Genomic DNA, 115,343 nt, shown 5'->3' on the forward strand with positions numbered 1-115,343 from the left:
TTCAATTCCCCAGGAGGAACATCCATTGTTGGAGCAATTGGAGTAACTCCTGTTGCCCATATCGGGAATTCCAATTCTCTGCAGTCTGCTAAATCTCTTATCTTCCCGTCTGTTATTAGTCCTGCAACACCTCTAACTTTAGCCATTGTCGACATTACTCCACCCCAAAAGCTACTGGAAGCCTCATAACCACCAGTTACAATAATCACATCTCCTGGTTGAGCAATTTCAATTGCCTTTAAAGCTAGTATTTCATCACTTGGTGTACCACTAACTGTGATTACTGATCCAGCAACTCTATGTTTCACATCCCATACGGGTTTAATATTAGATGGTAATGTCTGTCTTCTTCTATAAGCATCAGAAATACATGCTGTAGGAAAGTTTTTAAATTCCTCAATTATTTTTTTCTCTGGTCTGTCAATATTCATTCTAATTCTATATTCTGCTACAATTCTATCTTGATTCATTTTCCCTCTCCTTCTTAAACATCATGATATTTATAACCAAAAAAATCATTTAAATTAACCGATTTTTATAACCCTCCAATCCAAATGTTATTAATTCAGTATGATATTTAAACAAAAGATCATTACATTTATATTATGTTTTTTTATTTATATTGTCAATAATGTTTTTTGTTTTCTAAATATTTACGGTTTTCATCTTATTTAACTTTCTATCTATAGACACAAAAAAAATGACTTTCCACAATGTAGTGAAAAGTCATTTTTTATTCCTTAATTAATTTTCTATTTCTTTATGGCGATTTTTCTTAAATAGTTTCGATAACCATTCGTATACGACTGGTACGATTAGTAATGTTAATAATGTAGAGCTTGCTAGCCCACCAATTACTGCAATTGCTAATCCTTTCGAGATAAATCCACCACCGCCGTCAGCACCAACAACTAATGGAATAAGTGCTCCCATTGTTGCGATTGCCGTCATTAAGATCGGGCGTAAACGTGTCATTCCCGCTTCTAGAATAGCTTCTCGCATTTCCATACCGCTACGTTCCATCCGAACCATTCGATCTACTAATACAATCGCATTGGTAACGATAATACCGATAAGCATGAGCAGCCCCATCATAACCGAAACAGAGATCGTTTCTCCAGCGATTAGTAAACCAACGAATGAACCAATCACCGCAAATGGTAAAGAGAATAAAATCGAGAATGGTGCAACCCCTTCACCAAATGTAACAACGAGTACAAAGTAAACAATTGCTACAGCTGCAATCATTGCTACTCCAAGTTGAGAGAATGTCTCTTCCATATCTTCAGCTACACCACTAGTGCCAACTTCGACACCTCTTGGTAATTCTAATGAATCAATTGCATCATCAGCTGCTGAAGTTGCTTTTGAAATATCATTTGTTGTTATTTTACCTGTTACTGTTGCATAGTACTCCCCTTGACTACGTGCTAAAGTATTTAGAGTTGTTCCTTCTTCCACTGTTACAAGATCTTTTAATTTCATCGTTGTCCCCATAGCAGTTGGAACATCCATATCTAGCATTTCATCAATCGATTTTGGTTGTTCTACCTCTTCTTGCTTAACAATAACATTTACGTTATTTCCATCTTTTTCAATCGTTGTTAATACTTCTTCTTGTTGAGCGTTACTCAACATCATCATTAACTGACCTGTTGTTAATCCATACTGTAATAACTCTTCTTGATCTACTTGGAATGTATGCTCTACATACGCATCCTCTGTACTTGATTTCACATCTTCCAAGTGTTCAATATCTTTTAATTCCTCTTCTACGATATCGACAGCCTCATTTAATCTATCTAAATTCTCACTGTAGAATACATAGCTAATTTCGTTAGACGCGAATCCCATTGAAGAGAAATCTTGACTCTTCCATTCTCCTGATTGTCCGATCTCAAAAACATATTCTTCAATTTCTGCACGAACATCAGGGAAATCTTTTGTATCTGGATCAAAGATAAGGTACATCAATGCTCCATTTGAGCCTCCACCCATCATTGCTGACATTGGATCACCAGCATCAGTAACAGAGACTTGTAAAATATCAATCTCATCGCGTTTCATCAACTCTTGTTCAACTACTTCAATATTTTGTAATGTTTCTTCCTGTAATTCACCTGTTTCTGGTGTATAGGTTAAGTACATTACTTTTTCTTCTTCACTACCTAGGAAGCTAAATCCGATCAATGGTGTTAACATTAAGCTTCCAACTAATAATAATACCGAAACAGCAGAGGTAATGATTTTATGGTTTAAGACCCAATTCAATACTTTCTTATAGCCACGTGCCAATTTACCAGCTTCCTTGTGCTGGCTTTCCTGTTTCTCTCCATACAATTTCTTCTTAAACAAAACATGGGAAAGTGCCGGAACAATTGTGATTGCGACGATTAAAGACGCACCAAGCGCAAATGACATGGTTAATGCGAATGGAATAAATAATTCTCCAACCATTCCGCCAACGAAAACTAGCGGAGCAAATACTGCTACCGTTACAATCGTTGAAGATAAGATTGGACGGAACATTTCAATAGTTGCTTCACGAACTAACGCACGTCCATTTAACTTCTCTTCTTTTAAATGGAGTCGGCGGTATATATTCTCAACAACAACAATGGAGTCGTCAATTACTCGTCCAATCGCAACTGTAATTGCTCCAAGAGTCATTAAGTTTAATGTGATATCCATCCAGTTTAGTAATAAAAGCGCCATGAAAATAGACACCGGAATAGATACAATGGAGATTATTGTTGATTTGATATCGCGAAGGAATAACAAGATAATAATAACCGCGATTAATCCACCAAATAATGCTTTTTCTACCATTGTCGAGACAGATTTTTCAATCGGCTCACCTTGATCTAAACTAACATCAATCACTAGACCTTCATAACGATCTTGTTCTTCTTCAATTAAATCCTTCACACTATTTACAACATCAACTGTGTTAGCTTCTTGAGCTTTCACAATCTGAATAGCAATTGCATCTTCACCATTTGTACGTGAAACTGACTCTACTTTCCCTACTAGTTCAACTTCAGCAACATCTGCTAGTTGAATAAAAGGTAAAGGCTGTGTTTCAGATGGCTCAACAGGAATTACCATCTCTTTTAGTTCATCAACAGTCATGAACTTCCCATCGATAGCAATTGCTTGCTCTTCATCTTCAAATTCTCTAAGTCCTAAAGACATGGAAATATCACTTGCTTGAATCATATCTTTAATGTCTTCTTCTGTAACACCAAACTCTGCTAACTTCTCTTCATCATATGTCAGTTCAACTTCTTCTATATGTTGACCTGTAATTGTTGCAGAAGCTACTCCGTCTAGCTTTTCTATCTTCGGAAGTAATCCTTCCTCTACAGTTGCAGTAAGTTCCACAATATCCTCTGTTGTACTACTAACACTTAAAGCTACAACAGGCATCATATTCATATTGATTGCTGTAATTTGTGGTTCCTCTGCATCCTCTGGTAAATCTACTAATTCTAAAGCAGATCTTAGCTCACGATTTGCTTCATCCATATCTATACCATATTCATATTCCACTTGGATACTCGCCATATTGGCATAGGAATTAGAGTAAACATATTTAACATCTTTTAAGTTTTCAATTGTTTTCTCTAATGGTATGGATACTTCTTCCATTACTTGCTCAGGTGTTGCTCCTGGATATACATCCATGACCATTAAGTAAGGGATCGAAATATCTGGAATGGTTTCTGTCTTCATTTTTGTTCCAGAGTAAATTCCGAATACAGTTACAATAATAGTCAATAACCATACTGCTAGCTTATTTTTCAACACAAAGTTGACTAAACCTTTCATGAAATCATTTCCCTCCATTGACTTTAAACACTTCCTAATCTATAATAATGACTATATGGTCAATTGTCAATAATGAGATAAGGAATGAATAAAAATGATTAAAAAACAAATAATTATGGATAACGCCTTAGAACTCTTTGCTAAACAAGGTTTTGAAGCCACTTCTGTTCAGCAAATAACAGAAAAATCTGGTATTTCTAAAGGTGCATTTTACTTATCTTTCAAATCAAAAAGTGAATTGATTATCTCACTAATCGATCATTTTATGATGCAAATCGTTTCCGATATTGACCACGTAGTCAAAAATGAATCTGAAGAAAAATTACTATATGAATTCTACTACGTTATCTATACTTTTTTTAACAAAAATGCTAATCTTGCTCACCTTTTTGTGACAGAACAAACCAAAACAGTTAATGAACCACTAATTATGAAAATGCGTAGCTATGAAAAGCTTATTGAAAAATCTATTGTGCAAATGATTAATCGCTTGTATAAGGATATGAAAGATTCTATTACCTATGATTTGATGTTCTGCATTAAAAACTTCATGGGACTATATTCGGAAGTAATTTTATTCTCCAACAATAATAAGGAAATAGATTTTGACTTACTGATAAGATCATTAGTAGAGAAAACGAATATTCTAGCAAAAGAAATTACAATTCCTTTCATTTCAGAAGAGGATGTTATTATTTTAGAAGAGAAAAATACGGAAGAAGTTACCACGCCAGAACTCATTCAATTAATTGATCAAAGTCTAAAAGAGATTGACGATGGTGTTGAAAAGGATTCCCTTCAGCTTTTAAAGCAAGAAATAGTAGAACCAAACCTTCATCCAGCAATTATAAAAGGACTTATTGAAAATATTCAAAAGCATAAACATTGGAAATGGATCGCCTATCTTCTAAGTCAGTATTTTGAAGAATAAAATCCGGCAAGAGATGATTGAATAAATCATTCTTTTGCCGGATTTTTTATTAAATGATTACTAAAAAACTTTGAATTCAATGCTCCGGTGGCCGTTTATTTTTCATTCAAGTCATTCGACTTCAATGAAAAATAAACGGTTATAAACTGTTTTTACTCCCACAAACATTTTACTCTAACATTTATTTCCTTTCTGCCCAGTTAGAAATGGGTGATACTATATTTGGATACTTTAATGTTTGCCAAAGTATTTACTACACTAGTTATCACAACCAAAATCTTAGTTTACTGTAAAGTCACTATGAAAGACCTCTATTAATTTGATTTCCAACTTCTGTTCACGGTTAATATAGCAATCGAAAAGAAATATTAAAGAAATACAATGATACGATTGAATTACTTTAAAAGTTAAGGAGGAAAAATGATGACAATATAAGTTGCCCCATATTTGATGTTGAATGGTAATGCAAAGGAAGCGATTCAGTTTTATGAACATGCATTAGATGCTCAAATTCTTACCATTAATACTTATGGAGAAGTCCCTGATCTTCCTTCTGGAAATCAAAAAGATTTAGTTGCTCATGCAGAGTTAAGAATTGGAGACTCTAAGATAATGCTCTGTGATCGTCTCCATGGTTCCAACAATTTACCTGTTGAGCGAGGCAATCTGGTAACCATTTGTATCTCTACGAATGATACTGAAAAGTCAAAAAGGTTCTTTGAAGCTTTAAAACATGAAGGGAAAGTCATGATGCCGTTCCAAGAGACTTCATTTAGCACAGCTTTTGGGAGTCTAACCGATAAATTTGGCGTAACATTTCTAATTGAAACGGAAAAACAAAGATAAACTAGTAAATACAGCTTTAACCAATAGAAGCTGGGACAAAAAATTTATTACTTAGCTAATTTCCAAACTTAAATTGTGCAAATCCCCGCTTCGAGGGATACAGGAAATATGTCAGTTCGGTATTGCGATAGGACGTCGGGAACTTAACCGAACTTCCTCTATACTTCGTTTTATTTGCATATTCAAACTTCTTTTGTCCTATCCTCCCTATTAGGCAGCTTCTGGGGCTAAAAATATATATTATCAAAGAAAGGAATACGGATATGATTACACAGGTTGTACAAGTACCTATTCTCGTTAAGGATCTTGAGGAAGCGAAACAATTTTATACGGAGGCATTAGGTTTTGTTGTTCGAGAAGAAATAGAATTTTCTCCAGGATGGAAATATCTTACGGTTTGCCCGACAGAAACCAATGAAACACATTTGGAATTAATGAAAGCTGAGACACCAGAGCAAGAACAAATGATTGGTAAACAGCTAATAGGACGGGCAGCATTGATGTTTTTAAGTGATAATATTGAAACGGATTATCATGAAATGAAAGCAAAAGGTGTAATCTTTCATGGCAAACCTAAGTCAGTTCCTGGCGGAAAAGGCGTAGGTTTCGAAGACTTGTATGGCAATTCTTTTGACTTGTATCAGCTAGATACAAAAGAAGGATAAGAAGGGTCATATCTTCTATTGAATGATTTTAATTAACATAAAACGTACAAAAGCACTCATTTGCCATCATTGAAATGAATGCTTTTAAAATATAAATGGCTCGTGACTTACTATAAAATCCCGCAGCCGGTAGAATTTAACCCCACCAAAATTTCCAAACTGGTGGGGTTAATATTAAGTATTAATAATTATTTGAAATATGCCTGTAAGCCTTGTACAATACCACTTGTTACATTCTCTTGGTATTCATTTGTCGTAACATATGCTCTTTCACCCGGATTACTTAAAAAACCTAATTCTAGTAATACCGCTGGGCGATTGTTTTCACGAACTACAAAAAAGTCTGCAGGCACTGTTCCACGATTTTTTAAATCAATATGACTTGCTAATGATTTATTCATTTGTTGTGCCAGCTTTTGTTGATGTGATTGATTATAGTAAACGGTAAATCCACTTACATTTTTGTCTAGTGATGCATCATAATGAATACTGACAAATGCATCTGCAACTTTATTAGATAAATCCACTCGGACATCTAGCCCTACATGTGTATCCTTTGTACGTGTTAACACAACATCCGCACCTGCTGCCTGTAACTTTCCTTCTAATAATTTAGCAGTTTGTAAGTTTAGTTGTTTCTCAAAAATTCCTGTTCCTAAACCTGTACCTGGGTCATGTCCACCATGCCCTGGATCAACTACAATTGTTTTTCCATTTAAGCTAGATCCTTGTTCTTTTGCTGGTTCAGCTTTTTGAGCTGGTTTGTCCGTCTTACTTGAAGAAACAACCCAACTAGCTACATAAGCTTCGTCACCACTTACAAGATTGATTTTATACCAATCTTTCTCTTTACCTACAATTGGATAGCGCTCTCCTTTAGAACCTTTAGCCATTACTTCTCCTGACATATTCGGCTTTGAACGCAGGTTTGTTCCTTCTGTTACAATATAAGCAAAATTACCAACTTCCTCATCTTGCTTGGCTGCTGGCGCTGGTGTACTGTCATTAGCGCTTTTTTCTGTTGTACTTAAGTATCGTCCATTTACCCATCCTTCTTGGTTTTGGTAGACAATTTTTTTCCAACCATACTCATCTCCAGCAATTGTTACTTGGTCACCTTTATGTAAAGTACCAACAACATCTCCAGACAAGGCTGCTTCACTACGGACAAATAAACTATCTGCCGTCACTGTACCCTGCTGTTGTTGTACAGATGTTTCTTGCTTCTGACCATTATCAGTAACAACAAGATATCCTGCAATCCATCCATTCTTCCCATTAGAAAGTTGAATTTTATACCAACCAAACTGTTCATCTTGAACTGAAAAATTATCATTTCGAGTAGCTTGAGCAATGATTGTTCCTGTGTTTGATGGTTCCTCGCGAATATTTGCATTATCTACAGCAACACGCACTGTTTTCCCGGAGGCCTTTGAAGTAGGCGCTTCCACAAACGTAAATAAAAGAAAAACTGCCGCAAAACCGATAAGCAATTTTTTCATTGTAACCACCTCCCCTTCTGAAAGCTTACTTTCTACTTTACCATTTTCTAACATTTCATTCCGCTATTTTTATCTCGTTTTTTGAAAATTAATAAAAAGTACCTAAATTTTCTAGCGTTTTTCTTCATTATAGAAAGGCTGTACTATAGGCCTGGAACATATGTTTGTTATAGTTTATTTTATATTTAACAGAAATATAAAATCAGACTAATAAGTCATGGTCGAATCCCAAGGCATCGTAGACAATAAAGAAAGAGGGGAATGACTGTGGAAAAAGAAATAGCTTTATCTATACAACTATCACTTGGACAAATTATCCGTAAACACAGAAAAGAATTAAATTGGTCCCAAGAGCGGCTTGCCGAAGAGGTCGATTTGAGCCCCAGGCAGATTAGTAGGATTGAGAATGGTGAACAGCTTCCTTCTGTTCTTTCTCTTTATCGTTTGAGGCAAGAATTACTTATCCCACAAGACCCGCTCATTGAACAGATTATTCAAGCATCTAATCTTCAGGATGTTTGACAAATACCCTTCTCCCCTTCCAGCTCCCTTATTGATATTTCTCACAATCTTATTTTCCAAATCAAATTCTTATCCTAACAAAGAGGTGAAAATATCATTGTCAGAAACAAATAAACCAGATAACGTACTTCCATTTACTTTTGAAGACATTGTTAAGCAAAATGAAAATCGTATTTATTATCAAATGATGAAGTTAGGAATTCATGATCCACATCGTGAGTTTTACTCCGAAGGGCTACTTGCCATGTGGCATGCTTATCAAAAATATGAACCCAATAAAGGTCCTCTTGCTACATACTTCAACTTTATGATTCGTAATCGCCTCATCGATAAAATCCGCAAAGAAACACGAACCTCAGAGGTTAATCAACAATTTATCCAAGCAAAAAAAATAATGTTGGAAGATGGCAATCGGCATGGACTAACAAAGATGCCACTTATTGCCCCGAAAGAGCTAGAAGTAACAGATATCTATTATTGGCAGGAAATCAGATCTCACTTAACAGATAAACAATGGCTCTGGGTACAAGCATATGTTATTGAAGGAATGACAATAAAAGAAATTGCTGAACGTGAAGGAATGTCAATGGAAGCTGTGAAAAGCTGGGGAAAAGAAGCTAGAAAGAAATTAAGGGAAAGATTAGTACAGATGTAAACTATTTACCCACAGTCTAAAACCTCTTATGCCTGCGTGATGTTTATGTACGCAGGTATTTTTTTATGTTATATTATGTTCAGTTTAGGTATAATGCCTGTTGATGGTTTTATGAAAAATTATCTTTATTCGCTTAAAGGAGTATGTATTTCAATGAAAAAAATTACAATTTTAAATATTCCTTTCGTTGACATAAATCAAAAGGAGTTTGTCTCTCATTTAGATCAGCATGTAGAAGCACAGGAAAAAGCATTTATTGTGACTGCAAATCCAGAGGTTGTTATGAAAGCAAAAAAAGATACTGACTTCATGCATATTTTACAGCAAGCGACATATATTACTGCTGACGGGATCGGTATAGTAAAAGCTTCGGAAATGTTAGGTACGCCGCTCCCAGGTCGAGTAACTGGATATGATACAGCTATCGCATTACTACAGATTGCTAACCAAAAGCATTATAAAATATATTTGCTTGGAGCTGCAGAAGAAACACTGAATAAAACTGTACATAATATTCAAGTGCAATATCCAAACATCGAAATAACAGGTTATCATCATGGTTTCTTTGATTGGGATCATAATGGTATTGCCGAAGATATTGCTGAACAACAGCCTGATATTATTTTTGTTGCGCTTGGTGTTCCTAGACAAGAAAGATGGATCGCAGAGAACTTTGCAGCAATGAGAAAAGGTGTGTTTATTGGTGTTGGTGGAACATTTGATGTGATTGCAGGAACGGTAAAGCGTGCACCAAATATTTGGATTAAATTAAATATCGAATGGCTATATCGTTTATTAAGCCAGCCAAGCCGTTTAATTCGAATGCTTGATTTGCCAAAATTTGTATGGCGCGTATTTCGCGAAAAAAGAAAACGACGTAAATCCTAGTGACGTGAAGGAGAGTTGCAACAATGAAGCAATCAACATTGGCAAAAGGTACAATTCTTCTAACCGTCACTACTTTATTTTCTAAATTCATCGGTAGTCTCTTCCGTATCCCTTTACAGAACATTGCTGGAGATGAAGTATTTGGTATTTTCAGTATGGTTTATCCGATTTATATGGTTGCACTTATCCTATCAGTTGCTGGAATTCCTCTTGCTATTTCTAAATTAATTGCCGAGGCAAACGATAGAAATGATTTAATCGCTATTCACAAAATACATACTACGGGAAAGCGCTTAGCTATCCTCTTTGGTTTCCTCAGTTTCATTATTATTCTGTTCTTTTCTGACGTCCTTGCAGCACTACTAGGTGGATCACAAACAAAGCTTGCCTTACTTGTTGTTTCAAGCACCTTACTTATTGCCCCTTATATGGCAGTTTATCGTGGATATTTTCAAGGCTTCGGTAATATGCAGCCTACATCTATCTCACAAGTGATCGAACAACTTATTCGTGTAAATCTAATGATTCTTCTAGCATTTTTCTTAGTTTCTAAAGGATATTCAGATGAAAAAATTGCTGGTTGGATGATGCTAGGCTCCTTCTTTGGTGCTGCTTGCTCACTCTTATACTTAATCAAAGTCTTCTATCGAAATAAACCCATCAAGCCTTCCAAATCTCATTATTCTCTTTCTGTTTGGTGGGTTTCGTCCATCAAGATATTAAAATTATCTATTCCTATTGCCTTTGGAGCTATTACGATGGCTCTTCTTCATTTTGTCGATGCATTAACCATTCCTAGTGGTTTGAGAACGATCGGATTCAGTCCATCGGAAATAAATTATTCCTTTGGTCTTTATAGTCGAGGAACCGCATTAATTCAGATTACTACAGTACTTGCCAGTGCCATGATATTACCATTAATTCCAGAGCTCACCAAAAAAAGGTTAACTCAAAGCAGACAAAATATCACACAAACAATTACACAACCTCAGCTGTTTATTCGACTTACGGCATGGCCTGCAGCCTTTATGATTACCGTTTTAGCATTACCCATTAACCTTTCCCTGTTTACTGATATCAATGGTAGCTTCATGCTAGCAACCATTGGCTTTAGTTCTGTGTTTACTTCTTTTGCCATTTTAGGAACAGGAATTTTACAAGGTATAAATTTAGCTAAAGAAGCTGCATGGATTATTATGATTAGTGTTTTCCTGAAAGCTGCATTGAATCTATATTTCATCCAAAATTTTGGTGTCGAGGGTGCTGCAGTTGCTACACTTCTAATCTATATGCTTATCGTTGCAATGAACACTTATATCCTTTTTCAAAATAAAATAGGCATCATCCATTTCAAACAACATCTTTTAATCATATTTTCTGCATTTATAGTAGCGATGATTATCTATTTACCAACATTAGCACTCCCTATCGACAAACTATCCAGATTCTCTGCATTTTTTTATGTCTGTTTGGCCATAATTATAGGAAGTATCCTTTATACTTTTTTACTTTTCCTATTTAAAATTATTAATTTTAAAACCATTTCATCCCTACTTTACAAGACAAGGAGAAAATCATGAAACTTCAGCATTGGTTATGGATTCTTATCCTTATCTGCCTATTGGTTTCTTCACCAAATATTATGTTGCGATTGCAGAATGAAGCAACTTATCATACTTATAACATGACAGTGCCTTATGAAGAAATACTACGTACAGCAGAGGAACAAAATATTTCTATTACTCATGCTCTAGAGAGCTTTCAGCATGCTGGGGTTAACGCAATTAGTTTCGCACCCTTATCATTAGAAAATCTCCAGAATCAAGGGAGAATAATGGTTTATGAGCAAAAGGAATTCGAAAAAATACTCCAGCTATCCAATCATTCTCTCTACCCAGCAGAACAAGCGGGAATTTATATTACAGAACCAGAAAGCTTAGAGGATCTAGCAAAAATTAAAGAGCAATTTAAAACAATTCCCTTGTCCTACAATGGGAAAGACTTTTATTTCATACCAAATCCGCAGAAAAATATCGTTAATATCCCTATTGGATATGATGACGAAGCAATTAACTTAATCAAACAGCTTGGTTTTTATACTGTTTTACAATTAAAAAATCAAGAATTACCAGAGCAAAATCAATTCCAATTACAACAGGCTATCTCGCACCAGCCAGATGCTATAAGCTTTACTGGAAATGAAGTAATTGGTTATCCAGAAAATATAGATGTGAAAAAATTTGCTAACCAAATTGCGGAAGCAGAAATCACCGGATATTTTCAAGAAATGAATCCAACAGCTGGAATACAAAGCTTTGCTCAATCAGTCAATTTTCAGCTTATTCGTATGCACCAAATTGATTTGAATGAAGTTCCACTAGAAACTGCGATAAACCGTGCTGTTCGCGGAATAAAAGAGCGTCATATTCAAAGCATTTTCTTACATATCCCAACAGATGATTTCAATCATCCAGCAGAAACAATAAACCAGCTTCAAATGGGACTAAAAGAGAAATTACCCGCTTATTTCATGCTTGGCTTCCCAGCACCTTTATCATCTACTGACGCTCCTGTATGGAGTAAAGCATTAGCTTGGATTTCAGGTATTATCTTTTTATTTCTAGCTGCCAGTACTTTTAGATATTCGCCATTGCAATGGTTACTAGGATTTGCAGGTGCTTTACTTACCTTATTGTTTTTTCTATTTCAAAAAATTATTTTCTTACAAGCTTTTATATTATTGATTGCCATGATCACACCCTTGTTCGCTATCTTATCTCAAACTTTTAGGACAACTAGTAATATCACTGTTACCTATTTGCGCACACTTCTTATCAGCTTGGTCGGGATACTTATTTTAATAAGCGTTAGTAATGAAGGAAGCTTAATAACTGGAGTAGAGGTTTTCCGCGGAGTAAAACTTATGCATATCATTCCACTGCTAGTTATGGCTATCTATATTATTCTTCCTTATTTAAATCGTACTACTTTGAAAAAATCAATTACATTAGGTCATGCCCTTTTCTGTCTTCTAGGCGTAATGTTTATTGGAATTCTAGGATATCTATACATTAGTCGTACTGGAAATTATGGAATAGCAAATGAATGGGAATTAACTATTAGGCAAGTACTGGAGGATTTATTATATGTAAGGCCAAGAACAAAGGAGTTTCTAATTGGTTTTCCACTCTTCCTTTTAGCTATTTATCTTATGAAAAGAAACATCAAACATTGGGGGAGATTATTGTTAATTCCAAGTACGATCGGTTTCTTATCGATTATAAATACATTTATGCATTTTCATACTCCCTTAGCTATCTCAGCCTTACGCACCCTTTACAGTATCGTATTAGGCTATCTTTTAGGAATGTTAATGATCTTTTGCTTTAAAATCATTCATCGTTTGTATAAACGGAGGTTTTGCTAATGCATGTAGTCATTTCTGGTTATTATGGTTTTGGTAATACTGGGGATGAAGCCATTCTACTCTCTATTATCCAAGCCCTAAAAAAAGTAATGCCTAGCATTCAAATAACAGCACTATCTCATACCCCTGAACAAACAGCTACCTCGTTTCAGGTTCAGTCTGTAAATCGCTGGAATTTTAGAGATATTAAACGAGTGATTAAAGCTTCAGATGGGCTTATTAGTGGGGGCGGTAGCTTGTTGCAGGATTCTACTAGCATAAAGACAGTTCCTTATTACATTGGTCTTATTCATATTGCTCGTTGGTATAAAAAACCTACTTTTGTTTATGCCCAGGGAATTGGGCCCTTCCGTTATAAGATAAGTAAATGGCTTGTTCAAAAGACCCTGCGACATGTAAATTACATTACTATTCGTGATCAAAATTCTCAGCAGCTATTACAGCAATTAAGTATACAACAACCTATGCAGCTTGTTCCTGACCCAGTCCTTGGTTTAGTTACAACCGCAACAAATCCTACTATAAAGAAACAACCATATATTATCGTCAGTGTTCGACCATGGAAGGATGCTAAAAGCTATTTATCCAAAATGGCTACCTATCTAGATCAAATGGTAGCAAAGGGGTTTAATATTGTTTTCTTACCCATGCATGATAAAACAGATGAAATGACTGCTAAACAAATAGCAGCATTCATGAAAGAAAAAAGCGAAATGATATCTAACCTATCCTTAGAGGAGAAAGTAGCTATTATAAAAGATGCTACACTTGTCATTGGCGTACGTTTACACGCTTTAGTTTTTGCTGCGATTACAAATGTACCTTTTATTGCTTTAAGCTATGATCCCAAGATTGAAGCATTTGCTAATCAATGTCAGATGCCTCTAATCGGACATATCAGCAATGACGATTGGCAAGCAAAGAACCTATTACAGCAAACAAATAAAATACTTGCTGAACTACATAAATACAAAGCCACATTAAAACAAAAAACAGATATCTATCAGATGCAAGCATTAGACACAGCAAAACTGGTACTACAGACTTTTAAAAGCTGAGTACCAGTTTTTAAATTCAAGCTTTCTTTATAGTTCTTGTTCAAAAAGTACGATAAAAAGGACCATCATCGGTTAAGTTCGCAACGTCACGAGAGCAACCCTAGAGGAATACAGATTAAGTACGTCACTACACGCGAGCAACATCTGCACTAGTACATCCTGTACGTCGTAGCACATCGTGTGCGTCGAAAGTTCAAGGAGAAGAGATTTTTGCGAACGGGCTTGCGCGTGTTGTGGTGACTTCTGTGTTGCCCACAGGACGTGGGCGCTCTTAACAGAAGTTCCTCTATGCCTTGAAATACGTGAGTATCGGAAAAATCTTTTCAACGACTTTCACAGGATGTGATGACTTCGACTTTCGAAGTGTCATTTTTGTTGGACTTTTTGAACATCCTCTTACACTTCTACATGTTCACTTTGTTCTTGAGCCTTAGGTATTTGCCTAAATCCAAATGCTACACGAATAATTTCACCATTATCATTACGGATGAAACGGATAATCATTTTATCTTCACGAAAGCTAAGCGCAAATTTATCATTGCCTACTGATTGAAGTTTTTCTGTGAAATCAGTTGTCTTAATTAATAATTGCCCTTCTTCCACTTCAAAATCAACTTTTGCTCCTTCACCAGATTGGAAGGTATTTTCGTATTCTTTTAATTCATCTACAGTTAATTCTATTTCTTCCATAGTCAAATGAGACTCCGTAATGGATTGATCAAGTTCATTAGCAAAAGCTCCAAACAACATTTTCGTAGATGGTACTCCGCCAAGATTAGATATGGAGACTCCCGTTAAGCCAACCTCAGGAAGAATATTCATTTGTGCTGCAACACCTTTTATCGCACCACCATGTTCAACTAATTTATGACCATAGAAGTCTGGAGTAATCATTAAACCATAGCCATAATATTGCTCCTCTCCACAAGAAATATGTGGGGTAGTCATGTGCTTAACACTTTCCTCTGTTAAGATTTGTGTATCTCCATAGCGCCCATTATTTCTGTAAATTTCTGCGTACTTTAACATATCGTTGACGGTAGATTTTAAAAAGCCAGCTGCGCGCATGGACGGAGAATCCCAAGGGTTATTGGATTCAAATACGATAGTTTTTTCATCTTCTTTTCTAGAGTCATAGAGAATGGAAACATTATCATGATCAACTAATTCATGTAGATGGAATACAGTATGCTTCATACCTAATGGTTCCAAAATATATTTCTTTATATACTCCTCATACTCTATTCCACTAACACGATTAATAATAATCCCTAGTAAAGCATAACCATCGTTGGAATAACTAAACTCTGTCCCAGGCTCTCCAATGAATTCATAATCTAACTCTCCTAGATATGTTAAGAATTCGTCATACGTATTAACCGCTTTAATTTCATTTGTTGGTTCTTCCTGTCCTTCTATCTTAGGATCATTAGCCATACTATCTTTCATCGCTGCATACAAAGTGGGCAATGGCGGAAGTCCTGGCGTATGTGTCATTAAATGATGTATCGTAACCTTCTTCGTATGTTCGTCCTCTGGTGTTTTAAACTCTGGAATATATTTTACAACTGGATCATGAACTGATAGCTTCCCTTGCTCCTGTAATTGCATGATTGCTACGCAAGTAAAAGACTTCGTTATAGAACCAATCCCATATACCGTATCTGCTGTTACTGGCAACTGTTTATCAGCATTACGGAATCCAAACCCTTTATCCCAATATGGTCCACCATTTTTAGCAAGCCCAATAGCAAATCCAGGAATCTGATATTTCGAAACTATTCTTTCACAAAAATCATTAATTTCTTTTGACATCTTTTCTTCTGACATAAACATATACCCTCTTTCTAATTTATATTTTATTCTCTCTAGTATAATCTGTATTCTGTATTTTTCCAAAATAATATTTTTTAAGAAAATTTTTTATGATAAAATTGCAAACCTTAAAAACGCGCATGTTCACTATGTTTTTTCATCACTACGTAACTAACATTAACATAAATGGTTATTCTAAATTGGTTGTTTCCTTTCGATGAATCACTAAAATAAAGATATACCTATAAGAAAGGGATGAAAATGATGAAAAAAATTACTCTATCTCGGAACCTTTCCTTTTTAAGAAAAGAAAATAATTACTCTCAAGAAGACTTAGCTGAGAAAATTGGTGTCACAAGACAATCCATTGCCAAGTGGGAAAGTGGAGAATCCTTACCAGATATTGTTAACTGTGACGCTCTTGCCACATTATTTGACGTCTCCTTGGATAACTTGATTCATTATGATCAAAAAGACAATGGCTTTCCTATTCCTCCGAAGGGCAAACATATGTTTAACACCGTTCCTCTAGAGAAGGACGGCTATGTGAAGCTACCTGAGGATGCTGTTAATTTGGTTATGATGCAGGAAGGTGATACATTTCTTGTTTTAGGTGACGAAAATCCAAAAAGTATTGGCATTGCATTAGTTCCATTAGAATTTTTTACAACGATGACACAAGGAATCCTAAATCATACAAAGGATTCAAAAAAATGACGGCATATATTCTAGAAACCAAAAACATTTCCAAAGTCTATAAAGATTTTCATGCACTGGAAAACATATCAATCTCTTTGGAAAAAGGGAAAATTTACGGTCTGATTGGTCAAAATGGAGCTGGTAAAACAACATTAATGCGAATCATTGCTGGCTTATCCTTTCCTACTTCAGGAGAAATATATTTATTTAATCAATCTGGAACAAAGGCCTTACAAGCAGGAAGAAAACAAATGGGAAGTATGATTGAAAATCCAAGTATTCTTGGTAATATGAGTGCCTTTCATAATCTTCGCGTCCATAAAACAATAAAAGGGATTAAGGAAAACAATGTAGAACAAAAAGTGCTCGATATCGTTGGGTTAAAATCTACTGGTAAGAAGAAAACAAAGAATTTTTCCTTAGGAATGCGGCAACGGTTAGGTATTGCTATTACACTATTAGGTAATCCAAGCATACTGATGCTTGATGAACCAATTAATGGTCTTGATCCCAGTGGAATCGCTGAAATTAGAAAATTATTAAAAGAATTGGCAAGAGAACATCAAATAACCATTCTTTTATCCAGCCATCATCTAGCCGAGCTTCATCAAACTGCTGATGAATTTATCATTGTAAATAAAGGAAAGATCTTAAAAAAACTTCAGCATAATCAATTAGAAGAACAAATCAATAAACATTTAATTCTCGACTGTAATGAACCAGAAAAGCTACAAAAAGTACTAAAAGAATCGCTTCATACAGAGAATTTTATTATACAGCCTGATAAAAGTATTAAACTATATGACTTTATCGATAGAAAAGAAGAATTAGCAAAAGCTTTAATAGAGCATAATATTATTATTACAACCCTAGCAACTCAGGAAGAAACATTAGAAAGCTACTACCTTCAACTGATAGGAGGTATGAACTAATGCAGCTATTAAAAGCAGATGTCTTTAAATTAAGCCGATCGATTTCACCATGGGTATTATTCACCTTAGCTATGCTCAGTGCCATTATTTTTGCCGCCTGCTCTCACTATGTGGCTACAGGTAGCCTTAATGTTGAGACTGCGTCCGGCACTTTAGCTTTATTTTCCGAAACCCAGATGATGGCATTATTAGGAAGTATCGCTGCAGGTATTTGTCTTACTACAGATTTCGAAAATAAAATTATTGAAAATGCTGTTTCTGGTGGACATAGTAGAAACGCTATTATTATTAATAAAATTCTAATCTTGTTTATTCTACTTGCTCTTTTATACTTTCCATATATAATAATCACAATTATTTTTTCCTTTACCGATACATTGTTCAGTGGTTTTATCCCGACGCCAACCTTAAATCTATTATCAGAATCTGTACAGCAAAATTTCACAGTTCGTTTGCTTGGTAAAATCTTCTTGGTGAGTGGGATGTCATTATTTATCTTTATCAGCCAGCTGATGGTTAGTATTTTTTATATGTTTTTATTTAAAAAAGCGGTTTTCGTTATTGCTGCTACATATATGACTAGCTTAATTCTTGGACCAATCTCAAGTTTAAATGACTTTGTTCATTCTGTAATGGCATACACCCCTTTTGGTATTGATTTATCACAACTAACACTTAGTATGAACAGTAAATTTATAACAGAGAGCTTGCTGATCAGCTTACTCTTTATCCTTGTTCTCTATCTAATTACTATTCTTATCTTTAGGAAAGCAGAAGTGAAATAATTTATTTATAATAAAAATAACGGCTTGAGTCTCTAATATTAGAGATTCAAGCCGTTTTCTTTACATCTTTGGTATTCGAATGTTACTAATCATGGAAACTGTTAAAATAGATATCATAATTGCAAAAAATAATACGGATAAGTGCTGATGGAAAATCACGAAAAATGTAAGAATAAATCCACAAACAGTAATAGGAATACCATAAAATGACCCATCAAATTCCTGTACATTATAACGAGCTAAGCGAATGGCACCACAAATAATATATAATACAACTAATGTTACCCCTACTCCCGTTAATTGACTTAAGCTAGTATGATAAACGAGTAATGCTGGTGCAACACCAAAAGAAACTAAATCACATAAAGAATCGAACTCTTTCCCAAACTCTGATTCTATATTGTATTTTCTTGCAACTAAACCATCAAAGCGATCTGAAACTACTGCTAGAATAATAAAGAAAATACTCATTTTATATGAACCTTCAAACATAAAAATGATCGCCATAATACCAAGTGCTAGATTTATTAAAGTAATAAAATTAGCCATTTGTGCTTTTAGTTTAGTATAATCAATACGTCTAATCAAAAACATCATCCCTACCCCCTTTTCGGGTAATAACAATCTTACCCAGTGTAAATCACATCTAGAGCCTTTACTTGATTAGTATGTAGCTTTTAGTTTACTAAAATAAATGAGTTCTGCTAGTTCCATGATAACATTTTATCAAGCGATGTTTTACCCACTATCGTTCTATCTATAAATATAAAGGTGTGAAGCTATGAATAAAAAGAAATTACTTAAATATTTTATTAATCTTACAGGTAACCGTTATAGTTCAACAGCATTGAGGAAATTTTCTCAATCTGGATTAAGTAAGCCTCTCATCCGTCCATTTGCTAGGACCTATCGGATTAATATTGATGAGATGAAGCTTCCTTTAAATGCATTCGGTTCTTTGCATGATTTCTTCACTCGAGAATTAAAGCCTGACTTGCGCCCTATTAATCAATCACCTAACATCCTCATCTCGCCAGTGGATGCAGTAGTTGAAAGTATGGGTATTGTCCGTCAGAATAACCGTTTTTCTGTAAAAGATCAACAATACACATTAGAACAAATCTTCGGTAGTACAGAGCGTGCAAAAACTTATGAATCAGGTTATTATTTTATTTTATACCTTTCTCCTCGTGACTACCACCGATTTCACTATCCAATTGACGGAAAAGTTGGAGTAAGATATGCACTTGGTGAAAAATCTTATCCTGTGAATCAAATGGGACTACAATATGGTGATACCCCATTTGCTACGAATTATCGAATTATTTCTGAATTAGAAACTGCTTACGGAAAGGTTGCCATGATAAAAGTTGGTGCATTAAATGTTAATTCTATTCAACTTAGCCATTCCGATGAGCATTTTTCAAAAGGTGAAGAACTTGGCTATTTTTCATTTGGATCGACTGTCATTTTATTTATTGAAAAAAATAACAATTTCTCTCCTTTAGTTCAAGAGAAAGAAAAGCTCCAATTAGGAAAGCCGCTCGCAGTATGGGAATAAATTCTCTGCTGCGTGTTTTTATTTTCTTACCTTACATCCGATGCTTTGATGTACGTCTATAAAAATAGTAAATGCCATAAATAATAGCTCCAAGAATGATAATAATAATCATATTTGCCATATAACGGTGGATAAAATGTGTAATCATAACAAAACTTGTACCAAGTCTATTACCTATCCACAATAATGCAATTACCCAGAACAGTGATCCAGCATATGCGTATAGCGCAAACTGTTTAAAAGGAAATCGAGTAATTCCTCCCATACAAGCCGCAACATTTCTACCGCCCGGAACAAAGTAACTGATAAAAATGGCTAAGGAACCATATTTTTGAAATAATCTTTCCATTCGTTCTATCGCACTTTTTCTAATCCAAAGCTTCGAACCATATTTACGAATAAATGGTTCTCCTAGCTTATTACCAATAAAATAACTAATCGTTACTCCACAAAGAGCTCCTAAAAGAGCAACAATAAATGTTAGAGTGAAATCCATATATCCCATTGCAGTTATATATCCTAAATATGCTAATATTAACTCATCTGGAATTGGAATTGGTAAACCAATTATTCCCAGAGAGAGTAGGGTAAAAATAGAAATATATCCAAATTGCCCTATCATTTCATACCAAATTTCCATTTCCTACCCTGCCTTTAAAATTACTATGTTAAATTCAATATTCTTTCCATTATATCATGAAACCCCAAAGGGAAGTAATATGTTTATTGATTCTTTTCTCTAGGCTCTAGCAGGGATTTTTTTCAAATCCTTTTTACCAAATTTAATTTTTAAGGTAGAATAAGGAATGAAAAGTGCCTAAAATTACTTTTTAATTTTGGTTCTTGCTAAAAACTCAATCTATTTTTTAGCGAGACTACTATATATTTTAAAAACCTTGGACATTTTGCAGCTCTTATGTCCTTAAAATCAAATGAAGGCGAGTGACATTCGTGTTAAGTGTACGTACATTAATAATTATTTTAATCGTATTAATTGCCATAGGTTTGCTAGGTTTCTTTCAAATTGGACCTTTTAATCCGGAAAACCATGAAGAGCAGACGTTAGCACTTCTTTCTTCCATTACTCAATAACAAGCTTTCTATACAAAGAAAGGAAATCAATATGTGGAAAAATTTTCTCTACACATTATTCATTAGTGCTAGCTTTTTCCTTATTGCAGGATGTAGCCTTGACGAAGTACTTGACGGAGTAGATCAGATCCTCAATGAAGAATCAGATTCTGCGCAGCAGATCGAAAGTATTTCTGAACTAAAAAATACCGATTATTTTAAACAAGGGGCCTTAGCTCATATTTTAGAAGGAGAGCTAAATAAAAAGAATCAAGCAGTTGGTTTCCATTATGATAGGCTACCTACGAAAAAAGGAGAAATTATTCCAGGAACTGCTACAGAGCCAAATGATTTCGGTGTTTTTGAAGCAGAAGTAAAAGTAAATGATGTTGCAAAAACATCCAATAAAGGGAGATCGTCTTTCTTTCCAAATGAATGGACAACTCAGCAGGTTGTCGATGCAATTAATGAAGCATACGAGCATCGTGCGTTTATTTCGGGGAATACCTATGAAGGCTTAACAGCTGAAGGAATGCCTATTCGTATGTATTTAGACAATAAAGATCTGATAATCTCTGCTTTTCCAGTTTATTAAAGGAGTGAAAAGCATGTTTGAATTTCGAAAAGTATCCATTCTAAATGGTACACATCAAAGAACAGTACTAGCAATGGATTTTCAAAATCCGGAAATGGCAATTGTTAGTGAATTTCTGATGTCAGATGCAAGTCTCCTGCATACACAGATTTTAGCAGATATTGCAGCTGTACAGGCTGGAGTTTCTTCAATGATGGAGATTAGTGGAAATCGGTGTGCATTACAAATTAAAAAGGATACCATCCTAATTACCGATCTTTTTGAAGATATGTTTGATGATGCTGATACCCTCGCACCATATGAAATAGGAACAGAGGAACTAAAACGACTAATTAAAATATACTTGGCCGAAAAGGCGAAAATAGAATCCTAAAATACTAAAGAAGCCAGTAAGTCAATGGATATCATATCCAAAAACTCGCTGGCTTCTTTATTATACAGTAACTTTTGAGATTAAATTCAATAGTGGGCGATAGTTTTTACTAATAAGCCCCGTTATTTCCACAATCAGCTCTACCAGGATAATCAAAGCAATTAAGATAGCTGTCGATCCCCACATGGTTGCTCGTGTAAATAAGATAGCTGCTAAACTAAACATCGCACTCATTAAATAAATGAGCATCACTGTTTGTCGATGTGTTAACCCTAAACGAATTAAGCAATGATGAATATGAAATTTATCTGGTGCTGAAATTGGCTTTTTCTGTACCATACGACGAATAATCGCAAATACAGTATCTAAAATTGGTACTCCCAAAATAATAATAGGTACAATTAATGAGAAGATTGTAGCATTTTTAAACAGACCCATAATGGAGATAACACTAATCATATAGCCTAGAAACAAGGCTCCTGTGTCTCCCATAAATATTTTAGCTGGATGGAAATTATATGCCAAGAAACCAACAGTGCTTCCGAATAATAAAAATCCAATTAAAGCAAGCAACGGATTCCCCATCATTACTGCTAGCATCGAAATTGTGAATAGAGCGATGGCAGAAACTCCTGCTGCAAGGCCATCTAATCCATCAAGCAAGTTGATAGCATTCGTAATTGCTACAATCCAAATGATTGTAATTGGAATTGCCCAATAACCAAATTCAACTCTTTCATCTATAAATGGCAATGTAATGAATTCTAACTGAACTCCACCTATTACAGTAACTCCTGCCGCAAGCAATTGAAGGGTTAATTTCCCTCTTGCAGTTAATTGATACAGATCATCCAACATTCCTGTTGCTGTAATAATAATTGCTCCAAGCAATATAGGCCAGAGTGTATAAGTTTGCGGTAAGAATACAAGAAACCCGATGACAAAGCTAATAAAAATAGCTAAACCACCCATTCTAGGCATAACATATTGATGCACTTTTCGTGCATTTGGATAATCAAGTGCGCCTATTCGTACAGCAAATTTCTTAACCATTGGTGTAAGTATAAGTGACAATATAAATGACAGTGCAATTACAATATATAGCATAAAAAAAGCCTCCTGAATAACAACGTAGCTTCATATTTCATTTTTCATAAATTGTTTTCATTTTTCTTCCTATGTATCTGCGATCTTTTCAATTCTACGTGATTATTTACTAGACTACTATTTTATTAGACGTAAAAAGTTTAAATTAGTTACACTTTTTTTACATTTAACTAAGCATCAACAATTAGTATACAAAATACATGCCTTAAAAGCAATGAGGTGTAAAAAAGTACATACACTATTTCCCTATTCAACATGGCTTTTCCTGCTCTAAAAATACCCTTTTAAAAACTTTATGAAACATTTACATTTTTAAAACACTTTGATTCAACAATTAGGTTTTATTTTACAAATCAATAAAAATTCAGTTGTGATAAAAGAAAATCGTTAAGTAGACAAAATCGTCAGAATAATAGTATAGTTGTTTAAGAAACACTTTTATTAAAGGAGGAAAAGCATGCTTGCAATAAAAAATGCTACTGTTTTTGATGGAAATGGAAACACTTTAGATGCTCAAACGATTCTAATAGAGGACGGAAAATTTAAACAGATTGATGGAGATTTAAATATTCCCGACAATTATGAGGTTATTGATGCTGGGGGGAAAATTATTACCCCCGGCTTAATTGATGTCCACTCTCATCTTGGTGTTGTAGAAGAAGGTATCGGTTCAAACGGTGTAGATTCTAATGAAACAAGCTCGGCTACAACCCCAGAGGTTCGTGCACTTGATGCTATTGACCCAACAGAAGTTGGATTTCAGGATTGCCGAAATGAAGGAATTACAACAGTACAAGTCATGCCAGGTAGTGCAAATGTTATCGGTGGGGAAATGGTTGTGATGAAGACCGTTGGTAATATCGTCGATGAAATGTTATTACGTTCTCCATCAGGGATGAAAGCTGCACTAGGAGAAAATCCTAAAAATGCGCACGGTTCAAAAGGCAAGCCTCCTAAAACACGTATGGGTATTGCCGCATTATTAAGAAGTAAGCTTATCGAAGCACAAAATTATTTAAACAGTGATAAAAAAGAACGAAATCTAGGATTAGAGAACTTAGTGAAAGTATTAAACAAAGAAATTCCACTCCGAATTCATGCACATCGTGCTAATGATATCGTAACTGCTTTGCGCATTAAGCGTGAGTTCGATATTGATATGTCCTTAGAGCATGGGACAGAAGGACATGAAATAGCTGAATTTATTGCTAAGCATGATGTTCCTGTTTCGGTTGGACCTACTATGTCATCTCGTAATAAAGTAGAGACAAAACGTAAAGGCTGGCATACAATTAAACGGTTAACAGACGCTGGTGTATCTTGTTCTTTAACAGTAGATCATCCAGTTATTGGTGTACGTTTCTTACGTACCAGTTTAGTGCACGCAATACGTGAAGGTTTATCTGAACAAGAAGCTTTAAAATCAATTACCATCAATGCCGCTAAACATCTAGGAGTAGAAGATCGTGTTGGATCTATTGAAGCTGGAAAAGATGCGGATTTTGTCATCTGGAATGGTAATCCCTTCCATTTACAGGATGAAGTGGAGGCTGTCTATATTGACGGGCAATTAGTTCGCGATAAAACTGTTCAATCTGATGTAGATACGATTGTGTTTTAATTAATGTGATTTACTGAATAATGAAAACAAGCATAGAGGCTGGAACATAGGAATTTATTACTTAGCTAATTCCAAACATAAATTGTGCGAATGACAGCGTAGGAAATATACTTCGCTTCATTTGAATATTGTTCGGATTTCAAGCTTAGTTTTTCCTTTTGTCCCAGTCCCATGCTTGTTTGTCTAATTTCCTGCTTTAATTATTTTTAATAATATCTTCAGCAAAGTCCTTTGCCGCTTCATCAATATCATCTGATTCTACAGCGTATTGAATACTATATCCTACGTCATCAAAATTAATATTCATGTGAACAATATCCAAACCCTCTTCTGTTTTTAAATACTCTATCTCATGTCCATCAATTTCAATTATTTCTGCGTCAATTATTGATCCTGCTCCTTCTGGAAATATTGTTAATACAATTACAGCTGGATCCATGTATAAATCACCATAAATAATTTCCGTTGCTGGATTCTCTTCTTGCCAAACCTCTACAAGCTCACTATCTACCTTTTCATCTAAAGAAGCTTTGTATTCCACATTCACACTTTGCGGATCTCCATCCTCGAATCCAACGATATATTCCAACGTCACTGTCCCGATCTCATGGTCTATCTTTGGAATATATGGAGATACATTTAAATGTTCATCTATTAATTCTGTAATCTCGGGAACTCCTTCGCTCTTTCCGCATCCGGCAATTACCAAAACCATTAAAACAAATAAGAAAACTAGTTTTTTCAACTTCTTCCCCCTTTTTTATAAGACCTTCTTCCTATACATATCATAACAAAAAAATCTATTTTATGACATAAATCCTACTAGGCGAAAAGCGAGAGCGCCCTTACAGACTAAAAACGCGTGTCTGTACTAGCACATCCTGTCCGTCGAAAAAAGTAGAAATTGGAGTGGCACAACTGAGATAAAGGAAACATGCCTCTTTAGGGGTATCCGACGTTAGACTTTAGCCTGATTTTAGTCGGGCTTCCTTATAAAACAAAACCGATGTTGACTTTCACCTGCGAGGCACGACGGACAGGATGTCCTAGTATCAGCGTTGGTGCTCGTGACGTGACCGTATTTAGCTGATGAAAGTGCGGCTATGACTCTGTCTGCGCCTGACGGCTTGCCAATCGTCAAGTCTTCTTTATTGTTTTCTTAGTTTTTGACGCTCGGAGCTAGACAGTTCTATCTCTGAATAAGAATAAATTTGTGCAAAAGTTTTACACTTTCTTATCTCACAAAAAAACACCTGCAGATTTTAGACTTCTATCTACAGGTGTTTGAATTTCAAACGAAATACAACTTTATTAATTAACGATCTTCCACATTTTTTTTCCGAACAAATAGTCGTTTGTACGCATCTATCACGGGTCTTCTTCCTCCAAGAACAATTCCTGCCATTTCTGCTAATAAATGTAGAACAACAAGAACAAGGGCAGTAATCAATAAAGCAAAGGTAATAGAGGCTTTAGCAAATAGAACTGCTAACACACCAAAAACTGCGCTAAACACATAAATAATTACTACGGCTCCACGATGCGTATAACCTGCCCGAAGTAGTTGATAATGCACATGGTAATTATCTGCTACCATAATACTTTCTTTATTTTTAATTCTCCTTACAATCGCAAAAAAAGTGTCGAAAATTGGTACAGCTAATAAGATTACTGGAATAATAAAGCTTAATAGCGCAATATTCTTAAATAAACCAAGAATCGATACTACTGCAATCATATATCCTAAAAAGTTTGAGCCTGAATCACCCATATATATCTTTGCTGGATAAAAATTATGGTATAGAAATCCTAAATTTGAACCAATCAATACAATACAGAAGTAAGCAGCCACTACACGCACATCAATCATCGCCATAATTAACATGCTTGTAAAAGCAATGGTTGTCACTCCTGTGGCTAAACCATCTAAACCGTCAATCAAATTAATTGCATTCGTAATTCCAATAATCCAAATGAAAGTAACAAGAACACTAATAAAACCTAGTTCTACTACTCCAAAAAAAGGTAGTGTGATTTTCTCAATTACTAAACCGGAAGAAATTACCAATGCGGCGGCTGCAATATGTCCTCCTAGTTTGACATATGGCCTTAATTCAAATCGATCATCTAGAGCGCCAATAATAACAATAATTAATGATCCAAAGAAGATTTCCCATAAATGTTCATGCTGTGGCTGCAGATAAAGAATCCCTAAATAAGATCCAATAAAAATAGCCACGCCTCCAAGTCTTGGAGTTGGATTTTCATGTATTTTTCTCCTGTTTGGATGGTCCAACACTTCAAATTTCATAGCGAGGGCTCGTACAGGTATCGTTAATATAAATGTTGAAACACATGCTATAAGTAGAGCAACAATTAAATCAAATGATTGAATCATCATGTCCTCCTTGTAATGCTATCGTTTAACAGCTCTTTTTCTTTAAGAGGGATTTCAAATTTAAACTAAATTGCTAATTTTTATCACGTACTTTTAGTTTGCTATATTATATCGAATTTATGAGGAATTGAACATGAGAAAATAAAACAAAGAGGAATAATCACTTTTCTTCTGCCTTATATTTGTCAAAATAAGCTACAAAATGATTATTTCATTTTTTATTTTTATTACAGAAAATCAGTTACTCTAGAAAATGGATTTTGATGTCTTTGCAACTTTTAATTTTTTATGGCATACTTATCTCTGTAATGCATTACACATTATTTGAATGATGTACAATTTTATATGTTATGTAGGGGAGCTTTCTTTAAAGCTGAGATTGCATCCATAAGATGCTAACCCTTAGAACCTGATCTGGTTGGTACCAGCGTAGGGAACATAGACGTTAATTCATTGTAATACGATAAATGAATGTTTAATTTCCCATGCGCTAAGAGCTAATCTTAGTGCATTTTTTTATTTCAGGAGGACTAACATATTAAAATGACAACAATGAACTTACGGAGGGGAAAATTTTGAAGAAAGCATTTTATTTATGTGTGTTCGTCGTGTTAGCTATTGTTATCTCTGCTTGTAGTAGTGAGAAAGAAGACAATGACACAAATAAAAAATCTGGAGATGGCAAAAAATTAACACCTGTTACTTTCGTTCTTGATTGGACACCAAATACAAACCATACTGGAATTTATGTTGCTAAAGAAAAAGGATTCTTTGAAGAGGAAGGATTAGATGTAGAAATCATACTGCCTGGAGAGGTTGGCTCTAACCAACTTGTCGCTTCTGGGACAGCAGACTTTGGAGTAAGCTACCAAGAGCGTCTTATTATGGCTCGCCCTGAAGGTCTCCCGCTCGTTTCTATTGCTGCAGTGATTCAACATAACACAGCTGGATATGCGTCACCAGTAGATAAAAACATTCAAACACCGAAAGACTTTGAAGGGAAAAAGTTTGGAGGCATTGGAGTTCCGCTACAAGAGGCTATGATGCGTTTCATCATGGAAGAAAATGGTGCAGATGTAGAAAAGGTTGATTTTATCAATATTGGACAATCTGATTGGTTTACAGCTATTGAAAGAGATGTGGACTTCTCTACAGTATTCTACGGCTGGACAGGCATAGAAGCAGGGTTACGTGGGCTGGACATCAATATGATGTATTATATCGACGTTGCAGATGGGCTTGATTTCTATACACCTGTTTTAGTAACCAGCGAAGATATGATCGAATCAGATCCTGATACTGTGAGAGCATTTATCCATGGAGCTACAAAGGGATATGAATTCGCAATAGATAATCCAGAAGCAGCAGCAAATATTTTAATAGAAGCTGAACCCGATTTAGATCCTGAGCTAGTTAAACATAGTCAAGAATGGTTAGCAGATCGCTACCAAGATGATGCCGAACAATGGGGAATTCAAGAGCTAGAAAGATGGGAGAAGCCTGCTAAATTCCTGCATGAAAATGGTATTGTTGATGAACTAATTGATTTTGAAAAAGCATTCACAAATGATTTCTTACCTGAAAAGTAATCAGAATCAGGGATTGTTGAGGTCATTTTCAGCAATCCCTTTATTTAATGAATTTCATAAAATTATAAAATAGCGTGGTGTTATACAATGATCCTGCAAATAATAAAAAATAGCTGGCGGCCTGTGACTGCAATTATAGTCGTGATTCTTCTCTGGGAATTAGCAACCCGCATTTTTGATATAGAAAAATGGTTCCTACCTGCTCCTTCTGATATTTGGACAGAATTCACAGAAGTACTTCCCGAGTTTATGCCACATTTCTATGCATCCCTACAACTTACAACTTCGGGATTCGCTATCGGTGTTTCTGTTGGCTTAATTATCGCTTTGATATTACATACCTTGCCACGGGTAAAAGAAACATTCTACCCTTTCTTAATCTTATCGCAGAACATGCCAGTAATTGTTATTGCACCACTACTTGTTATTTGGCTTGGTTTTGGGCCGTTGCCTAAGCTAATTATTATTACCATTGCCTGTTTCTTCCCAGTAGCAATTTCAGCACTAGGAGGATTTCAACAAACCAATCGAGACCTTGTTTATTATATGAAAATGATGGGTGCTACAAGATCACAGCTTTTCTTTAAATTAGAGTTACCTCATGCATTACCATCCATTTTCTCTGGTCTAAAAATTGCTGCAACATATAGTGTCATGGCAACAGTTGTGTCTGAATGGCTTGGCGCTCAGAAGGGAATTGGTGTGTTTATTACACTTGCTACCTCCTCTTACCGTACTTCCCGGGTATTTATTGCCATAATTATCGCCATGTTACTAAGCCTTGCATTCTTTGGTCTTATCTTATTATTAGAAAGATTAATTATTCGTTGGCAGAAGGGGGAAGAGAAATAATGAAATTAGAGATACACAATATTCATAAATCATTTGGAGAAAAGCTAGTATTAGAAGGAATCTCCTTTGATGTAAAGGATGGGGAATTCATCTCTCTTATTGGTCCTTCTGGCAGTGGAAAAAGCACACTATTTAATCTGATCGGTGGATTATTAACTCCAGACACTGGAGATATCTATATGGATGGAGAATCGATTATAGGAAAAAGTGGTCATATTAGCTATATGCCACAACAGGCAGCATTATTTCCATGGCGTTCTGTCTTAAAAAATGCATTACTTGGGCAGGAATTGCACGGGAGCCAGGATGAAAAGCGAGCTATTCATATGTTAGAAAAAGCAGGAATTGCAGAAGTCATTCATGCATATCCTCATGCTTTATCTGGAGGCATGAAACAACGAGTTGCTTTTATTCGTGCGTTACTGAGTCCGCAAGCGTTTATGTGCTTAGACGAGCCATTCTCTGCCCTAGATGAATTTACTCGATTAGAAATGCAAAAATGGCTCCTTTCCACTTGGGATCAATTCGATAAATCTGTACTATTCATCACCCATAATATTGATGAGGCATTATTTCTATCAGATAAGATTGTTATCTTGTCTACAAATCCAGCTCAAGTTAAAGAAATTATTCAGGTCCCCTTTGCACGACCTCGCAATGAGGAGCTTTTGCTTTCTGCTGACTTTTTAGAATGGAAAAAGTATGTTATGGGAGCGGTTCAAGCGTAAAACGTATCTAATTCATACCGCTTACTTCCTTAGAACATAAGAATAAAGTTAGCCAATATTTTTCCGCTCATTGAGTGGTACATACGGTTATGCTAAAATTACTTATATATTCTTATATCAAAGGAGGTAATTTATGAGCCCTTATATATTTGTTGCAGCCACGCTACTAGCTGCCCTTCCGATTCTACTTATATTTAAAATTTCTATAGAACGAATAAAAGAGAATCCTGAAGCTGTAATGAAAGTACAAACACAATTTTTTATTTGGGTGGCACTTGCCGAAGTTATTCCTTTACTTTTAATCATCTATGGAATGATGAATCTTCAATCTGGAAATGGCATTGAAGCACTATATGTCCCTGCAATTATTATCTTTTTAACAATTGGCTTTGCAACCCTCTTTATTATTTTACAAAGGTTTTTCGATGTTACAGAAGAATCAAAAAATCTCATACAAACATTTTCCTTTTTAGGAATAGCAATGGCTAATGCAATTCCATTTGTTTGTATTATAGGATTATTTATGATGATATAACAGCAAGCTTGTAAATAGGTGTTATAAAGCGCCTATTTACAAGTTTTTTCATTGTAGCGTTATTTTATTGGGGATACTATAATAGTGAATACGTTTTATGTTCGAAAAGAGAGGTGTGAATCAGATGGATGGTTCTCGAGATATCGCAAAGGTTAGCATGCTTGCAGGGAAAATTATGCTAGAAAGTGGTGCGGAAACACATCGTGTCGAGGATACAATGACACGTATTGCAACAGCTTATGGTCTAACAGATGCTCAAAGCTTTGCTATGCCTACAGGAATTAATTTTTCGACTTCGTTTGCAGAAGCATCTAATTTGATGCGAATTTCTAATCGTTCAACAGATCTCCATAAAATTGCTGAAGTAAATGATATATCACGACAGATTGCTGCTGGTGAGCTCACTTTAACAGAAGCATTAAAAGCATTGCAAGCTTTAGAAAAAACTGATCTGTCTTTTCCCAAATGGCTACAAATTCTTGCAGCAGCAGCATTAAGTAGCTGTTTTGCAATTATGTTTGGTGGTAATTGGGCAGATTTCATACCTACATTTATCACTGGTGGAATTGGCTTTTGGATGATGCTGATTGTACTTCACTTTGTTGAAATTCGTTTTATTGCTGATTTTGCTGCATCATTCTTAATTGGAATTCTAGCAATTATCTTTATTCAAACTGGTTTAGGTGTGGAAATAGATAAGATTATTATTGGTGCAGTCATGCCATTAGTTCCTGGACTGCCAATCACAAATGCTGTACGTGATTTACTCGCTGGCCATCTTGTAGCAGGTGTTTCCAAAGGAGTAGAAGCATTGCTAACAGCGTTTGCTATTGGTGCAGGAATTGCTGTATGTTTTGCAATTTTTTAAAGGAGGTCACACAGGATGCTAATTATTGCTCAATTAATAACGAGCTTTATTGCTTCAGCAGGCTTTGCAATCTTATTTAATTCCCCACGTCAAGTCTTAGCACAATGTGGACTTGTTGGAATGTGCGGCTGGATTTTATATTATTATTTAACATCTGTAAATCAAATGGATGTTGTTGCTGCAACTGTTATTGCTGCAATACTTGTTGGAATTCTAAGTAGATTATGTGCGGTTTATTTTAAAAAACCAATTCTAATTTTTTATGTGGCTGGAATTATTCCATTGGTTCCTGGTGGCATTGCTTATCACGCTATGCGAAATTTTGTCGAAAACGATTATTTGTCAGGTGTACAATTATCCGCAAAAGTTATTTTATTATCAGGCGGAATTGCTCTAGGATTAATGTTCTCTGAAGTAGCTTATAAAATCATCCAAAAAGCAAAAAAGCAGATATAAAAGAAGCTCCTGTCTCCATTCTAAAATTAAAATGGGATAGAAGCTTCTTTGTTTATAGGCTGTAGCCAAAAATATTTTCTCGATGGAAAGCAGCAATTAGTTGACTTGTTTTTTTGTACTGCTGATCTAATGTTCTTTCTGAAATAGAAATATGTAAATTAGTTCCATCTTGAAAATGAATATATGTAAGCTCATCCACTTGTTTGAAAAAATCGATATGATAATATGAAAGCCATACACATTGAGGATTTCTTGGAGATGTGGTCGGAAATAAATAGATTCCCAATGATGGGTTCACTGAAATAGGTAATTTGCTATTTGTTCGTAATACATGACGTGCCGCTGTTTCTCTTCCTTCCATTGATGAGTGATTCTTCATACAATTATACGAAATAATTTGTCTAGGAGAATGGATAGAATTAGATTCTCCTTCAGAATGGAAAATTTTTGAACGATAATGCCCACTAGAATTTGCGATAATTGCTTTTGTGTTTTTGGTAATAATATACATTGTAGCATTTGTTATGATACTCAATTCTTTCCCTCCATTTTATTATAATATAGTTCTATTTTACTACTTGAACAATTTAAATTCCAGGAAAATATTCTCATTTGTTAGAATTTTTTACTTCTTTAGAAAAGTATATATACAATTTGATTTATAATGCAAAAACAACGATATCTTATTTCAATATCGTTGTCTCTACTTCATCCACTAAATTAGCGTGTGGTATTATCATTTTCAGTATCGTTATTGTTGTTATTGTTACCATTATTATTATCGTTATTTAAGTCTTCATCTGGCTGACGATTATTTTCATACACATCATTGTTCAAATCGCCATTGTCATCATTTAATGGTACATCCTGTCTTGGTTCCTCTAGATCTCTATTGTCGTCCATGTTATCTCTTTCCATGACATTACATCCTGCAGCAACCAACATTGTGATAAGTAGTAAAAACAATAATTTTTTCTTCAAGATTTTCCCTCCTTTCATTATACACAATGTTAGCTTATCCATTATGACGACCATCATTCTCTTTTAAAAATTTTATTACTAAAAAATTTAAAATAAAAAATCCCTTTTGAGTAGACAAATTTTAAAAATCTGTCTACCCAAAAGGGAATAGCTTTATTTATTTAATTGCAAACATAATTTCTGCTTCACAAGCAAGCTCACCATTTACTGTTGCAATACCTTTTCCTTTACCAATAGGTCCCTTAACACGTGTGATTTCAACTTCTAAATGCAATTGATCACCTGGGACAACTTGACGTTTAAAACGACATTTATCTAATCCTGCTAAAAAGCCAATTTTTCCTTTGTTTTCTTCCATATGTAACATACCAATTGCTCCAACTTGAGCTAATGCCTCAATAATTAATACACCTGGCATTACTGCATACTCTGGAAAGTGTCCTTGAAAGAATGGTTCATTTGCTGTTACATTTTTAATTGCAACGACACGCTTTCCTTCTTCCATCTCTAACACTCTATCAACTAATAGGAAAGGATAGCGGTGTGGAATAACTTCTTTAATTTCTTGAATGTCCATTTGATTCCCTCCAAATTTTCTACATTGTTCTTATATTATAACAAAAACGTTTAAACTTTAGGGAGAAAGGTTATTATGATGATAAATACATACATCTAGAATATATCGCTATGTTGTATAAAAAAGGAGGACAAGAATATGCTTTGGACACTATTCGTTATTTTACTAATTCTTTGGATACTTGGATTTAGTTTCAAAATTCTTGGTGGGTTTGTCCATATTTTATTAGTAATTGCATTAATTGTTCTTATTATTCGATTAGTAACAGGCAGAAATCCTGCTCCCTAGGTAATAAAGCGGAGAGGGATTGCTAGAAAATATTTTCTGGCAATCCCTCTCTTTGAATCTATTCGTCTTTATCGCACAAGGAGTTTCATTACTCTTCCTTTTTCACAAAATCAATGATATGTTGCCACGTTTCCTTTAAAAGCACATCTGTCGGATTACCGTCTCCTATAATCCCATAGCCTACCATAGCGCCTAAAACTAAAGCTGTTGCACAAAGTGCCAAAATGATAATAATTCTTAAAGTTATCGGGAATATTCTTCGTCTTGGCTTCTTTAGCTTTTTTTTGCGCTTTGATTTTTCTTGCTTCTTATTTTTCGTAGCATTTGTTTTTGGTTCATCGTTAGGGTTCTTCACTGCTTTTTGATTTTGCTGTTTTAATTCAACCCTCGACTTCGTTCCTACATTACCATTTGATTGTTTTGTAGCCATAATTGTTTCTCCTTAATCTAAACTATTTCATGTCCTAGAACAGACAAAATGGATTATCTTAATTGATTCACAAGCCCCATCATCTGATCTGCCATTGAAATAGTTCGTGCGTTAAACTGGTACGATCTCTGTGTATTGATCATTTCGGTCATCTGCTCCGCCATATCAACATTTGAACTTTCAAGTGTACCGCTTTGCACTAAATTGTTACCATTCCCTACTTGCTCAAGAATGGTATCTATGTTTTCTGTCAAAAGTATTTCATCTGGAATACGGAATAAATTATCTCCCGCAGCTTCTAAGAGCCTTGGTTTATGAGCTTCATATATTTGTAGAGAATCTACATTTTCTGTATTATCTCCACGCTTCACTATGATATTCCCGTCTGACAAAATATTAATCGAATCAAATCCAGCATCGATCTCAATTCTTCCGTTTCGCCCTAAAACAGGATTCCCATCAGCTGTTGTTAACATCACTGAGTCATTTCGAATTGGCTGCAAATAAAAACTACCATCACGTGTATACTGAATTTCCGATTGGTTATTTTGGATAACCTCAACAGTAAATAAATGGCTTTCATTTATTAATGCTGTATCTAAATCTCTATCAGTAGTTTGTAATGCCCCACTAGAAAGATTCGAATTAATGGAACCTAATTTTGCTCCAGTACCTACTCGAATACCATCAGGTGTTACTCTAGCCAATGCATTAGAAGGATGTGTCATATTATTTATTTGTTGGAATAAGAGTGAAGAAAACTCTACTTGACGACTTTTATAGCCTGTTGTTTGACTATTAGCCAAGTTATTCCCTATCACATCTAATTTATTTTGTAGCTGCCCCATTGTGACTGCTGCTTGAACCATCATTTGTGACATGAAACTCCTCCTTACCCTATCCGAGCAATATCATTTACTGCCTTACCCATACTTTCATCATATGCTCTTAATACTCTTTGATTGATTTCAAATAATCGAAAAGCTTGAATCATATCTGTCATGGAACGAGCTGCGTCTACATTCGAGCGCTCCAGAAACCCTTGATATACAGAGAATCGCGCATCTTCAGGAGCTTGAACACCTTCTCCACGGAATAATCCATTTCCTTCTTTTTCAAGTTCGTTAGCATTTGTAACATATGTAATACCTAAAGGAATATTTTCTCCATTTGGTAATTGGATAACTCCTTCTTGAGTAACAGTGAATTCCATAGCAAATGTATTAATTTGGTTATCTGCTTGATCCAATACAAAATATCCATCATTGGTAACTAATCTACCTTGATAATCAACTGTGAAATTACCATTACGTGTCAATCGTACTTCTCCTGCTTCATTTTGTACTGTGAAAAATAAATTGCCATCTTCATCTGGTAAGCCACTAGGTACAAGCGCTACATCTGTCGTTACTCCCGTTTCCTTCAAATCACCCTGTACAAAATTAGGCATCATCTCTTGAACATAGACACCTGTGCTGAGTGGACCAAGTGGACGATTAGTAGATGAATTAAAGCCATTCACATTATTTGTCTTTCCGATTTGATGCATTAATAATTCAGGAAATGAACGTGTAGCAGTTTGATCTGCTTTGTATCCTGGCGTATTTACATTCGCAATATTATTTGATAATGATTCCTGAACTCGCTGCTGGGTAATCATCCCACTTGCAGCTGTATAAAATCCTCTTAACATGAAATAGGACCTCCCCTTTAATTCGAAGGTGTTTCATTACACGTTTACTGTATTTTTCTACGAGCAACCTTATCAATGTTCTCTAATAAGATTCCTGTCCCTTTAGCTACACAATTCATCGGCTCTTCTGCTAAAAATACTGGAACCATTAATTCTTCCGCTAATAATTGATCTAAGCCATGAATCATTGCTCCACCACCAGTTAAAATAACACCACGATCGATAATATCAGCAGATAGCTCAGGTGGTGTATGCTCTAACACATACTTAGCCGCTTGAGTAATTAATGAAATAGGTTCACGTAAAGCTTCTTCAATCTCCTCAGAGTATACCGTAATTGTGCGAGGTAAACCATTAACCATATCGCGTCCACGGATATCAATCTCTTCATTGCGACCTTTAGGAAAAACTGTTGCAATATTAATTTTGATTTCTTCGGAAGTACGTTCCCCGATTAATAATTTATATTTACTCTTTATATAATTTTGAATCGCTATGTCAAATTTGTCTCCTGCCATTTTGATGGATTCTGCTGTTACAATATCACCCATAGATAATACAGCAACATCTGTTGTTCCTCCACCGACATCAATAACCATATTACCGCTTGGCTGGAAAATATCCATTCCTGCCCCAATTGCAGCGACTTTAGGCTCTTCTTCTAAGTAGACCTTACGTCCGCCAGACTTTTCAGCTGCTTCTTTAATTGCTTTTTGCTCCACCTTTGTGATATTCGCTGGACAACAAATTAACATTCTTGGTTTAGAAAGGAAGCCTTTGACTTTAATCTTGTTAATAAAATGCGTTAACATTGCTTCTGTTACATCAAAATCAGCAATAACCCCATCTTTTAATGGACGAATAACTTCTATATTTCCAGGTGTACGTCCTACCATGCGATAAGCCGCTTCCCCTACTTCTAATACTTTTCCTGTATGTTTCTCTTGTGCTACAACTGCAGGTTCATTTAATACAATACCTTTACCTTTTATATGAATTAAAACATTGGCTGTTCCAAGGTCAATTCCAATATCTCTCGAAAACATAATTCAAGCTCCTCCTAGTTCAAGCTATCTTGCACCGTTTCAATGACAATGCTACTCTATATCATACCACAAACTTGCTTATTTAAGTGCGTTTTATGTAAAAAGGTGTAGATTCTTTTTATATTTTAGCAAATACATTTCATCGTATTTATTATTTAGTCTTTTTCAAGTTTACTACCCTATAATAACATCTGAATAATCCACTATCTATAGAGACATTCTAACTTAGAATTTTACTGGGTTTATCAAGAGATTTAAACAGAAAAAACTCAGCTGTTAACTGAGTTTGTGAGAGATAATACTATTTATTCTTTACTATTCACACGTTGATACTTCTTTCTTGTGGCTTCTCCTCCACGTATATGTCGGATGGATTTATGATACTCTAATATTTGCTTCACCTGATTAGCCAGCTCTGGACTGATTTCTGGTAACCTCTCTGTTAAATCTTTATGGACTGTGCTCTTTGACACACCAAACTCTTTAGCAATCACGCGCACTGTATTTTTCGTTTTAATAACATGATTACCAATTTTCATTGTCCTTTCTTTAATATAATCATGCACACCATCCGCCTCCTCCGTTGGTTTTCCGAGGTGTTTAATGAGACAAGGTGCAATATTATATCGTAAGTGCTTCATATATCGTTGTCTTTTATGTTCAAACCCATTCCCTAATTCTTGTAAATACGTATTATTAGTAAATTCTCACGTTGGAAAATCCCTTTTGTTTACTTTCACCTCAGAGGTTAAATTCTTCATTTCTACTATGATATTACGATGTCCACCTAATTATGATTAAAGTTATCCGATTAAAAAAAGGACAAACTACAGAAGGTAAAATATGATTTTCTATAATGGTCGCTAAAGAATAAATAAAAAGAGTTGAGTATCTTCTTACACCATTAGAAAATCCGTAAACTATATTTGAAGAGGCTGATTGATTTTGAGAGGAAACGGAAATTCATCGAAATCTTGTATTTCGATGAATTTTAACAAAGGGATATTTTAAGTCAGTGGATAACATTTCTTATCATTTTCACAGGTTTGGTGAGGATACACAGTCGTAAGATATTGTAGAAATAAGAAACTATTCAAATTTATCTATGTAAAATGTCAAACAAGCGGAGAAATTTCTCCGCTTGTTCGCTTAAGATGTTGCTGAAGAATCTTCTGAATCATCTCGATCTTCATCATTATCATCTTGTTCATCATTATATTCATCTTGATCATCTTCTGGTTCATCATCTCGATCATCTTCATCCCGATGCTGGTCATCTCTTTCGTCGTCTCTTTCATCATCATCTGTAAAAGTTGCTTCTTCTAATTTACTCACAGATTGATTAAAAAACGCCTCTGGATTTAACTTTTGATCATCTTTTCTTATTTCAAAATGAAGATGTGTTCCATTATCTTTTCCAAATAGATTCTCTCCAGCATTACCAAGTTTATTTCCTTGCTTTAACTGATCGCCTGTTTTTACAGAAACATCACCTAAGCTTGCATAATACGTTTTTACTCCTTGATCATGTGCTAGTACGACAACATTTCCCATAAGAGGATCTTCTTTCACTTCTTCAACTGTCCCACTTAGTGATGCAACAACATCAAAGGTTTCTTGTTCGGGAACTGTAATGTCTATTCCTACACTTTGATAAAAACGATTATTATATTGAATCAAGCTATTCTGTTGTTCTTCTGCTGAAGCATTGTAGTCAAAAAACTTTGTCACAATCTCCAACTTCTCGGTTTTGTTAACAGGCATTTGGATGATTTCACTTGGTTCCATGACTGGCTCTGCTGCTTGCTCAGTTGGGTCATTACTTGCTGGTTGCTCTTTGTTCTCAACAGATTCCTGTTGTACTTCTGGTACTTGTTTGGTTGAATTTTGGTACCAGTAGACACCTGAAATTAGAAATACGGCCAAGAACAAATACATTGCCGGGAATAGCCATTTCTTTTGAGCCATTCTCTTCCATTTCCACTTGCTTTTTTCTTTCATCTGATCATCACCTCAGCAACCATTTTTGTCAGAAAAAAGCAAATGTATACATGAAATTCAAAATAAATAGCATTTTTTACCAAAAAGTTGATTTACTAGAACAAAACAGCCTTTATTTTACTAATTTTCAGAAGCACGAACTAAGGTTGGTGCAAAGTGATTGACTGGTTTCATTTGCACATCCTTATAGTAATAATGAATAATATCTTCATATGTCTTTCCTTGTTTCGCTAATTCATTTGCACCATATTGACTCATTCCAATTCCATGTCCATAACCTTTTGTCGTAAAAATCAAATGATCATTACGCTGTTTAATCGAAAAATCATTTGATCTTAGTCCCAGCTTCTCACGAATCTCTCTTCCAGAGAATGTATGATCCTGTAGTGTTAATTCTTTAACTCTCTCACTATCTGTTCGAGTAATATCAACAGCTACTGCTTCTTCTCTTGGTAAAGTAATCTGCAAGTGATCTTCTATCTCAGTTAATGAAAATGTTTTTTGATCTAAAAATTTTGGAGAATTTTTATCCCATGGACTTTCTACACTTCGTAAATAGGGCAATTCAGATCCCCAATAATCTTCAGAGTTCTCTGTGAAACCATTACTGGTGGAGAAAAATGCAGGCGTTATTGGCGTTTCCCCATGTAAAATAACTTGCCCTTGTGTAGCTTGTACTGCTTCCATAAGTCGATTCATTTTATCCTCATAATCTTTTCCCCAAAGCTGACGTAGTTCTTCATCATTTTTATATACTTGATGTTGCACTGTATCTGTAATTGTTTTATCTTTGGATTCATGCAGTAAATGATTAACTACATAAGTTCGAGCAGCAACAGCCTGCGCCTTCAGTGCTTCCATTTCAAATTCGATTGGCATTTCAGAAGCAACCACCCCTACTACATATGTTTCTAGAGGTAGATTTTCGACTGTATCTGTACTTGCTCGTTTAACAGCTACCATGTAATCACTATTCATTTCTTCTGCTTTTTCATTGGAAGGAGAAGCATTACTTTCGCTTGGAAGTGTGTCTTTTTTTATAAACGGGAGCACTATGCTTGTAGGTATGATTAATACGATTGCAATGATGCCTATGATGAATAGGATAAATGTCTTTTTACTTTTTGAGGATACTTTTTTTCTAAAGGGTAATTGATTTTTTTTGATTATTTTTCTTGGTTTAGTATTCATAAAGTTTTTTATTCCTCCTTTAATATATTTTACAATGTGCTCCTTTTTTACAGCTTCTTTCCAATTATTAATTAATATATCCATGAACAAAGCATAATAGAACCTATTCATCTGAAACTCGATTTATTTGCAAAAAAAATTGCAAATCACTCCTAACAGAAACAGTTTGCCTTCAGTGTATTTCCATCAGCTAAGAATGGTTATGTTATTTGACCAACATCGACACACAGGTATCGTGTCTGTCCTACTTTATTTCTTAAATTCCTCATACTTTTAAAAAAAACAAAAAAAAAACCTCTACAAAATTTGCAAAGGTTTTATTAATTCCTATTTAGTTATTTATCTTTATACTCGAACAGTTGGAGTATTAGCTTGCTTTGAACCATCTACTCTTTCAATATCTGCTCCTAACGCTACAAATTTTTCTGTAATATTTACATAGCCTCGATCAATATGCTGTAATTCTGTAACACGTGTTACACCTTCTGCTCCAAGACCAGCAAGAATTAATGCTGCTCCAGCACGTAGGTCTGTTGCTGCAACTTCTGCTCCTTGAACTACAGTAGGCCCTTCAATAATTACGCTACGGCCTTCTATTTTCATGTTTACATTCATTCGTCTAAATTCTTCTACATGCATAAAACGATTCTCAAACACCGTCTCTGTTACAACACTTGTGCCTTCAGCAAATGTCATTAATGCCATCATTTGAGATTGCATGTCTGTTGGAAAGCCTGGATGTGGTAAAGTTTTAATATCTGTAGCAGCTAGTGTTTCTGGTCCAATTACTCGGATACCATTACCTTCTTCGCTGATTTTAACACCCATCTCTTCTAATTTTGAAATAACAGAGCTCAGATGCTCAACAACGACATTTTCGATTAAAATATTACCCTTTGTAATAGCAGCTGCAGCCATAAAAGTTCCAGCTTCAATTCGATCAGGAATCATCACATGTTCTGCGCCACGTAATGTTTCTACACCTTCAATACGAATTGTTCCAGTTCCCGCACCGACAATTTTCGCACCCATTTTATTTAAATAATTTGCTAAATCTACAATTTCAGGCTCTTTTGCTACATTTTCCATGATCGTTGTACCTTCTGCTAAAGTAGCTGCCATCATAATATTTTCTGTAGCTCCAACACTTGGTACATCTAAGAATATTTTCGCACCTTTTAGACGACCATCTACTTTTGCTTCTACATAACCATTTCCAACAATTACCTCTGCTCCCATTGCTTCAAAGCCTTTTAAATGCAAATCAATTGGACGTGATCCAATCGCACAACCACCCGGCATTGCAACTTTTGCATGACCTAAACGTGCAAGAAGAGGGCCAAGCACTAATACGGACGCTCTCATTTTACGGACGTATTCAAAGGGAGCCTCTGTCTCTAAAGGAGCAGTAGCATCAATAGAAATAGTATTGTTTTCAAAATGCACTTTTGTATTTAAATTACGTAAAACTTCATTGATAGTATATACATCAGCTAAGTGGGGCACATCTTTAATAACACTTACTCCCTCACTTGCAATTAAACTAGCTGCAAGCACTGGAAGTACAGCATTTTTCGCACCATCTATTCTAACCGTACCACGTAATTGCTTACCGCCTTTGATGATGATTTTCTCCATATTTTACTATCTCCTTCGAATCCTAATTAATTTATTCATATTCAACTTATCAGATAGGTGTTCCAACTATTAGCTTTGTTCAATTTCTAAATTAATTTTATATTATTTTCTAGATTTTTCTGTTATAACGTAGATGATTTTCATTATTATAAATTACATTTCAGAGTAAATTCTCCTGAAAAGGCCAGGATTATTTACTATCTTGAATCCCGTAGTCTACTATGTAAAACAAACGTTTTCCTCAATCATTGCACCTAAGTAAAACCACTAGATAACATTAAAACATACGTTGCATACTATGTCTATATTTAAAATTCTAAAAATCTCACCTTCCATTATAACACCACCAAATGAGGTCATACAAGCAAATATATTTACATTTAATGATAAATATTGACAAAATATTGTCTTTCTAGCTTGTGCAAACTCGTCCAGCCTTAAATTAGTCGAGCACCCAAAAGAAAGGTTACATTAAATTTGATTTTTATTTAAATAAATTCAAAGTCAAAAAAAGAACTACTTATCTGATTAGTTATAGTCAAATAGGTAGTTCTTTAAGTGTGAGTTAGAGTAAGTAAAGTAAGTCTTGTGACCATTGCAGAATTTCTAAGAAAAATCTGCTAATCCCACTACCGATTACAATAGTAATAAAAATGATTAAAACTCGCGCTTCAACCACTTTTCCTTTTCGAATTAATGGTTCTAAATTAATAGAGGTTACTACTCTCCATGTTAAAAAGATGAAAAATATATGTGATAGTATGCTAATAATTGCTAACTGTCCAATCCCAAACAAGAGATACTCGCCTCCTTCATGTTTCTGTTTCCACTTTATCATTTTTAAAATAAAATGTCAGTGTAAAATGAATAAAGAATATGTTCATTTCTATTATCCTTTGTATATATTTATGATATATTTTGTCATTTCCCCGGAAATATTGAAATATTTTCTGTGGATTTGTATAGAAAAAGTTAATTTATTTCCCTAGAAATTGTCTACTTTAGGACTTTAAGCCTTTTTCACATCAATAGGCATATATGCCTATTGATGTGAAAAATTAAAACGTTCCCTCTCCCAATAAAATTTGGAAAGAAAACGTTTCGTGGTATAAAACATATTAATTTTGTTTTGCTTCTATACGATTCTTTGCTCTTTGTAATGCTAATTCTGCACGCAAACGATCTACATCCGATTGTTGTGACTGTAGTCTTTCTTCTGCTCTCCGAAGTGATTCTTGTGCACGCTTAATATCAATATCTGATAACTTTTCAGCAGATTGAGCAAGAATAGTAACTTTGTCTGGACGAACTTCTATGAAGCCTCCATTTACAGTTAAACGATCTGTTGTATCTCCCTGCTTTTTCAAGCGAATGACACTAATTGATAAAGGGGCAACCAATGGAATATGTCCTGGTAAAATACCAAGTTCACCATTTTCTGCTCGACAAACGACCATTTCATAATCGTCTTCTAAAACAGGACCATCTGGTGTAACTACACTTACCGTTAATGTTTTCAAGGTAACCCTCCTCTTTTTCAAGTTCAATGAGATAGGAATTATCTCAGAGTATAAAGCGCAAACCCCTATCCCTATATCCATTAGGGTAGGGGTTAAATAGGCTTTTATATTACATCATTTTTTCTGCTTTTTCTACTACTTCTTCAATAGCTCCAACTAGACGGAACGCATCTTCTGGTAAATCATCATATTTACCATCCAAAATCTCTTTAAATCCGCGAACTGTTTCTTTTACAGGTACATAAGATCCTGGCTGACCTGTAAACTGTTCAGCAACGTGGAAGTTTTGAGATAAGAAGAATTGCATACGACGTGCACGAGCAACAGTTAATTTATCTTCATCTGTTAACTCATCCATACCTAACATCGCAATGATATCTTGTAATTCACGGTAACGCTGTAATGTACGTTGAACCTCACGTGCAACATTATAGTGCTCTGATCCAACAATCTCTGGATCAAGGGCTCTAGAAGTAGATGCAAGTGGATCTACCGCTGGATAGATACCTTGCTCAGAAAGACCACGGTCTAAGTTAGTTGTAGCATCTAAGTGAGCGAATGTTGTCGCTGGAGCCGGGTCAGTGTAGTCATCCGCAGGTACATAAATAGCCTGAATAGACGTAACTGATCCTTTATCCGTTGAAGTGATACGCTCTTGTAATTGACCCATCTCTGTAGCAAGTGTAGGCTGATATCCTACCGCTGAAGGCATACGACCTAATAATGCCGATACCTCAGAACCTGCTTGTGTGAAACGGAAAATATTATCAATGAATAATAATACGTCTTGTCCTTGCTCATCACGGAAGTACTCTGCCATTGTTAAACCAGTAAGAGCAACACGCATACGCGCTCCAGGTGGTTCATTCATCTGTCCGAATACCATCGCTGTTTTAGTGATAACTCCGGAATCCTTCATTTCATAATAAAGGTCATTTCCTTCACGTGTACGCTCTCCAACACCTGCGAATACGGAAATACCGCCGTGCTCTTGAGCGATGTTGTTGATTAACTCCTGGATTAATACAGTTTTACCTACACCTGCTCCTCCAAATAGTCCAATTTTACCACCTTTGATATAAGGTGCTAATAAGTCAACAACTTTAATTCCTGTTTCAAGAATCTCTGTTTCTGTTGCAAGGTTTTCGAATTTAGGCGCATCACGGTGAATTGGATCTAATTGTATATTTTCTGGAAGTTTTTCATCTAAATCAATTGTTTCACCTAAAACGTTAAATACACGTCCTAATGTAATATCTCCAACAGGAACAGAAATCGGTTGTTCTAAGTCTTCAACTGGCATATTACGCTTTACACCGTCTGTAGAAGACATCGCAATTGTGCGTACAGTGTTATCACCTAAGTGTAATGCTACTTCTAATGTTAAATCGATAGCACCAGTATTTTCTGTAGCATCAGCTGTAACACGTAATGCATGGTAAATAGCTGGGAGTTTGTCGTCGTCGAATTTTACGTCAACAACTGGTCCCATTACTTGTATAACATGTCCTTTACTCATCGATTTCCCTCCTAACTCTTACTATATGAATGCACACTAGTGCTATTCAAGTGCTGCTACTCCACCAATAATCTCAGTGATTTCTTGTGTGATAGCTGCTTGGCGAGCACGGTTGAATGACAATGTTAAGTCTGAAATAATATCGTCAGCATTATCTGTAGCACTTCTCATTGCAATCATACGTGCTGCATGTTCACTTGCTTTACTATCAAGTAGTGATCCATAAATTAAACTCTCCGCATATTGCGGTAGTAATACTTCTAAAATTTCTTCCTGATTTGGCTCATATTCATACTGGCTAGATGATTCTGATTGCGCTATATCTGTAATTGGCAATAACTGATCTGTCATCACTTTGTGTGAAATCGCACTTACATAGTGATTATAAATGATATATAATTCATCTACTTTCTCATCACTAAATAACTTAACTGTATCTGTAGCAATTTCTTTAATTTCTGCAAAGTTAGGCTGATCTGCAACTCCAACAATGCTTCTTTCTACTGGGATACCACGTTTTTTACAGAAATCATAACCCATACGACCAATCGCAATAACTGTGTATTCTTCAGGAGATTTATGATTGTCAGCAATAGTTTTTGATAGTTTACGAAGTACGTTACTGTTGAATGCACCTGCTAAACCACGGTCAGAAGTAATAACAACATAAGCTGTCTTTCTCACTTCCCGACTTTGTAGCATAGGATGATCAACATCCGTATTATTCTGCGCAATACTAGACACTACTTCTTGGATTTTCTTACTATACGGCACAAAAGCACGCGCGTTTGCTTCTGCTTTTCCCATTTTGGATGCAGAAACCATTTCCATCGCTTTTGTAATTTGTTTCATTTTTGTTGTAGAAGTAATTCTATTTTTAATTTGTCTTAGTGTTGCCAAGCTTTTTCACCACCCTTTCATCTAGGGCTACAGGTCAAGGAAATTCCTTGAAAAACCCCGCATTCATCAATGGTTCGTTTTTATTATCTCTATAAGAATCTCTTGCAAAGATCTTTTATTTAATGGAAATCTCAAATAGAGAGAGGCAACAAGCTTATGAGCAAGCGCCTATATTCTCTAACTGAACTCCTTATTTACTGCTTGGTAAGAAAACTTTCTTGAAAGCTTCAATCTTACTGTTAAACTCTTCTTCTTCAGGTAATTTACCAGTTTCACGGATTGTTTTTAATAAATCAGCAGCGTTTTGATCTAACCACATATGGAACTCATCCTCAAAACGAGTTACATCTTCTACTGGAATATCATCAATGAATCCACGTGTTAATGCATAAAGGATTGCAACTTGCTTTTCAACAACTATCGGCTTATGTAGTCCTTGTTTTAGAACCTCTACCGTACGTTCACCACGCGCCAATCTTGCAGTTGTTGCTTTATCTAAATCAGAACCAAACTGAGCAAATGCTTCTAATTCACGGAATGCAGCAAGGTCAAGACGTAATGTACCTGCAACCTTTTTCATTGCGCTAATTTGTGCAGATCCTCCAACTCGGGATACAGATAATCCAGGGTTAATCGCTGGACGAACTCCTGAGTGGAATAAATCAGACTGTAAGAAGATTTGTCCATCTGTGATGGAAATAACGTTTGTTGGAATGTAAGCCGAAATATCTCCTGCTTGTGTTTCAACAAATGGAAGTGCTGTTAAAGAACCTCCGCCTCTTGCGTCACTTAGCTTAGCTGCACGCTCAAGTAAACGAGAGTGTAAGTAGAATACATCTCCTGGGAAGGCTTCACGGCCTGGAGGACGACGTAATAGTAGAGAAAGCTCACGATAAGCTGATGCTTGTTTAGATAAATCATCATAAACAACTAACACATGCTTGCCGTTGTACATGAACTCTTCTCCCATTGCTACTCCTGCATACGGTGCTAAGTATAATAATGGTGCTGGGTCAGAAGCTCCTGCAGTTACAACGATTGTATAATCTAATGCACCATAACGACGTAAAACTTCAACTGTACCACGTACTGTAGATTCTTTTTGTCCAATTGCTACATAGATACAAATCATATCTTGATCTTTTTGGTTCAAGATTGTATCAATTGCAACAGTTGTTTTTCCTGTTTGGCGGTCTCCGATGATTAACTCACGCTGACCACGTCCGATTGGCACTAATGCGTCAATCGCTTTAATTCCAGTTTGTAATGGCTCATCTACTGATTTACGGTCCATTACTCCAGGTGCTTCAGATTCAATAGCACGAGTTTTTGATGTTTCAATTGGTCCATGTCCGTCAATTGGTTGACCTAATGGGTTAACAACACGTCCTAATAATTCTTCACCTACTGGTACTTGCATGATACGACCTGTACGACGAACTTCATCGCCTTCTTTAATGTCCAGGTATGGTCCTAAAATTACGATACCAACGTTGCTTTGCTCTAAGTTTTGTGCCATACCCATGACACCGTTAGAGAACTCAACAAGCTCACCAGCCATGACATCGTCAAGCCCATGAGCACGCGCGATACCATCCCCTACTTCAATAACTGTTCCGACATCGCTAACTTCTATATCAGATTCATAAGATTCAATTTGCGTTTTAATCAGCTTACTGATTTCTTCAGCATTGATACTCATACCATTTTCACCCCTATCTTTAGTTTGCAGATACAAGTTTACGTTCTAAACGAGCTAATTTACCTTTAATCGTACCATCATGTATAGTATTACCGATACGAATACGTAATCCACCAAGAATAGAAGGATCAACAGCAGTTTTCAACTGGATTGTCTTTTTATCAAAGCTTTTTGCTAAGCCTTGTTTCAACTCTTCTTTCTCGTTTTCCGTCAACTCACGAACAGAAGTAACACTTGCTTCCGCAATTCCTTTTACATCATTCACCTTGTCGATAAAATGATCGATTATGGAAGGAGTGATATTCACTCGTTGGCGATCCACAAGCAACTTCAATGTATGTAGTACATCTACTTGTAAGCTTTGAAATGCCTCTTCCAAAAGCTGTTTCTTTTTCTCATTTGTTATACGAGGATGCTTTAGGAATGTAAAAAACTCATCATTATTTACGAAGACATCACGCACTACACGTAACTCCTCAGCCAATTGGTCTAAGTTCGCTTTTTCAGTTCCTAGTTGAAAAAGAGCTTCTGCATATCGTTGTGCAACTACTGCTTCACTCATTGCTCTTCTCCTACCTCTTTAATATATTCGTTGATCAAGCTCTCTTGATCAGCTTCACTTAATTCTTTTTCAATTACCTTACTTGCAATTAATACAGATAATGATGCAACTTTATCTTGAAGCGCTTGTAACGCCTTCTCTTTTTCGTTTTGAATATCTGCTTGAGCAGCAACCTTAATGCGATCAGCTTCAGCACGAGCTGCTTCAATAATATCTCGTTCTTGTTTCATTCCAGCGCCTCTAGCGTCTTCAATGATTTTCATTGCTTCTTGTTTCGTTTGTGTTAATCTTTCATTCGCTTCTTTTGCAGCCTTTTCAGCTTCCGCGCGACTTTTCTCAGCAGCATCAATTTCATCAGCTACGTGTTTTTCACGCTTCTCCATCATTGCCATGACAGGTCCCCAAGCAAATTTCTTAATTAACAGAAGTAAAACGATAAAGAAGAACAATTGAACAAGCATATCTCCTACATGAAGGCCACCTAACGCAGCATAAACCATAGAATAATCCGTGAATGCTTGCACAGAATCCACTCCTTTCACCAACAATTGTGAAACTATAAAAGTAAATCGTTATTTTAGTTCAAAATTACCCATGTACAAACAATGGCGAAGGTTCTATGGGTCTTCGCCATTTCAATTGATTGTTTAAGTTACATTACCATTAATGCGATAACTACCCCGATAATCGGTACCGCCTCAACTAATGCAACCCCGATGAACATTGTAGTTTGTAGTGTACCTTTTAATTCAGGTTGACGAGCAATCCCTTCAACTGTACGACTTACGATTAAACCGTTACCAATACCTGCACCAAGTGCACCTAATCCTACTGCTATTGCAGCTGCTAAAGCTCCCATAATATAAATCCTCCTCAAAGATATATAATTTAAATATATTAATTTCCAGTTTCAATAGAAATCTATTAAATCTGGTTGGTAAATAATAATTAGTGATCCTTGTTCACTTTATGTGAAATAAATACTAATGTTAGCATTGTAAAGATAAATGCTTGGATTGCTCCAATAAACATACTAAATCCTTGCCATGCTAAGAATGGTATTGCTCCTCCAATAAATCCAATTACTCCAGATGTAGTGAGTGCTACTAGTAAACCTAGTAATACTTCACCGGCAAATAAGTTACCAAATAAACGCAGACCAAGCGTCAATGTATTGGCAAACTCTTCAATTAGCTTAATCGGAAATAATACTGGAATTGGTCGAAAGTAGTCCAAGAAGTATTCCTTACCGCCTTTAAGTTTAATCCCATATAGATGAGATAAGACAATTACCATAGCAGATAAAGTCAACGTAATCCCAGCATCAGCTGTTGGTGACTTCCACCATACGTCTCCTTGAAATACACCATTGGTTATAACCCCTAACATGTTTCCAACAAAAATATATGTAAATAATGTTAGAGCTAACGGTATGAAAAGTTTCCCCGTCTTCCAATCCATGGTGTCATTAATCATCCCTTTAATGAAATCAACAACCCATTCCATAACATTCTGTGCTCCAGTTGGCTTTAAAGCTAGCTTTCTGGCACCAAGAACAGAGAGGATAAATACAATTGCAGAAGTAATTATGACCATTAATACGTTAGATAGATTAAAATCGAGCCAAGAAATACCAAATAAATCGTGATAAATTGGTGCTCCATGATCCATTTTTCTCACCCCACTTTCGAACCCTAATTCTTATTAGAAAAAATAAAATCTATCATAATGACAATGTAAGAAGTCATTAATCCAATTACAAAGGCAATCAAGTTAAAATAATCACCATATCTCATTACAATGATTACTCCAAGCGCGACTGCTGCTAAGCGTGCGAGAGTACCTAAACCTTTAGCTCTAGTTTTCTTTTCCACCGCTTCAGCAAATTCGTCAATCTTCTTTTGCATTAACCATAGATTATAAAAACTAATGACACTCCCTAATATCAACCCTAGGAAAATACTTGGATAAGGGGAAAAACCTGCTCCTAGCACGAGGACAGCGAGAAGGTAAAGCATCCATTTACGTTGGCGATTTATCATGCTTCCATATTCAGCCATTAACTCTTCTCCTCAATCATTCGTAATAGAAAGCGCTGACAAAGCTCCACATCCAGTTAAAATTCAAACCAATTATGTATGATCTTTGCTCATGATGAAAGGTACAAAAAAGTGTGTTGTAAGCCTTCCCAAACACCCTAAAATGCGTACCTCTCCACACTTTGTTTATCTTACAATATCCGCTATTTGTTGTCAATTAATTTGAGAGAAAGAAGCGTCTTGTTTTGATTAGCATTTTTCCTTCTCATAAAACATTGGAAAAAAATAGAATGTCACACTGTTCTATCACTAATGTTCCTCCCAAAAGACACTTCTCCATTATAAAGAAAAACAAGCGGAAATAGGTGTCAGAATTGTGAACTTTTCCGCTCTTTTTCGTCATAATTAACTCTCTTATTCTGGAACAAAGATATCTGTCTCTAAATAAACGTACTTCCCATCTTTCAACTGAAGGCTTAATAGTGCTTTATATATCCCGTGGCGCTTAATTTGCTTCCGATCAATTTCTCCCATATTTAAACCGAGTTGTGGATTTTTTAAATGTAGTAAAGGTTGCTCATATGTTAATGTCTCTGGGTGAAATAAATGGATTTCAACCTCTGCCACCTCTTCTGTTAAATAGAATTGGTATTGATACTTTTCCCTAGAGAAAGCTTCTAATGAGAATTCATAGCCCATTGCAATTGGATAATCTGCCGTCTCATTAATAAATAAATAGCCAATAGGAAATACCTCATCCTCACTTATCAACTCCAACCAGCCTTGATGAATACCTTGTTCTACATATTTTGTAGATACCTTCAAATCTATTGAGACACTTTTTTTACCTTTTGGCCCCACTTTAAAGGAGGTTGGCAACTCCCAAAATAATCCCTTTTGCTTTTTAGGTATTTTGAAATAATATTCTTTCGCCTTCTTACCTGTATTTTCAATTGTTAATGTTGCCGTCTGTTTTTCTTCGGATGCAGCGTATTTCCCAAAAGTGATTAATGTATCATTAATAATTGTAGTTGTTTCAATCGCTTTTTTGATATCAATAACTCCATTACCTTGTGCTATTGGTTCTGAAGCTTCTAGTGGAACTGCTGTTGTCTTTAATGCGTTAATGAGTTGATCATTCGTCCAATTTGGATGTGCTTCTTTTAACACTGCAAGTGCACCTGCTACATGCGGAGCTGCCATACTTGTACCATTTAATACTTCATAACCTTCTGGCACTGTACTTATAATATTTTTCCCTGGTGCTAATATATCTGGCTTTATTCTCCAGTCTATTGTAACTGGTCCACGTGAACTAAATGGGGCAACCATTTCTTCTACTTCACGTACTCTTGGTTGCACATACAATCGCTTGCTCTGCATAGTCTTTTCTAACCATTCTGCATCCTGTTGACTAATCAAGGCAATTGGAATAGGAGTTTTTGTCTGGAGAGTATTTAATACTTTCTGTTCCTTTTCGTCTTCATATAATAATATCCCTTGAACTCCTTTCTCTACAGACTCTTTAAGTAACTCCTCTATATTGATTTCACTCATACTAGTCATCAATATTTTTCCATGTGGATTTTGCTGTTGAAGGTCTGTAATCATTTCCGTAGTTCGATTTAGTTTCCAAGGACCTGTTTGCTGTACCTCATTCAATGAAATATCCTTATCTTCTGGCGAAACATGAAGATATGTAATTTGTTCTGGTCGGGCAAGTGCACCAACTGAAATGGCATTAATAGCAGTCGCCGGAGAACCAACTGTCCAATTCTCTGGACCACTATTTCCATTTGCAATAACCAATATGACACCTAATTCTGCTGCTTTATTAACAGCAAGACTCGTAGGAAAGTCTGGACCATTTACCGCATTACCTAAAGATAAATTAATAATATCTACTCCATCCTTCACCGCTTGTTCAATAGCAGCGATAACTTGGATTGATGTCCCAAATCCACCGGGGCCTAATGCCCGATATGCATAAATTTCTGCATCTGGTGCTACACCCTTTAATTCTCCGTCAGCTGCTATAATTCCAGCAACATGTGTACCATGAAGTGTTGGTGTTCCTTCTGTAGCTATTGTTTCCATTGGATCCTCATCAAAATCAACTACATCATATCCGCCAATGTAATTCTTCTGTAGGTCTGGATGATGATAATCTACTCCTGTATCAACAACAGCAACCTTAACATTTTTTCCAGTGTATGATGTGTTGTTTAGACTAGATGGCAAGGTAGTATTATTTAATTTTCTGTTACTTATTAACTCTGTATCCATCTGATATTCCTTAACTGGATAAGTCATTTTAACAAAATCATGCTCGCTTAGTTTTTCAAGATGTCTGATAGAACCTTGTAATGCTAAGCCTGTGAATAACTTTTCGTAAACAGTGATAACTTCAATAAAAGGGAAATTTTTTTCTATCCATTGTCGATATTCCTGTGGATTACCTTCTACTTCAATAATGATAGAGTGAGACTCTCGATAATCTACTTCTGTTATTTGCGGATCCGTTAATCCCTGCTCTGGCAAGAATAAGAGTAGAAGCATTAAGATGATTAGTGTATAGCAATAGCGCAAAATGGATAGCTCCTTTTTTTTACGCTTAGTTTAAAACATGTTCCGAAACTTATGCACATGTGAATACAAAAAACTGACATGAAGACGATTTTTCTTCATGCCAGTCCAATTTTTATTTATTAAAATACTCCGTAATTGCATCTGCAATTCTTTGTGAAGCTTCTCCATCGCCATATGGATTTGAAGCTGTAGCCATCTGATCATGGGCCACTTTATTATTCAATAACTCATCTGCTGCTTCGAAAATCGTATCCTCTTCTGTACCAATGAGTTTCAACGTTCCAGCTTCAATTCCTTCTGGACGCTCTGTCGTATCACGTAAAACTAAAACAGGAACTCCAAGAGAAGGCGCTTCTTCCTGTATGCCTCCAGAATCCGTTAAAATGATATAGGAATTTGCGATAAAATTATGAAAGTCCACTACACCAAGAGGCTCAATCAATTTAATCCGTTCATCATTTCCTAAAATTTCATCTGCGGTTTGCTGCACTAATGGATTTAAATGCACAGGGTAAATGACTTCAATATCATCATGCGCTTCGACAAGTCGCTTGATTGCTCGAAACATTTGGCGCATATTCTCACCAAGATTTTCTCTTCGATGTGCCGTCATTAGAACTAATCGCTTATCACCTAATTGCTCTATCAATGGATGCTGATATGCTTCACTGACAGTTGTCTTTAAGGCATCAATTGCTGTATTACCAGTCACATAAATACGATCCGCTGATTTATTTTCTTGTAGCAAATTGTTTTTAGACTTTTCGGTTGGTGCAAAATGCAAGTCCGCCATGACTCCAGTTAATTGTCGATTCATTTCCTCTGGATATGGAGAGTATTTATTCCATGTACGCAATCCTGCTTCCACATGCCCAATTGCAATTTGATTATAAAAAGCGGCTAATGACGCTACAAATGTCGTGCTCGTATCACCATGTACAAGCACAATATCAGGTTTTGTTTCCTTCATAACTTGATCGAGCCCTTCTAAAGCTCGATTTGTAATCTGTGCTAGTGTTTGTTTTTCTTGCATAATATTTAAATCATAGTCTGGTGTAATATTAAAAATACGGAGAACCTGATCAAGCATTTCTCGGTGTTGAGCCGTTACTGTTACTATGGATTCGAACTCTTCAGGGCGTTTCTTTAGCTCCAAAACAAGCGGAGCCATCTTAATCGCTTCTGGTCTTGTACCAAAAATTGTCATTACCCTAACACGTCTCATGCTCTTCCCCCCTGTTTCAAGTAACTACTGAAGCTTCACCTTTTAAATTTATATCCTATTATTTTGTACCGAATAAACGATCTCCAGCATCACCAAGTCCTGGTACGATATAACTCTTCTCATTTAGTCCTTCATCAATCGCACATAAATAGATATCCACATCTGGGTGATTCTTCTGAATAACTTCTACACCTTCTGGAGCAGCTACTAAACACATTAAACGAATCTTCTTCGCCCCACGCTGCTTTAATGCTTGAATAGCATCATTTGCGGATCCACCTGTCGCAAGCATTGGATCGATTACAATTAATTCACGCTCTGCCATATCTGAAGGGAGCTTTACATAATACTCTACTGGCACTAATGTTTCTGGGTCACGGTATAAACCAACATGACCTACACGAGCCGCCGGTAATAATTTTAACATTCCATCCACCATGCCAAGTCCTGCACGTAAAATTGGAATTAAACCAATTTTCTTACCAGATAAAATCTTAGTTTTTGCTGTGCTTACTGGAGTTTCTACTGTTATTTCTTCAACAGACAGATCCCTAGTAATCTCAAATGCCATAAGCATTGCTACTTCATCCACTAATTCTCGGAACTCTTTCGTTCCTGTGCTTTTATCTCTAATATACGTTAATTTATGCTGGATTAACGGGTGTTCTAATACATGTACGTTTGACATATTGGACAACTCCTTTTCAAAATTACGCTTAGTCGAATTGTACTGAAAATAAACGATAGATTCAAGCATAAGGAAAAAAACGTTTACTCCGTTTTTCCAAAATGAACTTTTTTGTGAATTCTGAACGAAAAGCGAAAGTCGCGCCCTTACAGGCTAAGAACGTGACGTCACGAGCACAATGTCTTTGCTAACACTGCACAAGCGTCGAAAGTTCGCTAGTTGTTGGGCGCTTGTGCTGGACGTGGCTATTCTGGATAAATATCCACAACTCAAAAATTTTATAATTTGCTAGACATCGAAAAAAAGAACGCTCCTATCAAGAGCGTCCTTCCTGTCTTATGCATATAATGGGAATTTGCTTGTTAATGCAGCTACACGATCTGCTGCTTCTTTTAATGTTGCTTCATCTTCATGATTTTTAAGAGTTAAAGCAATGATTGCAGCAATTTCTTTCATTTCTTCTTCTCCAAATTGGCGTGAAGTGATTGCTGCTGTTCCAATGCGAAGTCCACTTGTAATAAATGGGCTTTCTTTATCAAATGGAATAGCATTTTTATTTGTCGTAATACCAATCTCATCTAATACATGCTCTGCTACTTTTCCTGTTAATCCTAAAGATTCTAAATCAAGTAACATTAAATGATTATCTGTTCCACCAGAAACAATACGAACACCTTCAGCTGATAATGCTTCAGCTAATGCTTTAGCATTATTAATGATTTTTTGTGCATATTCCTTAAAATCAGGTGATAATGCTTCTTTAAATGCAACTGCTTTTGCAGCAATCACATGCATTAATGGACCACCTTGCACACCAGGGAATACTTTCTTATCAACTGCTTTCGCATATTCCTCTTTACATAAAATCATTCCACCACGAGGGCCACGTAAAGTTTTATGTGTAGTAGTCGTTACGAAATCACAATATGGTACTGGGTTTGGATGGAGGCCAGCCGCTACTAAACCAGCAATATGCGCCATATCAACCATTAAATAAGCTCCTACTTCATCAGCGATTTCACGGAATTTCGCAAAATCAATTGTACGAGAGTAAGCACTTGCTCCAGCTACAATTAGCTTTGGTTTTGCTTCTATAGCTTTCACGCGAACATCTTCATAATCAAGTAATTCTGTTTCTGAATCTACACCGTATTCAACAAAATTATATAATTCACCACTGAAGTTTACTGGGCTTCCGTGTGTTAAATGTCCACCATGACTTAAATTCATACCTAAAACTGTATCTCCTGGCTTTAGAATAGTGAAGTATACTGCCATGTTTGCTTGTGCACCCGAATGGGGCTGAACATTCACATGCTCTGCACCAAATAGCTCTTTTGCACGGTCTCTTGCTAAATCTTCCACTACATCAACATGCTCACAGCCACCATAGTATCTTCTTCCAGGATATCCTTCCGCATATTTATTTGTTAATACTGTTCCCATTGCTTCCATTACTGTTTCAGATACAAAGTTTTCTGATGCGATTAGTTCAATCTTGTCCTGCTGTCTTTTCTTTTCTGCTTCAATTGCTTCGAAAATTGCTACATCTTGTTCTTTTAAATGCTTCATTTAATTGACCTCCATTGTTTTCCCAGCTTTTTTATCTAAATATTTATTTTCATAATAGAGCTTTAAGTTATTTTTCTGGATAATGTGCTCGTTCGCCACCAATTAATTTAGGTCTTGAACTCGCAGCAGTTACATGTGCATTACCAATACTCTTTTGTTTCATACGCAAAGGAATAGCTACATGTTTTATATGCATACCTATCATCGTATCACCAACGTCTATTCCAGCCTGTGCTTGAATTTTTTCTACTACCACAGGATTTCTCATCTGCTTATACGCATAGGATGCCATTGATCCACCGGCTTTTGGATGGGGTACTACAGTTACCTCTTCTAAATAAGGAAGTTGATGGAAAGTTTCTGTTTCTATAACAAGTGCACGATTAATATGCTCACAGCCTTGGAAAGCTAGCTGCACACCTGTTTCTTGTTTCAAATGAAATAATGCTTGGTAAATTATTGCGGCAATCTCTTCACTGCCATGTGTACCTATATGTTCACCAGCAACCTCACTTGTTGAACAACCAATGACAAAAATATCACCTTTATTTAAAAGCCCACTATCTATCCATTCTTCTACTAGTTGATTTATATCTGTTTGGATTTGTGTTCTCATTTATGATGTCACACCCTTTATAAGGATCCATTATTTGTAATTATTTTTCTTCATATGCAGTAATCTTATTAAGACGATTTTGGTGACGACCACCATCGAATTCTGTGTCTAGCCACACCTCGGCTATCTCTCTTGCTAATCCTGGGCCAATAACACGTTCTCCCATTGCAAGCACATTTGAATCATTATGTTGACGTGTTAATTTAGCACTGTAAACATCATGAACAAGCGCACAACGAATTCCTTTTACTTTATTTGCTGCGATGGACATACCAATCCCTGTACCACATATTAATATCGCTCGATCAAATTCACCATTCGCTACTCGTTCTGCTGCAGGTAATGAATAATCAGGATAATCTACAGATCCCGTTCCTTCACAACCTGTATCTACATATTCAATTCCTTTTTCTTCTAATAGATTCTTCACTTCGTTACGAATTGTGACACCTGCATGATCAGCTGTTATAATTACTTTCATGATTCATTCACTCCATTGTATGTGCTTATTTGACAATCATTATACATCAAAAAATGGAAAACAGCTATCCTTCTCTAGCCTCAGAATAACATCTGTTTATCTTTGCAAAGAAGAATTTATTGAGAACTGTTTGACCTGATCATTAAGACTATTTGCTTGTATTTCTAGTTCTTGAGATAAACGCTCGACTAGTTCAGATGTAGCTGATTGCTCTTGAACTGCAGTATCTACTTCCTGAGCTGCTGCTGAGGTTTCTTCAGCAATTGCCGCTACTTCCTGTGATTGTTTAACGGTTGCTTCAATAGAATTTAGCTGGCGATCAACTAAACCAGAAATTTGTTCTATCTCTGATGCAACATCTGTTACAGAATGAACCATTGCTTCAATTGCTTGATTCGTTCCTTCGCCACTTTCTGCTTCTTTCATGACATAATTCACGTTATCATTCATATTTGTCACTACACTATTAATATTTGTTTGAATCACTCGAATTAATCCAGAAATTTGTTGAACAGCCTGTGCACTTTGATCTGCTAATAAACGCACTTCTTCAGCAACTACTGCAAATCCGCGGCCTTCCTCACCAGCACGCGCTGCCTCGATGGAAGCATTTAATGCAAGTAAATTGGTTTGCTCTGCTATATCTCCTACCATTGTTACAATTGATTCTACTTGTTCAGCATTTTTCTTTAAATTCTCTACTTCTTTTAAGGAATTTACTTGTTCGTTCGCAAAAGATTGTACATTTCCGACAAGGCGGTTAACCGCATGCTTGCTATGATCTAACACATCCAGCATATCTGTAGACTTTTGCTTAGATTGCAATGCCTTTTCCTGTACTTCTTTAGCTAATGCCGTGGCTTCCTCTACTGCTTCCGCTGTTTGCTGAATAGCTTCTGCAGAACTTTCCGCTCCTTGTGAAATATCATCTGAAGAGGCAAGAATGGCTGTTGCATTTTGAGTAGCAGTATGAACTACTTCTTTTAATTTCACAACGGCTTGATTTGTACTTTCAGAATGGTTTTGAATATTATGTACCATGTTACGAATGTTTTTTAACATTGTATCAAACGCAACACTTAACGCACGAATCTCATCATTTGATCTAGGAATCTTAATTTGTTGCTCCAAATTTCCTTCTGCCGCTCGCGTTGCAGCTACTTCTAAATCCTGCAATGGCTTTGCAATAAACCTTGCAGCAATAAATGCTAAAATTCCTGACCAAATTATTCCTAATAATAAAATAATAATGATATACCATTGCTCTGAAATCTCAATAAATTGAGTTACATGATCATAGAGCCCGTAGATAAAAAGCGCACTTGTTGAATAGGTGATCATTGCTAAGATTGTTGTAAATAAAACAAGCTTTTTACGTAAATTAAAATGTTTTTTCTGGTTCATTAGCTAAAGCCTCCGACTACTTGTTTATTTTCTCTATTAGTAAAGTGATTAAATACTCCAATTCTTGTAATGTTTCTTGGTAAACTTCTAAAGAACCACCAAAAGGATCAGGAATATCTCCGTCTATTTCTTTATCGTCAGAAGATACATATTCCTTTAAGGTAAAATACTTTTCTTCATATTGCGGATATTGCATAACTAATGATTGTTTATGCTGCGAGGTCATCCCAAGCACTATATCAGCCCATTGTACCAATTCTTCAGTAATTGGCTGAGAATGATGCTGCAATTCAATGCCCTTTTCTTTTAAAGCAGTGATAACATGTGGACTTGCACTTTGATCCATTCCTGCAAAAACACCTGCTGATTGAGCTTTTATTTCCGGTAATTTATGTGTTAACAAAGCCTCAGCCATTGGACTACGGCACGTATTTCCTGTACAAACAAATAGTACCTTCATGATCTTCCTCCACTTATTGATTTTCTATTCCTAATATAACATATTCATAAGTGAATTGTTAGAATTAAATTAGGTATTTAGAACTAAAAAATTTTAGCCAAATATTATTAATATACCAAGTAGAGATAAGATTGCCCCGCCTATTGCTTCACTATACCTACCAATATAATGATATACTTTACGACCAATTAACATCCCAGCCCAAGCTAATAATGTACTTACTATTCCTAAAACAATACATGCTAAAAACGTATGCATACCAGTCAACCCTAAACTAATCCCGACAGTAAAACTATCTATACTCACACTAAAGCTCAGTAAAAATAATTTCCAGCCGTAGAGAGCCTGTTGTGTTCTTTCCTTATACTGCAATGAACCAAAAACCATTTGTGCTCCAATAATAAAAAGAATAATTCCACTGATTAGCTCCGGTATTTTACCAATGTAATTGAGAAGAAGTTGTCCAATTACAATACCTAATAAAAGTAAGATCATATGAAAAAGCCCAAATACAATACCAATCCAACAAATGCGCTTTCGTCGTAAAACTTGCATGCCAAATCCTAGGCTAATAGAGAAAACGTCTAGACTTAATGCAATTGCAATAACCCATAAGGATGTATTCTCTCCAAGATATTGTTCGAACATATTTCATTACCTCCCGTGGACATACCCATAAACTATTTGTATGCGGGAGCTTCAAACATTTATGCTAATTGACTGGAGCTCAATATATAACTTTACAAAAAAGAAATTATAGGAAAGAAACTTCCTATAATCTCTTCAGCGAAACTATTCATTTTTAGTAATCATCGAGTCAGCGGCTTTTCGCAAACGATTCATTACAGCCGCTCCAATCCCTTCATCCGGAAAAACCTCACAAATAATTATATCCACTTCATCTTGTTTAAATTTTCTAAGTGCTGCATATAAATTCGTAGCAATTTCAGCCATATTATTTCCAAGTGCAATAATTTCATCTGCTTGTAGCTGTTCTGCTGTTCGTGAGCTTGCTAAGACGCCAACTTTCTTTGTTTGCATTTTATCTTCATTAATCTGATCTTGAATTGCTTGCACATCACCCTCCACAAGAAGCAGTGGTACTTCAGGTGAATAATGCTTATATTTCATTCCTGGAGATTTTGGCAGCTCCTTTGACGTTCCGTTCCTTATCGCCGGATCAATCAACACCTTATCCACAACTTGCTCCAATTGTTCTTTCGTTATTCCGCCTGGACGTAAAATTACTGGATAATCCTGTGTACAATCTACTACTGTGGATTCCATTCCCACTCCAGTAGCCCCACCATCTATGATTCCTGCTATTTTACCAGTTAAATCTTCTTTTACATGCAGTGCTGTTGTTGGACTTGGCTTACCTGATGTATTTGCACTTGGAGCTGCGATAGGTAATCCAGAAATTTGCAGAAGACGATTAGCAACTGGATGCTCGGGAATGCGAACCGCTACTGTGGATAATCCTGCTGTTACATTCTTTGCACATATTCCATTACTCGGTAAGACATATGTAATCGGGCCTGGAGAAAATGCTTCTATTAATCGTTCTACATATTTAGGAATCTCTGTAACTAGCTGTGAGAGCTGTTCTTTTGTAGCAACATGTGCAATAAGTGGATTATCTTGCGGACGCCCTTTTGCCTTAAAAATCTTTTCCACTGCTATAGCATTTGTCGCATCAGCACCTAACCCATACACCGTTTCAGTTGGGAAAGCTACTACCTCTCCCTGCTTTAATAATTGAACTGCTTCTATTATTTTATCTTCATCTGCTTCTTGATGATTTGTTAAATGCCAATATTTCGTTTCCATCTTTAACTAGGCCTCTTTTCTATTGCTTATTTTAATAGATGGAAACCTTTTTAGCAAAGAATTAAATGAAATTTCCTTCCGTGGAGAAGGCTTTCTAGCGGTCATCTCAAATAATTGGACCACGTAGTAACTCCCACCTAGAACATAAGTTAGACGGGGGTTACGTGGTCAGTTATACTTTGATAAAGGTTATGCACAATTTACATCTGCTTCACTTATACACAGAAAGAATCTTTTTATTAAAGGATTTACTTTAAAATGAAATGTATTTACTCACAAAAACTATGCATAATACACATGTTTTCCCCATCTTATACACATAGGTCTGTGGATAATGTGTATATCTTTTATCATGAACAGTTTAGCTGAATCCAAGCCATTCCAACAAGAAAAATTTGACTTCAGCTTCAGATTCCTGTTCCTGATCTTCTTCTAACACAGTTGCTTCCTGATTAAAATCAACAAAACATAATGGAGGAAATAAGACGCACCACCAATTTTCACCAAAACCCTCACCAAGCGTGACTAAAATCGCTTCATATTCACCAGCTGGGTATAGAAGATTACCATAAAATTTATTGGGAAATGGTATATCCTTTCGGTAAGACACATGAAAATCATAAGAGATTCCTTCTGTTTCCAGCACTTGAGCTATTGTTTCATGTATTGCAGAGATGTTTTCTTGAATAAGCTCTCTTGCTTCATTAATATCTGTCATATCCCCGACCCATGATTCAACCTGTGCATTAACTGCATTACGCACTTTATACTTTATCGCTTGATCTGCATCTGCATCACTATTTGCTAAAATTCTTAGACGAATAGCTTCATCTGGAATCACTTGATAGCCAAAGGATGTTGCCTGCTTTGTTTCTAGACCCATAAAAAATAATAGAAAAAGTAAAATAAATAAAAATGCTTTTTTCATATAATATGACCTCCCGTAATAACGTATCCACAGTATGGTCATCTTTCATCTACTTTAAACTTGTAATCTATCATTTTTTTCTTGTGCATAAAAAAAGACACCCCTTAAAAGGAGTGTCTTACTTTTGGTAATTTACGATTTGTGCAGAAACAATTCGATCATTTCCATTGATATCTGCAATTACTTCTACCTTACTCTGCGGGAATGTGGACCGGATTAAATCACTAATTACTTCTCCTTGAGTATAACCAATTTCAAAAATAATTTGTGCATTTTCCTTTAACACATACGGTGCTTGTCTCATTATTTGCTTATATGCTGCTAAACCATTATCATCCGCAAATAATGCAAGTTCTGGATCAAAATTTTTCACAGTACGAGATAAATTAGCTTCTTCCTCCCAAGCAATATAAGGAGGGTTAGAGACAAGGAAGTCTACTTTCTTTTCTTCCTCAAGAAGTGGCTGGATAAAGTCTCCTTGAAAAAAGGTAAGCTTAGCATCTAATTGATTCGCATTTTGTTTTGCTATCTTCAATGCTTCTTTGGAGATATCAGTTGCAAATACTTCTGCATGAGAAATTTCTAGCGCAAGTGTTACTGCAATAATGCCACTACCTGTTCCAATATCAGCGATTGTTAATGGATATTTTACATTTTCAGTGAGCTTTAGGACATGCATGATTAATTCCTCTGTTTCTGGACGAGGAATTAGCACATGTTCATTTACAATAAAATCTCTACCAAAAAATGTTTCATAGCCTAGTAAATGCTGAACAGGAATACCAGTAACCACATGTCTTTCTATATCTGCTTTAAACTGTTTAATAATCTTTTCTGGTACATCCTCTCGCATATTGAAAATAAACGACGTACGAGACATCTGTAAATGATGCTGTAATAAAATCTCTGCGATTTGCGTCTCACATTTATTTTGTTCTAAAAAAAGAGAAGCCCATTTGAGGACTTCAAATTGTTTTTGCTCTTTCATATTACTCACCAATTTGTTCTAATTTTTCTGCTTGCTCAGCAAGAAGTAGTGCATCAATAAATTCATCTAATTTTCCTTCTAAGACTTGATCAAGCTTCTGTAAGGTTAAAGATATACGATGATCTGTTACACGACTTTGCGGGAAATTATACGTACGAATACGTTCAGAACGGTCTCCGGTTCCTACTGCTATTTTTCTTGACTCTGCATATTCAGCCATTGCTTCCTGTTGATACTTATCAAATAAACGAGCGCGGAGAACCTTCATTGCTTTCTCTCTGTTCTTAATCTGAGACTTCTCATCCTGACAAGAAACAACAATGCCTGTTGGTAAGTGAGTGATACGAACAGCTGAATCTGTCGTGTTTACATGCTGTCCGCCAGCTCCACTTGAACGGTATGTGTCTATTTTAAGATCCTCATTACGCACTTCCACATCTACATCCTCAGCTTCAGGTAATACTGCCACTGTTGCCGTTGAAGTATGTACTCGTCCACTAGCTTCTGTTTCTGGTACACGTTGTACACGATGAGCTCCATTTTCAAACTTCAACTTAGAAAATGCTCCATCACCAGCAATCATGAAAATAATTTCCTTATAACCACCTAATCCTGTAGACGAGGCTTCAATAATTTCTGTTTTCCATCCTTTTATCTCTGCATAACGGGAATACATACGATATAAATCCCCGGCAAATAACGCTGCCTCATCACCACCAGCAGCTCCACGAATTTCCATAATAACGTTTTTATTATCATTTGGATCTTTAGGTAATAAAAGAATTTTAATACTTTCTTCTAATGTTTCTATCTCACTAGATAGCTCAGAAATTTCCATTTTTACCATAGATGACATATCATCATCTAAATTTTCCATCAGCATTGCTTTTGCATCTGCTAATTCAGAAGTCGCCTCTTTATACCGCTTATATTCTGCAACCACCTGTTGTAAATCTGATTGTTCTTTTGAATACTCTCTTAATTTGTCTATATCATTAACTATTTCTGGATCACTTAAAAACTCATTCAATTTATTAAAACGATCCTCTAACAATTGTAACCGATCAAACATCCTGTTCACCTCATATCAAATTCACCTTGGCTTATCTATATTCACCGGAGGCTTTAACTTGTTCAGTTAATTAAGTTCCTTATTTACGAGGAAATATAACTGAATCAAAGTTAATATAACAGAGTAATTATAATATATTACTGCTCTATTGGTCAAAAAATGTTTTGCAACCAGCTATTGCGGTTCTTCATTGACCGTTAATTGAAAAACATCCTTCCGATTATAATGTCCAACAACATCAAAATCAAAATGTCCACGAGTGATATCATCTAAATCAAGCGTTGCATATATTATTTCTTCTTTCCCAAAAACAGGCTCTACAACAAATTCACCAAGCGGATTAACAATACAGCTACCACCACGCGTAATTTCATCAGGCATGTTCTGCATTTCCTCTGTTTCTAATAAATCTACTTCATACATCTCTTTCGTACTGTACTGATTGCAGGACAATACAAAGCAACGTCCTTCTATTGCGATATGTCGCATTGTTGCAAACCATGTATCTCGTGAATCTGCTGTTGGTGCAAGATAAATCTGAATGCCTTTTTCATACATTGCTGCACGGGCAAGTGGCATGTAATTTTCCCAACAAATAAGTGCACCAATTTTTCCGAATGGGGTATCGAATACTGGCATTGTACTACCGTCACCCTCACCCCAAATCAGTCTTTCACTGCCTGTTGGTTTTAATTTACGATGCTTTCCAAGCAATTCTCCATCTGGACCGAAAAAGATTACTGTACAATATAAGGTTCCACCAGCTTTAACATCACGCTCAATAACTCCCATCACCATATATGCGCCAGCCTTCTTTGCTGCTTTTCCAAGTTGTTCTGTTTCTGGCCCTGGAACAGTGATAGAGTTTTTCGCATAGCGCAGAAAATCATCTCTTCCTTCTGGTGATCGACTTCCAACTAAAGCACCAAAGCCCATTCCTCTTGGATATGCCGGTATATATGCTTCAGGGAATAAAATAATATTAGCCCCTTGATCCCCTGCTTCATGAATTAATTGAACAGCTTTATCTACACACTTTTGTTTGTCCATTACAATAGAACCTACTTGAACAACTGCTACTTTACATGAATTCATTATGATAGCCCTCCTTGGTTCAAAAAAACTCCGTTAATTACAGTATATACTAAAATATTCACTGCTTTATATCTTTTTATTTACCTGGCACCTCATGATGATGTCGACAACGAGGTTCATAGGCCTCTGTTGCACCAACTAATATGATTGGATCCTCATAAGATGCTGGTACACCATCAATAAGTCGCTGTGTACGACTTGCAGGAGCCGTACAAATTGGACAAATCGCATTTAATTTCGTTACTGTTTCACTTAATGCCATTAATGTAGGCATCATTCCAAACGGTTCCCCACGAAAGTCTGTATCTAGTCCAGATAAAATGACCCGAATCTTCTCTGAAGCCAGTTTATTAACTACATCAACAATCGCTTCATCAAAAAACTGCACCTCATCAATAGCAACAATATCAACTGTTTCGTCTATATGCTCTAATATTACTTCAGCCGACTTTACAGGATATGCTGTAAAGGAAGAACCATTATGAGAAACAACCGAATCCAATTTATATCGATTATCAATTGCTGGTTTAAATACTTGCACTTTCAAATTTGCATATGTAGCCTGCTTAACACGACGGATAAGCTCCTCCGACTTTCCAGAAAACATACTACCACAAATCATTTCCACCCATCCATATTGCCGTGCGATAAACATCCTGCATTCCATTCCTTTCTACTGCTTCATTATGTAAAAAAAGAGTTACTATCTAGTTTAGATATAAAGATTCTAATTATCCAAAATAAAGAATAATCGCATGCATAAGTTTACAGGAAAAAAGGAATTTGAACAATGGACTTTAGAGCGGGTTAAATCTTATTTATAATGTTTCAAAAAGATAGAGAACAGGAGAAATTGCGCTTAAATATGCTGATAACTCCCTTTATTTCCTATTCTTTCTATGAGGAGGTTAGCTTCCAAAAGTTATTAAAAATAGACATAAAAAAACAGGCAAATATAAAACGCTTTGCCTGTTGCTGATCTGGACTAACGGAGTCCATTTCTTATTTTTATAAATTATATTTCTTCTTAAAGCGGTCAACACGTCCACCGACTCTATCTTCTCTTTGCTTACCAGTGTAGAATGGATGTGTATCAGAGCTAACTTCTACGCGGATAACAGGATATGTGTTACCGTCTTCCCACTCGATTGTTTCATCAGAGCTTTTTGTAGATCCACTTAAGAATTTATAACCTGAAGATGTATCAAGAAATACAACTTTTTGGTATTCTGGATGAATATCTTTACGCATGTCGTTTTCACTCCTTTGTTTCTAAGTCCTTCTATATAAAATATATAAGAGCCGAATTAGGATTAATTCTCCTTTTTAAACTCACATAAAAAGATTATATCAGTGTGTCAATATGATTGCAACAAGAAAAACAGGATTTTTTCCACGAGCAAATTTGCCAAAAATCTTATTTAAAACTTTCGCAAAAAAACCTCCATGTATTTCTTATCTTTTGGCGTTTGTTCCTCTACGACTTAGTTCTTTCTCAATCATTGTTAAAAATGCTTCATTGTTTTCTGTATTTCTTAACTTGCGCAAGAATCGCTCAAGAAAGTCGTGAGAATCCTGCATGCCATTACGGATTGCCCAGATTTTATCTAAATGATCTTTTGTAACAAGTAATTCTTCTTTTCTTGTTCCTGAACGTAGAATATCAATAGCTGGGAAGATTCGGCGATCTGCCAATTGACGATCAAGATGAATTTCCATATTACCTGTTCCCTTAAACTCCTCATAAATAACATCATCCATACGAGAGCCTGTATCAACTAGTGCTGTTGCTAAAATAGTGAAGCTACCACCTTCTTCGATATTACGTGCCGCTCCAAAGAATCTTTTTGGACGGTGGAAGGCTGCAGGGTCAATTCCCCCAGATAATGTTCTTCCGCTTGGAGGAATAACTAGGTTATATGCTCTTGTTAACCTTGTAATACTATCCATCAAAACAATAACATCACGTTTATGTTCTACAAGACGCATTGCACGTTCAAGCACCAATTCCGATACTTTAATATGGCTTTCTGGTACTTCATCAAATGTCGAACTAACAACGTCTACATCTGGATGTACAGAACGTTCAATATCTGTCACTTCTTCTGGACGCTCATCTACAAGTAAAATAATTAGCTTTGCCTCAGGATGATTTTCAGAAATACTATTAGCAATCTCCTTTAGAAAAGAAGTTTTACCCGCTTTTGGTGGAGAAACAATCAATCCACGCTGTCCAAACCCTACTGGTGTCATCAAGTCCATAATTCTAGTAGACAGCTTTCTTTGCGTATGCTCCATTTTCATAAAGCGATTTGGATATAATGCAGTTAATGCTGGAAAATGAACTCGTTCTTTTGCTGTTTCTGGATCTTCATCATTTACTGCATCCACATGCAATAAACCATAATATCGCTCATTTTCCTTTGGTGGACGCACTTTCCCACTTACTTTATCTCCATTACGCAAATCAAAACGGCGAATTTGCGATGCTGAAATATAGATATCCTCAGCACTAGGCGCATAATTAATTGGACGCAAGAAACCAAAGCCTTCTGATGTAATAATTTCTAGAATTCCATCCATAAATAAGAAGCCATCTTTTTCAGCTTGTGCTTTTAGAATGGCAAAAATTAATTCTCGTTTTGTTAGTTTTGAATAATAGGATACTTTAAATTCTCGTGCTAAATTATAAATTTCTTTTAATGTCAATGTTTCTAATTGAGAGATGGTCAATGAAGCCATACAATCACCATACCTATTCTTTAAGATATTCTGTTGTTTTAAATCTTTCCGCAGTTTGTTTATCTTTGTTTATCTATGATAGAATATGTGAAGCTCAGAATCTACTACTTATAACTATTTTTTTGGAAAATTGTTATTTATCATTTGATGGATAAATTTATTTGGTGAGAATTAGTCGGAGCTAAAGAGAGAAGGTTGTGGCAAAAGGATCTTTGGTTAGTCCATTTCGAACATATGTAATGGAAGTAGTTACTTTATCAATATACAAAAAACTACAAACCTAACTAAGCTTGTTGTTATATTTTGCTTGGTTTACACATTGTTCGTTTTTAAAAGTTAAATGTTTCTTTTGTCTCAGCCTTATCATTTATATTCTAAACAATACTTCCATCATACCCATTTTATGCACAATATACAACTTCTTTTTACATCCATGAATTCCTAAACAAAATAAATGTTTTAAAAAAGAGTAAAGAAATCTAGCAATACACTAGACTTCTCTACTACTCTATCTACTCTTTATTACTCTTCAGGATCCATAACAAGATTCGGCTTGCGAATTAAACTATGTTCTCCATCAACAAAACGAACAGTTCCGCTCTTCGCACGCATAACAATTGTTTGTGTCGTTGCTTTTGTACCTGTAAATTGTACTCCTTTAAGCAGTTCTCCATCCGTAATACCTGTCGCTGCAAAAATGGCATCATCTCCACCAACAAGGTCTTCCATGTAAAATACTTTATTAATATCAGTAATACCCATTTTCTTACAACGCTCTTCTTCTTCTTCATTAGATGGAACAAGCTGGCCTTGAAGTTCTCCACCTAAACATTTTAATGCTACTGCCGCAAGAACCCCTTCTGGAGCACCTCCAATACCAAGCATAATATCTACACCCGTCTGTTTGAATGCTGTGTTGATCGCTGCAGCAACATCGCCAGCAGGAATTAATTTAATACGTGCTCCTGCTTCGCGAATTTCATTGATTAATTCTTGATGGCGTGGACGATCTAGAACAATCGCAAGAAGGTCTTCAATATTCTTATTTTTCGCTTCAGCTACTGCCTTTAAATTATCATATGTAGAAGCATTAATATCTACTTTTCCAACTGCTTCGGGTCCAACAGCAATCTTCCTCATATACATATCTGGTGCATGTAATAAAGTATTGTGGTCAGCAATTGCAATAACTGCTAATGCATTCCATGTTCCTTGAGCAACAATATTTGTTCCTTCTACCGGATCTACTGCTATATCTACCAGAGGGCCTGAACCTGTCCCAAGCTTTTCACCAATATAAAGCATTGGTGCTTCATCCATTTCTCCTTCTCCAATTACAACTGTTCCTTGCATCGGAATAGTATCAAATACAGTACGCATTGCTGTTGTTGCTGCATCATCAGCTTCGTCTTTCTTGCCTCTTCCCATCCAACGTGCAGAAGATAAGGCTGCTGCTTCTGTTACACGTACAAGTTCCATTGTTAAACTTCTATCCACATGAATCTCTCCCTCTGAGTATATATAAAAGTAAACCTTCCATCCGCAGAAAGTCTCATATCTACGGATAGTTAGTGAATCAATTTGGTTTTCTGACTGTTACCCTTTTTCCTAAAGTGTAGAGTCAGATCAACAGCTAAGCTTTATTGACCTTGTACTTGCTCCACTTCTTCTGTGTTCAAGTCTTCGCGCCAAACATTTGCCCCTAATTGCAATAATTTTTCTGTAATTTGTTCATAACCACGATCTACATGTTCTAAGCCTGTTACTTCTGTAATTCCTTCTGCCATTAAACCTGCAATAATTAAAGCAGCACCAGCACGTAAATCAGATGCCTTCACCTTCGCTCCTTGTAACTTAACAGGACCAGAAACAATGGCAGAGCCGCCTTCTACTTTAATTTGCGCATTCATTCTTCGAAGTTCATCAATATGTTTAAAGCGCGAAGAATAAATTGTATCTGTAACAACTCCAGTTCCTTCTGCTTTTGTTAGCAGGGAAGTGAGTGGTTGCTGTAAATCTGTCGGAAATCCTGGATAGACTAGTGTTTTAATATCGACACTTTTCAACGGCTTATTTGAAACAATAAGTAATTGTTCATCACTTTCTTCTATTACTACACCCATTTCACGCAACTTAGCTAATAATGATTCTAAATGTTGGGGAATTACATTATCAATGATGATCTCTTTTCCTTGGGCAGCAGCTAAAACAGCAAAGGTACCTGCTTCAATTCTGTCAGGTATAATCGTATGTTTACAGCCATGTAAGGTATCAACGCCCTCTATTCGAATAACATCTGTACCTGCACCTTTGATTTTCGCACCCATATTCGTTAGTAACGTAGCCACATCAATAATTTCAGGCTCTTTCGCTGCATTTTCAATAATTGTTTTTCCTTTTGCTTTCACTGCAGCAAGCATAATATTAATCGTTGCTCCAACACTAACAACATCCAAATAAATTCTTGCTCCTGTTAGCTGTTTTGCACGAATATAAATTGCTCCATGCTCATTCGTCACTTCTGCACCAAGTGCTTCGAAACCTTTAATATGCTGGTCAATTGGACGTGGTCCTAACGGGCAGCCACCTGGCAATCCAATCACCGCTTCATTAAACTTCCCAAGCATTGCTCCCATAAAATAATAAGATGCACGTAATTTCTTTACCTTACCATTTGGTAATGGCATAGATACCATATTTGTCGGATCAATAGATACAGTATCCTGATGAAGCCGATTCCAAGTTACATTTCCACCAATTTCTTCGATAAGATCTCCAAGGATTCTTACATCAGAAATATTTGGCAAATCTTCAATTGTCACTTCAGAATCAGCCAAAATCGCAGCAGGAAGAAGTGCAACAGCACTATTTTTCGCACCACCAATTCTCACTTTTCCATTTAATAAATGGCCGCCCTCTATCAACATTTTTTGCATATAAAAACCTCGCTCTGTCGAAGCACATCATGCAATGAATATTTGTTCATTTATGTTAAATGAACAGCTTTCTTATTCAGCTTGCCTACGTGCATTTCATTATATTATTTATCATTCAAATGCCTTTGGTTATTACATTAATTAGATATTTTTACTTTATGCATTAACTGGCATTTCATACAAATGAATTATTTATTCCAATCTGCTAAAAACTGTTCGATACCTTTATCTGTTAACGGATGTTTCACAAGCTGAGCTAGGACGTTGTAAGGAATTGTTGCAATATGTGCTCCGTTTAATGCTGATTCCGTTACATGCAATGGATGACGAATAGATGCAGCAATAATTTCTGTTGGTATACCATGAAGATCAAACATCTCTGAGATGGATCCAATGAGACTCATACCATCATGACCAATATCATCTAATCTCCCAATAAATGGTGACACATAAGTTGCACCAGCACGTGCTGCTAATAAAGCTTGGTTAGCATTAAAAATCAAAGTAACATTTGTAGTAATTCCAAGATCACTCAAAGCTTTAACCGCTTTTAGCCCTTCCAAGGTCATCGGGATTTTCACTGTAATATTAGGTGCAATTGCTGCTAGTTCTTTTCCTTCAGCAATCATTCCTTCCGCATCTTCCGCAATTACTTCAGCACTAACAGATCCTTCTGTTACCTCTGATGTAATTTCTCTTAAACGATCATGAAATGAAACTCCTTCTTTTGCAACAAGACTAGGGTTCGTTGTCACACCAGCTAGAACACCTAATTCATTTGCAGCTCGAATCTCCTCAATATTGGCTGTATCAATAAAAAATTTCATTTGTCCCATCCCTCTTTTCTACATAATTATATAATTATTTATTGCACTTGTACTCCAAAAAATCACTCAATAGTTATACAATTATTTAGCTTGTCCAGAAGAGCCAAATTCACGCATTTTCTTAATAACAGCTTCCTTAATTGCTTCACGTCCAGGTCCTAAATATTTTCTTGGATCATATACTTTTGAATCTGCATTTAATACTTCACGAACTACTCTTGTTTGTTCAATTTGGTTCTCTGTATTTACATTAATTTTCGCTGTTCCTAATGAAATTGCACGTTGAATATCCTTTAAAGGAATTCCTGTACCACCATGTAAAACTAAAGGAATATTTGTTAAATTCATTACTTCTTCCATACGATCAAAGCCTAAATTAGGTTCGCCTTTATAAGGGCCATGAACTGAACCAAGTGCAGGTGCAAAGCAGTCTACATTAGTTTCTTTCACTAATTTCTCACATTCAGCAGGGATAGCATAAGCTGCTTCTGCATCTTCTACGATTAAGTCATCCTCTTGTCCGCCGATTCTTCCTAATTCAGCTTCTACAGAAACACCATGTAGATGAGCTAATTCAACTACTTTCTGTGTTAATGCAATATTCTCTTCTAATGGTAGATGTGATCCATCAATCATGACAGAAGTAAATCCTGCTTGAATTGCTTTAGCACACTCTGCAAAGCTTGCACCATGATCTAGGTGGATTGCTACAGGAACAGTAGTTCCATATTCTTCCATCAATGCTTTTGCTGTTGCAACAGCAACTTTAAATCCACCCATATATTTTGCTGCACCACTGGATACTCCTAAAATAACTGGAGATTTTTCTTCTTCTGCTGCTTGTAGGATTGCTTGTACATATTCTAAATTATTTATGTTAAATTGGCCGACTGCGTAACTCTTTTCTTTGGCAATTTCGAGCATTTCTTTCATTGATACTAGTGACATGATTTGTCCTCCCTTTTTCAAAACAAAATTAGAAAACTCGGCTTATCGCCAAGTTTTTATGGCGCAAAGCCTTCTTTATACTTATGTAGTAGGTAAATTTCATACTTCTCTCTCTGTTAAAAAAATATTATATGTATTAAGAATACCAACTACATGAAATCGGTGCAACTACAAGCGACCAAATAGATTTAAGTTAAGAAAAATGTGAAAATAAATTGATATATTTTCTTAATGATTTAGTCACATATTTTCTTTACCCTTTTTGTAATTAGAATAGACATAATTAAGATTATCATTTAAAGATTTCTTATCACAAAACAATTCCTGCCTCAATCATGTTGAATTCAGAAGCATAGCCAAAGGTTTAGTCATAGAGAATATAATTGACATAAAACATCCAGCTATATTTAAACCACTAATTTTTGACTTGAAATCTTAACATCTATAAGAGTTTCCGCTAGCATTATTTTAAATTTATTGCACTGCTTTTTTGCGTTAAACAGGTCATAAATCCGATTATATTAGTCGGATTAGTTGAAACCAAAACCTCCTTGTAGTATTTCAACAAGGAGGTTCTTATCTATATTTATTTACATGCTTGTACAATAGACTCAAGAAATCCTTTAATTAAAGCATGTGGTCTAGTTGGACGTGATTTGAATTCTGGATGGAACTGACATGCAATAAAGTAAGGATGATCCTCTACTTCAATAATTTCAACAAGCTCATTATCAGGACTTACTCCGGAGAATATTAAACCTTTTTCTTCTAAAATTGCACGGTATTTATTATTAAATTCATAACGATTACGATGGCGTTCATTTACTTGAGAAACTCCTTCATAAATAGCCTTCGCTTTAGAGTGATCCATTAATGAACATGGGAATGAACCTAGACGCATTGGATCTTGTAATGTTTTACCAGGTAATAAATCAATTACTGGATTCGTCGTATTTTCCGCAAATTCTGTAGAATGTGCATCTGCTAAGCCTGCTACATTTTTTGCAAATTCAACGATAGCTAACTGCATTCCTAATGCAATTCCAAGGAATGGAACTTTATTTTCACGTGCGTACTGTGTCGCATGAATTTTACCATCTATACCATCAGGACCAAATCCACCTGGAACGACAATACCATCTACTTTTGCTAAATCTGCAAGTAGTTTATCCTTATCTGGGTCTTCTGAATCTAGCCACACTACTTCAATATCTGTATCGTATACAAATCCAGCGTGCTTTAATGCTTCAACTACTGAAATATACGCATCTGGTAATTCTACATACTTCCCTACAAGTCCAATCGTTACTTTCTTTGATAAATTACGTACTTTATCAACTAATGCTAACCAATCTGTTAACTCTGCTTCTTTACAGCTCATATTCAAATGGTCACAAACTAGTTGGTCAAAGTTTTGCTCCTGTAATGCAATTGGTACATGATAAAGTGTATCTGCATCACGCATTTCAATAACTGCTTCAACATTAATATCACAGAAGAGAGAGATTTTCTCTTTCATCTCTTGGCTAATTGGTAATTCTGTACGTAAAACGATCGCATCTGGTTGAATACCTAATGAGCGTAATTCTTTTACACTATGCTGAGTTGGCTTTGTCTTTACCTCTCCAGCTGCACGAATGTATGGAACTAATGTACAGTGAACATACATTACATTCTCTCTGCCTTTTTCATTTTTAATCTGGCGAATCGCTTCTAAAAATGGTAAAGATTCAATATCTCCTACTGTTCCACCAATTTCTGTAATTACTATATCTGCCTCTGTCGCTTCTCCAGCACGATATACTTGATCTTTAATTTCATTCGTAATATGTGGGATAACCTGAACTGTCGCACCTAAGTATTCATCATTTCTTTCTTTACGAATAACACTAGAGTACACTTTCCCAGTTGTAATATTACTGTATTTATTTAAATTAATATCAATGAAACGCTCATAATGTCCAAGGTCTAAGTCTGTTTCCGCTCCATCTTCTGTAACGAAAACCTCTCCATGCTGGTATGGACTCATGGAACCTGGATCTACGTTCAGGTATGGATCAAATTTTTGGATTGTTACTTTTAAGCCGCGATTCTTTAATAATCTACCTAATGAAGCAGCTGTAATTCCTTTTCCTAATGAAGATACAACTCCACCCGTTACAAAAACATACTTGGTCATTCTATCACTCTTCCTTTTATTCTCCAGATTTGATACGACTCATCAGCATATCGTTGAATTATGTAACCCAGTCAACCTTTTTCACACGTAATTCTTTCCGTCTTATATCTTTTTGGCATATACCCTTTTATTATCTTTTCTTAACAAAAAATATAAGCCTTTATTTAGACGAATATATCATATATCGATTACACCCCTACGTAATTGCTTCCAGATTTTTAATAGTTTATCTCGAAAAATCTGTAGCATCTGCCAGAGGCTTTATCTTAATTCAACCAGAATTTGATTCGGACTAAATAAGAAAGGAAAAAATACTTTTTATTCCTTGTTTAGTCGGGAGTATTCTGCTGAATTGAAAATAAAACAACAAAAGCGCTTCCCCTATTATTTAAAAGGGAAACGCTTTTCATTCATCATTTAAAGAGCCCAATAAGAATTCTACTCATATGCTCAAAAAAAGTCAAGTACAAAAAAATGTACATTCTAACTAAATTAATAATTGCTTTAACGCTTGAAACTACACTATAGAAATTAGTTTCAACATAACAATTTTATTCTACAATAGCTTCTTCAACTTCTTTATTTTTCCACTCTCTGTTAAATCTCTTTAATGCCCAAACATTTGAGCCCTTCGTAATAAAATTACCATCCATATTCAAATCTGTATAAAATTGACCAACTTTTTCAGCTTTTGCTTCTTCAGATAAGCCTTTTAATTCAGCGATTTTATCATACAGCTCTGTAAATTTTAGACCGTTTTTTTCATCTATTAGTAACAGCGCTGCTAGATCGACTAAAGATGTTGATTGAAGTTCCTCTTTACTGTAGTCTTTTAAACTCATGCCGTATTCTCCCCTTTATTGCATGTGTGATTAATTGCCTTATTATTCAGCAATTAATACATTATAATCAAATTCATCATAGATATGCTACATAAAATCTCCGACAAAATCAATCATTAAAAAGACCTTTTTATTTTATAAAACAAATCTCCACTCCGCAAAGAAATTATTTTCCCTGCGGAGTGGCTAGATGAACGAATTAAATTTCAGCTAACTGATGCATATGCTTAGATTATTTCTCATCTGCTATTTGATCTTGTTCGATTTCTAAAGCTAATATCAAATAATGAATTTGCTTTTTAATGTATTCTTCTATTGTAAATTGCTTTTGTAATGCCCAACGGCGAAAGCCCCACATCTGCCCTTGAACAAAAATGTTATTTGCCAACAATTCCGCATCTTTAGCAGTTATTTCATGAGGTACGCATGTAACAATGACCCATTTTAACATGCTGACCATATCACGCTCTTTTTCTAACACGTATGTCTTCGCATGATCATGTAGTGATTTAACTTCCTGATACATAATAATTACTTCATCTTGTATCTCATCCATAAATTGGAAATACAATTCAATTACAGTAATTAAACTTTGAATCGATGGCTTCTTAAAATCAATGGTTGCCTTCAGACGATCATGTACTTGCTCGTAAATATAATCACAAACAAGGAATAAAATATCCTCTTTTGTACTGATATACTCATAAAGGGTACCAATGCTAAACCCGGATGCTTTCGCGATTTCCCTTGTTGTTGTACGATGGAAGCCTTTTTCCTTAAAGAGTGCAATTGCAGCTTTAATCATTTGCTCCCTACGCTTTTCAACTAAATCTAAATCTTTGACCGTTGAACGAATCGAATCCTGGTTCATTAAATTCACATCCTCTTTATTCATTTTCCTTACCTATTTCTCCTGCTTTATTGTAACAATGCGAGAGACAAAAGAGTTTATTATTTAGCTAATTCCAAACATATATTGTGCGAATACCCGCTTCGGAAATATACTTCGCTTTCCGTGGGCGGCTGATGAGCCTCCTCGTGCTGTGCGCACTCCGGGGTCTCACCTAGGCCTTCCTCCCACAGGAGTCTACGTATATTTCCTACGCTTTATTTGAACTTTATTCGTTTTTTATGCTAATCACATTTTTGTCTCAACCTTGCCATTAAAATCTATAACTTCTACTGAGATTTTATCTCTCTTATACCATACAGATTGCGCTCCTACCGCAAATCATTTTGCCATTAGAGCTTCTAGTATGCAAGAGATTTATTTTCTATTTTAATCATATTGGTAAAATCCGCGACCTGTTTTCTTGCCAAGCCAGCCTGCTTTTACATATTTCTTTAAGAGAGGACATGGACGATACTTGCTATCACCAAATCCTTCATGCAATACTTCCATAATTGCTAGAACGGTATCCAGTCCAATAAAATCAGCTAAGGTTAGAGGTCCCATTGGATGGTTCATTCCTAGCTTCATCACTGTATCCACATCTTCTACAGAAGCTACACCTTCATAAACGGTATAAATCGCTTCATTAATCATTGGAATTAAAATTCGGTTAGCAACAAACCCTGGGAAATCATTAACTTCTACAGGTGTTTTGCCTAAGTTAATTGCGATATTTCGAATCGTTTCATAAGTTTCTTCACTCGTCTGTAATCCTTTAATAACCTCAACAAGCTTCATCACGGGTACTGGATTCATAAAATGCATACCAATCACCTGTTCAGGACGCTTTGTTAATGCTGCAATATCTGTAATTGGTAAAGAGGATGTGTTTGTAGCTAAAATAGCATGTGCTGGTGCAATTTCATCAAGCTGCTGAAATACACTTGCTTTGACATCCATATTCTCTATAACTGCTTCAATCACTAAATCACAATCTGATGAAGCTTCTAGAGATGATGAAGATGTTAAGCGTGCCAATGTTGCTTCTTTATCTTCCTCATTGATTCGTTCTTTTTCAACCGCACGCGTTAGTAGCTTTTCTATGTTTCCTAAGCCTTTTTCTAATGCAGCTTCATTCATATCATTTAAAACAACATGGAATCCAGCTTGTGCACATACTTGAGCAATACCGGAACCCATCTGCCCTGCACCAATCACCATGATTTTCTTTATCGCCATGTTATATTTCCTCCCTCAACATTTACAAGAATTGCTTTATTACTGTTTTGGAACTTCGATAAGCATTGCATCACCTTGACCGCCTCCACTGCAAATTGCCGCAATACCAAGGCCGCCTCCTCGACGTTTCAATTCATGAATTAATGTTAAAATAACACGTGCACCACTTGCACCAATTGGATGGCCTAATGCAACAGCTCCACCATTTACATTTACCTTTTCAGGATCGAGCCTAGCGATCTTCCCACTTGCTAAAGCAACAGCTGCGAAAGCCTCATTAATTTCATATAAATCAATATCTTCCTGCGTTTTTCCTGTTTTCTCTAGTAATTTATTAATAACAAGCCCAGGGGTTTGCGGGAATTTTTTAGCCTCTACAGCAACCTCTGCATGACCTAAAATCACTGCCATAACTTCCTTACCTAGCTCTTTTGCTTTATCTTCAGACATTAATACAAATGCTCCTGCACCATCATTCACTCCTGGTGCATTTCCAGCTGTAATCGTTCCTTCTGGTCCAAATGCTGGACGTAATTTTGCTAAAACTTCTACACTTGTATCTGCACGGGGTCCTTCATCTGTATCTACAACAATTGGATCACCTTTACGTTGTGGTACCTCTACAGGAACAATTTCGTCTGTAAATTTACCTTCGTTTATTGCTTTTATCGCACGTTCATGACTACGATATGCCCATTGATCCTGCTCTTCTCGTGATAATTCAAACACTTCTGCTGTATCATTTCCATATGTGCCCATATGCACACCAGTAAAGGAGCAGGATAAACCGTCATGTATCATTAGATCAACTACACGTTTATCTCCCATACGATTACCCCAGCGTGCATCTGGTAAGAAATACGGGGCATTACTCATGCTCTCCATACCACCAGCAATAATAGTATCTTCTTCACCTAAGCGTATTAACTGATCTGCTAATGTAACACTACGTAGTCCAGAAGCACAAACTTTATTAATCGTTTCTGTTTTTACACTCCATGGAAGTCCAGCCTCTTTTGCTGCTTGACGTGAAGGGATTTGCCCTTGACCTCCTTGTAATACGGTTCCCATAATGACCTCATCAACTGTTTCACCATCTATTTTTGCGCGTTCTACTGCACTCTTTATCGCGATACCACCTAATTCAGATGCTGATAAATTTTTCAGTGCACCGCCGAATTTTCCAAATGGTGTTCTTGCTCCAGAAATAATCACTGTCTTTTTCATAATAAATTTCCTCCTCTAAACGAAAGCACTTTTATATATTCGGACAATCTCATTTGCGGAAGCATTCTTTAAAAGGTTCATTTGATTGAACGCTCGCTCATTCCTTATTTGTTAAAAAAGGGAGCATCTCTACTCCCTCATCTTCTTATTTTTACATTTGTCATTATAGCATGAATTAACTAAAAATTCATGCTGGTTATGCAATTTGTTCTTGCTCTTCTTCTACTAAAACAGATAATGCTAGAATTTCTGCAACATCCATTGTACTAATATCTTCTTCTACTTCTTTTGCTTTTGTTCCATCACTTAACATGGTCAGGCAGAAAGGACATGCACTTGAAATAATAGATGGATTTACAGCAATTGCTTGTTCTGTTCGTGCTACGTTAATGCGGTTTCCAGTTGTTTCTTCTGTCCACATTAGACCTCCACCTGCACCACAGCACATACCATTTGAGCCATGACGCTCCATTTCCACTAATTCAAGACCTGGAATGGATTTTAATATTTCACGTGGTGGATCATAAACACCATTGTACCTGCCTAGATAACAAGAATCATGATAAGTTAAACGTTTGTTAATGGCTTTTTTAGGCTTTAACTTCCCGTTCATCACTAAATCATATAAGAGTTGAGTATGGTGAATCACTTCAGCCTCAAATCCTAAATCTGGATACTCATTCTTGAAAATATTATATGCGTGTGGATCAATCGTGACGATTTTTTTCACGCCTTCTTTTTCAAATGTCTTAATGTTCTTCTCGGCAATTTCTTGGAATAAAAATTCATTTCCAATTCGTCGAGCAGTATCTCCAGAGTTTGCTTCCTTATTACCTAGAATAGCAAAGCTAATACCTGCTTCATTAAGAAGCTTCGCAAATGCTAATGCAATCTTTTGGCTACGATTATCATAAGATCCCATCGAACTAACCCAGAAAAGATATTCAAATTCCTCATCCTTCTTCTTCAGCTCTTTCGTTGTTGGAATCGATACATTTTCATCTAGATCTCGCCATTTTTCACGATCTTTCTTCGATAATCCCCATGGGTTACCTTGACGTTCAATATTCATTACAGCGCGTTGTATTTCTGCGTCCATCTTTCCTTCTGTCATTACTAGGTAACGGCGCATATCAATGATTTGTCCAACATGCTCATTCATTACTGGACAAGCATCTTCACAAGCACGACAAGTTGTACAATTCCCTAACTCTTCTTCTGTAATTACGTCACCGATAAGGCTAATGTTTTCCATTTCCTCTTTGGATGGTACTGCATTTGCACTTGAAAATGCATATGCAGGGACCCAAGAAGTCTTACCAGTTACTGCTGCTCCCTTTTCCGTTAAATGATCACGAAGCTTTATCATGATATCCATTGGGGACAGCATTTTCCCTGTTCCTGATGCTGGACACACATTCGTACAACGTCCACATTCTACACAAGCATAGAAATCGAGCATTTGACGTTGTTCAAAGTCTTCTATTTTTCCAACTCCAAAGGATACTTCTTCTTCCTCTGCTTCCTCGTCAAATTCAAAATCTAATTTTTTAAGCTTGCCAGGAACCTGCTTACTGATGAAAACATTAATTGGTGCAGCAATTAAATGTGCATGCTTTGATTGTGGTACATACACTAAAAACGTTAGTAACGTAATCGTATGTATCCACCATGCGATAAAGAAAAGAACCATTGCAGCTGTAGGAGATAAGAAGCTAAAGACTGTTGCGATCATACTTGCTACAGGCTCCGTCCAGGTTGCTCCTGTTCCATGCCAAATTTGGCCCATTCCATTTCCAATTAATACAGAAAGCATTAACGTTCCAATAAATATTAGTACTAATCCAGCTTTCCAACCTCTTTGCAGACGCACTAGCTTTTCCACATATCGACGGTAAAACGCCCATATTACAGCAACTAAAATCATTAATGTAACAAGCTCTTGGAAAAATACAAAACCAGGATACAATGGTCCTAAGGGTAAGTGTTTATCCGGTGCGAGTCCTTTAATAAACATGTCAATGGCACCAAACTGAACAAGGATGAATCCGTAAAACATCATGACATGAATAATTCCTGATTTCTTGTCCTTTAATAATTTTGATTGCCCAAAAACCATCGTCCAAACCTTTTGTAAGCGCTCTTTTATTTCCCCATCAAATTCAGACTTTTTACCAAGTCTAATGTAAGCTATACGGGTTGCTACAACTCTGACGAATAAATATAAGCCATAGATTGCAACAGCAAGGAACGCTAGCAAGTTAATGAGCAAAAATGTGTCCATTCCTGTCTCCCCCTTTGTATTAATAAAACCTCATTTCATTTCCAAATTATCTATATAACGTTAAGTATACCGAAAATTTACAACACTTCAACCATGTTGCTAAAGAAAAATGGATAAGAAAAGTCATTAAAACATAGCTATTTCTTTGTTTTTCTTACAATAAAACACCCAATATTTTCTTGTGATGAAAAAAATTAGCTTCCCTCATTTAGAGAGAAGCTAATTTTTACATTTGTTCTGGTGCACTCACACCGATAATTTCCAAAGCATTTGCTAAGGTTTGACGAACTGCTGTAATTAAAGCAATACGTGCTTGTGTTAAATCTTTTTGATTTGCATCTAAGACTTTTACCGCATTGTAGAAGCTGTGTAATAATGCTGCTAAATCATATACATATTGCGTTACAATATGAGGCATATATTTTTGAGCTGCATTTGTAACTACTTGTGGAAATTCACCAAGTTTTTTAAGTAAATCCAATTCTTTTTCCTCTACAAGCAAAGTAACATCATAATCCGCATTCAAATCAAAGCCTTGCTTCTCTGCTTGTTTTAACATCGTACAAATTCTCGCATGCGCATATTGCACATAGAAAACAGGGTTGTCATTTGATTGGGAACGGGCTAATTCTGTATCAAAATCTAACTGGGAATCATTGGAACGTGTTACAAAGTAATAACGTACCGCATCTACACCAACTTCATCCATTAATTCACGTAAAGAAACAGCATTACCTTTACGCTTACTCATTCGTAATGTTTCACCGCTCTCAAGCAAGTTTACCATTTGAATAATTTTTACCAAAAATTTATCTTTATCATATCCGAGTGCTTCAATTGCTGCTTCCATTCGCGTAATATAGCCGTGATGATCTGCACCCCAAACATTGATTACCTTATCATAGCCTCGTTCGTATTTATTGCGATGATAAGCAATATCTGGTGTTAAGTATGTATAACTACCATCCTTCTTGACTAATACACGGTCCTTATCATCACCAAAATCTGTTGAGCGTAGCCATGTTGCTCCATCTTGCTCATACACATAATTTCTTTCTTTCAACGTCTCTAATGCATCTGTAATTTGTCCATCTTGATAAAGTGTTCTTTCTGAGAACCAATGATCAAAATTAACCCGGAATGCGGATAGATCAGTTTCGATTTTCTTTAATAAGGAATTTAAACCATATTCTTTAAAATAAGCGATGCGTGCGTCTTGCGTTTCCTTTAGCCATTTATCTCCATCTGCTTCAATAATATCTTTAGCAATGTTGATAATATCTGGCCCAACATAGCCATCCGCAGGCATTGTTACTTCTTGGCCTAGTGCTTCTAGATAACGAGCTTCAATAGATAAAGCTAAATTATCAATTTGATTTCCAGCATCATTAATATAATATTCACGATCTACCTCATAGCCTGCTGCAGCTAGTACATTGCATAAAGTATCTCCGAATGCTGCACCACGAGCATGTCCTAAATGAAGTGCGCCAGTAGGATTAACCGAAACGAATTCGATTTGTACTTTTTTTCCTTCTCCAACATTTGTATGTCCATATGCTTCTCCAGCTTGAAGTACAGCAGGAATTACTTCACCTAAAAAGTCTTTCTTCATGAAAAAGTTAATAAATCCAGGACCAGCAATATCTACTTTTTCTACAGATGCTGCTTGCTTATCAAATTGTCCAATAAGCTCTTCAGCAATTTGTCTAGGTGCTTTCTTTGCGATACGTGCTAACTGCATCGCAATGTTTGTCGCAAAGTCTCCATGTGCTTTATCCTTTGGCTTTTCTAATACAATATTTGGCAATTCAGCTTCTGTTGCTAAATTCGCCTTTTGAGCTGCTACTGCAATTTCTTGTTTTAACTGATCTTCCGTTTGAGATAATATACTCACTTAGTTAGCCTCCCTTTGATACGTTAGCTTTAATTCATGCTTCCGTTCATTCATTCCATTTAATTTCACTGTATACATCAGATGCAATTCACCCTGCTCACTGTCTTTAAACTGGCTATGTTTCAATCTATTAGTAAATGTTTCCATATGAAAATTCCCATGTGGATGTTCATAAACGCCTTCTGTCATTTTTTCTTTCATAAATTGTTGGGTCATCGCAATACCACCTGTGCGTTTAATAATCACTTTTTTCGGCTGGATGGTAATCTGATTATGGATGCGTGCCCCCGTATCTAATTCTTCTTCATACTTAAGGACATGAAAATGCCGTTTCTCAAAATACTCTCCTGCATGCTCCGTTTTACTATATTCTTTTTCCCCTTGGTCTTCAATGGTCATCTCTAACCTAATCATTACTGGACCATTTTGCTGCATATATAACCGCTCCTAGCTTAAAAGAATCTTCGATACATTATTATAGTAGGAAATGGGCTTCATTTACAAGGACAAGCGACCATCAAAAATAATTTGTTTATTTTTATTTTTTAAATCCTATACTATAGCTACATAATGACATCAAATAAATCTTCTCATTAGGTTTCTCAAGATAGAAGGTTTGGTCAGTAGTTCATCTGTGCGGATTTGGAGTTAACGTCTATGAATAAGAAAAAAAACTTTAAGAAAAGAAAAAAATCTCTCCTATTTAAGCTGATTTCGTGGTTTTTTATCATCTCTTTTTCAGCATTTATCACAGTTTGTCTCATCAGCTTTATCCTTGGTCCCCCACCGTTATCGCTTAAACAAAATAGTGCGATTTACAGTGACACAGGCGAAAAGATAGCTGAAGTATCCAGTGTCTCTGGTGTAGGACAACAACACTGGATACCTCTTTCTGAAATTCCTGATCATGTGAAAGAAGCGATCATAGCTGTCGAGGATAAACATTTCTATACACATCATGGATTTGATTACTTTGGAATTATCAGGTCCATATTCATCAATATACAAGCAGCAACTTTAAAAGCAGGAGCAAGTACAATCACTCAGCAATATGCTCGTAATCTCTATTTAACTCATGAAAAAACATGGGAACGTAAATGGAAAGAAGCCTTCTACACTCTCCGATTAGAGATGCATTATTCAAAAGAAGAGATTTTAGAGGGATATTTAAATACGATTTACTTTGGACATGGGGCGTATGGAATTGAAGCGGCAAGTCAATATTTCTTTCAAAAGAACGCAGAAGATTTAACTATAGCCGAATCAGCCATGCTAGTGGGAATTCCAAAAGGTCCGACCTATTATTCTCCCTTACATAATGAGGAAAGGGCTACTAATAGACAACAGCTTATCCTCGACCTCATGTATCAGCAAGGAAAAATTACAGAGGAAGAATGGGATCAGGCAAAAAATGAAAAACTCCACTTTCAAGAAAGTGGACAAATAAAACAAACTCAGATTGCCCCATACTTTCAAGATACTGTACTAGAAGAAGCTGCTAATTTATTACATATTCCTCAAGAAGAAGTACGCACAAAGGGATATCATATTTATACAACCTTGAACAAAGAACTACAGCAAGAACTGGAAGAGAGTAGTCAGCTTGTAACAACAAATCAAAGTGAACTGGAAATCGGGGCAATGGCTATGGATCCTCATACAGGAGCAATTAAAGCGTTAATTGGTGGGAAGGACTATCAGCAAAGCTCTTATAACCGCGCAGTTACCGCAAAGCGTATGCCAGGATCAACCTTTAAGCCGATTCTATACTATGCCGCTTTAGAAAAAGGATTCAATCCTAGTACTTCCTTAATCAGCAAGCCTACTATTTTCCAGATGAATCAAGAGGAAACATATCAGCCTAGCAACTTTAACGGTTATTATGCGAATAAACCAATCACACTCGCACAGGCAATTGCCTTATCTGACAATATTTACGCTGTGAAAACATTTTTTTATGTAGGATTAGATTCATTTATTCAAACCGCTAGAAACCTAGGCATTACTAGTTCTCTGCCAAATGTTCCGTCTCTTGCTCTTGGGACTGCATCTGTCAGTGTAAAGGAAATGACAACAGCATATAGTATATTCGCAAATGGCGGTAAACAGGTTGAGGGACATACTATTGAAAAAATCGTCGACGCTAATGGGAAAACCGTGTTTACAGAAGATGCAAAAAAAACGAAGCAAATATTGCTGGAAGAAAATACTTTTGTGATAACAGATTTATTAACAGGTATGTTTGATCCTTTATTGAATGGCTATACAACAGTAACTGGAGCACCAATTATCAATGAATTAACAAGGGCATACGCTGGGAAGTCAGGCACTACTCCTTCTGACAGCTGGATGATTGGTTACAGCCCCTCTCTCGTAACAAGTGTCTGGACAGGATACGATGATAACCGCTCCATCGAAAAGGTCGCTGAACTTACCTTTGCGAAAAGAATTTGGGCAGCATTTATGGAGGTAGCTCACCAGCAAACAGAAGAGGAAGATTTTATACCTCCCAAAAATGTTATTTCTGTACCAATCGATGTAGAAACAGGCTTACTTGCTACACCTGATTGTCCAAACAGCAGACATACCTATTTTAAAAAGGGAACAGAGCCAACCGAGTATTGCACTAAACATTTAGCAGAAGATCAACAAGAAAAGGATTCTGAAAAAGGTTTAATTCAGCGGCTATTAGACTTTTTCATACGTTAAACATAAAGAGACCGACCCTAGTAGGATAGACTTCCTATCCTCTGAGTCGGTTTCTTTATTGTCCTAGTAATACATAGTCGCCCATGTATATATTATATTACAAATTCCATACAAAAAGCACAAGATTTATCGTATCAATTCATTATCTTTCACAATTTGTTCACTTTTTCAATAAAGCTTCTTTCAAGCTATCACTGGAGTTATTCCACATATCTTCGTTAAAGCTCGATAAATAATTTGCCAATAGCTCTTTAGAATAATCATCCATATGTTCAACAATAATTTTTCCTTTTAATGATTTCTCCATATGTGTTACATGCTCGCCAAGACTTTTATATGCCTTTTTATTCGGACGATCTATTCTTAACTCACTAGCTGCTACACCATAATAAAAAGGACCATGATCATTTTGCTCAGTTGTTACCCAAGCAATCCAGTATAATTTCCCGTCTGGCACCTCAGCCTTATCAGGAAAATATTTTACACGTCGCTCTATATCACTTCGAGCATGCATTGCATTCATATCCAAATAAGCATTTCCTTCATTTGGATCAATAATCACCGAAGACATATTTTCTAAGCTAATAGCACCTACACCAAAGCCACCATGTCCACTAGTGGAGTCATCATTAATAATCGTAAATTGCTGCCTTTTCTTGGGAGATGGTTCGAATTTCATGAAGAATCCTCCTTCTATTTTTTACAATAATTCTATGAAAACAGTATTTGTTTTATCGCTTGTTTTATTTCTTCATTCTCGATATTTTCTAAAAAATCTTTCGGATAATATAATTTACTATCTGTTCTTTTCTTTCTTGAAATCGCTTCAACAACATCTGAATGACTAGATAGCTCTTTTAATTCATTGTTTGGCATGGATAAATAAATCGGTACTCTTTCTTCTTCTGCCGATTCATAATAGTCATAAGGTAAATCAGATGAAGCATCAACTGCTAAATAATAAGTCGGATCTATTCCCGCTTCTGCAAAGAGCATCTCTAGTTGCTTATACGCTTCCTGCTGGAGATACGGGTCAAAATCAATATATTTAAAAAGACGACGATTTATGAAACGTGCACATAAATCTTTTAAAACAACATCTTCTTCCTCTTGCCATTGCTGAAAATAATAATGAACAATCATTTCGTCAAGACGCAAATAATCCTCCAATGAAATATTCTCCGCAAAGAAGGAAAGAAAATGTGTCGGCTGTAATTTAAATTGATAATCCATTTCATATAAATGTTTTGCACGATCTAAAATTTTCGTTAAAATCACTTCAGCACTGCGTGTCACCGGATGAAAATAGACTTGCCAATACATTTGGTAGCGACTCATAATATAATCCTCTACCGCATGCATTCCTGTTGATTTAATGATTACTTGCTCCGGAGTAGGTCGCATCACACGCAAGATTCTTTCCATATCAAAATGTCCGTAGCTAACTCCAGTAAAATAAGCATCTCTTTGTAAATAATCCATACGATCTGCATCAATTTGGCTGGAAATTAAACTAACGACTAGTTTATTCTCATATGTTTTAGCAATAACAGACGCTACTTTTTCAGGGAAATCCTCTGAAACGCGAGAGAGCACTTTATTAACTCCCGTATCCCCTAAAATAATTGCCCTTGTAAAATCCTCATGATCAATATGAAATACCTTTTCAAAGGAATGTGAAAATGGGCCATGTCCAAGATCATGAAGCAAGGCTGCACAGAGACATAGGAGGCGATCCTCCTTGTTCCATTCTGGATCGTCAGTAAAATTATTCGTCATTCGTTGGACAATCTCATATACACCTAGTGAATGATGAAAACGACTATGCTCCGCACCATGGAAGGTTAGATATGTTGTACCTAATTGCCTAATCCGACGTAATCGTTGAAACTCAGGTGTCGCAATCAAATCCCAGATCACTCGATCTCTAACATGAACATACCGATGAACTGGATCTTTAAATACTTTTACTTCATTCATTTGCTCATTTTGATAACTCATCTAATCACCCGTTTCTTGAGAGCGACTTCTATTTAATATATATTATTATATAGTACTTATGACGATAACAAAAGCAGAAGGCGTATGCTTATTGACACTTCTGTATCTGGGAGACTATTCATGAACAATATTAAGGAAATATTTCAAGACAAAACATTTCGCTGGGTAGATCATACAAAAATAAACACTTTTCAACAGATACCCTTTACAAGCATGACATCATTTGGAATTGATGATGCCTTGGCATTATCTATTAGTAATAAACTGTCCCCGGCAACAATGCGACTTTGGGTACACCCCAATACTGTCGTGCTCGGCATACCAGATGGAAGATTACCATATGTAGAAGAAGGTGTACAATTTCTTACCCAAGCAGGCTATCATGTGGTAATTCGCAACTCGGGGGGGTTAGCTGTCGTATTAGACGAAGAGGTATTAAATATTTCATTAATCATTCCAAATGCAAAAAAAATCTCTATCCATGATTGCTATGATATGATGTATCGGTTTGTTCAATATTCATTACGAGATTTAACAGATCAGATTAAAGCATATGAAATTACAGGCTCTTACTGTCCTGGTGATTATGACTTGAGTATTCGGGGTATTAAATTTGCAGGCATTTCCCAGCGCCGAGTTCAAGACGGGGCAGCTGTTCAAATCTATCTTGATGTCAATGGGAATAGTGAAAAACGCGCAAAGCTCATTCGACATTTTTATGATATTAGCTTAAAAAATCAAGAAACGAAGTTTAATTATCCTACGGTTGAACATGAAAAAATGGGATCCTTAGCACAATTATTAGGACAGCCTCTTACGATGGATGATATGCGAGAGCGGGTTCAGTTATCACTAATCGAATTAAGTGATAATGTGATTACAATGCCTTTTTCATCCTATGAACTAGAACGATTTCAAGCTCGGTTCCAGCAAATGGTGAAACGCAATGAGAAGCTGGCTGCTTTGCAGTAATTTTGATCTAGCATGACATCCTTATAAGGTTCATTAATTTGTTAAGATTGTTTCATACAAAGTTAGTAAAAAATGGGTATACTAGATATAGTGCTACATATTTTTAAATCATTTTCTTATATTATTAATCGCGTTTTATTTAAAAACTCGATTATTTTATCTAGCCATTAGCAGGTAGGAGACTTTGCTAATTAAAATTATTTTTTTAAAGGAGAGGATTATCAATGGTTGAAGCAGTAGAAACAATGGATGGTTGGTATTGCCTACATGATATGCGCTCTATCGATTGGACAGCATGGAAGGGAGCTTCTAGCGAAAAACGCCAATCAGCAATTAAAGAGTTTGAAGGACTTTTAACAGCATGGGAAGCAGTGGAAGCTGCAGAAAACGGAAGTCACGTTGTTTATAAAGTCATTGGTCAGAAAGCAGATCTTATGTTCATGTTCCTTCGCCCGACAATGGAGGAAATTTCTGATTTAGAAACAGAAATTAACAAATCTACATTTGCAGAATTCTTACTTCCTGCTCACTCATTTGTTTCTGTAATTGAATTATCAAAATATCAGCCTCAAAAAGCTGGTATTGATCCAGAAACATTACCTGAAACACAAGCTCGTCTACGTCCAATTTTACCAAAATGGAACCATATTTCTTTCTATCCAATGGATCGTCGTCGTCATGGAGATGAAAACTGGTATACACTAGAAAAAAGTGAACGTGGAAAAATGCTTTATGAGCACAGTAAAACTGGACGTAAATATGCGAATAAGATAAAACAATTCATTACCGGCTCAACAGGCTTTGATGACTGGGAATGGGGCGTAACTTTATTTGCAAATGACGTATTACAATTAAAGAAAATTGTTTATGAAATGCGTTATGATATTGCATCTTCTAAATACGGAGAATTTGGTGAATTCTTTATTGGAAACCACCTCCCTAAAGAAGATTTAGCGACTTACCTACACGTTTAATCATAAAAATAGGAGGCATCTTTGTATATCCCATTTGGATAAACAAAGATGCCTTTTTAATTTTTGGTCTCTTTTATCCCCATTATTTTTCGAGCCTCCCACTGTTTTATATGTATTCAGCTTCTAGGGTTGGCGATCATTTTTTATTAACAAAAATTAAAATTACCGATAAAAATGAAACATCTATAAAAGCCTAGCATACAGATATACAGAGTGAGGTGATAGCTTTGGCTGTTATTGCAGCAAATGAAGAGCAAGTTGCACTACTGGCAAGACTAATGCGTGCAGAAGCTGAAGGTGATGGTCAGCTAGGAATGCTAATGGTTGGAAATACAGGTATTAATCGTGTTCTAGCAGACTGTCTAGATTTTTCAAATGTCCGCACAATTACAGATATGGTTTTTCAAAGCCCCGGTGGATTTGAAGCAACACAAAAGGGCTATTTTTACCAACGTGCGAGAGATATAGATATTGAGCTTGCTAGGCGCGTTATCCGTGGTGAAATGTTTCATCCAGCAACGAGTTCACTTTGGTTTTTTCGACCTGAAGGAAACTGTCCAGAGCAATGGTTTGGCCAATGGAATACAGGTAGATATAAAGCACACTGCTTTTTTGCTCCAACCGCTAGCGAATGTCCTCAAGTATATCGATGAGAAAATTGGATATGTTCCTCATTAGCATGTTTTTTTATTTTTTCTCATAAGCTTTTATAAGATGAATTGGAGGTTTTTTAATGAATAATCAAAATCAGGTAAATCGCTCTTTTCCTTATCCATACCCTGTCTTCCCTTATTACTATCCACAATCACAGCCAGTATACCATCCGTCCTTTTCGCCGAGGCAACCACATCAGCAAGTTCAAGAAAATGTACAAAGATTTGAAGAAAATCAAGTGACTGAATCAGCAGGGGAATATCAAGAAGCAACTGAAGCACGTGAAGCTCAGTTCTCACATGATGTCCAACAAGAGCGAGAAATGCCATCTTCTGACGGCCATATCCAGGGCATGTTACCAATGCAGCAATCCTATATTGAAAATATTTTGCGTTTAAATCGTGGCAAAAGAGTGGTTGTTTATATGACCTTTCCTGATAAAAACCAGCAAACATTTACGGGGAATATAGAGGCAGCAGGTAGAGATCATATTATATTGAGTGATCCTGATTCTAATGAAAGATATTTACTGTTAATGATTTACCTAGATTATGTTTTATTTGAAGAAAGAATTAATTATCATCTGCCACAAGCTAACCCAAATGCCAATTTCTTTACAACATCTTCTCCTCGTTGAATGAAAAAGGATGACACGGGCTTCTATTTCTCGTGTCATCCATTATAGGTGTTTACTTTTACTAATGGAAGGAGCGTTCCGATGAGACATCCTCATGAAAGATACATTCTTGCTGAAATTGCCCTGACTGTTTTAGCAATTATTTGTGGGCTCCTCGCATGGATTACATCATTTATTTTCATGTTATATCTTTCCATCTACTGCATTGCTTTTAGTATCATTTGTGAAGGAATTATCGCTCTTTCCATCAGTGAAATACAACATGCATTAAAGCATGCAGCTAAAGCAGTCATACTCCTTATCATTGCTACTTGTCTATTATTTATCTGACAAAATTAGCTGATATACTTCATGATAGCGTAACCTAATAATACCCAACCAACTAAGAACAACACACCACCAAATGGAGTAATCATTGCTAATATTTTTGTACCTGTTATGGAATATAAATATAAGCTACCTGAGAATAGCAGAATTCCTGCAAAGAATGACCATCCTGCCCAAACCATACCAGCGCTTTGTATCTTCATCATCAATAACCCTGTAATAAATAATGCGACTGTGTGAAACATTTGATATTGAACCGCCTTCTCCCAGGTGTTCAACATTTTATCTGTTAATTTCCCTTCTAATCCGTGTGCACCAAAAGCACCTAGCGCTACAGCTAGGAAGCCATTAATAGCACCTAATAATAAAAATATTTTTATCATGCTACCCTTTACCCCTCTCTTAGAAATCGAAGATCGAATCTCCGTTTGCATCTTCATGATCTATTTTCTCATGTTTGTCTTCTTTACTTGCTCGTATTTCACCGAACATAGCTATCTGTTCCTGTTGAGTTGCATCCAGCGGTGAACCACTTTCTTGTTTATCCAATAATAATTCACATAGCATATAAATTTTTGATATATGAATAGTAATATCTTGATTATGTTGTTGTTGAATTTGTGCTTCCTGCAACTCTTTCATCATTTTTTGTAAAACTGTGTTATTAGAAATAGTCACACCCAATACTCCTTTTCTTTTTTATACCCTTTACGTTTAAAGTATATCATGAGAAGCATTTAGATAAACGTTAGAATCATGACAGTTTTTTTACTAAAGATTATAGTTTTCTCTTGGACTAGTTCAGTAGATGCAGGTATCTGTATTATTCCTTATTTGTTGTAGTTCTTCTTGTGATTGACAACAGATCTCTATTTTTCATTATCCTTCCTAATTTTTTAGTGTATCCTTTACATATTTTCATTAATTATTTTTTCCATCGCCATAACATCTACAAATTTACCATCAAGAATTCCTTGATTCTTAAATATTCCTACTTGGCGATATTGCAATTTATTATATAATCCTTGACCTAAATCATTAGATGGGAAAGTAAATAAAACTAACTTATAAAAATCATGATTCAATGCTTCTATCTCAAGTTGCTTCAGTAATTTTTGCCCCACCCCTTGTCCTCTAAAGTCTCGATGAATGTAGATAGAAACTTCCCCTACCCCTTTGTAAACTTCTCTAGAATTATAAGGGTTTATGGCTGACCAGCCGATGATATTTGTTTTTTCATCTTCTGCAACTAACCCAACATATCTATTTTGATGCTGGAGAAACCAAGAATCGATATCTTCTTGATTTTTTAACTTCACTTCAAGCGTAGCGACTCTATCCTCTATTCCTTGGTTATAAATGTTTAATATTTCCGATAAGTCTTTTGCTTCTACTTTTCTAATATTCATTAAATTACCTCTTCCTATATCATTAATCAATACGTGATAAAGTCAAATATACCCCAGTAAAGAGATCACTATTAGAGCTTAGAATATTCTTCTTCCTCATAGTACCTTGCTGGAAAAGTTAGATGCAACTATCCTCAGAGAATTTATCGATAAAATTTTTGTTTCGGCAAAATATTTAAATCTAAAACACAAAAGTTGGCGCAGTCTAACACCACGCCAACTTTGCATAATTGTTTTCTTCATTAGGCCACGCATCGTTAAAGCCTTTCCTTTTTAACTACCCCACTTATGTGACCCTTTACAGTCTCATTGCAATGAGAGTCGCGCGCCCAGTACACTGCTATAAAAACGCTTCTTCAAGTATTCATCCTATAAGTTGTAAAATCCAATTTTCTTATTGCACACCGCACATTTTTTCGTTTTTTTGTTGTTCTTCTGCATAGCGCTCACACATCCATTGTAAAAATTGCAGCTCTTCCTTTTGCAATTTTCGATGAAGCCTTTTTTCTGTATCTTCACATACCTGTAAAAAGTTCTCCATTACGCTACATCCTTTCCAACTTTATAACGTCTTATATTACTTAGTTTGTTCATTATAACGGTATATTTATATTTATTCAATATTGAATATTGAAATAATTACGAATTCTTATAGAAGAAATAACATATAATACTTTTAATTATTTTTCAAAAACAACCTTACCACCAATAATTGTCTTTAATACTGGTACATCAATAATTTCCATTGGATTAATCGCAGTAGGATCTGCTCCAAGTAATGCAAGATCTGCTTGCTTACCAACCTCTATGCTTCCGGCAATATCTTCATTAAAGTTCAATTTTGCTCCATCGATTGTCATGGTGCGTAGAGCTGTTTCTACGTCAATTCGCTGCTCAGGACCTAAAACATGCCCTTCTCGAGTTACACGATTGACAGCTGCCCAAATAGAAAATAATGGGGATACTGGTGTTACCGGACAATCTGAATGTAATGTAAAGAGTAAATTCCGCTCCTGCGCTTCTGCTAATGGGCTTATTCTTCGAGCACGATCAGGGCCTAAAAATAACGCCTTGTGACGGTCTCCCCAATAATATACATGATTGATAAAAAATGAGCCCGCTACTTGTAAACGCTGCATGCGATCAAGATCAGCGACAGTTGCTGTTTGGACATGCTCAATACGATGCCGATGATCTGTGCGGGGATATTTTGCAATGGCTAACTCATATGCATCTAAAATTGAACCAATAGCGCGATCTCCATTACCATGAATCGCCATTCGGAATCCTCGTCGGTGAAGATGAGCAACCTCTTCATTTAAAAAGGATTGATCAAAGATAAAATCCCCGTACAAGTCTGAATCTGTATGATATGGTTCTCTTAAGGCTCCTGTTAAGCCCTGAATGGAACCATCCTGAAACATTTTTGCGCTATCTAAGCGCACACGCCCTTCTGAATGTTCATCCAAATAATGATCTACCTCTTCTGCTGTCTTCTCTTTAAATAAATCATGATTTCGAAGCATATCATGCATAATCATCAAGCGCATATGCATCGGATTTACCTGCTGTTTGGCAGCCGCTATATGGGCTTGTAAATCTAATTCATCACGAATTGCTGCATCATTTGCTGTTGTAATCCCTTGGGCTAAATAATCTTTAGCACCTTCACCAATTTGCTTAACATACTCTTCTAGTGTAGAAGAAGGTAAAAATTTACGGATCACAAGGTTTGCTGTTTCATACAGCACTCCATCAAGTGAACCAGCCTCATCACGTCCAAAATGACCTCCTTCTGGATCTTTTACTGAATCATCCATACCAGCTACTTCAAGTCCTTTTGAATTAATTACACCAAAATGTCCTGAGATATGATTAATATGAACAGGATGATTTGGAGCTATTTTGTCTAAGTCAGCTCGATTTGGATGCCGTTTGTCCGCTAATAATGTATCATCATATGCATAACCAATAATCCATTCACCAGCTGGCGTATTCGCAACTTTATCTGCTATACGCTTTTGGATATCTGCAATCGACTTATTTAATGGACTGCCACAATTGACATGCTTCTTCTGCAAGCCATAGCCACCTAGGTGTGTATGTGTATCAATAAAACCTGGAATCAGTGTACCTCCCTCAGCATCTATAATGGTTAAATTCTCTATATCTTCTATTTCTCCACGGGGTGGTTCTTTATCCTGCCAAATTCCACTAATTAATCCATCTTTTATTGCTACAGACCCTGCTCTACTGCTTTTCTTATCTAGTGTAATAACATTTGCATTCGTAATAATTACATCTGCGTATACCATCTGTAAATCTCCTTTTCCTTATTAGTCTAAGCATTGGTGTCTAAATTTACTTTTACACTACTGGTGGTTCATATGGCTTTGTATTCATCTCTTTAAAAAAGTCTGCAACACTTTGGCTTTCTCTAGGATAATCAATTGACACATTGGATTGTAAAAAGTCAATCGCATATTGCACCGTTGCAGCAACACCAAACGGAAGCGCATCTTCATCTATTTCAAAAAATGCATTATGATGCTCTGCACCTGTGCCCTTCTCTTTACTTTCAATTCCCACAAAAGCAAAAACTCCTGGAAAATACTTTTGATAAAAGGAAAATGGCTCTGATGCCATCCAAGCTGGGTATGAATAGACAACATCCTCCCCTATAGCCTTTTTAATAGCCTGTTCTGCAATACCTGCACAAGTTTCCTCATTATAGACGGACAAGTTTCGAGCTACAGGCTTCATATCAAAATGATAGGTACAATGGTATTCCTCACATTTTCTTTCTAATAATCGAATAAACTCTTCTGCACCTGCCAACCCTTGTTCATAATGTAAGTAGCGAATAGTACCACTAAATGCTAGCTCCTCTGGAATTACGTTTGCTGCCATTCCTGCTGAAACACTGCCAATAGAATATGTAATTGGCATAAATGGATCTAAAGACTTTAAGCGCATTGCTTGTAAACTTTGATGAAAATCAGTAAAACAATCAACTGGCGAGAAGGATAAATCAGGTCTAGATCCATGACCACTCTTTCCTTTAATAGTAACCTGGAAACCCGAAACCCCTGACATGCGTGGACCAGCATCTACAGAAATTTTCCCTGTTGGAATATCTGATTTCAGATGGATTCCCCATATACCATCTGCTCCCATTTCTACTAGTCTAGATAGAATTCGGTAAATTCCTCCACCTACTTCTTCTCCTTGTTCGAAAGCAAGGATTACCTTTCCTTCAAGAGCTTGTTTATTTTCTACTAAAATTTTCGCTGCACCAAGTAACATTGCCGTATGTCCATCATGTCCGCATGTATGTGCAGCACGATCATCCTGGGAAACAACCACCTTAGGTTGTTTTAAATTATTCGGCTCTTCCTTCATTGGTAATGCATCAATATCAGCTCGTAGCACAATCGTTTTCCCAGGACGATCCCCCTCAATAATTCCAATAATTCCTCCATGCGGAATTATTTCATTTTCTATTCCCAGTTTGCTTAATTCATCTACAATCACTTGAATTGTTCGTTCTTCCTGCATACCTATCTCGGGATGTTCATGCAAATCTCGGTAAAGTCCTACTACATATTCCTCTGCTTGTTTTGCGAGCATAAAAGTATCCATTTTCTCATCCTTATCTTTTTATTATTTACTACGATCTACAGGCGACTTCAGATATTGTTTTAATTGTTCATTTGGTAATGAAAAAATTGTTTCTACTGGTGAATAATTTCCTGCTAATCTACCAAGAGGTGCTAGCTTTTCTAAATTAATTTTCCCATTTTCATAGAGTTCATCTTTCACATGATATCGTACAACTCTTCCTAAAATAAGATGATCTTCACCAATAGGAATAATATCGTGTAATGTTAATTCCATACTAATTGGTGCTTCCAATAAACGTGGTGCTTTAACCACCTCTGAATCAATTGCTGTTAATCCTATATGAGCAAATTCATCCACATCACTTGGCAGGTTTTCACTACTGTATTGCATTTCATTGGCTAGGGAAGCGGTTACAATATTAACGACAAAATCTTTCTGTTCGCGAATGTTAGTAAGTGTATCCTTTACTGTTCCTGCTCGTTCTGCTGTCCCTACACCTACGGAAATAACCAAGGTAGGAGGATTTCTTGAAGCGATGGTAAAGAAACTATATGGCGCGATATTTGCTATGCCATCCTGAGAAACTGTAGAGACCCAAGCAATGGGACGTGGAACAACAGCTCCAGAGAGCAGTTTATAAACACTTTGTGGATCTAGGTCATTTGGATTGATAATCATTATTGTGGCAATCTCCTTTTATATTGATTATGTCGAAGCGTAATAAGGGTTTTTCATCAAGTTAAAAACCCTCTACAATGAAGAACATATTTTTCCCCAGTATATCCCTAATTTTTCTGAATAGCAAGTCACTTTAGGATAGGTAGAATAAAGAAAAAATGAGATGCTCAAAAAGTAAGTTTTCTCACTTTCTAGCACCTCACTAATTATTTTCTTCATCAATTTCAAAAAGCACTTTTTTTCTTTCATTTTCAACATTTATTTTTGTAAAATATCTTTTCGTAACACGGTTGTTTTTCCTTCTATAAGCGGTTGCCAAATTCCGAGTATCCAGCGATGTGATAACAAAAACACGATGACTAACGATAATAAGGCTAATCCGAAGACATCTAACATATTATTCACATGTAAAATTCCAGTCTCTCGGAAAAATTGGATGAAAAATCCGTGTAATAAATAAACATACAATGTTCTTTGACCTAAATAAGTGAATGTATACATTTTATTCGGTATCCAAGCTAAAACTGCAATCGCCATCGCTATAGATGCTATATAAACTCCGATTCTAACTAGTCCACCAATCTCTGGAAAACCAAGCTCACTATAGGATTTGGAAGAGAGTAACCAGCCTGTGTTAATCTCAGGTAACCAATAAACAACAAAGACCATTGCAGCAAGTACTAGAGTTCCAATGATTTTTACTGAATTACGCTTCACAAGCATGACATGTTCCTTCGTCAACCAATAACCACAGAGAAAGAATGGAAAGAATACGAAGGTGCGTGATAAACTCAATGTCTGACCAATGTCATCAATATAACCAACTGCTATCCCAATCCCAAATGCTAAAAGAATTCCAAGCATTGGTGGGATTTTTCGATATACAATTAACATAATATGCCAACTAAATAAGCTCATCAAAAACCACAATGACCACTCTGGCGTTAACACACTAACTCCCCAAGCTGATTTCCCTAGGAAATAATAATAAGCACTGTAAATAAGTTGGAAAATAATGTATGGAATCAGCAATTTTTTCGCTAATTGTAGTATATAAGTTAAATTTCCAGAGCCTTTGGCAAAGAATCCAGCAGTAAATATGAATGCAGGCATACTAAAAAAGTATATCCAAGTATATAAAGTATACACGCCCGTAACATCATTCGTGTACGGTTGAATGATATGCCCAAAGACAACAAGAAAGATTAAAATAAATTTAGCATTGTCAAAATAAGCTTCTCTTGTCATTTTAACCACCTCTCCGTTTATACTTTACCCGTAATTAAGTAGTTATGTATCACTTTTACACATTTGTAAAATGAATGTTAATCCATAATTGTTTTGTAAAAAATGTTCCCTATTCAAATAACTCTGATAGTAAAGTATAATTAAAGTTAAATAATTTTTTCTCAAGGAGGCTATTTAAATGAAAAAGATAGAAATCGATACACCTGCATTAGTAATTAACCGTCACAAAATGATGGAGAACTTAACATATATGCAAAAGTATGCGGATGCAAATGAAGTAACATTACGCCCTCATACGAAAACTCATAAGATGCCAGCAGTAGCTAAATTGCAAGTAGAAGCTGGTGCTAAAGGTATTGCAGTCGCTAAAGTAGGAGAAGCAGAAGTAATGGCTGCAAATGGACTCACAAATATCTTTATTGCCAACCAAATCGTTGGAGAACAAAAGCTCCTGCGTATCCAAAAGCTAGCAGAAACGATTAATATCTCTTTCGGAATAGATAGCTTGTACCATGTAGAAGAAATTGAAAAAGTTTTTGCCTCTTCTGAGAAGAAAGCCCAGGTACTTATTGAAATTGAAATTGGTGAAAACCGTTCTGGAGTTATTGAGGAAAAAGATTTTATTGCTATTTTAAAACGTCTTAAAACTTGTGAACATATAGAGTATAAAGGAATTTTCTCACATGATGGACATACCTATAGTGCAGAGAGTCTTGATGCATGTAAAGCGCTCTATTTAGAAGGTGTAGAACGAACACTAGGCTTTGCAGCAATTGGCGAGGAAATGGGCTGGGAGAATCAAGTCGTTAGTATTGGTTCTACACCCCCATTTATGCTTGGATTTGGTATACCAAAGGGTGTAACAGAAATTCGCCCTGGCACATATATTTTTATGGACTTAGGTCAAGGAAATGTTCTCGGTACTTATGAACGATGTGCAGCATCTGTTTTAACAACAGTCATTAGTAAGCCAACACATGAACGGGTCATCACCGATGTGGGAGCAAAAGGTATTACAATGCAAACACGAAAAAAAGGTATTACAAAAACAGAAGGGCTCGGATTTGTAAAAGAACATGACAATGTCCATGTCCATGCTGTATATGATGAACATGCTATTATCTACAATGAGGCATTTCGCAACACGATCCAGATTGGAGATAAAATAGAAATCATTCCAAACCATATTTGTCCTGTTAGCAATTTATACGATAAAGCATTTATTGTTGAAGAAGACGAAGTTGTTGACACCTTCTCTATTGATGGTCGTGGAAAATTACAATAAAAATAGTCTGCTTGTAGAGCATCTGAGACGATAATTTACCTTTTTTAAATTCACAAAATTACTCCTGTGTGACAACTAATAAAGATAGATTTTTAATGGAAAGTTGGGGTATCCTTGTTTGGAAAAAAGTGGTTTCAAACATTAGTAGCTTTCGTCCTAATATTTGCTCTCATTTTACTTATCTCCAAAGTTAATTTTTTATTTTCGCCAATCATTAAATATGTACAAGCTGTGGCTATTCCTATTGTTGGTGCAGGCGTATTATTTTACTTAACGAAGCCAATACTAACTTTCTTGGAAAAGTACCGAGTAAAACGAATATTTGGGATTCTTATCATCTTCTTGCTCCTCATATTAGTGGGCATACTCTTTGTAATGTTTATTGTACCGATTGCACAAAATCAGATCCACAACATAATAGCAAACACACCAAAAATGGTACAGACAGTGGAGCATTGGATTAATTTATTACAATCTAATCAGATTACAATACCACCTCAAGTCAATGATGCTATTAATAATTTCATGAGTAATATTCAATCACATGTAGAAAGTATTGTCGGATATGTTTTTAATTTTATTAGTCAACTCGTATCTTTTGTTATTTCCCTAGCACTTATTCCTTTCTTCTTGTTTTTTATGTTGAAGGATGGGGATAAGCTTGTTCCGTTTATTACACAGATTTTTAAAAAGGAAAAGGCAGATAATATTAAGAGCCTGTTGAAAAAACTAAATTACACATTAGCTGGATTTATTCAAGGGCAAATAATTGTAAGCTTTATTCTAGGCGTCCTGCTCTTTATTGGTTATTTCGCTATGGGACTTGACTATTCATTAACACTCGCATTGTTTGCTATGGTTATGAATGTTATCCCATTCCTTGGACCATTCCTAGCAGTTATCCCAGCAATTATTGTAGCATTAATTCAAGATCCAATTATGGTTGTTTGGGTATTAATCATTACTGTAATTGCACAACAAACAGAAAGTAATCTTATTTCTCCAAATGTAATGGGCCGAGTACTCTCTTTACATCCGCTTACTGTAATTACTGTTATTCTAGCAGCAGGAAGTATTGCAGGATTTCTAGGGATTCTTTTCGCAGTGCCGTTCTATGCAGCACTCAAAACAATTATCATGCATTTTTATCAAACCTATCAAGATTCAAAAGATAATAAAAAAGATGCCTTAATTTAAAATATACAGCGAGGTGAAAACAAAATGACAAAAGAAAAATTAGAAGCACAGCTAGCAGAGCTTAAATCTGATTATGTTCGCATCCAACAGGATATGGATAAGTTAGAATTTGTTCGAGGTCGTGTATCCTCTGCTGAAGAACAACTCATCCGTTTAGAAAAGGAAATTGCTGAGGTAAATCAAAAATTAGCAGAGCTTGAATAAGAAAAAATAAACAAAGTTGATACAGATAAGGGCATTTTCATATGTCCTTATCTGTCTTTTATTCTCTTTTCGACATTCGATTGTTTTCAGCAAAATATGTTAGGATTAAGCAGAGGTGAAACATATGAACGGAAAAGCGCAAAAAATCTTAAAAACCTATTTTGGATATCCCTCGTTTCGTCCTGGTCAACAAGAAACGATTCAACATGTATTAAATCGACAACATACATTAGCAGTGATGCCTACAGGAAGCGGGAAATCATTATGTTTTCAAGTGCCTGGGCTTGTTTTAGATGGAACAGCTATTATTATTTCCCCATTAATCTCCTTAATGAAGGATCAGGTGGATGCTTTACTGGCACTTGGTATTTCTGCAACCTATATTAATAGCTCTTTATCTATTTCAGAACAAAAGCATCGTCTTCGCGATATTGCCCAAGGTCGATACAAATTTGTATATGTCGCGCCAGAACGATTAGAAGCAGCTTCATTCGTAAATTTAATGAGTCGTTTGGAGATTTCTCTTGTTGCCTTTGATGAAGCACATTGTATTTCCCAATGGGGACATGATTTTCGACCAAGTTATCGTTCCATCGTTCCTAATTTACAGAAACTTAATAATATCCCTGTTTATGTTGCATTGACAGCTACTGCCACAGAAGATGTAATTGAAGATATTCAACAGCTGCTACATATTGAAAACAAACAAGTTGTAAAAACAGGCTTTGAACGAACAAATCTATCATTCCATATCGTCAAAGGAATTGATAGATTAACATATATTCGTTCCTTTCTTAAAGAACGATCAACTGAATCTGGAATCATTTATACAGCAACACGAAAACAGGCTGATAGCTTATATGAACAATTATCAAATGATGGACATGAAGTATTGAAATATCATGCTGGAATGCCAGAACACGAGCGAAAGGATGCTCAAAGTGCTTTTATTCATGATAAAAAATCATTGATGATTGCTACAAACGCATTTGGAATGGGAATTGATAAAAGTAATGTAAGATTTGTAATCCATTATGCGCTACCAATGAATATTGAATCTTATTATCAGGAGGCAGGCCGTGCTGGGCGCGATGGAGAGGAAAGTGATTGTATTCTTCTATTTGCCCCTCAGGATATCCAATTACAAAAATTTCTTATTGAACAATCTTTAAATGATGAAGAGATGAAACGGAAGGAATACGGGAAGCTACAAGCTATGATTAATTATTGTCATACAGATCGGTGTTTATCTGCTTTTATTTTGGATTATTTTAATGACCTACAGCCTGGCTATCAATGCAAAAAATGTAGTAACTGCGAGAGTAATGTGGAAAAAATAGATATTACAGAGGAAGCACAGATGATTCTATCTTGTGTAAAACGGATGGGTGAAAGATTTGGCGCAGGAATGACTGCAAAAGTTTTAAAAGGATCAAAGGATCAAAAAGTCCGCTCTTTTCGACTTGATCAATTACCTACTTATGGGTTGCTCTCTGCCTATACAGAAAAAGAATTAACAGAACGGATCCAGTTTTTGATTGCAGAGCAATTACTAGCAACAGAGGAAGGTCAATACCCAACATTAAAACTCAACCATCAATCAATTGATGTACTGAAAGGTAATCGTAAAGTGCAGATGTCTACCTTATCTGTTCCAACTGCATTAGATACAGATTACAATGTAGAATTATTTGAGATTTTACGCGCATTACGAAAGAGGGTTGCTGCTGAAGAAAATGTTCCTCCATATGTATTATTTTCGGATGCAACATTACGCGATATTTGTCGTTATTTCCCGGGGAATAAAGAGGAAATGTTGGCGATAAAAGGAATAAGCGAAAGAAAATTCGCGAAATATGGTGAAATATTTTTACCAGAAATTATCAAATGGTCTAAAGAAAACCCTTCTGTTCAGTCCAAAGTACAAATTGGCGTTGTCTCTGGGGCACCTGAGGCAAAACGAAACCCTAGAGAAAAATCAACCGAACCAAGTTACCTTGTCAGCTATCAGATGTTTCAAACAGGGAAATCCATTGCCGATATTGCCCGCACACGTGAAATGAAAAAATTAACAATTGAAGAGCATATCTTTAAGGCTGCTAAAGCAGGATACCCTATCTTTTGGAATATCTTTTTTGAAGAACATGAGGAGAAGGAAGTATTAGAAGCACGAGAAAATATAACAGAGCCCAAATTAAAACCGCTCAAAGAAAGCCTACCAGAATCATATAGTTATACAAAAATAAAAGCTGTACTGGTTAAGAATGATATTATGTAAGCTTAATATCATAAGACAGGATGCTTCACCCACATCCTGTCTTATTTTTTACTCTATTCTTCTATGTTTAAAGCCCAAGTACCACCACGGAAAACAGCTTCCACTGTCCCATCTGGCGTAATTCCATCAATATCTAACTGATCTGACCCAACCATGAAGTCAACATGTATAATACTATCATTTACTCCATGCGCATCTAATTCTTCATTACTCATTGCTGATCCACCCGTTAAATTCGTTGGATAAGCTTTTCCAAGGGCAAAGTGACAAGAAGCATTTTCATCAAATAATGTATTATAGAAAATAAGCCCTGACTGTGAAACAGGTGATTCATCTGGAACAAGTGCGATTTCTCCTAATCTTCTCGCACCTTCATCTGCATCTAGTAAATGCTTTAGTACGTTCTCTCCTTGAGCCGCTTTAAAATCAACTACTTTCCCATCTTTAAAAGTAAGACTGAATTCATCAATTAAGCTTCCGCCATAGTTTAATGGCTTCGTACTTGCAATTGTTCCATTCACCTCATATTTATGGGGCACACAGAAAACCTCTTCTGTTGGCATATTTGGATTAAACGTAATGCCTTTTTCTGAATTTGTTGATCCTCCACGCCAAATATGACCTTCTGGTAAACCAACCTCCAAGTTTGTTCCTGGTGCTTTTAATATTAATTTTGTATATTTACGTTCATTTAAGATTGTTTCTGCACGATGGAGTGTGTGATTATGTTTTTCCCATGCAGCAATTGGATCTTCTTGATCGACACGAACAATTTTTATAATTTCCTCCCATAAGCTTTCAATCGCTTCATCACGGGACTTGTCTGGGAATATTTTTTGTGCCCAATCTCCAGTTGGAATCGAAATAATCGACCAAGTAATTTTATCATTCATCACATATTTACGGAAATTTGTTAATGCCATTCCAGCTGCGCGATTTGCCAAAGCAACTCGCTCTGGATCTACATCCTGCAATAAATCTGGATTAGTTGAACTAATAGAAAGCAATGCCGCCCCATCTTCGGCAAAGGATTCTTGAAGCTTTACTTGCCACTCAGGGAAATTACCAAGCACTTCATCTGAAGCATGCGTAAATTTTAATAAAGTTAGCTCATCATCAGACCAGTTCACATGAACATTTTTTGCACCCATCTCATACGCTTTACGAACAACAATTCTTGTGAAATCTGCTGTTTCAATTGGCGCACTAATTAATAATGCTTGACCTTTTTGTAAATTTACACCTGTGCGTAATGCCAGTTCTGCGTATTTTTCTTTTGTTTGTTGATCTACCATTCCTATCCCTCCATCTAATCATCTATTTTCATTATTTCACAAAAAAGGAAAAATATCACATTCCAATAAAAAGCGCAAATCATATCCTTACAAACTGGTGTTAGATATTTATTTAGTTTTGGCGCTGGAGACGTCGCTACCTTTGAATAAGAATTATTTTTACACTACAAAAAAGCTTGTAAACGTTTATTTTCGTCTACAAGCTCCCATATACTATTGTTGTCTTTGCTTTGCTTTTCTTCCAGATAAAATCCAGCCAAATACTGCAATAGCTATTAAAGTACTCCAGAAGAATATTTTCCATAATGCACTATGTGGAAAGTGCTCGTCAATTATCAATAGCTTTGGATGAGCTAATGTAACAACAGCTAATTTCACTCCTACCCAAGCTACAATTAGGTACGCAGTTGTTTCCAATCCAGGGCGCTTATCAAGCAATACGATAAACCAGTTGGCAGCATAGCGGATTAACACAAGTCCCGCAATTCCTCCAATTACAACAATCACAAACTGAGCACCATCCATACCGCCTATATGTGGTAAACCTGTTGCTGGTAAAGTAATTGCCAGTGTTACTGCAGCTAAAATAGAATCAATTGCAAATGCTAAATCAGCTATACCAATTCTAATTACTGTTGGCCAAAACCCTTTTCCTTTTTGATCCTTGAGATTTTCTTCTTCCTGCTTCTTACCAAAGTATTGACCAATAATATGTCTTGTTCCTAAATATATAAGGTATGCAGCTCCAATAGCTTGTACTTGCCAAACATTCACCAAAAATGAGATCGCAAATAGTGCCGCAAAACGGAAAATAAACGCTCCTAAAATCCCATAAGTAATTGCTCGTTTCTTTTGTTCGGGTGGTAAGTGCTTTGCGATTACAGCCATTACAAGCGCGTTATCCGCAGATAATATTCCCTCAAGACCAATTAGTATGATTAATGTCCATCCATACTCTAACCACAATGTTTCCATATGTTCTTCTTCCTCTCTCAATAAAAAATAGGAGTCTCTACCCCTTAGTGTGGTAAAGACTCCTAAAAAAATACGGACCTTTACCACAAATGGCAAAGGTCTTGCTAACAACGTTGAAGTTGCCAATAAAGCCGAGAGAGATTGTTGAACCACTCTGTAATGACGACTTTACTATAAAAGCTACTCCCCTTTGGAATATATTTTTAGTAAACCATGTTTTGCGTTTAATGTCAATCAGTTTTCTCTATTCCAAGGATATGCTGTTCCAAAAGTTTTAGCCATTTCCTTCGAACGCTTTCTTCTCTCTAATCGATAATTTGCTCGTTCTTGCCCACCCCGATGTAGCTGTTCTTCTTGCTCCGTTTCAGGATAAACAGGAGGAACTGGTACTGGTTTTCCATTGTCATCTACTGCAACAAAAGTCATAAATGCTGTTGCACAAACCTTTCGCTCTCCTGTTCGCAAATTTTCGGTTACTGCTTTTGAGAAAACCTCCATTGAAGTAGTATGTGTCCATGTCACAAACGCCTCTATACAAATTGAATCTCCTTCAAATACGGGATGAAGGAAATCAACCGAATCTGTAGATGCTGTTACTGCCATTCTGCGTGAATGTTTTGCTGCAGCAATAGCAGCGACATCATCAATATAAGACATCAACTTTCCACCAAATAAAGTCCCTAACGTATTGGTATCTGGTGGTAACACATAGCCAGTTTTCACTGTCAATGAGTACAAACAAGGTTTTGCTTCCATTTATATTCCTCCTCAGTTGTCATTTCTTATAGTTTATCTATAGAATAGGTGAAAGTAATCGAGAAATTGATTCTTTAAAGCGGATACTTATAGGTCTTTGTTTATATAATAGCTTCGTCATCTGTGTGGAATAAACAGCATCTCGTTGAAACGCATCAACCAGTTGCTGAGCAATTTTTGTATCATATAAAAACGCATTCACTTCAAAATTTAGTCGGAAGCTGCGTACATCAATATTTGCCGTACCAACAGATGAAATCTTTCCATCTACAACAATCGTTTTTGCATGTAGAAATCCTCTTTGATAAATATAAATCTCAGCGCCTACATTAAGTAGTTCTCCTACATAAGAATAAGTTGCCCAATATACAAATGGATGGTCTGGCTTATTTGGAATCATGATTTTAATCTTTACACCTGATAAAGCTGCAATTCGAACTGCATCACGTAAGCTTTCATCAGGAATAAAATAGGGTGTTTGTATGTATACATATTCTTTCGCTGATAATATCATTTTTATGTAGCCATATTTAATTTGTTCCCAATCTGTGTCTGGACCACTTGTGACAATTTGCATCCCTGTAGCTCCACCAGCTTCTGTAGCATAAAAACGCCTTTCATACAGGATGTCATTTCGTGATGCTTGATTCCAATCTAAAACAAATCGTGTTTGTAATTGACCAACTGCGTCTCCTACTACACGCATATGTGTATCGCGCCAATAACCAAATTTATCACTTTTCCCTAAGTATTCATCCCCAATATTAAAGCCACCTATATAACCAATCTTGCCATCAATAACTGCTATTTTTCGATGATTACGAAAATTAATCTTAAAATTAATCTTCGGTATTAACGGAGGGAAAAATGCATCTACTTGTACTCCTTCTGATTTCAATCGGCGGATAAACTTACGTCCTATCCCTCTTGATCCCATGTCATCAAACAAAAGACGAACTTCGATTCCTTCTCTTGCCTTGTCTATTAACACATTAGCAATTTCATTACCTAATTGGTCATCACGGACAATATAATAAACTAAGTGAATATGATCTTTTGCTCGTTTCAAGTCATAAATCAAAGCATCAAACTTTTCCCGACCATCTGTGAAAATATCTACTTGGTTATTTTCTGAATAAATAGCATCATCACTTTTTAAATGTAAATAAAAAATATCACTATATGCAGAGAACTCTTGCTGTTTAAATGAGAACTCCCCTTTTTCTAGTGCTTGGATTTGTTGATTAGCTTGATTCTTTACCCCATGTCTACTTTTTGTATCCCAAGTAAAGATCTTTTTACGGCTCAATTTTTTCCCAAAAATTAAATACAATATAAAGCCAGCAATTGGTATAAAAAATAGAACCATTAACCAAGCCCATGTAGAGGGAGCATTTTTACGCTCAAGGAATATTACTGTAAATGCTAAGACAAAGTTAAATATCATTATAGATCCTAAGAAAAATGTAATAAAACCCAATTTAAACACCCCTTACACCCAAGAGCTTCCTATCACTCATCATAGCACAGAAATAAAAATTTATATAAAAGATAACTGCTCTCTATAGGTTTTTATTTATTTTAGTATTGATTTTTACTTCTATTCAATGTAATATATAAATTACATTTGGTACATATATATTACATGATACAGGTGAACTAATGAAAAACAATGTGAAGATCACAAGAATTAAAATGAATATTACACAGCAAGAATTAGCTCAAAGAGTAGGGGTTGCAAGACAAACAATTGGCCTTATTGAGAAAGGTGAATATAATCCCAGTCTCCAGCTCTGTATTGCTATTGCCAAAGAACTTAATAAAACTTTAGACGATTTATTTTGGAAGGTGGAGAGATAAATGAAATCTTGGATTGCTTTCTTATTACCAACGGATGAGTACAAAGAAAAAAGAATACTCTATTTTGTAGCAGAGGGAACATTTATATTATTGTTTTCTCTTATAGCATTGTTAATTAGCAGTAAATATATTCCAATATTTAAAAATCAAATTGACACTATCCTTTTTCTACCGATTGCAGTTTTTATCATCTATGTTCTAATTCGATATATTCTGTCTGGTATGGAATATACAGATGTTGTCTCAGAAACTTCCTTTAAAAAGGAACGTAATCATATTACATTTAGAAGTGCTATATTTGCTAGTACATTTATATTGTTTTTACTTATTTTTGAGGGGTTACCTAATGAAATAAGCAAGTGGGCTGAAACCATTGTTCTTCCAATATTTGCTGGATTTTTCTGGTTCATCATAAATTATATCTCCTTGCAAAAATCTTATAAAAAGAATAAAGAATTAGCTTAACTGGATTACGGGATATGATTTTCTAAAAATCTCGTATACTTTGAAATAAACTAATAGAAATGGTATGTTTAACGAAAGAAAAACTCGGAAGGAAATGATCCAAATGAAAAAAACAATGGTAGTATTATTCTCTGTTTTCCTATTTCTAGTATGGGCTACACCTACTTTTGCTATGGATCTTTCCATTAGCAATACTTTCATATTTGCTTCAACAAATTCTTTTTCCGCAGTCATCATTGTCGGGATAGTTGCTATTTTGGCTTTACTGGCTATTTTCATTCCATTAATGCGTTATGACAAGCACGCAGATGACAGTCTAGAGCCTAAGAATCTAGATGCTTTAAACAAAGAAGATACAACAAAAAATGCGTATACGTACCATACAGTGCCATCAAAAGATCAAACGATTGAGTCTACGAGCACGCCATATAGCACTCATTCAGATCCACGTCCTATAGAAAATGGTCCAGTCCCTAGCTTGATTCGTAATGCTTCAAGAGGTGTAGTTGTTACCGGTGCTCTATTATCCTATATGAACCATCAACGCAGACAAAAGAAGAAAATGAAAAAAAAGCTTAAGAAAATGAAAAAACAAACAAATTTAGCGTGAGGAAATTAATTATTTCCCCACGCTTTTTGATAGTTATTTATTTTTCCGAATGGTTAATATCGTTCCAACTGGAATAATAAGCTCCTTTGGCGACTGGATTTCAGAGAAAATTTTATCCACCCGCTCCTTCACCTGATAATCTTCTATATTGGAGCTTAGCAAATGTGCAATTTCAAAAACACATTGCTCCTTATCCTCTGCTTGAAAACGTAAGTAATTCATCAAGCTAATCGTTTCACTTTCACTATCTAGTCCATTGTAAATCTCATGTTGAAGAGGATAGTGTAGCGCCTTAGCAAAATAACCTTCATCATCTTCGCTCGGCCATATTCCAATCGCATTACGATTATCTTCCCACGGCTTGAGAGTGACATCAGCACCAATAAAATAATAATACGTCATAGTTCTGCTCCATTCCTATTACAAATACATCAGATGACCTCTAATGCTTGCTCTAAATCCTCCCACAAGTCTTCCCATGCCTCTAGACCAATGGAAAGTCGAATCATTGTATCAGTAATTCCCATTTCTAAACGCTCTTTCTCTGGAACAATTTTATGTGTCATCGTTGCAGGATGTTGAATAAGGGAATCAATATCACCTAAACTAACTGCTAGCTTAATTACTTTTACTGCATTTAAAAACTTTTGCGCATCTTTCTTTGTACCAACAACTTCAAATGCAATCATTCCTCCTCCACTTTTCATTTGTTTCTTAAATATTTCATAATCTGGAGCATCAGCGTCTCCTGGATAATAAGCATTTGCTACTTTTGGATGTTCTTTTAAACGTTTAAAAATCTGTTCAGCATTTTCACAATGACGATCCATTCGAACAGGCAATGTCTTCAAACCACGTAACAGAAGCCAGGCATCAAATGGAGAAATAATCCCACCAATATCTTTAAACGTTGTCTTGCGAATTCGCTCAATTAGCTCTGCCTTTCCTGCTGCTAAACCAGCAACAACATCTCCGTGACCCCCAATATATTTTGTAGCACTATGTACAACAATGTCACAGCCTAAATCTAATGGGCGTTGTAAATAAGGAGAACAGAATGTATTGTCTATTACTACAGGGATATCAAATTCTTTAGCCACATCTGCTACCATTTTCAGATCAATTAACTGCATGGTTGGATTTACTGGTGTTTCCACAAAAATGCATGCCGTTTCTTTTCGAATCAATGAACGTATTTCTTCTGTAGATTTCATACTACAAGTTTCATGAGCAATATTGTATTTTTCCTCCATTAATTTCAATAAACCAAATGTATTCCCATATAAAGCTACAGAGCTAATGATATGGTCATTAGCTTTCGTTAAGGAAAATAATACAGCGGAGATAGCAGCCATACCAGAACCAAATGCTAAACCTTTTTCACCATTTTCTATTGCAGCAATCCTTTCTTCTAATATCGCTACAGTAGGATTACGTAATCGTGAATAGGTATAACCATCTGTTTCACCACTAAATCGTTGTTCTCCTTGCTCAGCAGAATCAAATACAAATGTAGATGATTGGAACAAAGGAGGAACAAGACTTCCTAATACTTCTTTTTCATCATATCCTTCATGAATAATAGCCGTTTCAAATCGTTGATATTTTTTCGGCATACAATCCCTCCATTCCTATGACTTTTATTGTACTGGATACAACTAGCATTGAAAAGCATTTATCATCTGAATTTTCAATCTAATTATCTGAACAAAGAAAACAAAAACTAGTGTGAAAATTACTTGCAATTAAAAAAATGGAATTATATAATACTCGTTAAGTTATATGCTCAATCTCTTATCAAGAGTGGTGGAGGGGATAGGCCCTATGAAGCCCAGCAACCTTGGAGTAAATAATTTTACTTTTAATGGTGCCAAATCCTACAGATTAATCGCATTAATCTGGAAGATAAGAGGAGGATTCGTGACCTTACCATACGACCTCTTCTTATTCAGAAGAGGTCTTTTCTTTTTCTGAATTTGAATCATCACATCTTTACAATATAAGCTTCTAAAAATTAAGAGGAGGATTATTAATTATGTCAACATTTCATTTCCAAGATCAAGATACTATTCTACTTCATGGTGGGCAGGTCCCTGATCCAGTAACAGGATCTCGCGCAGTACCTATTCACCAAACAACATCCTATGTATTCCCGGATTCAGAGCATGCCCAAGGCGTATTCGCATTACAAAAAACTGGAAATATTTATACTCGTATTACCAATCCAACGGTGGATGCATTTGAACAGCGTGTAAGTTTACTGGAAGACGGGGTTGCAGCTGTCGCAACTTCTTCTGGTATGGCGGCAATTACATTTGCCATTTTAAATATTGCAAGTGCTGGAGATGAAATTGTTACAGATAGTAACCTATACGGTGGAACATATAATTTATTCGTCCATACCTTGCCTAGATATGGAATCAATGTAAAATTCGTTGATGGATCGGATCCTGAAAACTTTAGAGAAGCTATTACGGATAAAACAAAAGCAGTTTATGGGGAGACCATTACAAACCCAAGCTTGTATGTTTTTGACATTGAGGCTGTAGCTGATATTGCTCATGAGCATGGGATTCCTCTTATTATTGATAACACATTCGCACCTGGAATCGCGCATCCATTAAAATGGGGTGCAGATATTGTTGTTCATTCTGCCACAAAATGGATTGGTGGACATGGGAATTCCATTGCTGGAGTTGTCGTTGATGGCGGAAAATTTGACTGGAGTAATGGAAAATTCCCAGGATTTACAGAGCCAGATGATAGCTATAATGGATTACGCTATGTAGATGTAGGTGCACCTGCATTTGCTATTAAACTACGAGTACAGTTATTGCGTGATATCGGCGCTTGCTTAAGTCCACATAACGCATTTTTATTGTTGCAAGGATTAGAAACTTTACATTTACGAATGGAACGTCATGCGAAAAATACAGAAAAAGTTGTTAAGTTCTTAACAACACATCCTGCGGTAGATTGGGTGAACTACCCTGGCTTAAAAGATCACCCATCACATGAGCTTGCACATAAGTACTTTACAGAAGGTTACGGTTCCATTGTTACATTTGGAATTAAAGGCGGTCGTGATGCTGGAAGAAAAGCAATCGACAATGTGAAGCTATGGTCACATGTTGCAAATGTTGGTGATGCGAAATCATTAATTATCCATCCTGCATCCACTACACATCAACAATTAAGTGCAGAGGATCTGGAGAAAAGTGGAGTAAATGAAGAATTAATTCGTCTATCTATTGGACTTGAATCTGTAAAAGATATTTTAGAAGACTTGGATCAAGCAATGTCTAAAGCGGTAGGTATTGAACCTTCGCTTACAAACACCGAAGATTCAGTTACAAAATGGCTAGTACATTCACCATTTGACCGCAGTGAAGGCTTACGCCAAAAGGTCATTGCAGTTGCTGATATCGACGAAACAAAAGTAGCAGCAGTTAAAAAGGCTGGTTATCAAATAATTGCAGTGGATGCCATCTCTTCTACAGACCAAGTTGATGCACTATGGGTCAAAGATAATATCTCAAAAGCTCAACTGACTACATTTACAGAGAAGCAAGGAAAAATCATCTGGGTAGAAAATGAGCCAACAGGAGATATCATAAGTGCATTGGGAAGTATACATGACGCTATCGTCTTCTTTAATAAAGATTTATTAGAAGAAATAGTAGAAGCAAGGACAAGTAAATAATTCATAAAACAAAAAGCGAAAGTCGCGCCCTTACAGGCTAAAAGCGTGACGTGACTGAACTTAGTCGATAAAAGTGCGACTATGACTCTGTCTGCGCCTAACGCCTTGTCAATCGCCAAGTCTCCTTTATTATAGGATGGCTCGCGTTAGCTCTTAGTTTTTGGTGCTCAGAGCTAGACAGCGCTAACTTTGAATAAGCATTAATTTGCGCAATTTTTATACTTTCTTTTCTCATGAAGAAAAACCTGTTAGCTTCCTTATCGGCTAACAGGTTTTTTTCACAGAAAATATAATTAATCATACATATTTTATGGTTTCAAACTAATACTTTAAAGTACCAAGTTTATGGCTTTTCATTTCACTAACTCAAATCATTTTCCATTTGCATAAAATCTCATATAACAAGAAAATTTCCTCTTTTCCCCCAATTCAAACAATTATTTTGTAAAAAAGATTTCGGTTTACATCGTACATGTAAAGTGTAAAATAATGAAAGACGGTCTTTTATTTTTATCTCCATTTAGAGGTAATTTTTCAGTAAAAGGAATATAAAATTCTCTTGGGAACTAAATTCTTATTAAGTGAGTATAAAACCTCTGATAGATGTCACATTTTTTTATAGGCAGGCTATACAAAATATAATAGTTTTAGACTAGACTTCATTATGTAATGAACTTAAGAAAATTGGACATAATTGCTTTAAAAAGACCCTTTTAAATAAGTGCATGATATAGGTGTGATTTCAATTATTAGGAAAATAATTTATGGGATAATAGGTATTTTAATTATTATTGGTGGCGTCAGCATTTATGCATATAGTAAACAACAATCCAACTTCGCAAAATTAAAAGAAGTTCCTCCTGTTACAGAAGATATTCTTGAGCAAATTGCGGAAGAAGAGATTGAGCCAGAAGAGTTTGTCGAAGAAGAAGTTCCTGCATCATCCACAAATGGCATCCGCGAGAGAATCAAAAGCGCGCTGAACTCCTTTTTACATCAGGATATAAAGATTGTTGGTATAGGAGATTCCCTAACTCAAGGAGTTGGTGATGAACATAATGCAGGAGGATACATTGGAATCTTAGATCGTACAATTAATGCAGAAAATCAAATTGCGACCTTTGAAAACTTCGGAAAAAGAGGAAATCGTACAGATCAAATGCTTGTGCGCATGGAAGAAGAAGAAGAGATTTCGGAGTCTCTGAAGAGTGCAGATATTATTTTAATTACAATCGGTGCAAATGATATCATGAAAGTCGCAAGAGACAACTTTGTAGACCTTCATTATTTACAATTTGCTCGAGAACGTGTAAAGTACGAAGAACGTATAAATACGATTCTGACACAAATGAGAGAACTAAATAATAAAGCACATATTTTCCTATTAGGAATTTATAATCCTTTTGCTCAATATTTCCCAGAGATAGAGGAATTAGGAACGATTGTAAATGACTGGAATCGAACAAGTAATTTTACGACGAGTCAATATGAAGATGTTACATTTATTCCTATGCAAGATGTGTTTGATCAAGCAAGTGATAATCTATTTGCTGATGATCACTTTCATCCAAATTCACTAGGATATTATCATATGGCAGAACGTGTTTTAGAGTTTTTAACAAATATAGAAGTTGAAGGTGGGAATGATGAAGAAGAAAACGGAACAACTACCGGGGAATAGATGGAGAAATTACTTCGTCAATCTTCTCTACATCAACTTCGGTATACTATTTTTAATTGCATTACTCATATTTTGGCCTGTTTCAAGTTCCGAATATCCAACAACAAAGCCAGTTGACTATCATGATAGTTCTGAATTTGTTGTCCGTACAACAAAACAAAACTTAAATGATTTAGTCAATGCATATATCAATAAATTCTTGGAAAAAACGAATCACCGATATTCGGTTTCTTTAGAAGAGGACGTACATCTGCAAGGCGATTTACCTGTCTTTTCAACAACTGTCCCGCTCTCAATCCATTTAGAGCCAATCGTCCAAGAGGATGGTAATGTCATCTTAAAACAACGCTCTATTTCTCTTGGTCTATTACAATTACCAAATAAGAAGATTATGGAGTATATGAAGAAATCCTTACCAATGCCTGACTGGGTGGTTGTGAATC

The 115,343-nt window shown here is 35.9% G+C and carries 115 protein-coding genes and 2 riboswitches (2 of these 117 running past the window's edge); of the genes, 40 read left to right on the forward strand and 75 right to left on the reverse strand.

Annotated features, from left to right (window positions below):
- Together AB4Y30_RS16600 and AB4Y30_RS16605 are read right to left on the reverse strand one after the other, a co-directional pair.
- Window positions 1-470, reverse strand: partial view of an RraA family protein gene (locus tag AB4Y30_RS16600; protein WP_368653292.1) — the 5' portion only. 238 nt of this gene lie to the left of the window's left edge; the window shows 470 of its 708 coding nt (coding positions 1-470); its start codon is at window positions 468-470; the stop codon falls past the left edge of the window.
- A gap of 274 nt (window positions 471-744) precedes the next feature.
- A complete protein-coding gene (locus AB4Y30_RS16605; protein ID WP_368653293.1) occupies window positions 745-3,831 on the reverse strand; it encodes an efflux RND transporter permease subunit in 3,087 nt (1,028 codons plus the stop codon).
- Between the two features lie 94 nt (window positions 3,832-3,925).
- Here AB4Y30_RS16605 and AB4Y30_RS16610 point away from each other — a divergent pair, with 94 nt between their 5' ends.
- The 3 genes from AB4Y30_RS16610 (at window position 3,926) to AB4Y30_RS16620 (ending at window position 6,273) form a co-directional block, all read left to right on the forward strand.
- The gene (locus AB4Y30_RS16610) at window positions 3,926-4,762 is read left to right on the forward strand and encodes a TetR/AcrR family transcriptional regulator (protein WP_368653294.1); all 837 of its coding nucleotides are present in this window, start codon (window positions 3,926-3,928) and stop codon (window positions 4,760-4,762) included.
- 450 nt (window positions 4,763-5,212) lie between these two features.
- Window positions 5,213-5,608: a VOC family protein gene (locus tag AB4Y30_RS16615; RefSeq protein WP_368653295.1), complete on the forward strand. Its 396-nt coding sequence runs from the start codon at window positions 5,213-5,215 to the stop codon at window positions 5,606-5,608.
- Window positions 5,609-5,871: 263 nt separating this feature from the next.
- The gene (locus AB4Y30_RS16620) at window positions 5,872-6,273 is read left to right on the forward strand and encodes a VOC family protein (protein ID WP_368653296.1); all 402 of its coding nucleotides are present in this window, start codon (window positions 5,872-5,874) and stop codon (window positions 6,271-6,273) included.
- A 188-nt stretch (window positions 6,274-6,461) separates the two neighbouring features.
- Here the strand turns inward: AB4Y30_RS16620 and AB4Y30_RS16625 are convergent, their stop codons facing one another.
- On the reverse strand, window positions 6,462-7,775 hold the full coding sequence (locus tag AB4Y30_RS16625; RefSeq protein ID WP_368653297.1) for an N-acetylmuramoyl-L-alanine amidase: 1,314 nt from the start codon (window positions 7,773-7,775) through the stop codon (window positions 6,462-6,464).
- Between the two features lie 267 nt (window positions 7,776-8,042).
- On the opposite strand from AB4Y30_RS16625, the gene AB4Y30_RS16630 reads away from it, so the two are divergent.
- From AB4Y30_RS16630 to csaB, 6 genes are all read left to right on the forward strand, one after another.
- Window positions 8,043-8,297, forward strand: coding sequence for a multiprotein-bridging factor 1 family protein (locus AB4Y30_RS16630; RefSeq protein ID WP_368653298.1), 255 nt, complete (start codon window positions 8,043-8,045; stop codon window positions 8,295-8,297).
- A 97-nt stretch (window positions 8,298-8,394) separates the two neighbouring features.
- A complete protein-coding gene (locus AB4Y30_RS16635) occupies window positions 8,395-8,952 on the forward strand; it encodes a sigma-70 family RNA polymerase sigma factor (RefSeq protein ID WP_368653299.1) in 558 nt (185 codons plus the stop codon).
- Between the two features lie 153 nt (window positions 8,953-9,105).
- The gene (locus tag AB4Y30_RS16640) at window positions 9,106-9,840 is read left to right on the forward strand and encodes a WecB/TagA/CpsF family glycosyltransferase (RefSeq protein ID WP_368653300.1); all 735 of its coding nucleotides are present in this window, start codon (window positions 9,106-9,108) and stop codon (window positions 9,838-9,840) included.
- Window positions 9,841-9,863: 23 nt separating this feature from the next.
- A complete protein-coding gene (locus tag AB4Y30_RS16645; RefSeq protein ID WP_368653301.1) occupies window positions 9,864-11,420 on the forward strand; it encodes an oligosaccharide flippase family protein in 1,557 nt (518 codons plus the stop codon).
- The gene (locus AB4Y30_RS16650) at window positions 11,417-13,267 is read left to right on the forward strand and encodes a DUF5693 family protein (RefSeq protein WP_368653302.1); all 1,851 of its coding nucleotides are present in this window, start codon (window positions 11,417-11,419) and stop codon (window positions 13,265-13,267) included. Before AB4Y30_RS16645 ends, AB4Y30_RS16650 begins: the two co-directional genes overlap by 4 nt.
- Window positions 13,267-14,325 carry a polysaccharide pyruvyl transferase CsaB gene (csaB, locus tag AB4Y30_RS16655; protein WP_368653303.1) on the forward strand — a complete coding sequence of 353 codons (1,059 nt, stop codon included), beginning with the start codon at window positions 13,267-13,269 and terminating at the stop codon, window positions 14,323-14,325. Before AB4Y30_RS16650 ends, csaB begins: the two co-directional genes overlap by 1 nt.
- 396 nt (window positions 14,326-14,721) lie before the next feature.
- Here csaB and AB4Y30_RS16660 read toward each other — a convergent pair whose 3' ends face one another.
- Window positions 14,722-16,155 (reverse strand): serine hydrolase domain-containing protein, encoded by a 1,434-nt coding sequence (locus AB4Y30_RS16660; RefSeq protein WP_368653304.1) that lies wholly within the window; start codon window positions 16,153-16,155, stop codon window positions 14,722-14,724.
- 249 nt (window positions 16,156-16,404) lie between these two features.
- Here AB4Y30_RS16660 and AB4Y30_RS16665 point away from each other — a divergent pair, with 249 nt between their 5' ends.
- Genes AB4Y30_RS16665 through AB4Y30_RS16675 form a run of 3 tightly spaced genes read left to right on the forward strand, consistent with a single transcriptional unit; the run spans window position 16,405 to window position 18,556 of the window.
- Complete coding sequence (locus AB4Y30_RS16665) at window positions 16,405-16,857, forward strand: helix-turn-helix transcriptional regulator (RefSeq protein WP_368653305.1); 453 nt, start codon at window positions 16,405-16,407, stop codon at window positions 16,855-16,857.
- Window positions 16,854-17,771: an ATP-binding cassette domain-containing protein gene (locus AB4Y30_RS16670; RefSeq protein WP_368653306.1), complete on the forward strand. Its 918-nt coding sequence runs from the start codon at window positions 16,854-16,856 to the stop codon at window positions 17,769-17,771. Before AB4Y30_RS16665 ends, AB4Y30_RS16670 begins: the two co-directional genes overlap by 4 nt.
- On the forward strand, window positions 17,771-18,556 hold the full coding sequence (locus AB4Y30_RS16675) for a hypothetical protein (RefSeq protein ID WP_368653307.1): 786 nt from the start codon (window positions 17,771-17,773) through the stop codon (window positions 18,554-18,556). The genes AB4Y30_RS16670 and AB4Y30_RS16675 overlap by 1 nt, the downstream gene beginning before the upstream one ends.
- 60 nt (window positions 18,557-18,616) lie before the next feature.
- On the opposite strand, the gene pssA is transcribed toward AB4Y30_RS16675, so the two are convergent.
- A complete protein-coding gene (pssA, locus tag AB4Y30_RS16680) occupies window positions 18,617-19,150 on the reverse strand; it encodes a CDP-diacylglycerol--serine O-phosphatidyltransferase (protein ID WP_368653308.1) in 534 nt (177 codons plus the stop codon).
- Window positions 19,151-19,337: 187 nt separating this feature from the next.
- Between pssA and AB4Y30_RS16685 the strand changes: the two genes are divergently transcribed.
- Window positions 19,338-20,117, forward strand: a complete 780-nt coding sequence (locus AB4Y30_RS16685; protein WP_368653309.1) for a phosphatidylserine decarboxylase — start codon at window positions 19,338-19,340, stop codon at window positions 20,115-20,117.
- Window positions 20,118-20,148: 31 nt separating this feature from the next.
- Here AB4Y30_RS16685 and AB4Y30_RS16690 read toward each other — a convergent pair whose 3' ends face one another.
- On the reverse strand, window positions 20,149-20,757 hold the full coding sequence (locus tag AB4Y30_RS16690; RefSeq protein WP_368653310.1) for a DedA family protein: 609 nt from the start codon (window positions 20,755-20,757) through the stop codon (window positions 20,149-20,151).
- Window positions 20,758-21,068: 311 nt separating this feature from the next.
- On the opposite strand from AB4Y30_RS16690, the gene AB4Y30_RS16695 reads away from it, so the two are divergent.
- From AB4Y30_RS16695 to AB4Y30_RS16705, 3 genes are read left to right on the forward strand one after another with little or no spacing between them, the layout of a single operon-like run.
- Window positions 21,069-21,209, forward strand: a complete 141-nt coding sequence (locus AB4Y30_RS16695; RefSeq protein WP_368653311.1) for a hypothetical protein — start codon at window positions 21,069-21,071, stop codon at window positions 21,207-21,209.
- 31 nt (window positions 21,210-21,240) lie between these two features.
- On the forward strand, window positions 21,241-21,783 hold the full coding sequence (locus tag AB4Y30_RS16700) for an EndoU domain-containing protein (RefSeq protein WP_368653312.1): 543 nt from the start codon (window positions 21,241-21,243) through the stop codon (window positions 21,781-21,783).
- A 13-nt stretch (window positions 21,784-21,796) separates the two neighbouring features.
- Window positions 21,797-22,156 carry a hypothetical protein gene (locus tag AB4Y30_RS16705; protein ID WP_368653313.1) on the forward strand — a complete coding sequence of 120 codons (360 nt, stop codon included), beginning with the start codon at window positions 21,797-21,799 and terminating at the stop codon, window positions 22,154-22,156.
- 60 nt (window positions 22,157-22,216) lie between these two features.
- Here AB4Y30_RS16705 and AB4Y30_RS16710 read toward each other — a convergent pair whose 3' ends face one another.
- The gene (locus AB4Y30_RS16710; RefSeq protein ID WP_368653314.1) at window positions 22,217-23,263 is read right to left on the reverse strand and encodes an MraY family glycosyltransferase; all 1,047 of its coding nucleotides are present in this window, start codon (window positions 23,261-23,263) and stop codon (window positions 22,217-22,219) included.
- 457 nt (window positions 23,264-23,720) lie between these two features.
- Between AB4Y30_RS16710 and AB4Y30_RS16715 the strand changes: the two genes are divergently transcribed.
- Entirely contained in the window at window positions 23,721-24,884 is a 1,164-nt protein-coding gene (locus AB4Y30_RS16715; RefSeq protein ID WP_368653315.1) for an amidohydrolase, read from the forward strand.
- A gap of 196 nt (window positions 24,885-25,080) precedes the next feature.
- On the opposite strand, the gene AB4Y30_RS16720 is transcribed toward AB4Y30_RS16715, so the two are convergent.
- Window positions 25,081-25,629, reverse strand: coding sequence for a hypothetical protein (locus AB4Y30_RS16720; RefSeq protein ID WP_368653316.1), 549 nt, complete (start codon window positions 25,627-25,629; stop codon window positions 25,081-25,083).
- Between the two features lie 570 nt (window positions 25,630-26,199).
- On the reverse strand, window positions 26,200-27,282 hold the full coding sequence (locus AB4Y30_RS16725; RefSeq protein WP_368653317.1) for a glycosyltransferase family 4 protein: 1,083 nt from the start codon (window positions 27,280-27,282) through the stop codon (window positions 26,200-26,202).
- A gap of 344 nt (window positions 27,283-27,626) precedes the next feature.
- A riboswitch (TPP riboswitch) is annotated at window positions 27,627-27,735 on the forward strand.
- Between the two features lie 122 nt (window positions 27,736-27,857).
- On the opposite strand from AB4Y30_RS16725, the gene AB4Y30_RS16730 reads away from it, so the two are divergent.
- From AB4Y30_RS16730 to AB4Y30_RS16755, 6 genes are all read left to right on the forward strand, one after another.
- On the forward strand, window positions 27,858-28,871 hold the full coding sequence (locus tag AB4Y30_RS16730) for an ABC transporter substrate-binding protein (protein WP_368653318.1): 1,014 nt from the start codon (window positions 27,858-27,860) through the stop codon (window positions 28,869-28,871).
- Window positions 28,872-28,994: 123 nt separating this feature from the next.
- Complete coding sequence (locus AB4Y30_RS16735) at window positions 28,995-29,723, forward strand: ABC transporter permease (protein WP_368653319.1); 729 nt, start codon at window positions 28,995-28,997, stop codon at window positions 29,721-29,723.
- Window positions 29,723-30,451 carry an ABC transporter ATP-binding protein gene (locus AB4Y30_RS16740; protein WP_368653320.1) on the forward strand — a complete coding sequence of 243 codons (729 nt, stop codon included), beginning with the start codon at window positions 29,723-29,725 and terminating at the stop codon, window positions 30,449-30,451. The genes AB4Y30_RS16735 and AB4Y30_RS16740 overlap by 1 nt, the downstream gene beginning before the upstream one ends.
- Window positions 30,452-30,584: 133 nt before the next feature.
- The gene (locus tag AB4Y30_RS16745) at window positions 30,585-30,986 is read left to right on the forward strand and encodes a hypothetical protein (RefSeq protein ID WP_368653321.1); all 402 of its coding nucleotides are present in this window, start codon (window positions 30,585-30,587) and stop codon (window positions 30,984-30,986) included.
- Window positions 30,987-31,110: 124 nt separating this feature from the next.
- Window positions 31,111-31,854 carry a threonine/serine exporter family protein gene (locus AB4Y30_RS16750; protein ID WP_368653322.1) on the forward strand — a complete coding sequence of 248 codons (744 nt, stop codon included), beginning with the start codon at window positions 31,111-31,113 and terminating at the stop codon, window positions 31,852-31,854.
- A gap of 15 nt (window positions 31,855-31,869) precedes the next feature.
- Window positions 31,870-32,310, forward strand: coding sequence for a threonine/serine exporter family protein (locus AB4Y30_RS16755; RefSeq protein ID WP_368653323.1), 441 nt, complete (start codon window positions 31,870-31,872; stop codon window positions 32,308-32,310).
- Window positions 32,311-32,362: 52 nt separating this feature from the next.
- Here AB4Y30_RS16755 and AB4Y30_RS16760 read toward each other — a convergent pair whose 3' ends face one another.
- From AB4Y30_RS16760 to fabZ, 3 genes are all read right to left on the reverse strand, one after another.
- A complete protein-coding gene (locus AB4Y30_RS16760; protein ID WP_368653324.1) occupies window positions 32,363-32,845 on the reverse strand; it encodes a competence protein ComK in 483 nt (160 codons plus the stop codon).
- Between the two features lie 185 nt (window positions 32,846-33,030).
- A complete protein-coding gene (locus AB4Y30_RS16765) occupies window positions 33,031-33,291 on the reverse strand; it encodes a hypothetical protein (protein WP_368653325.1) in 261 nt (86 codons plus the stop codon).
- Between the two features lie 157 nt (window positions 33,292-33,448).
- Window positions 33,449-33,868 carry a 3-hydroxyacyl-ACP dehydratase FabZ gene (gene fabZ, locus AB4Y30_RS16770; protein WP_368653326.1) on the reverse strand — a complete coding sequence of 140 codons (420 nt, stop codon included), beginning with the start codon at window positions 33,866-33,868 and terminating at the stop codon, window positions 33,449-33,451.
- Window positions 33,869-34,006: 138 nt separating this feature from the next.
- On the opposite strand from fabZ, the gene AB4Y30_RS16775 reads away from it, so the two are divergent.
- Window positions 34,007-34,156, forward strand: a complete 150-nt coding sequence (locus AB4Y30_RS16775) for a lmo0937 family membrane protein (protein ID WP_368653327.1) — start codon at window positions 34,007-34,009, stop codon at window positions 34,154-34,156.
- Between the two features lie 88 nt (window positions 34,157-34,244).
- On the opposite strand, the gene AB4Y30_RS16780 is transcribed toward AB4Y30_RS16775, so the two are convergent.
- The 47 genes from AB4Y30_RS16780 to AB4Y30_RS17010 form a co-directional block, all read right to left on the reverse strand.
- The gene (locus AB4Y30_RS16780; protein WP_368653328.1) at window positions 34,245-34,586 is read right to left on the reverse strand and encodes a DNA-directed RNA polymerase subunit beta; all 342 of its coding nucleotides are present in this window, start codon (window positions 34,584-34,586) and stop codon (window positions 34,245-34,247) included.
- A gap of 53 nt (window positions 34,587-34,639) precedes the next feature.
- Window positions 34,640-35,467 (reverse strand): flagellar hook-basal body protein, encoded by an 828-nt coding sequence (locus AB4Y30_RS16785; RefSeq protein WP_368653329.1) that lies wholly within the window; start codon window positions 35,465-35,467, stop codon window positions 34,640-34,642.
- A gap of 11 nt (window positions 35,468-35,478) precedes the next feature.
- Window positions 35,479-36,279, reverse strand: a complete 801-nt coding sequence (locus tag AB4Y30_RS16790; protein ID WP_368653330.1) for a flagellar hook-basal body protein — start codon at window positions 36,277-36,279, stop codon at window positions 35,479-35,481.
- Between the two features lie 44 nt (window positions 36,280-36,323).
- Window positions 36,324-37,325 carry a rod shape-determining protein gene (locus AB4Y30_RS16795; protein WP_368653331.1) on the reverse strand — a complete coding sequence of 334 codons (1,002 nt, stop codon included), beginning with the start codon at window positions 37,323-37,325 and terminating at the stop codon, window positions 36,324-36,326.
- Between the two features lie 305 nt (window positions 37,326-37,630).
- Window positions 37,631-37,891: a sporulation transcriptional regulator SpoIIID gene (spoIIID, locus tag AB4Y30_RS16800; RefSeq protein ID WP_368653332.1), complete on the reverse strand. Its 261-nt coding sequence runs from the start codon at window positions 37,889-37,891 to the stop codon at window positions 37,631-37,633.
- 583 nt (window positions 37,892-38,474) lie between these two features.
- Complete coding sequence (locus tag AB4Y30_RS16805; RefSeq protein ID WP_368653333.1) at window positions 38,475-39,326, reverse strand: peptidoglycan DD-metalloendopeptidase family protein; 852 nt, start codon at window positions 39,324-39,326, stop codon at window positions 38,475-38,477.
- 120 nt (window positions 39,327-39,446) lie between these two features.
- On the reverse strand, window positions 39,447-40,517 hold the full coding sequence (gene spoIID / locus AB4Y30_RS16810) for a stage II sporulation protein D (RefSeq protein WP_368653334.1): 1,071 nt from the start codon (window positions 40,515-40,517) through the stop codon (window positions 39,447-39,449).
- A 345-nt stretch (window positions 40,518-40,862) separates the two neighbouring features.
- Complete coding sequence (gene murA, locus AB4Y30_RS16815) at window positions 40,863-42,155, reverse strand: UDP-N-acetylglucosamine 1-carboxyvinyltransferase (protein ID WP_368653335.1); 1,293 nt, start codon at window positions 42,153-42,155, stop codon at window positions 40,863-40,865.
- Between the two features lie 565 nt (window positions 42,156-42,720).
- Window positions 42,721-42,951 carry a DUF1146 family protein gene (locus AB4Y30_RS16820; protein ID WP_368653336.1) on the reverse strand — a complete coding sequence of 77 codons (231 nt, stop codon included), beginning with the start codon at window positions 42,949-42,951 and terminating at the stop codon, window positions 42,721-42,723.
- A 322-nt stretch (window positions 42,952-43,273) separates the two neighbouring features.
- Entirely contained in the window at window positions 43,274-43,675 is a 402-nt protein-coding gene (locus AB4Y30_RS16825) for a F0F1 ATP synthase subunit epsilon (RefSeq protein ID WP_368653337.1), read from the reverse strand.
- A 109-nt stretch (window positions 43,676-43,784) separates the two neighbouring features.
- Window positions 43,785-45,194 carry a F0F1 ATP synthase subunit beta gene (gene atpD, locus AB4Y30_RS16830; RefSeq protein ID WP_368653338.1) on the reverse strand — a complete coding sequence of 470 codons (1,410 nt, stop codon included), beginning with the start codon at window positions 45,192-45,194 and terminating at the stop codon, window positions 43,785-43,787.
- A 42-nt stretch (window positions 45,195-45,236) separates the two neighbouring features.
- Complete coding sequence (atpG, locus tag AB4Y30_RS16835; RefSeq protein WP_368653339.1) at window positions 45,237-46,094, reverse strand: ATP synthase F1 subunit gamma; 858 nt, start codon at window positions 46,092-46,094, stop codon at window positions 45,237-45,239.
- Between the two features lie 190 nt (window positions 46,095-46,284).
- A complete protein-coding gene (gene atpA, locus AB4Y30_RS16840) occupies window positions 46,285-47,796 on the reverse strand; it encodes a F0F1 ATP synthase subunit alpha (RefSeq protein WP_368653340.1) in 1,512 nt (503 codons plus the stop codon).
- 19 nt (window positions 47,797-47,815) lie between these two features.
- Window positions 47,816-48,358: a F0F1 ATP synthase subunit delta gene (locus AB4Y30_RS16845; protein ID WP_368653341.1), complete on the reverse strand. Its 543-nt coding sequence runs from the start codon at window positions 48,356-48,358 to the stop codon at window positions 47,816-47,818.
- Window positions 48,355-48,882 carry a F0F1 ATP synthase subunit B gene (atpF, locus tag AB4Y30_RS16850; RefSeq protein ID WP_368653342.1) on the reverse strand — a complete coding sequence of 176 codons (528 nt, stop codon included), beginning with the start codon at window positions 48,880-48,882 and terminating at the stop codon, window positions 48,355-48,357. The genes AB4Y30_RS16845 and atpF overlap by 4 nt, the downstream gene beginning before the upstream one ends.
- A 128-nt stretch (window positions 48,883-49,010) precedes the next feature.
- Window positions 49,011-49,217 carry a F0F1 ATP synthase subunit C gene (gene atpE, locus AB4Y30_RS16855; protein WP_368653343.1) on the reverse strand — a complete coding sequence of 69 codons (207 nt, stop codon included), beginning with the start codon at window positions 49,215-49,217 and terminating at the stop codon, window positions 49,011-49,013.
- 89 nt (window positions 49,218-49,306) lie between these two features.
- Window positions 49,307-50,029, reverse strand: a complete 723-nt coding sequence (gene atpB, locus AB4Y30_RS16860; RefSeq protein ID WP_368653344.1) for a F0F1 ATP synthase subunit A — start codon at window positions 50,027-50,029, stop codon at window positions 49,307-49,309.
- Between the two features lie 23 nt (window positions 50,030-50,052).
- The gene (locus AB4Y30_RS16865) at window positions 50,053-50,418 is read right to left on the reverse strand and encodes an ATP synthase subunit I (protein ID WP_368653345.1); all 366 of its coding nucleotides are present in this window, start codon (window positions 50,416-50,418) and stop codon (window positions 50,053-50,055) included.
- 393 nt (window positions 50,419-50,811) lie between these two features.
- The gene (locus AB4Y30_RS16870) at window positions 50,812-52,986 is read right to left on the reverse strand and encodes a S8 family serine peptidase (protein WP_368653346.1); all 2,175 of its coding nucleotides are present in this window, start codon (window positions 52,984-52,986) and stop codon (window positions 50,812-50,814) included.
- 112 nt (window positions 52,987-53,098) lie between these two features.
- A complete protein-coding gene (gene wecB, locus AB4Y30_RS16875) occupies window positions 53,099-54,211 on the reverse strand; it encodes a non-hydrolyzing UDP-N-acetylglucosamine 2-epimerase (RefSeq protein WP_368653347.1) in 1,113 nt (370 codons plus the stop codon).
- A 58-nt stretch (window positions 54,212-54,269) separates the two neighbouring features.
- A complete protein-coding gene (upp, locus tag AB4Y30_RS16880) occupies window positions 54,270-54,899 on the reverse strand; it encodes a uracil phosphoribosyltransferase (protein ID WP_368653348.1) in 630 nt (209 codons plus the stop codon).
- Between the two features lie 336 nt (window positions 54,900-55,235).
- The gene (gene glyA / locus AB4Y30_RS16885) at window positions 55,236-56,471 is read right to left on the reverse strand and encodes a serine hydroxymethyltransferase (RefSeq protein WP_368653349.1); all 1,236 of its coding nucleotides are present in this window, start codon (window positions 56,469-56,471) and stop codon (window positions 55,236-55,238) included.
- Between the two features lie 67 nt (window positions 56,472-56,538).
- Entirely contained in the window at window positions 56,539-57,087 is a 549-nt protein-coding gene (locus AB4Y30_RS16890; RefSeq protein ID WP_368653350.1) for a TIGR01440 family protein, read from the reverse strand.
- Between the two features lie 40 nt (window positions 57,088-57,127).
- On the reverse strand, window positions 57,128-57,568 hold the full coding sequence (gene rpiB / locus AB4Y30_RS16895; RefSeq protein WP_368653351.1) for a ribose 5-phosphate isomerase B: 441 nt from the start codon (window positions 57,566-57,568) through the stop codon (window positions 57,128-57,130).
- A gap of 96 nt (window positions 57,569-57,664) precedes the next feature.
- Window positions 57,665-58,972 carry a methyl-accepting chemotaxis protein gene (locus AB4Y30_RS16900; protein ID WP_368653352.1) on the reverse strand — a complete coding sequence of 436 codons (1,308 nt, stop codon included), beginning with the start codon at window positions 58,970-58,972 and terminating at the stop codon, window positions 57,665-57,667.
- 16 nt (window positions 58,973-58,988) lie between these two features.
- Window positions 58,989-59,432, reverse strand: a complete 444-nt coding sequence (locus tag AB4Y30_RS16905; protein ID WP_368653353.1) for a low molecular weight protein arginine phosphatase — start codon at window positions 59,430-59,432, stop codon at window positions 58,989-58,991.
- A 93-nt stretch (window positions 59,433-59,525) separates the two neighbouring features.
- Complete coding sequence (locus AB4Y30_RS16910; protein ID WP_368653354.1) at window positions 59,526-60,080, reverse strand: manganese efflux pump MntP family protein; 555 nt, start codon at window positions 60,078-60,080, stop codon at window positions 59,526-59,528.
- Window positions 60,081-60,224: 144 nt separating this feature from the next.
- A complete protein-coding gene (locus AB4Y30_RS16915) occupies window positions 60,225-61,262 on the reverse strand; it encodes an L-threonylcarbamoyladenylate synthase (RefSeq protein ID WP_368653355.1) in 1,038 nt (345 codons plus the stop codon).
- A 361-nt stretch (window positions 61,263-61,623) separates the two neighbouring features.
- A complete protein-coding gene (gene spoIIR / locus AB4Y30_RS16920; RefSeq protein WP_368653356.1) occupies window positions 61,624-62,190 on the reverse strand; it encodes a stage II sporulation protein R in 567 nt (188 codons plus the stop codon).
- A 118-nt stretch (window positions 62,191-62,308) separates the two neighbouring features.
- Window positions 62,309-63,178, reverse strand: coding sequence for a peptide chain release factor N(5)-glutamine methyltransferase (gene prmC / locus AB4Y30_RS16925; RefSeq protein ID WP_368653357.1), 870 nt, complete (start codon window positions 63,176-63,178; stop codon window positions 62,309-62,311).
- Between the two features lies 1 nt (window position 63,179).
- Window positions 63,180-64,250, reverse strand: coding sequence for a peptide chain release factor 1 (gene prfA, locus AB4Y30_RS16930; RefSeq protein WP_368653358.1), 1,071 nt, complete (start codon window positions 64,248-64,250; stop codon window positions 63,180-63,182).
- A 174-nt stretch (window positions 64,251-64,424) separates the two neighbouring features.
- Entirely contained in the window at window positions 64,425-65,345 is a 921-nt protein-coding gene (locus tag AB4Y30_RS16935; RefSeq protein WP_368653359.1) for a carbon-nitrogen hydrolase family protein, read from the reverse strand.
- A gap of 76 nt (window positions 65,346-65,421) precedes the next feature.
- Complete coding sequence (locus AB4Y30_RS16940; protein WP_368653360.1) at window positions 65,422-66,000, reverse strand: thymidine kinase; 579 nt, start codon at window positions 65,998-66,000, stop codon at window positions 65,422-65,424.
- A 353-nt stretch (window positions 66,001-66,353) separates the two neighbouring features.
- Window positions 66,354-66,596, reverse strand: a complete 243-nt coding sequence (locus AB4Y30_RS16945; protein ID WP_368653361.1) for a type B 50S ribosomal protein L31 — start codon at window positions 66,594-66,596, stop codon at window positions 66,354-66,356.
- 204 nt (window positions 66,597-66,800) lie between these two features.
- The gene (gene rho, locus AB4Y30_RS16950) at window positions 66,801-68,087 is read right to left on the reverse strand and encodes a transcription termination factor Rho (RefSeq protein ID WP_368653362.1); all 1,287 of its coding nucleotides are present in this window, start codon (window positions 68,085-68,087) and stop codon (window positions 66,801-66,803) included.
- A 522-nt stretch (window positions 68,088-68,609) separates the two neighbouring features.
- Window positions 68,610-69,584 (reverse strand): class II fructose-bisphosphatase, encoded by a 975-nt coding sequence (glpX, locus tag AB4Y30_RS16955; protein ID WP_368653363.1) that lies wholly within the window; start codon window positions 69,582-69,584, stop codon window positions 68,610-68,612.
- Between the two features lie 143 nt (window positions 69,585-69,727).
- On the reverse strand, window positions 69,728-71,023 hold the full coding sequence (locus AB4Y30_RS16960) for a UDP-N-acetylglucosamine 1-carboxyvinyltransferase (RefSeq protein WP_368653364.1): 1,296 nt from the start codon (window positions 71,021-71,023) through the stop codon (window positions 69,728-69,730).
- 188 nt (window positions 71,024-71,211) lie between these two features.
- Window positions 71,212-71,850 (reverse strand): fructose-6-phosphate aldolase, encoded by a 639-nt coding sequence (gene fsa / locus AB4Y30_RS16965; RefSeq protein ID WP_368653365.1) that lies wholly within the window; start codon window positions 71,848-71,850, stop codon window positions 71,212-71,214.
- Between the two features lie 81 nt (window positions 71,851-71,931).
- Window positions 71,932-72,798, reverse strand: coding sequence for a class II fructose-1,6-bisphosphate aldolase (gene fba, locus AB4Y30_RS16970; RefSeq protein WP_368653366.1), 867 nt, complete (start codon window positions 72,796-72,798; stop codon window positions 71,932-71,934).
- 586 nt (window positions 72,799-73,384) lie between these two features.
- Window positions 73,385-74,977, reverse strand: coding sequence for a CTP synthase (locus AB4Y30_RS16975; protein ID WP_368653367.1), 1,593 nt, complete (start codon window positions 74,975-74,977; stop codon window positions 73,385-73,387).
- Window positions 74,978-75,528: 551 nt separating this feature from the next.
- On the reverse strand, window positions 75,529-75,819 hold the full coding sequence (gene rpoE / locus AB4Y30_RS16980) for a DNA-directed RNA polymerase subunit delta (protein ID WP_368653368.1): 291 nt from the start codon (window positions 75,817-75,819) through the stop codon (window positions 75,529-75,531).
- 232 nt (window positions 75,820-76,051) lie between these two features.
- Complete coding sequence (locus AB4Y30_RS16985) at window positions 76,052-76,714, reverse strand: TetR/AcrR family transcriptional regulator (RefSeq protein WP_368653369.1); 663 nt, start codon at window positions 76,712-76,714, stop codon at window positions 76,052-76,054.
- A gap of 384 nt (window positions 76,715-77,098) precedes the next feature.
- Entirely contained in the window at window positions 77,099-77,950 is an 852-nt protein-coding gene (locus AB4Y30_RS16990) for a 3-hydroxybutyryl-CoA dehydrogenase (RefSeq protein WP_368653370.1), read from the reverse strand.
- Between the two features lie 39 nt (window positions 77,951-77,989).
- Window positions 77,990-79,177, reverse strand: a complete 1,188-nt coding sequence (locus AB4Y30_RS16995) for an acetyl-CoA C-acetyltransferase (protein ID WP_368653371.1) — start codon at window positions 79,175-79,177, stop codon at window positions 77,990-77,992.
- Between the two features lie 196 nt (window positions 79,178-79,373).
- Window positions 79,374-81,461 carry a heterodisulfide reductase-related iron-sulfur binding cluster gene (locus AB4Y30_RS17000; RefSeq protein WP_368653372.1) on the reverse strand — a complete coding sequence of 696 codons (2,088 nt, stop codon included), beginning with the start codon at window positions 81,459-81,461 and terminating at the stop codon, window positions 79,374-79,376.
- 226 nt (window positions 81,462-81,687) lie between these two features.
- Complete coding sequence (gene argS / locus AB4Y30_RS17005; RefSeq protein ID WP_368653373.1) at window positions 81,688-83,358, reverse strand: arginine--tRNA ligase; 1,671 nt, start codon at window positions 83,356-83,358, stop codon at window positions 81,688-81,690.
- Entirely contained in the window at window positions 83,359-83,793 is a 435-nt protein-coding gene (locus AB4Y30_RS17010; RefSeq protein ID WP_368653374.1) for a DUF1934 domain-containing protein, read from the reverse strand.
- Window positions 83,794-84,015: 222 nt separating this feature from the next.
- Between AB4Y30_RS17010 and AB4Y30_RS17015 the strand changes: the two genes are divergently transcribed.
- Window positions 84,016-86,067, forward strand: coding sequence for a transglycosylase domain-containing protein (locus AB4Y30_RS17015; RefSeq protein ID WP_368653375.1), 2,052 nt, complete (start codon window positions 84,016-84,018; stop codon window positions 86,065-86,067).
- A gap of 160 nt (window positions 86,068-86,227) precedes the next feature.
- Here the strand turns inward: AB4Y30_RS17015 and AB4Y30_RS17020 are convergent, their stop codons facing one another.
- Window positions 86,228-86,746 carry a YwhD family protein gene (locus tag AB4Y30_RS17020; protein ID WP_368653376.1) on the reverse strand — a complete coding sequence of 173 codons (519 nt, stop codon included), beginning with the start codon at window positions 86,744-86,746 and terminating at the stop codon, window positions 86,228-86,230.
- A gap of 32 nt (window positions 86,747-86,778) precedes the next feature.
- Window positions 86,779-88,068, reverse strand: coding sequence for an HD domain-containing protein (locus AB4Y30_RS17025; RefSeq protein ID WP_368653377.1), 1,290 nt, complete (start codon window positions 88,066-88,068; stop codon window positions 86,779-86,781).
- 120 nt (window positions 88,069-88,188) lie between these two features.
- Here AB4Y30_RS17025 and AB4Y30_RS17030 point away from each other — a divergent pair, with 120 nt between their 5' ends.
- The 5 genes from AB4Y30_RS17030 (at window position 88,189) to AB4Y30_RS17050 (ending at window position 91,635) form a co-directional block, all read left to right on the forward strand.
- Window positions 88,189-89,040: a biotin/lipoate A/B protein ligase family protein gene (locus AB4Y30_RS17030; RefSeq protein WP_368653378.1), complete on the forward strand. Its 852-nt coding sequence runs from the start codon at window positions 88,189-88,191 to the stop codon at window positions 89,038-89,040.
- Between the two features lie 224 nt (window positions 89,041-89,264).
- Window positions 89,265-90,014, forward strand: coding sequence for a hydrogen peroxide-dependent heme synthase (hemQ, locus tag AB4Y30_RS17035; RefSeq protein WP_368653379.1), 750 nt, complete (start codon window positions 89,265-89,267; stop codon window positions 90,012-90,014).
- Between the two features lie 227 nt (window positions 90,015-90,241).
- Complete coding sequence (locus AB4Y30_RS17040) at window positions 90,242-90,667, forward strand: cell wall hydrolase (protein ID WP_368653380.1); 426 nt, start codon at window positions 90,242-90,244, stop codon at window positions 90,665-90,667.
- An 80-nt stretch (window positions 90,668-90,747) separates the two neighbouring features.
- Complete coding sequence (gene gerQ / locus AB4Y30_RS17045; protein ID WP_368653381.1) at window positions 90,748-91,305, forward strand: spore coat protein GerQ; 558 nt, start codon at window positions 90,748-90,750, stop codon at window positions 91,303-91,305.
- Between the two features lie 81 nt (window positions 91,306-91,386).
- A complete protein-coding gene (locus AB4Y30_RS17050) occupies window positions 91,387-91,635 on the forward strand; it encodes a hypothetical protein (RefSeq protein WP_368653382.1) in 249 nt (82 codons plus the stop codon).
- A gap of 5 nt (window positions 91,636-91,640) precedes the next feature.
- On the opposite strand, the gene AB4Y30_RS17055 is transcribed toward AB4Y30_RS17050, so the two are convergent.
- The 8 genes from AB4Y30_RS17055 to AB4Y30_RS17090 all read right to left on the reverse strand — a co-directional run bounded on the left by AB4Y30_RS17055 (window position 91,641) and on the right by AB4Y30_RS17090 (window position 98,591).
- Window positions 91,641-92,012 carry a DUF423 domain-containing protein gene (locus AB4Y30_RS17055; protein WP_368655248.1) on the reverse strand — a complete coding sequence of 124 codons (372 nt, stop codon included), beginning with the start codon at window positions 92,010-92,012 and terminating at the stop codon, window positions 91,641-91,643.
- Window positions 92,013-92,034: 22 nt separating this feature from the next.
- Window positions 92,035-92,310 carry a YwdI family protein gene (locus AB4Y30_RS17060; RefSeq protein ID WP_368653383.1) on the reverse strand — a complete coding sequence of 92 codons (276 nt, stop codon included), beginning with the start codon at window positions 92,308-92,310 and terminating at the stop codon, window positions 92,035-92,037.
- A 230-nt stretch (window positions 92,311-92,540) separates the two neighbouring features.
- Complete coding sequence (locus AB4Y30_RS17065) at window positions 92,541-93,041, reverse strand: arsinothricin resistance N-acetyltransferase ArsN1 family A (protein WP_368653384.1); 501 nt, start codon at window positions 93,039-93,041, stop codon at window positions 92,541-92,543.
- 394 nt (window positions 93,042-93,435) lie between these two features.
- Entirely contained in the window at window positions 93,436-93,582 is a 147-nt protein-coding gene (locus tag AB4Y30_RS17070; RefSeq protein WP_368653385.1) for a hypothetical protein, read from the reverse strand.
- A gap of 139 nt (window positions 93,583-93,721) precedes the next feature.
- Window positions 93,722-95,356 carry an amidohydrolase gene (locus tag AB4Y30_RS17075; RefSeq protein WP_368653386.1) on the reverse strand — a complete coding sequence of 545 codons (1,635 nt, stop codon included), beginning with the start codon at window positions 95,354-95,356 and terminating at the stop codon, window positions 93,722-93,724.
- Between the two features lie 52 nt (window positions 95,357-95,408).
- The gene (locus AB4Y30_RS17080; protein ID WP_368653387.1) at window positions 95,409-96,683 is read right to left on the reverse strand and encodes an amidohydrolase; all 1,275 of its coding nucleotides are present in this window, start codon (window positions 96,681-96,683) and stop codon (window positions 95,409-95,411) included.
- A 21-nt stretch (window positions 96,684-96,704) separates the two neighbouring features.
- On the reverse strand, window positions 96,705-97,343 hold the full coding sequence (locus AB4Y30_RS17085; RefSeq protein ID WP_368653388.1) for a flavin reductase family protein: 639 nt from the start codon (window positions 97,341-97,343) through the stop codon (window positions 96,705-96,707).
- A 258-nt stretch (window positions 97,344-97,601) separates the two neighbouring features.
- Entirely contained in the window at window positions 97,602-98,591 is a 990-nt protein-coding gene (locus AB4Y30_RS17090) for an acyltransferase family protein (RefSeq protein ID WP_368653389.1), read from the reverse strand.
- A gap of 178 nt (window positions 98,592-98,769) precedes the next feature.
- Between AB4Y30_RS17090 and AB4Y30_RS17095 the strand changes: the two genes are divergently transcribed.
- The 4 genes from AB4Y30_RS17095 (at window position 98,770) to recQ (ending at window position 103,555) form a co-directional block, all read left to right on the forward strand.
- Window positions 98,770-99,876, forward strand: a complete 1,107-nt coding sequence (locus AB4Y30_RS17095; protein WP_368653390.1) for an alanine racemase — start codon at window positions 98,770-98,772, stop codon at window positions 99,874-99,876.
- Between the two features lie 114 nt (window positions 99,877-99,990).
- On the forward strand, window positions 99,991-101,073 hold the full coding sequence (locus tag AB4Y30_RS17100) for an AI-2E family transporter (RefSeq protein WP_368653391.1): 1,083 nt from the start codon (window positions 99,991-99,993) through the stop codon (window positions 101,071-101,073).
- A 24-nt stretch (window positions 101,074-101,097) separates the two neighbouring features.
- Window positions 101,098-101,277 (forward strand): SE1832 family protein, encoded by a 180-nt coding sequence (locus AB4Y30_RS17105; protein WP_368653392.1) that lies wholly within the window; start codon window positions 101,098-101,100, stop codon window positions 101,275-101,277.
- 124 nt (window positions 101,278-101,401) lie between these two features.
- On the forward strand, window positions 101,402-103,555 hold the full coding sequence (gene recQ / locus AB4Y30_RS17110) for a DNA helicase RecQ (protein ID WP_368653393.1): 2,154 nt from the start codon (window positions 101,402-101,404) through the stop codon (window positions 103,553-103,555).
- Window positions 103,556-103,608: 53 nt separating this feature from the next.
- On the opposite strand, the gene AB4Y30_RS17115 is transcribed toward recQ, so the two are convergent.
- The 4 genes from AB4Y30_RS17115 to cls form a co-directional block, all read right to left on the reverse strand.
- Window positions 103,609-104,850 (reverse strand): aminopeptidase, encoded by a 1,242-nt coding sequence (locus tag AB4Y30_RS17115; RefSeq protein WP_368653394.1) that lies wholly within the window; start codon window positions 104,848-104,850, stop codon window positions 103,609-103,611.
- A gap of 213 nt (window positions 104,851-105,063) precedes the next feature.
- A complete protein-coding gene (locus AB4Y30_RS17120; protein WP_368653395.1) occupies window positions 105,064-105,825 on the reverse strand; it encodes a TerC family protein in 762 nt (253 codons plus the stop codon).
- 234 nt (window positions 105,826-106,059) lie between these two features.
- The gene (locus tag AB4Y30_RS17125) at window positions 106,060-106,581 is read right to left on the reverse strand and encodes an acyl-CoA thioesterase (RefSeq protein ID WP_368653396.1); all 522 of its coding nucleotides are present in this window, start codon (window positions 106,579-106,581) and stop codon (window positions 106,060-106,062) included.
- Window positions 106,582-106,618: 37 nt separating this feature from the next.
- Window positions 106,619-108,061, reverse strand: coding sequence for a cardiolipin synthase (gene cls, locus AB4Y30_RS17130; RefSeq protein ID WP_368653397.1), 1,443 nt, complete (start codon window positions 108,059-108,061; stop codon window positions 106,619-106,621).
- Between the two features lie 182 nt (window positions 108,062-108,243).
- Here cls and AB4Y30_RS17135 point away from each other — a divergent pair, with 182 nt between their 5' ends.
- The 3 genes from AB4Y30_RS17135 (at window position 108,244) to AB4Y30_RS17145 (ending at window position 109,516) form a co-directional block, all read left to right on the forward strand.
- Entirely contained in the window at window positions 108,244-108,441 is a 198-nt protein-coding gene (locus tag AB4Y30_RS17135; RefSeq protein WP_368653398.1) for a helix-turn-helix transcriptional regulator, read from the forward strand.
- Window positions 108,442-108,906, forward strand: coding sequence for a DUF3278 domain-containing protein (locus AB4Y30_RS17140; protein ID WP_368653399.1), 465 nt, complete (start codon window positions 108,442-108,444; stop codon window positions 108,904-108,906). It begins immediately after the preceding gene.
- Window positions 108,907-109,009: 103 nt separating this feature from the next.
- Complete coding sequence (locus tag AB4Y30_RS17145; protein ID WP_368653400.1) at window positions 109,010-109,516, forward strand: hypothetical protein; 507 nt, start codon at window positions 109,010-109,012, stop codon at window positions 109,514-109,516.
- A gap of 33 nt (window positions 109,517-109,549) precedes the next feature.
- On the opposite strand, the gene AB4Y30_RS17150 is transcribed toward AB4Y30_RS17145, so the two are convergent.
- Both AB4Y30_RS17150 and megL read right to left on the reverse strand, forming a co-directional pair.
- Window positions 109,550-109,918 (reverse strand): hypothetical protein, encoded by a 369-nt coding sequence (locus AB4Y30_RS17150; RefSeq protein WP_368653401.1) that lies wholly within the window; start codon window positions 109,916-109,918, stop codon window positions 109,550-109,552.
- Window positions 109,919-109,947: 29 nt separating this feature from the next.
- Window positions 109,948-111,132: a methionine gamma-lyase gene (megL, locus tag AB4Y30_RS17155; protein WP_368653402.1), complete on the reverse strand. Its 1,185-nt coding sequence runs from the start codon at window positions 111,130-111,132 to the stop codon at window positions 109,948-109,950.
- Between the two features lie 175 nt (window positions 111,133-111,307).
- Window positions 111,308-111,428, forward strand: a riboswitch (SAM riboswitch).
- A 123-nt stretch (window positions 111,429-111,551) separates the two neighbouring features.
- Between megL and AB4Y30_RS17160 the strand changes: the two genes are divergently transcribed.
- The 3 genes from AB4Y30_RS17160 to AB4Y30_RS17170 all read left to right on the forward strand — a co-directional run.
- Window positions 111,552-113,219, forward strand: coding sequence for an O-acetylhomoserine aminocarboxypropyltransferase/cysteine synthase family protein (locus AB4Y30_RS17160; RefSeq protein ID WP_368653403.1), 1,668 nt, complete (start codon window positions 111,552-111,554; stop codon window positions 113,217-113,219).
- A gap of 736 nt (window positions 113,220-113,955) precedes the next feature.
- Complete coding sequence (locus AB4Y30_RS17165) at window positions 113,956-114,900, forward strand: GDSL-type esterase/lipase family protein (RefSeq protein WP_368653404.1); 945 nt, start codon at window positions 113,956-113,958, stop codon at window positions 114,898-114,900.
- Window positions 114,866-115,343, forward strand: partial view of a YpmS family protein gene (locus AB4Y30_RS17170; protein ID WP_368653405.1) — the 5' portion only. 143 nt of this gene lie beyond the right edge of the window; only the first 478 of its 621 coding nucleotides appear in the window; its start codon is at window positions 114,866-114,868; its stop codon lies off the right edge, out of view. The genes AB4Y30_RS17165 and AB4Y30_RS17170 overlap by 35 nt, the downstream gene beginning before the upstream one ends.

The sequence above is a fragment of the Ornithinibacillus sp. 4-3 genome (assembly GCF_040958695.1).
Taxonomy (GTDB): domain Bacteria; phylum Bacillota; class Bacilli; order Bacillales; family Amphibacillaceae; genus CALAMD01.

What these genes read in the sequence shown, in the direction of transcription:
- AB4Y30_RS16845 (WP_368653341.1), bottom strand. Translation starts at nt 48,358, where the DNA reads ATGAGTGAAGCAGTAGTTGCACAACGATATGCAGAAGCTCTTTTTCAA.
- AB4Y30_RS17075 (WP_368653386.1), bottom strand. Translation starts at nt 95,356, where the DNA reads ATGGTATACGCAGATGTAATTATTACGAATGCAAATGTTATTACACTA.
- AB4Y30_RS17115 (WP_368653394.1), bottom strand. Translation starts at nt 104,850, where the DNA reads ATGGTAGATCAACAAACAAAAGAAAAATACGCAGAACTGGCATTACGC.
- AB4Y30_RS16995 (WP_368653371.1), bottom strand. Translation starts at nt 79,177, where the DNA reads ATGAAAAAGACAGTGATTATTTCTGGAGCAAGAACACCATTTGGAAAA.
- rho (WP_368653362.1), bottom strand. Translation starts at nt 68,087, where the DNA reads ATGGCTTCATTGACCATCTCTCAATTAGAAACATTGACATTAAAAGAA.
- AB4Y30_RS16940 (WP_368653360.1), bottom strand. Translation starts at nt 66,000, where the DNA reads ATGTTTATCGCACGGCAATATGGATGGGTGGAAATGATTTGTGGTAGT.
- AB4Y30_RS16795 (WP_368653331.1), bottom strand. Translation starts at nt 37,325, where the DNA reads ATGTTTTCGAGAGATATTGGAATTGACCTTGGAACAGCCAATGTTTTA.
- AB4Y30_RS16670 (WP_368653306.1), top strand. Translation starts at nt 16,854, where the DNA reads ATGACGGCATATATTCTAGAAACCAAAAACATTTCCAAAGTCTATAAA.
- fabZ (WP_368653326.1), bottom strand. Translation starts at nt 33,868, where the DNA reads ATGGACATTCAAGAAATTAAAGAAGTTATTCCACACCGCTATCCTTTC.
- fsa (WP_368653365.1), bottom strand. Translation starts at nt 71,850, where the DNA reads ATGAAATTTTTTATTGATACAGCCAATATTGAGGAGATTCGAGCTGCA.
- AB4Y30_RS16715 (WP_368653315.1), top strand. Translation starts at nt 23,721, where the DNA reads ATGCTTGCAATAAAAAATGCTACTGTTTTTGATGGAAATGGAAACACT.
- AB4Y30_RS17020 (WP_368653376.1), bottom strand. Translation starts at nt 86,746, where the DNA reads ATGAAATTCGAACCATCTCCCAAGAAAAGGCAGCAATTTACGATTATT.
- AB4Y30_RS16985 (WP_368653369.1), bottom strand. Translation starts at nt 76,714, where the DNA reads ATGAATAAAGAGGATGTGAATTTAATGAACCAGGATTCGATTCGTTCA.
- AB4Y30_RS17015 (WP_368653375.1), top strand. Translation starts at nt 84,016, where the DNA reads ATGAATAAGAAAAAAAACTTTAAGAAAAGAAAAAAATCTCTCCTATTT.
- upp (WP_368653348.1), bottom strand. Translation starts at nt 54,899, where the DNA reads ATGTCAAACGTACATGTATTAGAACACCCGTTAATCCAGCATAAATTA.
- atpA (WP_368653340.1), bottom strand. Translation starts at nt 47,796, where the DNA reads ATGAGTATCAATGCTGAAGAAATCAGTAAGCTGATTAAAACGCAAATT.
- prmC (WP_368653357.1), bottom strand. Translation starts at nt 63,178, where the DNA reads ATGAAAGAGCAAAAACAATTTGAAGTCCTCAAATGGGCTTCTCTTTTT.
- AB4Y30_RS16945 (WP_368653361.1), bottom strand. Translation starts at nt 66,596, where the DNA reads ATGCGTAAAGATATTCATCCAGAATACCAAAAAGTTGTATTTCTTGAT.
- AB4Y30_RS16780 (WP_368653328.1), bottom strand. Translation starts at nt 34,586, where the DNA reads ATGGCTACAAAACAATCAAATGGTAATGTAGGAACGAAGTCGAGGGTT.
- AB4Y30_RS16890 (WP_368653350.1), bottom strand. Translation starts at nt 57,087, where the DNA reads ATGAGAACACAAATCCAAACAGATATAAATCAACTAGTAGAAGAATGG.
- AB4Y30_RS17085 (WP_368653388.1), bottom strand. Translation starts at nt 97,343, where the DNA reads ATGATTATCAATCCAAATGACCTAGATCCACAAAGTGTTTATAAACTG.
- AB4Y30_RS17080 (WP_368653387.1), bottom strand. Translation starts at nt 96,683, where the DNA reads ATGGATACTTTTATGCTCGCAAAACAAGCAGAGGAATATGTAGTAGGA.
- AB4Y30_RS16915 (WP_368653355.1), bottom strand. Translation starts at nt 61,262, where the DNA reads ATGGAAACGAAATATTGGCATTTAACAAATCATCAAGAAGCAGATGAA.
- prfA (WP_368653358.1), bottom strand. Translation starts at nt 64,250, where the DNA reads ATGTTTGATCGGTTACAATTGTTAGAGGATCGTTTTAATAAATTGAAT.
- AB4Y30_RS17070 (WP_368653385.1), bottom strand. Translation starts at nt 93,582, where the DNA reads ATGGAGAACTTTTTACAGGTATGTGAAGATACAGAAAAAAGGCTTCAT.
- AB4Y30_RS16740 (WP_368653320.1), top strand. Translation starts at nt 29,723, where the DNA reads ATGAAATTAGAGATACACAATATTCATAAATCATTTGGAGAAAAGCTA.
- AB4Y30_RS16990 (WP_368653370.1), bottom strand. Translation starts at nt 77,950, where the DNA reads ATGGCGATAAAGAAAATCATGGTGATTGGTGCAGGGCAGATGGGTTCC.
- csaB (WP_368653303.1), top strand. Translation starts at nt 13,267, where the DNA reads ATGCATGTAGTCATTTCTGGTTATTATGGTTTTGGTAATACTGGGGAT.
- AB4Y30_RS16755 (WP_368653323.1), top strand. Translation starts at nt 31,870, where the DNA reads ATGCTAATTATTGCTCAATTAATAACGAGCTTTATTGCTTCAGCAGGC.
- AB4Y30_RS16705 (WP_368653313.1), top strand. Translation starts at nt 21,797, where the DNA reads ATGTTTGAATTTCGAAAAGTATCCATTCTAAATGGTACACATCAAAGA.
- AB4Y30_RS16910 (WP_368653354.1), bottom strand. Translation starts at nt 60,080, where the DNA reads ATGTTCGAACAATATCTTGGAGAGAATACATCCTTATGGGTTATTGCA.
- AB4Y30_RS16900 (WP_368653352.1), bottom strand. Translation starts at nt 58,972, where the DNA reads ATGAACCAGAAAAAACATTTTAATTTACGTAAAAAGCTTGTTTTATTT.
- AB4Y30_RS16935 (WP_368653359.1), bottom strand. Translation starts at nt 65,345, where the DNA reads ATGAATTCATGTAAAGTAGCAGTTGTTCAAGTAGGTTCTATTGTAATG.
- hemQ (WP_368653379.1), top strand. Translation starts at nt 89,265, where the DNA reads ATGGTTGAAGCAGTAGAAACAATGGATGGTTGGTATTGCCTACATGAT.
- AB4Y30_RS16690 (WP_368653310.1), bottom strand. Translation starts at nt 20,757, where the DNA reads ATGGAAATTTGGTATGAAATGATAGGGCAATTTGGATATATTTCTATT.
- wecB (WP_368653347.1), bottom strand. Translation starts at nt 54,211, where the DNA reads ATGAGACGTGTTAGGGTAATGACAATTTTTGGTACAAGACCAGAAGCG.
- recQ (WP_368653393.1), top strand. Translation starts at nt 101,402, where the DNA reads ATGAACGGAAAAGCGCAAAAAATCTTAAAAACCTATTTTGGATATCCC.
- AB4Y30_RS17095 (WP_368653390.1), top strand. Translation starts at nt 98,770, where the DNA reads ATGAAAAAGATAGAAATCGATACACCTGCATTAGTAATTAACCGTCAC.
- rpoE (WP_368653368.1), bottom strand. Translation starts at nt 75,819, where the DNA reads ATGAGTTTAAAAGACTACAGTAAAGAGGAACTTCAATCAACATCTTTA.
- fba (WP_368653366.1), bottom strand. Translation starts at nt 72,798, where the DNA reads ATGTCACTAGTATCAATGAAAGAAATGCTCGAAATTGCCAAAGAAAAG.
- AB4Y30_RS16750 (WP_368653322.1), top strand. Translation starts at nt 31,111, where the DNA reads ATGGATGGTTCTCGAGATATCGCAAAGGTTAGCATGCTTGCAGGGAAA.
- AB4Y30_RS17105 (WP_368653392.1), top strand. Translation starts at nt 101,098, where the DNA reads ATGACAAAAGAAAAATTAGAAGCACAGCTAGCAGAGCTTAAATCTGAT.
- rpiB (WP_368653351.1), bottom strand. Translation starts at nt 57,568, where the DNA reads ATGAAAGTAATTATAACAGCTGATCATGCAGGTGTCACAATTCGTAAC.
- AB4Y30_RS16615 (WP_368653295.1), top strand. Translation starts at nt 5,213, where the DNA reads ATGTTGAATGGTAATGCAAAGGAAGCGATTCAGTTTTATGAACATGCA.
- pssA (WP_368653308.1), bottom strand. Translation starts at nt 19,150, where the DNA reads ATGTTTTTGATTAGACGTATTGATTATACTAAACTAAAAGCACAAATG.
- AB4Y30_RS17120 (WP_368653395.1), bottom strand. Translation starts at nt 105,825, where the DNA reads ATGGAAACATTGTGGTTAGAGTATGGATGGACATTAATCATACTAATT.
- gerQ (WP_368653381.1), top strand. Translation starts at nt 90,748, where the DNA reads ATGAATAATCAAAATCAGGTAAATCGCTCTTTTCCTTATCCATACCCT.
- murA (WP_368653335.1), bottom strand. Translation starts at nt 42,155, where the DNA reads ATGGAGAAAATCATCATCAAAGGCGGTAAGCAATTACGTGGTACGGTT.
- atpE (WP_368653343.1), bottom strand. Translation starts at nt 49,217, where the DNA reads ATGGGAGCTTTAGCAGCTGCAATAGCAGTAGGATTAGGTGCACTTGGT.
- AB4Y30_RS16710 (WP_368653314.1), bottom strand. Translation starts at nt 23,263, where the DNA reads ATGCTATATATTGTAATTGCACTGTCATTTATATTGTCACTTATACTT.
- AB4Y30_RS16960 (WP_368653364.1), bottom strand. Translation starts at nt 71,023, where the DNA reads ATGCAAAAAATGTTGATAGAGGGCGGCCATTTATTAAATGGAAAAGTG.
- AB4Y30_RS17000 (WP_368653372.1), bottom strand. Translation starts at nt 81,461, where the DNA reads ATGGACACATTTTTGCTCATTAACTTGCTAGCGTTCCTTGCTGTTGCA.
- AB4Y30_RS16745 (WP_368653321.1), top strand. Translation starts at nt 30,585, where the DNA reads ATGAGCCCTTATATATTTGTTGCAGCCACGCTACTAGCTGCCCTTCCG.
- AB4Y30_RS16805 (WP_368653333.1), bottom strand. Translation starts at nt 39,326, where the DNA reads ATGAAAGAAAAAAGCAAGTGGAAATGGAAGAGAATGGCTCAAAAGAAA.
- AB4Y30_RS17050 (WP_368653382.1), top strand. Translation starts at nt 91,387, where the DNA reads ATGAGACATCCTCATGAAAGATACATTCTTGCTGAAATTGCCCTGACT.
- AB4Y30_RS16975 (WP_368653367.1), bottom strand. Translation starts at nt 74,977, where the DNA reads ATGACCAAGTATGTTTTTGTAACGGGTGGAGTTGTATCTTCATTAGGA.
- AB4Y30_RS16775 (WP_368653327.1), top strand. Translation starts at nt 34,007, where the DNA reads ATGCTTTGGACACTATTCGTTATTTTACTAATTCTTTGGATACTTGGA.
- AB4Y30_RS16645 (WP_368653301.1), top strand. Translation starts at nt 9,864, where the DNA reads ATGAAGCAATCAACATTGGCAAAAGGTACAATTCTTCTAACCGTCACT.
- AB4Y30_RS16610 (WP_368653294.1), top strand. Translation starts at nt 3,926, where the DNA reads ATGATTAAAAAACAAATAATTATGGATAACGCCTTAGAACTCTTTGCT.
- atpB (WP_368653344.1), bottom strand. Translation starts at nt 50,029, where the DNA reads ATGGATCATGGAGCACCAATTTATCACGATTTATTTGGTATTTCTTGG.
- AB4Y30_RS16685 (WP_368653309.1), top strand. Translation starts at nt 19,338, where the DNA reads ATGAATAAAAAGAAATTACTTAAATATTTTATTAATCTTACAGGTAAC.
- spoIIR (WP_368653356.1), bottom strand. Translation starts at nt 62,190, where the DNA reads ATGAAAAAAGCATTTTTATTTATTTTACTTTTTCTATTATTTTTTATG.
- AB4Y30_RS16650 (WP_368653302.1), top strand. Translation starts at nt 11,417, where the DNA reads ATGAAACTTCAGCATTGGTTATGGATTCTTATCCTTATCTGCCTATTG.
- AB4Y30_RS17010 (WP_368653374.1), bottom strand. Translation starts at nt 83,793, where the DNA reads ATGCAGCAAAATGGTCCAGTAATGATTAGGTTAGAGATGACCATTGAA.
- AB4Y30_RS17065 (WP_368653384.1), bottom strand. Translation starts at nt 93,041, where the DNA reads ATGAATATTAGAAAAGTAGAAGCAAAAGACTTATCGGAAATATTAAAC.
- AB4Y30_RS16605 (WP_368653293.1), bottom strand. Translation starts at nt 3,831, where the DNA reads ATGAAAGGTTTAGTCAACTTTGTGTTGAAAAATAAGCTAGCAGTATGG.
- AB4Y30_RS16620 (WP_368653296.1), top strand. Translation starts at nt 5,872, where the DNA reads ATGATTACACAGGTTGTACAAGTACCTATTCTCGTTAAGGATCTTGAG.
- AB4Y30_RS16625 (WP_368653297.1), bottom strand. Translation starts at nt 7,775, where the DNA reads ATGAAAAAATTGCTTATCGGTTTTGCGGCAGTTTTTCTTTTATTTACG.
- megL (WP_368653402.1), bottom strand. Translation starts at nt 111,132, where the DNA reads ATGCCGAAAAAATATCAACGATTTGAAACGGCTATTATTCATGAAGGA.
- AB4Y30_RS17025 (WP_368653377.1), bottom strand. Translation starts at nt 88,068, where the DNA reads ATGAGTTATCAAAATGAGCAAATGAATGAAGTAAAAGTATTTAAAGAT.
- glyA (WP_368653349.1), bottom strand. Translation starts at nt 56,471, where the DNA reads ATGAAGCATTTAAAAGAACAAGATGTAGCAATTTTCGAAGCAATTGAA.
- AB4Y30_RS17135 (WP_368653398.1), top strand. Translation starts at nt 108,244, where the DNA reads ATGAAAAACAATGTGAAGATCACAAGAATTAAAATGAATATTACACAG.
- AB4Y30_RS16785 (WP_368653329.1), bottom strand. Translation starts at nt 35,467, where the DNA reads ATGTCACAAATGATGGTTCAAGCAGCAGTCACAATGGGGCAGCTACAA.
- AB4Y30_RS16675 (WP_368653307.1), top strand. Translation starts at nt 17,771, where the DNA reads ATGCAGCTATTAAAAGCAGATGTCTTTAAATTAAGCCGATCGATTTCA.
- AB4Y30_RS17150 (WP_368653401.1), bottom strand. Translation starts at nt 109,918, where the DNA reads ATGACGTATTATTATTTTATTGGTGCTGATGTCACTCTCAAGCCGTGG.
- AB4Y30_RS17140 (WP_368653399.1), top strand. Translation starts at nt 108,442, where the DNA reads ATGAAATCTTGGATTGCTTTCTTATTACCAACGGATGAGTACAAAGAA.
- AB4Y30_RS16725 (WP_368653317.1), bottom strand. Translation starts at nt 27,282, where the DNA reads ATGATTCAATCATTTGATTTAATTGTTGCTCTACTTATAGCATGTGTT.
- AB4Y30_RS16665 (WP_368653305.1), top strand. Translation starts at nt 16,405, where the DNA reads ATGAAAAAAATTACTCTATCTCGGAACCTTTCCTTTTTAAGAAAAGAA.
- spoIID (WP_368653334.1), bottom strand. Translation starts at nt 40,517, where the DNA reads ATGAATACTAAACCAAGAAAAATAATCAAAAAAAATCAATTACCCTTT.
- AB4Y30_RS16660 (WP_368653304.1), bottom strand. Translation starts at nt 16,155, where the DNA reads ATGTCAGAAGAAAAGATGTCAAAAGAAATTAATGATTTTTGTGAAAGA.
- AB4Y30_RS17145 (WP_368653400.1), top strand. Translation starts at nt 109,010, where the DNA reads ATGAAAAAAACAATGGTAGTATTATTCTCTGTTTTCCTATTTCTAGTA.
- AB4Y30_RS17090 (WP_368653389.1), bottom strand. Translation starts at nt 98,591, where the DNA reads ATGACAAGAGAAGCTTATTTTGACAATGCTAAATTTATTTTAATCTTT.
- AB4Y30_RS16790 (WP_368653330.1), bottom strand. Translation starts at nt 36,279, where the DNA reads ATGTTAAGAGGATTTTATACAGCTGCAAGTGGGATGATTACCCAGCAG.
- atpD (WP_368653338.1), bottom strand. Translation starts at nt 45,194, where the DNA reads ATGAGTAAAGGACATGTTATACAAGTAATGGGACCAGTTGTTGACGTA.
- AB4Y30_RS16865 (WP_368653345.1), bottom strand. Translation starts at nt 50,418, where the DNA reads ATGGCTGAATATGGAAGCATGATAAATCGCCAACGTAAATGGATGCTT.
- AB4Y30_RS17125 (WP_368653396.1), bottom strand. Translation starts at nt 106,581, where the DNA reads ATGGAAGCAAAACCTTGTTTGTACTCATTGACAGTGAAAACTGGCTAT.
- AB4Y30_RS16640 (WP_368653300.1), top strand. Translation starts at nt 9,106, where the DNA reads ATGAAAAAAATTACAATTTTAAATATTCCTTTCGTTGACATAAATCAA.
- AB4Y30_RS16700 (WP_368653312.1), top strand. Translation starts at nt 21,241, where the DNA reads ATGTGGAAAAATTTTCTCTACACATTATTCATTAGTGCTAGCTTTTTC.
- AB4Y30_RS16905 (WP_368653353.1), bottom strand. Translation starts at nt 59,432, where the DNA reads ATGAAGGTACTATTTGTTTGTACAGGAAATACGTGCCGTAGTCCAATG.
- AB4Y30_RS17030 (WP_368653378.1), top strand. Translation starts at nt 88,189, where the DNA reads ATGAACAATATTAAGGAAATATTTCAAGACAAAACATTTCGCTGGGTA.
- AB4Y30_RS17160 (WP_368653403.1), top strand. Translation starts at nt 111,552, where the DNA reads ATGTCAACATTTCATTTCCAAGATCAAGATACTATTCTACTTCATGGT.